Consider the following 106,102-nt stretch of genomic DNA (forward strand, 5'->3'; position numbering starts at 1 on the left):
GCGCCGGCGCGAACCTCTCCGGGCCGAGCACCGCGAGCAGGCGCAGCTTCTCCGCGGAGGGTGATCCCGGGGTGGCGGTGAACACCAGCAGCGCCTGGGCGAGGTTCTCGCTGCGCAGCTTCTGACAATCCACCTCCACCTCGCCGAGCTCGGGGTGCACCAGCGTCTTGCGGCTCTCGTGCCGGTAGGCGACCTGCTGCTCGGCCCATGCCCGACGGAACTCGGCGCTGTGCTCGAGCAGGCCCTCGACGATGGCACGGCTGCGCTCGTCCTCGCCGCCGCTGCTGATCGCCGCCCGCAGGTTGGCGGTCTGCATCGTCGTCTGGTGCGCGTGGTCGCGCTCGGGATAGCGAGCGCGCTCGGCCGGATCGGTGAACCAGCGGAAGAACGCACTGCGTCGCGGGCCCTCGTGCTGCATCTGATCGCCGAGCAGGGCGACCCCGCCCCGGTTCTGGGCGAGTGTCTCGCCCAGATCGGAGATCACCACGGCGGGGGTGTCGTCGAGCCGGTCGAGCACCCGCAGCAGCGCCGGCGCGACGTGATCGGTGCGGTGGGAGCGCGGGGCCGGCAGGTGTCCGGCCAGTCGGATCAGGTGGTCACGCTCGTCCAGGCTGAGCCGCAGCGTCCGCGCGACGGTGAGCAGCACCGACAGCGACGGCTGCGGTCCGCGCTGTTGCTCCAACCTGGCGTAGTAGTCGGTCGACATACCGGCCAGCACCGCGACCTCCTCGCGGCGCAGTCCCGGCGTACGGCGTCGGGGCGAGGGGGTGAGCCCGACGTCCTCGGGCTGCAGGGCCTCGCGGCGGGTACGCAGGAAGGCGGCGAGCGCGGCGCGGTCCACGGCCGCCATCTTGCGCCATCCTCCGGCGCGCATCCAGGGACCGCCGATCCGTGGATCGACCCGCTCTGCCGGCCGGCCCACGCCTCGCGCAGGCTGGACCCCTGGCCACTTCGGCCGTCTCAGCAAGCGAAGGGAACCCCCATGGACACCTCCTCCCGCACCGTCTTCATCGCCGGCGGCACCTCTGGTCTGGGCCTCGCACTGGCCGAGAGCCTGGCCGCCGCCGGAAGCACCGTCGTCGTGGGCGGTCGCCGTACCGAGGTGCTGGAGCAGATCGCCGCCGAGCACCCTGGCATCGATACCGTGGTGATCGACGTGTCCGACCCGGTGTCGATCACCGCGGCCCGCGACAGCGTCCTCCAGCGGCACCCGGACCTGGACACGGTGGTCACGATGTCGGGGATCATGCGGCCCGAGGACCTCCGCGACCCCTCGCACATCGACGATGCGGAGGCCACGATCACCACCAACCTGCTCGGCACCATCCGGCTGGTCGATGCGTTCACGCCGGGCTTCCTCGAGCGCGGGTCGGGGACGCTCGTCACCGTCACCTCGGGCATCGCGTTCGCTCCGTACCCGCTCACGCCCGCCTACGGCGCCACCAAGGCGGGGGTGCACTCCTACACCGTCTCGCTGCGGACACAGCTGGAGGGCACGGGCGTGGAGGTGGTCGAGCTGGTCCCGCCGCTGGTGGCCACCGAGCTGATGCCCGGGCAGTCCCAGGTGCCAGGGGCGCTCAGCGTCGAGGACTTCACCGCCGAGGTGATGAGCCTCCTCGGCACCGACCCGACGCCGGAGGAGATCCTGGTCGAGCGCGTGAAGCGGCTGCGATTCGCCGAGCGCGACGGCACCTCGGCCCAGCTGCTGGAGGAGCGCAAGGCGACGCTGAGCCAGCTCGGTCACCGCTGAGACCCGGCGCCCGGCGAGTACTCTCGGCGGACGCCTCGACATCGACGGACCGGGTCCGTCCGCTCCCGCCGAGGGGTCCGACAACCCGGACAATTCTTTTGCGCACTTGTGCAGTGCACAAGAATGCACCTCGGCGGAGATGACCGCCGGTCCCGCAGCCGGAAGGATGGTGCTCCCAGCCGATCTCGGGAGACGTAGAGGAGCATCCGCCCATGAACGAGTCCCCTCGGCGGGTGCGCCCGATCGCGACCCTGCTCGCCACCACGGTCGCCACCCTCGTCGCCTCAGGCGCCCTGCTGCTCTCGGGCACCGCGACGGCCGAGGCCGCCGCGCCCCATGCCGCCAGCCGCACGGCCATCTCCGCCGCCAAGGACACCGGCTGGCGCACCGCCTCGCACACCCGGACGCACCGCCACCGTGTGGCCGACACCGGATGGCGGACATCCGGCAAGGACACCGGCTGGTGAGCCCCGATCTGCCGGCTCCCCCCGGCTGAGCCGAGACAGGGTCACCGCCGCCTCCCCCCGGCCGCGGTTCTCCTCGCGCCCCTCCCCCCAACGGGGGCCGTCTCGGTGAGGGGGCGGCGCCGCCGAGCAGCACGCTCCGCAGCGCCGCCCCCGCCCCTTTCTCCTCCGCGTCGGCTCTCCGCCGACCGCGCGCAGGTGGCGTGGGCTCAGGCGTCGTCCTGCCCGGCCTCGTGCAGCCCCATCGCGTGCCCGAGCTGGAACCGGGTCTGCACGCCGTACTCGTCCTTGAGCGCGGCGATGTAGCCGGCGTAGGTGCGGGTGCTGATGCCGATGCGCTTCGCGCTGGCCGGGTCGCTGTGGCCCTCCACCAGCATCCGCACGGTCATGTTGCGCACGTCCTCGGCGATGATGCGGGTCGTGGCCGCGGCGTGGTCGTCGTAGGGCCGGGCCCGCTCCCAGTAGCGCTCGAAGACGTCGGCCAGGTACGCCACCAGCGACGCCTCGTGGATCGCGATCGCCAGGTTGTTGCCCTCTACGCCGGGCACGATCGCGACGGCGCGGTCAATGACGATCATGCGGTTGAAGAACTCCTCCAGGGTGCGCACCTGGGCGCCGAAGGGGGCCGTCATCTCGACGTACTCCTTGATGGCCAGGCTGCGACGCGCCGAGTGCTGGTAGAGCGTGCGCATCACCACGCCGCGCTGGACCGCCCGCAGGTCGCGCTCGCTGGCCTTCTCCAGCGACGTCGAGGATCGCCCCCGCGTCGGCTGCGCCGTGAGCAGCTCCTCGCGCGCGTCCTCCACCGCGGTGGACAAGAAGCGGTTGATGTTGGCCAGGCCGCGGATGTGGGTGACCGGGTGCCGAGCTCCCGCCGAGCGCCGGTAGGTCTGTCCCAGCCCGCCGAAGAGCTCCGACCAGTGCCCGGACTCCTCCAGCAGGGCGACCGCGCGCTGGCCCATCGGCGCCACCACCCGGGACTGCACCGCGCTGGGGTCCACCGGCAGGTACGCCTTCTCCTCGGGGTCGAGGGTGAGCAGCCCGAGGTCCACCAGCAGGTCGAACGCCGGCCGGGTGGGCGCACGCCGAGCCAGCCGGGGGTCGTCGGGAGCGACGCTGCCGGCGCGCACGGCATCCTCGTACAGCGCGGCTGCCTCGTTCTCGAGCAGCGCGCGATCCGCGGGCCCGAACTCCTCGGTCACCCAGGAGAGGGTACTGGTCTACTCAGGCGTCGAGGCGTGCTTTGAGGCCGTCGAGCTCGGTCCACAGCACGGTGGGCAGCTGCTCGCCGAACTTCTCGAACCACTCGGTGATGCCGGGGATCTCGGCCTTCCACTCCTCGACGTCGACCGCGAGCGCCTGCGCGACCTGCTCGGGCGTCAGGTCCAAGCCCTCGATGTCGAGCGACTCGGGGGTGGGCACGTGTCCGATCGGGGTCTCCACCGCCTCGGCCTGGCCATCGATGCGCTCGATGACCCACTTCAGCACGCGGGAGTTCTCCCCGAACCCCGGCCACAAGAAGCCGCCCTCGTCGTCGCGGCGGAACCAGTTGACGTAGAAGATCTTGGGCAGCTTGGCGGCGTCGTTGTCCTTGCCGACGGTGATCCAGTGGTTGAAGTAGTCGCCGGCGTTGTAGCCGATGAACGGCAGCATCGCCATCGGGTCGCGACGCACCACGCCGACGGCGCCGGTGGCGGCCGCGGTGGTCTCCGAGGAGAGCGTGGCGCCCATGAACGTGCCGTGTACCCAGTCGCGGGCCTCGGTGACCAGCGGGATCGTGGTCTTGCGGCGCCCGCCGAACAAGATGGCGTCGATCGGCACACCGCGCGGGTCGTCGTACTCGTCGGCCAGGATCGGGCACTGCTTGATCGGGGTGCAGTAGCGCGAGTTCGGGTGGCTGGAGAGCTCCTCGCTCTCCGGCGTCCACGGCTCGCCCTTCCACGACGTGGCGTGGGCCGGCGGGTTCTCCAGACCCTCCCACCACACGTCGCCGTCCTCGGTGAGCGCGACGTTGGTGAAGACCGAGTTGCCGATGTTGATGGTCTTCATCGCGTTCGGGTTGGTGTGCTCGTTGGTGCCCGGCGCGACGCCGAAGAAGCCGTACTCGGGGTTGACCGCCCACAGCCGGCCGTCCTCGCCGATGCGCATCCAGGCGATGTCGTCGCCGATCGACTCGACCTTCCAGCCCGGGATGGTCGGGGCGAGCATCGCCAGGTTGGTCTTGCCGCAGGCGCTGGGGAAGGCCGCGGCGACGTACTTGGTGACGCCCTGGGGGCTGGTGAGCTTGAGGATCAGCATGTGCTCGGCCAGCCAGCCCTCGTCACGGGCCATGACGCTGGCGATGCGCAGCGCGTAGCACTTCTTGCCCAGCAGCGCGTTGCCGCCGTAGCCGGAGCCGTAGCTCCAGATCATCCGCTCCTCGGGGAACTGGACGATGTACTTGGTGTCGTTGCACGGCCACTTCACGTCGGCCTGACCCTCGACCAGGGGCATGCCGACCGAGTGCAGCGCGGGCACCCAGGCGACCTCCTCGCCGGCGTCCTTGAGCTCCTCCATGCGCCGCAGCACGTGGGTCCCCATGCGCGCCATCACGCGCATCGAGGCGGTGACGTAGGCGGAGTCGGTGATCTCGACGCCGAACATCGGCTTCTCGGCCTCGAGGTGGCCCATCACGAAGGGGATGACATACATCGTGCGCCCGGCCATGCAGCCGTCGTAGAGCTTGCGCATGATGGCCTTCATCTCGGCCGGCGCCATCCAGTTGTTGGTCGGGCCGCAGTCCTTCTCGTCCACCGAGCAGATGTAGGTACGGTCCTCGACCCGCGCCACGTCGGTGGGGTCGGAGGCGGCGTAGAAGGAGTTCGGCTTCTTGGCCTCGTCGAGCTTGACGAAGGTGCCGGTCGCGACGAGGGCGTCGGTGAGCTCGCTCCACTCCTCGTCCGAGCCGGTGCACCAGTGGATGTCGCGCGGCTTGGCGAGGGCGGCGACCTCCTCGACCCAGGAGCGCAGCTCCGTCAGGGTGGTCGGGGCTGTGGGGGCGGTCGTCGCGTCGGCGGTCATGCCTTCGGTCCTCTCGAACGTCGCGACCCGGGTACGGGCCGGTCCGCCGGGCCGGTGCCCGGTCGGGGTGATCGGTTGGTCCCACCGGCGCGGCACTGCGACCGGTGGTGCTGGTCAAGGTACGCCCGTCCGATGGCCGGGCCCCACCGCTGGCGGCGCTTCATCTCGACCTCACAGCGATTTGCTGGTATTGGAACGATCAACGCGCCGTTCTCGTGATCTGATTCACAATCTCGACCGCCGACGCGCGGCTGCCCGTGCCGGTGATCTGCAGCTTCCCGCCCCCGACCGGTGCCTGCACCTGGGCCGCGGTGATCACCGGGCCGCGGGTCGAGGGCATCAGCAGCACGAACTCGCGCGTGCGCGAGGCCGAGGTCGTCACCTGGCGCAGCGTGCGCGTCCCGGCCGCGTCGAGGTCCACCTCGACCGTCCACTGGCCGCTCGCGCCCTGACCGGCGTCGGCCCGCACCACGGCGACCCGGCGCACCGCCCCGGGTTGGAACCGGTAGGCCGTGGTCTGGCGGCAGACCACGCCGGTCGGTCGGCTCGCCGGGCACCGGCCGAGCGTGTCGGCGGGCACCAGCACCAGATGTCCGGGGTGGGCGGCGCTGAGTCCGGAGGCCGACGACGCGGGGCTGGAGCTCTGGGTGGAGCTCGGGCTCGGACTGCTGCTGGCCGAGGCTGTGCCGCCGGCGCTCGACGACGCGCGGTCGGGGGCGCTCGCCGCACCGCCGCAGCCCGCCGCGAGCAGCAGGGCGGCGGTGGTGATCGGCGCGGTGGTCAGCAGGGCCCGAGGTGCGTTCACCATGGCACCATGGTGAACAGACGCTTCCCACGATGAGCAACCCGTGGGAAGCGGCACTCCACCGTGGCAAGTGCGGCGTTCGACGGCCCGGGAAGGATCGGATTTCGGGTCCACGGGGCGTCCGCGATAAAGTGCTCAGGCTCCACCGGCGCTCGTAGCTCAACGGATAGAGCATCTGACTACGGATCAGAAGGTTGGGGGTTCGAATCCCTCCGAGCGCGCAGACCGATGAGCCCCTGACCGGTGATGACACCGTCAGGGGCTCGTCTGCTCCGGTGGACTCGTCCTACGACGGTGAGGGGAGGGGCGCACACCCCGTGGGCCCGGGTCAGCGAGCCGCCGCAGGCAGCTCGGAGACGTCGGCCGCCGGCGCGGCCCAGGGCTCCTCGGGCAGTTCCCGCACCTGCTCGACGCACCACTGGCTCACCTCCCGGTCTCCTGCGAGCACCTCGGAGCGGAAGGACGCCCACGACACCCAGGCGACGTCGTCGACCTCCTCGGGATCCGGGTGGACGTCGCTCGCGGCGAGCGCCGTGAACACCGGGCACATCTCGTTCTCCACGACGCCGCCCATCTCGGCGCGGTAGCGGAACCGCGGGAGCAGCAGCCGCAGACCGCTCAGCTCCAGGCCGAGCTCCTGGCGGACCCGGCGACCCACGGCGTCCGGCATCGGCTCGCCGGGGGCGGGGTGGCCGCAGCAGGTGTTGGTCCACACGCCGGGGAAGGTGCGCTTGTGCAGCGCCCGGCGCGTGAGCAGCAGGCGGTGGTCGGCGTCGAAGACGTAGCAGGAGAAGGCCAGGTGCAGCGGGGTGTCGGCGTGGTGGACGCCGGCCTTGTCGGCGGTGCCGGCCGCGGTGCCGGACTCGTCCAGGAGCACGACCTGCTCGGTGCGGCTCATGCCGGCCTCGCCAGCGCGTTGACGACGCCGCCGAACACGGCCGGCAGCGCGGCGGCGGCGGGCACGATCCGGGAGCGTACGGCGGGGACGCCGCTGGCGGCGAGCAGGCCCCGGGTGAGCAGGTCGTGGCGCCGCCCGATCCGCCGCCAGGCGCGTTCGTAGCGGGCGGGGTCGTCGTGGCGGCAGGCCTCGACGGCCGCGCGGGCCTGGGCCAGCCCCAGCGCGATGCCCTCGCCGGTGAGCGCGTCGACGTAGCCGGCGGCGTCGCCGACCAGCAGCACCCGGCCCGCCGTACGCCGTCGCGAGCGCTGGCGCAGCGGACCGGCGCCGCGCACGCGGCCCCGGTCGTGGCCGCGCAGCCGCTCGGCCAGCACCGGCAGGCCGGCGAGCACCTCGTCGAAGTCCGCGCCGGGCGCGGCCAGGACGGCGACGCCGACCAGGTCGGGCGCCACCGGCGTCACGTACGCCTCGGCGCCGGGCGACCAGTGCACCTCGACGTAGGGCGTCCACGGCGCGAGGCCCACGTGCGCGCGCAGCCCGAACCGGCGCCGGTGCGCGGCCCGGCCCTCCAGCCCGAGGCGGCGTCGCAGCGGGGAGTGCAGGCCGTCGGCGGCGATCAGGTGACGGGCGACCACGCCGTCGACGACGACGTGGTCGGCGTGCTGGACGACCGAGGTGACCGGGCGGTGCTCGACCTCGATCCCGGCGGCGGCGACGGCCCGGCTCAGGGCGGCGTGCAGCGTCGTACGCCGTACCCCGCGTCCGGTGCTCGCGGTGAACGGCGCCTCGACGGCGTGGCCCGCGTCGAGGTAGCGGATGCCGCGGATGTCCTGACCCTCGGGATCGACGCCGAGGGCGAGCAGGTCGCGCACGGCGCCCGGCATGAGTCCCTCGCCGCAGGCCTTGTCGACCGGGCCCGTCCGCGGCTCGCGCACGACGACCTCCAGCCCGGCGCGCGCGGCGTAGAGGGCGGCGGCCAGGCCGACCGGACCGCCGCCGGCGACGACCAGGTCAGGCAAGGCCGAGGGCCCGGTTCTCGACGCCGATGCGGGCCCGCAGCAGGACCAGGTTCAGCACGGTGAACACCAGGGCGGTGATCCAGGCGGCGTGCACCAGCGGCAGGGCGGCGCCCTCGACCACGACCGCGACGTAGTTGGGGTGGCGAAGCAGCCGGTACGGCCCGGAGGTCACCGGGGCCAGGTCGGGCACGACGATCACCCGGGTGTTCCAGCGGGGTCCGAGGGTGGCGATGCACCACCACCGCAGCGCCTGGGTGGCCACCACGACCACGAGCATCGACCAGGCCAGCACGCCCGGCACCTGCGGTCGCCGGACGTAGGCCTCCACGAGCGCGCCCACCAGCAGCGCGGTGTGCAGCACCACCATCACCGGGTAGTGGCCCTGGCCGGTCTCCACGCCGCCGCGCTGCCGGCTCCAGGCCGCATTGCGCAGCGAGACGACCAACTCGGCCACGCGCTCGGCCGCGACCAGCGCGACGAGGACGGTGAAGGCGAGCAGGCTCGTCACGAGGCCGCCCGCAGCAGCACGAGCTCAGAGCAGAAGCCCGGCCCCATCGCCAGCAGGACGCCGTACGAGCCGGGCGCGGGCGGTCGCTCCCGCAGCGTGTCCTCGAGCACCTGCAGCACCGACACCGACGACAGGTTGCCCACCCGGGCCAGGGAGTCCCAGGTGAGCCCGACGTCCTCGCGGGTGAGGTCGAGGCTGCTCTGCAGCGACTCGATGACCTTCGGGCCGCCCGGGTGGCAGACCCACCAGTCGATGTCGTCGAGGCCGAGGCCCTGGTCGGCGAGGAAGGCGTCGACGTCCTCGCGCAGGTAGCGCTCGACGAGCCGGGGCACCTCGGCGTCGAGCACGATCTTCAGCCCGTTGCCGGTGACGTCGAAGCCCATGGTGCGCTCGGAGTCGGGGTAGAGCCGGCTGCGGGTGGCCAGCACCGCCACCGGCCCCGGTTCGCGCGAGTCACCGCACGCGACCACGGCCGAGGCGCCGTCGCCGAACAGGCCGCTGGCCACGAGGTTGGGCACCGAGACGTCGTCGGGCTGCACGGTGAGCGAGCACAGCTCGACGGCCACCAGCACGGCGACGTCGTCGGGGTGTCCCACCAGGTAGTCGTGCAGCCGCGCGATCCCGGCCGCGCCGGCCACACAGCCCAGCCCCACCAGCGGCATCCGCTTCACGTCGGGCCGCAGCCCCACCGACGCCGCGATGCGTGCCTCGAGCGTCGGCACGGCCAGGCCGGTGACGGTGGCGCAGACGATCAGGTCGACGTCGCTGGGGGTGAGCCCGGCGGCCTTGACCGCGTCGACCAGGGCGCGCGAGCCCAGCTCCACCGCGTGCTCGACGAACAGGTCGTTGGAGCGGCCGAAGTCGCCGACGTCGGCGTACTCCTCGACCGGCAGCGCCAGGTGACGCGACTCGACGCCGGCGTTGGCGTGGAAGCGGCGCAGCAGCGCCTCGTCGGTGCCGCCGCCGGTGATGACGCCGACGAAGGCGTCGGTGAGCTCGCGCTGGGTGTACCGGTGCGGCGGCAGAGCGCCCCGGACGGTCAGGATCGGCATGCTCGACTCCTCGCTCCGGGAGTGCCCACTGTGTCACCGGCCGCCCAGCGGTGTCATCGCCCGGTAGGGGTGGTCCCGCTACCGCACGAGCAGCAGGATCGCGACGTCGACGAGCGCGATGGCCACGGCGGCCGCGAACGGCACCCGGCCGCGGCCGAGGAGCGCCGCCGCGGCCAGGCCGAGCGCCGCCGCCAGCGCGACGCCGCCGGCCACGGCGCCGGGCCGCGCGCCCAGCACCATCACCACCGTCGCTGCGACGAGCACCGCCACCGCGCCGACCCGGCTCCCGCGCTCGCCGATGCGGTGGGGCAGACCACGGACCCCGGTGGCGGCGTCGTCGGCGAGGTCGGGCAGCACGTTGAGCAGGTGGGCGCCGATGCCCAGGAGCGCACCGGCGGCCAGGCTCCAGCCGCGCACCGGTGGGGCGTCGAGACCCACGAAGAGCGGCAGCCCGCCGAAGGCGACGGCGTAGGGCAGCCAGGACCACGCGGTCGCCTTCAGCCCGAGGTTGTAGGCCCAGCCGGCGGCCGTGTTCAGCAGGTGCACGAGCCCGGCGAGGCCGCCGAGGGCGAAGCCCAGCGGCACGGTGAGGACGACGGCGAGCGCGCAAGCCGCCCGCACCGCGCCCAGCGGGAGCGCGCCGGTGGCCAGGGGCTTGTCGGCGCGGCCGACGGCGACGTCGCGCCGCAGGTCGATCAGGTCGTTGGACCAGCCGATGGAGAGCTGGCTGGTCAGCACGGCCGCCGCCACGAGGACCACTGTGACCAGCCCGGCTCCCCAAGCCAGGGCGAGCAGGCCGCCGAGCACCGTGACCGCCAGCGCCGGGCCGGGGTGCGCGGCACCGAGCAGCCGCAGCGGCGAGGTCGTGGCCACCGAGCGACCATATGCGCACCCCTATGCTCCGGCAGGTGGAGCTGATCGTGGCCGAGACCCTCGACTCACCCGCCCGCGTGGAGCCGCCGACCCGCCCGCCGTTGCGAGTGGGCCTGGTGCAGCACGCCTGGCGCGACGACCCGGCCGCGCTCGTGGGGGCGCTCGACGACGGCGTCGCGACCGCTGCCGGTGCGGGTGCCCGGGTGGTGTTCCTGCCCGAGCTCACGCTCTCGCGCTACCCGGCTTTCGAGCGGCCGAGCGTGGTGCCGGCGTCGCTCACCGAGGACCTCGCGAGCGGTCCGACGGTGAGCTTCGCGGCGTCGGCGGCCCGCGAGCACCGGGTGTTCGTGCACGCCTCGCTCTACGAGCGTGCCGACGAGGGCGACGGGCTCGGCTTCAACACCGCCGTGCTGGTCGGCCCCGACGGTGAGGTCGTGGCGCGCACCCGCAAGATGCACATCCCGGTGACCGAGGGCTACGTCGAGGACCTCTACTTCCGCCCCGGCCCGCCGGCCGACGCCTACCCGGTGCACCGCGTGCCCGGCCTGGACGCCGGCCTCGGGCTGCCGACCTGCTGGGACGAGTGGTTCCCCGAAGCGGCCCGGCTCTACGCGCTCGGCGGCGCCGACCTGCTCGCCTACCCGACCGCGATCGGGTCCGAGCCCGACCACCCCGACTTCGACACCGAGCCGCTGTGGCGCCAGGTCATCGTCGGCCACGCGATCGCCAACGGACTCTTCGTCGTGGTGCCCAACCGCACCGGCGACGAGGGCCGGATCACCTTCTACGGCTCCTCGTTCGTCGTCGACCCCTACGGCCGCGTGCTGGCCCAGGCACCCCGCGACGCGGAGGCGGTGCTGGTGGCCGACCTCGACCTCGACCAGCGGCGCGACTGGCTCACGCTCTTCCCGTTCCTGCGCACCCGGCGCCCGGACTCCTACGCGGGGCTGGTGCAGTGAGCTGGCGGATGCCGGCCGAGACCGAGCCGCACGCCTGTACCTGGATGGCCTGGCCGTCCTCGGGCTACACGCTGGGTGAGACCGACGCCGACGCCGAGGAGGCCCGCGACACCTGGGCGACGGTGGCGCGTGCCGTGGCGCACTTCGAGCCGGTGCGCATGGTGGTGGACCCGAGTGCCCTGGCCGTGGCCCGCGACCGGCTGGGCTCCGACGTCGAGCTCCTCGAGGCGCCGCTCGACGACGCCTGGATGCGCGACATCGGCCCGACCTTCGTCGTCGGTCCCGACGATCTGGGTTCCGACCGACTGGGTGCGGTGGACTGGGTGTTCAACGGCTGGGGTGCGCAGGCCTGGGCGCGCTGGGAGCACGACGCGCTGGTCGGCCGGCTGGTGGCGCAGTGGGCTGGCGCGACGCTGGTGCCCTCCGAGCTGGTGAACGAGGGCGGCGGCATCCACGTCGACGGCGCCGGCACGGTGCTGGTGACCAGCACCGTGCAGCTCGACCCCGGCCGCAACCCCGGCTGGACGCGCGAGCAGGTGGAGTCCGAGCTGCGGCGCACCCTGGGCGTCGGTGAGGTGGTGTGGCTCGAACGCGGCCTGACCCGCGACTACGAGGAGTTCGGCACCCGCGGCCACGTCGACATCGTCGCCACCATGCCGGCGCCCGGCACCGTGCTGGTGCACGAGCAGCCCGACGAGCGTCATCCCGACCACGCGCTGCGCCACAGGTTCCCCGAGGGCTGGACGGTCATCGCCCTGCGGGCCCCCGAGCGGCTGGTCGACGAGCACGGCCCGGTGGACCACAGCTACGTCAACCACCTGGTCTGCAACGGCGGTGTGGTGGCCTGCACCTTCGACGATCCCCGCGACGCCGAGGCCCTGGAGGTACTCGCCGCCGCCTACCCCGGCCGCCGCGTCGTCGGCGTGGACGCCCGCCCGCTGTTCGCCCGCGGCGGCGGGATCCACTGCATCACCCAGCAGCAGCCGGCGGTGGCCTCCGGGGGCCGGAGCTAGATCTCGGGGTGCGGTTGGGTGCGCAGGTCGATGACCTCGGAATGGACCTGGTGGTGCTCGGCGTCGAACTCGAGGATCTCCAGCCAGGCTGCGCGGGAGCGGAAGGTGGGGCGTTTCTGCGCGGAGAAGTACTGCAGGATGCGGGTGGTGCCGCCGTGGTCGAAGGTGCCGTCCTGGGCGACGAACATGGGGTCGTCGGGCTGGTCGGCGGTGATGAGGTCGTAGATCTCGTCGTCGCGTGCGGCTGCGGCGTCGTAGCCGAGGTGCTCGCGCAGGGTGGCCTGGGCGGTGCGGATCTGCTCGAAGGAGGCGCCGTCGGGCCACAGTCGCACGTGCCAGCGGTCCTCGCCGAGGTCGGTGACCTCGCCGAGGGGCAGGGTGGCGAGGGCGTCGAGGTCGACGTAGAGGCGGGCGCCGGGGCCGTACCAGTCGTCCTGGGCGGCCCACATCCGCCATCCGACGACGTTGCTGATGCGGCCGGGGTGGCCGGAGACGTCGATGATCTCGCGGCCGTGCCGGTCGGTGGTGCGGGGCAGGTGCTGCCAGTCGTGGGGGTACCAGAACTCGAAGTGCTGGGGCTGGGTCTCGCCCTGCCAGGTGGCGTCCTGCTCGTCGCCGCGGGAGCCGCCGATCAGCCCGGGCGCCTCGAGCAGCGCGGCGAGCAGCTCGGGGTTGGCCTCGACGTGTGAGAGCAGTACTTCGTGCACGACGCGGGCCACGGTGACCTGGAGGACGGCGACGACGCGCTCGTCGTCGCGGCCGGCGTTCTCCACCTGCTCCAGTCGCACACTCGTCGCCCCCTCGAGGGTGCTCGACCGGTGCCAGGTGTCGTCGTCGAACCCGATGTCGGGGACGTCCTCGCCGGGGACCCGCACACGCACCCGGGTGGGGGTGAAGCTCAGCGGCAGTCGGCGCAGGACGTCGACCCACACGCTCAGCGGGCGCGAGCCGGGCACGAAGGAGAACAGGTTCCACAGCCGCGCGGGGTCGATGGGACCGCTCGGCGCCTCGGCGAGGTCGGTGGGACCGACGCTCGGTCGGTCAGTAAGGCTTGACATTGAGGGTGACTCCTGCGTCCTCTGCGTACGTGCGCAGTTCTCTCAGTGATTCGGCGTTCTCCTGGCCCATCCGCACCCGCAGGTCGACCGACACGTCATGGATTCGCCGCCCGTCCCCGGTGCGGCCGGCCTCTTTCATGGCCGCCAGGTCGTCGATGTTCTTCCTGATCCTCGCAGCATTGCGTGCCGTGGGTGGGTCCAGGGTCTTCAGGCTGACGCCCTCGCCCTTGTCGTAGAAGTCGATGCCCTTGTAGAAGCCGTTGTTCTCCTTGCCGACGTGCTCCCAGGACTTGTACTCGGTCTTGGCCAGCGCGGTCTCGATCACCTCGCCGCGGGTGAGCCCGACCAGGTCCCACGGGCTGTCGCCGGCCTTGTACTTGGCCAGCTTCAGCCCGAGGTTCGAGCTGTCGACCGGCACCCAGGCGCCGTCGACGTAGACCTTCAGCTGGGTGACCTTGCCGGCCTCGTCGGTGACGAAGGCCAGGCCCTGCGAGCGCAGCTCGAGGTTGGCCGCCTTGCCGTCGCGCAGCAGCGCACTGAGCGCCTTCATGTCGTTGAGCTGGTAGACGCCGTCCTCGATCTTGGCGCTCTTGACCAGCGCCCGACCCACCGCGGAGTCCAGGTCGAGGTTGCGCCCGAGCCGGTCGACCAGCGCGAGGGTCTCGGCCAGCTTGGTGCCGCGCGCGAACAGCTTGCCGGCGCCGGCGATGTCGCCGGCGAAGGGGATCAGCGACGCCGCCGAGAGCCCGGCGTTGACCCAGTCGCCCTCGGCGCCGTACCAGGCGGTGCTGACGACGTCGGCCGGGATGCCGACGAAGGGGATCAGCCCGATGAGGTCGAGGACCGTGTGGCCCCACTTGGCGTACCACGGCTTCTCGTCCCAGACCTCCTTCTGCTGCTGCATCGACTTCTGCAGGTTCTGGGCGGAGTCGATGATGCTCTGGTCGCGCTTCCAGGTCATGGCCGCGCGCAGCGCGAGCATCACCGTGTTGGGTCCCGAGCTGTCGTCGTCGCCGAAGCGGTGCTCGTGCAGCAGGTTGTAGAGGAAGGTCTGGACCTCGCCGTGGGCGTCCTCGCCGTCCTTGGGGAACGGGACCTGGGTCGTGCCGCCCTGCGTGAAGGCCCAGTGGGCGGCCTGCGGGTTGTTCACCAAGGCGCCCATCAGCGCCACCATGGGGTCGGTGAACCGCTTCCCGTCGGGTGTGATCGCGATGTAGAGGCTGCCCGGCGGCGGGATGCCGGGCAGCAGCCCGCGGGCGTCCTCGGCGGCGAAGGTCTTGGTGGTCTGCTGGAGGAACGAGGTGGACCAGTGACCGCGCGAGAGCAGCAGCCACAGCGCGCCCCGGTGGGCGAAGTCATCGTCGTTGCGACGGTAGGCCTCGGGATCGTCGGGGTCGCCGTCGAACTTCGGCATCGTCATCTTGTCGACCCAGTCGGCCGTCCACGACGACGGCATCGCCAGGTCGCCGGTGCCCCGCGAGGCGAGCCCCATCGTGCCGGCCAGGCCGTCGAGCAGCTGGCTGTAGTCCTCCTTCGACACCCCGCCGACCAGCCGCTCTCCCGGCGTCATGTTGGCGATGTAGGTGGCGATCTCGCGCGGCGGCACGGCCTTGGCCAGCGCGTTGGCGAAGTACGGGTCGTCGCCGTAGGTGTGCAGCAGGGCGTTGAGCTGGCCCACCTGGTCGGGGTCCGGCCACCCGGACTTGAGGATCTTGGCCGCCTTCGCGGCGTACGCGCGTGACTGGGCGGGGGTCAGGTCGAGCAGCGCGCTCTCGTCGATGGAGACGCTGTCGGGCAGCCCGGGGCTGCTGCCGGAGATCTCCTCCGCCATGGCCAGCCGGCGCTTGAGCCCCGGGATCTCGTGCTGGATCCAGGTGGCGACCGCGGTCCCCTTCTCGAACCCGTCGGTGCCCAGCCACAGCCGTCCCAGCGAGGTCTTCGCGGAGCCGATGGTGCCGGTGATCGTCGACTCGGCGGACTCCAGCTCGGTGACCATCGAGCGGAAGGCCGTGATGTTGATCTGGCTCAGCCGGCCGCCTCCGCCACCCCCACCGCCGTCGGGTACCGGGTAGTTCACGACGGCCCCAGGTGGTGGGCGTAGTAGCTGAACTTCGCGCGGTAGTCGTCGGGGGGCACCGTCGGCTCCTTGGCCTGGATCTGGACCTCCGCGTCGATCAGGTCCCGCTCGCGGTCGCCGACCGGCTGCAGCGCGGAGCGCTGGTCGCCGAGCGTCGCGCCGAACTGCGTGGCGGTCGTGGAGAGCCACGCGCCGGACTCGAGGGCGACGCTGGCCTTGTTGAGCGCCGAGCGCAGGGTCGCGCCACGGTCGTCGGCCTGGGGCCGGGCGCTCTTGAGCACCGCGAGGTACTGGTTGGGCACCTTGTCAGCGTCCGAGTCGCCGCTCATGGCCAGGGTCATACCCCCTCGCGCGCGGATTAGTCCTCGCCGCGACGATGCTCAGGATCCCTGTACGTTCGCCCTCGTGACCGAGGTGAGCACGCGCGCTGGTCGGGTCCGGGGGAGCGACGAGGGCGAGGTGGCGGTCTTCCGCGGCATCCCGTTCGCCCGGAGGCCCACCGGAGAGCTCCGCTTCCAGCGCCCGGTGCCCTGCGAGCCGTGGGACGACGTGCTCGACACGACGAGCTTCGGCCCGCCGCCCCCGCAGTCGCAGCAGATGGGGCCGGCCCCCGACGACGACGCCGACCGCAGCTGGCTCACCGCGAACGTCTGGACCACCGACGTCACCGGTCGGCGGCCGGTGCTGGTCTACGTCTACGGCGGCGCCTACCGGTCCGGCCACGCGGGCGACCCGGCCTATGACGGCACGCTGCTGGCCACCGAGGGCGAGGTCGTGGTGGTCACGTTCAACCACCGCGTCGGCGCCGAGGGCTACGCGCAGATCGAGGGTGCGCCGGCCAACCGCGGGCTGCTGGACTGCCTCGCCGCGCTGGCGTGGGTGCGCGACAACATCGAGTCCTTCGGCGGCGACCCGGCGCAGGTGAGCGTGTTCGGCGAGTCCGCCGGAGCCGGTGCCATCGCCTCGCTGCTGGCGATGCCGCAGGCGCACGGTCTGTTCGGTCGGGCCGTGCTGCAGAGCATCCCCGGCACCTTCTTCTCGGCCGAGCTGGCCGCCGACATCGCGACCACCGTCGCCGGTTCGATGGGCCGAACGGCCACGGCCGAGGACCTGGCCGAGGTGGCGCCGGCCGACCTGGTGGCCGCCTTCGACGCGCTGGTGATGCCGCCGCACGCCGCCCGGTGGGGCAACATCGCGTTCACTCCCACCCCGTTCTCACCCGTGGTCGACGGCGAGGTGCTGCCGGTGACGCCGTGGCAGGCGGTGCGCGACGGCTCGGCCCGCGACGTGGAGATCCTCGTCGGCCACAACCGCGACGAGTTCCGGCTCTTCGTGATGCTCGGCGGCCTGCTGGGCAACGTCACGCCCGAGCTGGAGGCGCAGACCCTCGCGCTCTTCTCACCCGACCCCGCGGGCTTCGCCTCCGTCGAGCCGGACGCGCTGACGGGCCGGCTCTTCGAGCTGGTGCAGTCCGACTGGCTGTTCCGGATGCCGTCGCTCCGGCTCGCCCAGGAGCAGAGCCGGGCAGGCGGCCGCGTGCACCTTTACGAGCTCACCTGGGCCGCCCCGGCCGCACCGCTGGGCGCCTGCCACGCCCTCGACGTGCCGCTGGTGTGGGGCTCGCTGAGCTCCGGCTTCGCGACGATGCTCATCGGCGACCCGGTGCCCGACGAGGCGGTGGAGCTCTCCCGTGAGCTGCGGGGCCGCTGGACCGCCTTCGCCCGCACCGGCGATCCCGGCTGGCCGGTCTACGACGACGACGCGCAGCAGTGCCTGGTCATCGACGTCGAGAGCAGCGTCGAGCGATACCCCGAGCAGGCGAGCGCGGCGTACTGGGCCGGTCACGAGTTCGCGGCGCTGCCCTTGCTGAACGACTCCACATCCGAGCGGCCGGGCTGACCTCGAGCGTCACATCTCCTCGTGGGTGTCGGGGTCGCCGCCGAAGAGCCGGCCCTCGGTGCGTCCCAGGGCGGTGATGGCGGCGACCTCGTCGTCGCTGAGCTCGAAGCCGTCGAGGTCGAGGTTCTGCCGCTGCCGCTCGGGGGTGGCCGACTTCGGGATGGGCAGGCTGCCCAGCTGCAGGTGCCAGCGCAGGATCACCTGGCCCGGCGTGACGTCGTGCGACCGGGCGGCGTCGGCCACGGGCGGCTCGTCGAAGGGGGCCTGCCGCTTGCCCAGCGGGCTCCAGGCCTCGGTCCGGATGCCCAGCTCGGCGTGGGCTGCGCGCAGCTCGACCTGGGGGAAGTAGGGGTGCATCTCGATCTGGTTGACCGCCGGCGTGACCCCGCTGGCCTCGATGATGCGCGCCAGGTGGGCGGCGGTGAAGTTCGAGACGCCGATGGAGCGCACCTCGCCCGCCGCCTGGGCGTCGACCAGCGCCTGCCAGGCCTCGACGTACCGGCCGACGCTCGGGTTGGGCCAGTGGATGAGGTGCAGGTCGGTCCGCTCGACGCCGAGCCGCTCGAGCGAGCCGCGGATCGAGGCGCGGGCGTCGTCGTAGGCGTGGTGGCGCCCGGGGATCTTGGTGGTCACCAGGATCTCCTCGCGCGGCACGCCGCTGGCCCGCATCGCCTCGCCGACGACCTCCTCGTTCTCGTAGTTGACCGCGGAGTCCAGCAGCCGGTAGCCCACCTGCAGCGCGGAGACGATCTCGTCGGCGCTCTTCAGCGGGTACGTGCCGAAGCCGACGTCGGGAAGGGAGGTGCCGTCGTTGAGGGAGTAGGTCACCGGGCCAACGTAGCGATGAGTTCGCAGGCGAGCCGAGGTCGGTCGAGGTGAGAGCACCCGATGCGAAGGAGCGACGATGCGACCCCTCGTGGTCACGCAGAACATGTCCCTGGACGGCTCGATCGAGTTCCTGGGGGACTGGTTCGACCCCAGCGACTCCGATGAGCAGCTGGCGGCGCAGATGCGTGAGTTCACCGCGCGCGAGGAGGCGATGCTGTTGGGCCGGCAGACCTTCGAGGACTTCCGCGGCTACTGGCCGCAGCAGACCGACGACACCACCGGCACCGCCGAGGCCCTCGACCGGGTGCAGAAGTACGTCGTGTCGGCGACGCTGGGCGACCCGGAGTGGCAGAACTCGACGGTCCTCGGCGCCGACTGGCTCGAACGGGTGCGCGAGCTCAAGGCCGGCGGTGACGGTGAGATCTGCCTGACCGGGAGCATCCGGCTGTGTCACGCGGTGCTCGAGGCCGGTCTGGTCGACGAGATCCGGCTGGTGATCTACCCGGTCGTGCAGGGTCGCGGCCGCCGGCTGTTCCCCGACGGCTACGAGACCTCAGCCCTGCGACCGCTGGAGTCGCGCGTCTTCGACAACGGGGTCGTCCTGCTGCGCCACGCGGTCGGCTGACCGCGCCGGCCAGGCCGCCGCCGCGGCCATCGGCACGAAGGGCAGCAGCGGCAGGCTGTAGCGCCAGATGAACTCCAGGCTGAGGATCGGCAGCAGCGTGAGACCCACGCCGAGCGCCAGCGTCAGCAGCACCAGCGGCACGTTGCGGCGCCGGCGCACCAGGCCGGCCAGGGCGGTCAGCACCAAGGCGCCGACCAGCGGGCCCCACAGGTAGACCACGTGCTGGTAGCCGGCCATGACGTCGGCGACGGGCTGGCGCGGTCGCAGTTGTGGCGCCCCGTGGTCGGTGTAGGCCTGGCGGGAGCGGGCGCTGAGGTCGTGATGGGCGTAGGTCGAGAGCAGCCACTTGTGGGCGGTGTCGTACTCGTAGGCGTCGCCGCGCGTCGGTGAGAGGAGCAGTGCGGCGTCGCGCAGCACGGTGCGGGCGTAGTCGCCGGGCTGGGCGCGGATGGCTCGCAGCGCGAAGTCGCGGAACACCTGGTCGCGCGTCATGCCCGCCGGCACCTCGATCCCGGCGTAGGCGTCGGGGCTGTGCCATCCGTAGTCGGTCGGGTCGAGCCGCTGGCCCAGCGGCTCGTCGGGGCACAGGGTGCGCTCGTAGGTGGGCAGGTCCGTGAGCTGTCTGCAGTCCACGAACGTCGTGGTGCGCATGTAGAGCGAGCGACCCGAGACCTCCGAGATCGCCCACCGGTCGTGGTAGGCGTGGAACCACGTCGCGTACCCGGCCAGCGGCGCCACGAACGCCACCACCAGCACCGCCGAGGTGAGCAGTCGGCGCCGCCAGCCCGCGGCGGCCAATAGGCAGAAGAGCACGGCCGCGAGCACGGTCGGCTCGCCGGCCACGCGCACCACCGTCGCCAGCCCCAGCAGCAGCCCCGCGGCGGCCGCCGCGCCCGGCCCCGGTCGTCGCCGACGTGCGAGCACCGCCACCGCGAGCACCAGCACGAAGACGAAGACGGTGTCGCTGAGCACCGACTGCTCCAGGGCCAGCTGCATGCCGTCGAGGAGAACCGGTAGGGCGGCCAGCGTCGCCGTGCGCGCGCTGACCTCCCATCGCCGCAGCACCGCGTAGACCAGGACGCCCTCGATCAGGCCCAGTACGTGCTGCAGCAGCACCACCAGCACGATCGGCGAGGCCAACCGGGAGAGCGCCTCGAGCACGGCGCTGTAGCCCACGGGCCGCGCGAGCCACGGCAGGCCGTAGTCGAGCCAGCCCAGGTAGGTCGGGCCGTCGCTGAAGACCAGGCCGGGCCAGAAGCCGATCGTCACGAGCACTCGCACGAGCGCCCCGACCAGCAGGGCCACGAGGAAGAGCCGGTGCCGGCGCACGTCTGCACCGTAACCGGCTTCCCTAGGCTGGGCCTCGTGCTGCGCAAGCTCCTCACCTACGCGGGCGGCTCCCTGGTCGCCACCGGGTGCAGCGCGCTCGCGCTGGCGCTGTTCTACGGCGTGCTGCACCTCTCACCGGGATTCTCCTCGGTGCTGGCCTGGCTGGCCGGCGCGGTGCCCAACTACTGGCTCAACCGCGCCTGGACCTGGCAGCGGCGCGACCGCCCCGACGTCCGGCGCGAGGTGGTGCCCTACGTCGTCATCGTGCTGCTCACGCTCGCTCTCTCGGCGCTGTGCACCCACGTTGCCGACTCCTGGCTGCGGGCGCACGGCACATCGGCCGCCGCGCGGGTGGGGCTGGTCGACGTCGTGTTCGTGGCGGTGTTCGTCGTGATGTCGCTGCTGCGCTTCGTGCTGCTGGACCGGCTGTTCTCCCGCTTGCCCGGGCAGGAGAAGGTGTCGGCATGAGCGCGTTCGAGCAGGCCACCGGCCGGTCGCTGGAGGACCCCTCCGGCGCCAACCAGGTGCGCTACCGCGCCTTCCAGCTCTCGCTCATCGCGCCGCACGTGGGGTCCTCGCTGCTCGAGGTCGGCTCGGGGCTCGGCGAGTTCGCCTCCCAGTTCGCGGGCCGCGGGCTGGAGCGCCACGTCGTCACCGACGTCGACGCCGGTGCCGTCGCCTCGATGGCCGACCGGTTCGCCGAGCGCCCCGAGGTCACCGCGCGCGTGCTCGACCTCGCCGCCGCGCTGCCCGAGGACCTGACCGTGAGCACCGCCCTGGCCATCAACGTCCTCGAGCACATCGAGGACGACGCCGGCGCCCTGCGGCGACTGGCCACCCTGGTCGAGCCCGGCGGGACGGTGGTGATGTGGGTGCCCGGCTACGAGCGGCTCTACGGCGACTTCGACCGCGCCGTCGGTCACGTGCGCCGCTACACCCCCACCACCCTGCGCGCCGCCTTCGTCGGCGCGGGCCTCGACCCGGTCGACGTCCGCCCGGTCAACTTCCTCGGCGCCTTCGCCTGGTACGCCGCCGTCCGCCGCGGCGGCGTCGGCGCCCCCAACCCCCGCCTGGTGCGGATCTACGACCGGTTCGTGGTGCCGGTGACCCGCGGCATCGAGCGGGTCGTCACCCCGCCGTTCGGGCAGTCGGTGCTCGGGGTGGCGCGGGTGCCGTGAGCGGCGGGGGTTTTGCCGGGCACCCGGCAAAACCCCGGGAAATCGGCCTCAGAAACGGTCGCTGGGACGAGTTTCGGTAGCTCGCCGTCCGATTCGCCGGGCCTCGTCCGGTCGTGGGCGACCCGCCAGCCGGGCCCAGGCCAGCGCCGCGGCCATGGGGACCAGCACGAAGGCGGGGAGCACGTAGCGCCAGGTGAACTGGGCCGTCACGTCGGGGATCACCACCAGGCCCATCCCGAGGGCGGCGAGGACGAAGCCCAGCGAGCGGCCCACGCCGGGGTTGCGCGACCACCGGCTCGGCCACAGCGTCGCGATCGCGACCAGCGCCAGCAGGGCCAGCAGCACCGGGCCGGGCAGGTAGACCCAGCCGCCGTAGGTCCACAAGAAGCCCGACCACGGCTGCTTCGCCGTCAGCAGTCGGCCGCCGTGCTCGCGGTAGGCGGGGCCGGTGTAGTCGGTGGGCAGCCACGCCCGGTAGCCGTCGAACATCCACTTGCGCGAGGTGGAGTACTCGTAGTCGTCCCACCGGTGCCAGGCAAACGTCATCTTCACGTCGCGCCACACGATGGCCCGGTACGTCTGCGGCTGAGCGGCGATCGCGCGGCGGGCGAAGTCACCGAACACCTGGTTCAGCGTCATGCCCTTCGGCGGCTCCAGGCCGTGGGTGTTGTCGGGGTCGTGCCAGCCGTAGAAGGTCGGGTCGTAGCGCTGCCCGACCGGGGTCGTCGGGCACAGTCGCTGCTCGTACTCGGGCACCACGAACCGCGAGCAGTCGACGAACCCGGTCGTGCGCATGTACTTCGCCCGGCCGCCGGACTCCGAGAGCGCGTAGACGCCGTGAACCGAGTGGTACCAGGCGGCGTAGCCCAGCAGCGGCACCACGAAGGCCACGCACACCGCGAGCGTGGTCAACAGCTTCATCCGCCAGCCGGCCGCCAGCACGAGGCACAGCACGACCGCACCGAGGATCACCGGACCGCCGGCGATCTTCGTCAGCGCCGCGGCGCCCAGCGCCAGCCCGGCCAGCGCCGCGGCCGGTACACGTGGCGAGCGGCGCCAGGCCAGGATGGCGACGGCCACGAGCAGCAGCAGGTCGAAGACCACGTCGGCCAGCACCGAGTGCTCGAGCACCAGCTGCATCCCGTCGAAGAGCACCGGCAGCACGCCGAGGGTCGCCACGACCGGCCCGACGCCCCACCGGCGCAGCAACGCGTAGCCGATCACGGCGGTCAGCAGGCCCAGCACGTGCTGGACGACGGCGACGAACCACACCTGGTCGGTGACCCACAGCAGCACCTTGAGCACCACGGCGTAGCCCACCACCCGCTCCTGGGAGGGTGCCAGATGCTCGGAGAGGTCCAGGTACGTCGGTCCGTCGCTGTAGACGAAGGCCGGGAAGAACCCCAGCATCACCACCACGCGGACGGCGATCCCCAGCAGCACCGCGACGCCGAACACCCCATGACGCCGGACCACGGTCAGGACTCTCCCACGGGACGCGGGCAGCCCTCCCGCCACCAGGTGCCCAGCACGACCCCGGCGTAGCGACGCCCGTAGACCAGGTTGCGGCCCTTCTTCGTGGTGCCGGCGCTGCGCGCGTGCATCGTGCCGGGCACCTCCAGCACCCGGAAGCCGTGGGAGATGGTGCCGATCAAGAGCTCCGAGGACTGGTATTGCGGCTGGTTCAGCGTCACGGCCGCGGTCACCTCGGCCCGCATCGCCCGCAGCCCGAAGGAGGTGTCGGTGAGCCAGCGCCCGGTGAGCAGGCTGACGATGCCGGCGAAGACGTAGACGCCGAGCCGGCGGAGCCGGTCCTGCACCGGCTGGTGGCCCAGCCGCCGCGAGCCGGTGACGAAGTCGGCCCGGTCGTCCAGGATCGGCTGCAGCACGGCCGGCATGTCGGCCACGTCGTACTGGCCGTCGGCGTCGGTGGTGATGACGTAGGACGCGCCGTGCTCGCGCGCCACCCGGTAGCCCAGTCGCAGCGCGGCGCCCTGACCGCGGTTGGTGCCGCAGCGGACGACGTGCACGCCGGCGTCCTCGGCCACCTCCGCGGTGCGGTCGGGGCTGCCGTCGTCGACCACGACCACGCTGGTGGCCAGTCCGCAGACCTCCCGCGGCAGCACCGGCAGCACCCCCGGCAGTCCGTGCTCCTCCGCGTAGGCGGCGATCACGATGGCCACCGGCGCCAGCGCCGGGGTCTCGTAGCGCGCGTCGAACTCCGCCAGCGCCGCGCGGTCGACGTCGTCCTCCTGGAGCCGCAGCGTGGCTCGACCACGGCGACCGCGCAGCAACGCGGTGAGCCCGAAGGCGCCGGCAACGGGCCACCAGAGCACCGCGAGAGGGAGGTCGAGCGCGGCGCCGGCGATGCCCGCCAGCACGAGGACCCCGCCCAGGTTGTGAAGCGCGGCGGCCTGTCTGGCTCGCCCCACTCTCGCCGCCGCCAGAACGGCCAGAGCCACGGCCGCCCACTCCCACGTCGGCTCCCGGTCGGCCAGCGCCGGCACCAGGAGCACGAGCACGCTGGGCACGGCGCTGAGCACGACCAGCCATCGCCACACGCCGAGACGGAGGCCGAGGTACACGGCACCGATCGCCGTCACCGCCGCCAGCGCCTGCGTCACGGGGCGAAGTCCGCCCAGGCCTCCCGCATGCCCTCGTCGAGGTCCACCTGCGCGGTCCAGCCCCGCGAGGCCGCCAGCGAGGCGTCGACGACGACCGCGGGCATCTCACCCGGCTTGGGCGGGACGTGCGTGGCGGGGATCTCGCGACCCGACGCGCGGCGGGCGGCGTCGGCGATGTCGAGCACCGAGTACGACGCGCCGCTGCCGACGATCACCGGGCCGCTGGGCCAGCCGGTGACGGCCAGTGTCATCGCGCGGGCGATGTCGCGCACGTGCACGAGGTCGCGCACCTGGGTGCCGTCGCCGTAGATCTCGACACCACTGCCGGCCGCCGCCGCCTTGAGCAGCCGCGGCACGAAGGAGTCCTTGTGCTGCATGCCGGGACCGTAGACGTTGGAGAAGCGCAGCGCCGGCGTGCGCAGGCCGTAGGCGCCCGAGTAGCCCGCCATCAGCATCTCGCCGGCGGCCTTCGTCGCGCCGTACGGCGTGAGCGGCGCGAGTGGCAGGTCCTCGGTGATGACGCCGCTCACCGCGCCGACGACGGCGTTGGTGGAGGCCAGGGCGAACGTGCCGACGCCGCGCTCACGGCACAGCTCGAGCAGTGCGGCGGTGAGGTCGACGTTGGTGCGGTGCACGAACGCCGGTCGCTCCATCGACCCCAGCACCGACGTCTCGGCCGCGAGGTGCACGACGCCGTCGAGGTCGGGCGTGACCGCCGCCTCGCGCACCGCGGGCTCGAGCAGGTCACCGGTGATGTCGGACGGCTCGAGGTCGGCGACGACCACCTCGTGGCCGTCCGCGCGCAACGTCGCCACCACGTGGTGCCCGACGAAGCCGGCACCACCCGTGACCAGCAGCCTCACCGGGGCGCGGCGTTGGCCGAGGTGCGCCAGTTGATGCCGGAGGCGGCGAGCAGGTCGGTGTTCACCCGGCCCCGGTGCTGCTCGATGACGCCGTACATCTGCTCCAGCAGCGTGTCGCCGAGGTAGTGGGGCTGCAGGCCCAGCGACTCCAGCGCGGTGTGGACGAACTTGTAGTAGTGGTCCTCGATCTCCACCCGCGGGTTGTCCACGTGCTCGATCTCGGCGCCACCGGGGAAGGAGTTGGCCACCAGCTTGGCCAGCTCGTCGAGGCTGAACTGCTCGGTGGCCTGGTTGAAGACCCGGAACTCCCCGGCGTCGGCCGGGTTCTCGCACGCGATCTCGATGCAGCGCACGGTGTCGCGGATGTCGAGGTAGGCGCGGGTCTGGGTGCCGTTGCCGTAGACCGAGAGCGGCAGCCCGAGCACGGCCTGGATGGCGAACCGGTTGAGCACGGTGCCGAACACAGCGTCGTAGTCCAGCCGGGTGGCCAGTCGCGGGTCGAGGACGGTCTGCTCGGTTTCCTGGCCGTAGACGACGCCCTGGTTCAGGTCGGTGACGCGCAGCCCCCAGATCCGGCAGCCGAACTCCAGGTTGTGGGAGTCGTGGACCTTGGAGAGGTGGTAGAAGGAGCCGGGCTTCTTCGGGAACAGCACCCGGTCCTTGCGGCCCTTGTGCTCGACCTCGAGCCAGCCCTCCTCGATGTCGATGTTGGGCTGGCCGTACTCGCCCATTGTGCCGAGCTTGACGATGTGGATGTCGCGGTCGACCTCGCCGACGGCGTACATCAGGTTCAGCGTGCCCACGACGTTGTTGGTCTGGGTGTAGACCGCGTGCTTGCGGTCGATCATCGAGTAGGGGGCGGCCCGCTGCTCGGCGAAGTGCACCACCGCGTCGGGGCGGAAGCCGCTCACCGCGGCATAGCAGAAGTCGGCGTCGCACAGGTCGCCGAACCACAGCTCGATCTCCCGGCCGCTGACCTCGCGCCACGCGCGGACCCGTTCGTGCAGCGACACGATCGGCACCAGGCTGCCCGAGCCCAGTTCCTCGTCGTACTGCCGGCGTACCGCGTTGTCGAGCACGGCCACGTCGTGACCTTGCGCCGAGAGGTACATGGCGGTGGGCCACCCCAGGTAGCCGTCCCCGCCCAGCACCATGATCCGCATGTCGCACCCTTCGTCGCTCGTCTAGTGCCCGACGCTGCGGAGCATAGCCAGGACGGTTGTCAACAACCTGAACAGCGGGTGTGGAGGGCCGTCGTTGACAGTGGTGCTGTCACGAACGACGATCGGCGACGTGTACCCCGGTGCGCAGCTGCCCGAACTCGCCGACAAGCCTGCGATCGTCATGGCCGACACCGGGCGGACGGTCAGCTACGCCGAGCTCGAGGACAGGTCGGTCCGGCTCGCTCACGTGCTCCGCGACGCGGGCCTGCGCCCCGGCGACGGGGTCGCGCTGCTCTCGCCCAACGACCCGCTCTACTACGACTGCTACTGGGCGGCCCTGCGCAGCGGCCTCTACCTCACCGCGGTCAGCACCTATCTCGCGGTCGAGGAGCAGCTCTACATCCTCGGCGACTGCGAGGCGCGGGTGCTGGTGGTGCACGCCGACCTGGCCGAGCGCGCCCAGGAGATCCGTGCGGCGGTCGCCGAGCAGGCGCCCCACCTGGAGCTGTTCTTGTCCTACGGGGGCCGCGTCGAGGGCTTCGACGACCTCGACGACGCGCTCGCGGCGGCGTCGGCAGAACCGCTCGCCGACCAGCCGGCCGGCACCGACATGCTCTACTCCTCGGGCACCACCGGCCGGCCGAAGGCGATCCGCGCACCGCTGCCGGCGCGGCAGATCTCCGAGCCCGGCGACCTGCTGCTCGCGGTGTTCGCCCCGACGTACGGCTTCGACGCCGACACGGTCTACCTCTCCCCGGCGCCGCTCTACCACGCCGCACCGCTGCGGTTCTGCGGCCTCGTGCACATGGTCGGCGGCACCGTGGTGATCATGCCGCGCTTCGAGCCCGAGCAGGGGCTGGCCGCGATCGAGCGGCACCGGGCCACGCACAGCCAGTGGGTGCCGACGATGTTCGTGCGGATGCTCAAGCTGCCCGACGACGTCCGCGGCCGCTACGACGTCTCCTCGCTGCGGGTGGCGATCCACGCCGCCGCCCCGTGCCCGGTGGAGGTCAAGCAGCAGATGATCGAGTGGTGGGGGCCGATCCTGCACGAGTACTACTCCGCCACCGAGGCTGCCGGCGTCACCCTCATCGGGCCCGAGGACTGGCTGGGGCACCCGGGCTCGGTCGGCCGGGCCGGGCTGGGGGTGATCCACGTGTGCGACGAGGCCGATCCCGACCAGCCCGACCTGCCGGTCGGCGAGGACGGGCTGGTCTACTTCGAGCGCGACGCCATGCCGTTCGAGTACCTCCACGACCCGGCGAAGACGGCCTCCGCCCAGCACCCGCACCACGACAACTGGGCCACCACCGGCGACATCGGTCACGTCGACGACGAGGGCTACCTCTACCTCACCGACCGGCGGGCCTTCATGATCATCAGCGGCGGGGTGAACATCTACCCCCAGGAGATCGAGAACGCCCTCGCCCTGCATCCGAAGGTGCTCGACGTGGCCGTCATCGGCGTGCCGGACGCCGAGATGGGCGAGCAGGTGAAGGCCGTGGTGCAGCCGGCGCCCGGGCACGAGCCGGGTCCCGCGCTGGCCGCCGAGCTCACCGAGTTCGTGCGCGGGCGGATCGCGCACTACAAGGCGCCGCGCTCGGTCGACTTCGTCGAGGAGCTGCCGCGCACGCCCACCGGCAAGCTGCTCAAGCGAGAGGTGAGGGCGAGGTACCCCAGATGAGCGGACCGAGGAGGGTGGACGTCGACAGCGTCGGCGGCACGCGGATCGCGGCCTACCGCTGGGACCCCGACGGCGACCCCGTCGCCGCCGTGCAGGTCTCCCACGGCATGGGCGAGCACGCGCAGCGGTACGCCCCGCTGGCCGAGGTGCTCACCCGCCACGGCTACGTGGTCTACGCCCAGGACCACCGCGGGCACGGCGCGAGCATCGTCGACGGCGTGGAGGCGGGTGTCATCGGAGCCGACGGCTGGACCGAGCTGGTGCGCGACATCGACCGGTTGCGCGACCGCATCGAGGACGCCCACCCGGGACTGCCCGTGGCGCACCTGGGCCACAGCATGGGCTCGTTCGCCGCCCAGCAGGACGTCCTCGACCACAGCCGCGACCTCAGCGCGCTGCTGCTCACCGGCACCGCTGCCATCGACCTGCTCGAACCGGCCCTCGACCTCGACCAGCCGCTGGACCTCACCGCGTTCAACGCCCCCTTCGCCCCCGCCCGCACCGACTACGACTGGCTCAGCCGCGACGAGCACCAGGTCGACCTCTACGTCGAGGACCCGCTGTGCGGCTTCGGGCTCGACACCGACGCCGGGAGGCAGATGTTCACCGCAGCCCGCGAGGTGGCGGACCCGGCGAGGCTCGCCGAGATCCGCGGCGATCTGCCGGTCTACATCGCCGTCGGCGAGCTGGACCCGGTCAACGCCCAGCTGACGGTGGTACGCCCGCTGGTCGAGCGGCTGGAGGCGGCCGGGTTGGAGGACGTCACCTTCGTGACCTACCCCGAGGCCCGTCACGAGATCTTCAACGAGACCAACCGGTCCGAGGTGGTCGCCGGCATCGTGGCCTGGCTCGGCGACCGGCTGACCTGATCGGTTGAGCCGATCGGTTGGGCTGGCCGGCCGCTGATCGGGCGGTAGCGCCGGGCCGACATACTCACCCCATGTCCGACGTCTCGACCGACCAGGTCCCCGAGCCCGGCCAGTTCGTCCGCTACCTCGGGCTCGAGCTCACCGAGGTCTCCGGCGACCAGGTGGTCGGCACCTGGCAGGCCGGCGCACCCCTCCACCAGCCGTACGGCATCGTGCACGGCGGCGCCCACTGCAGCGTCGTGGAGACGCTGGCCAGCTACGGCGCGGCGGTGTGGTTCGGCGACCGGGGCCAGGTCGTCGGCGTCAGCAACACCACCGACTTCTACCGGGCGGTGCGCGAGGGCACGCTGACGTCGCGGGCCACGCCGGTCCACCGCGGTCGCAGCCAGCAGGTGTGGATCGTCGAGACCCACGACGCCGAGGACCGGCTGGTCGCGCGAGGTCAGGTCAGGCTGCAGAACCTGCCCGCCGACACGATGTAGCCGACCCGGTCAGCCGACGCTGACGGTGAGGTCGTCCGAGGCGGTCGGGGCGTACTGCTCGGTGTAGCCGGTGAGCGCGCCGAACCGGTAGCTGCCGCTGATCGGCGGGACGTAGCTGATGCTGGCCGAGCCCGTGGCGTCCAGCGGGCTGACGTCGACCGTCGTCCAGCTCATCCCGTTCCACAGCTGCAGCATCGCGTGGGCCCCGGCCAGTGCCGCGGGAGCGGCGATGGTGAAGGTGAGCGTGCTGCCGACGCCGGCCGAGCGCTGGTCGACGCTGAGCCGCACGTGCGCCTCGAGGTCGACGCGCACGGAGGACGAGGTCGTGCCACCGACGACGCCGGGCACGCCGTCGGTGGTGAGCTGGTAGCTGCCCGAGACCGTCGGCTGCAGCGTGGTGCTGAAGTGCCCGGCGGAGTCGGTGGTCGTGGTGGCGACGGGCACCCAGTCGCCGCCGGTCGAGTCCTGCCAGGTCACCGTGATCGTGGCGTTCGGCACGGGGGCGTAGTCCGAGGCCCGCTTGAACGTGCCGGCGCAGGGCAGCGGGGACCCCGGCTCGGCCGTGACGGCGTAGTCCATGGAGACGCCGTCGATGGTGAACGAGCCGGTGGGCTGCACGGAGAGGGCGAAGCTCTGCTGGGTGCGGCTGGTGCCGCCCTCGACGGTGGCCCAGTAGACCAGGGTGTGGTCGCCGGTGGTGGCCGGTGCGGTCCAGGTGCCGGAGACCCACTGGTCGGGCTTCCCGGTGACGGTGGGGTCGTCGAGGATGCTCACGCCGTCGACGGTCAGGTCGTAGCCGGTGACGCCGGCGTGCGCGAGCCGGGTGTGGGCGGTGGCGTGGAAGCGGATGGTCGCGGACTGGGAGACGTAGAGGTGGGTGCCGTCGGCCACGTCCTGCTCGGCGGGGAGGTAGGCGGTCAGCGTGCCCAGGTCGGCGCCGTCGGTGACGGTGCCGTCGGTGCGTGCCGTCGCGATGGTCGAGCCGTCGGCGGCCAGCGCGGTGAGCACCACGGCGACGTCGTCGTTCTTGGTCAGCCCCGCCGTGCCCCCGGCCACGGTGATGGTGCCGCTGGCCGCGCCGTCGGCGACGTCGGCGACGGTCGTGCCGTCGAAGGTCAGCACCAGGTGGGCGGTGCTGGTGCCCGACGGGTAGGTCAGCGCGTAGGGGAGCGCGACGCCGTCGGCGACGCTGCCCAGCACGGGGTGGCCCGAGGGCAGCCCGACGGCGGGGTCGACGCTCAGGCCGCCGCTCACCGGATCATCCCGGTGGCTTGGCGCGCGAGGTTCGGGAAGACCTGGCTGATGGAGACCTCCGGCACGCGCTTGGCCACGACGTCGGCCAGCAGCTGGCGGTACTCGGTGGTGACCTGCAGGTCGCCCGCGGCGAGGTTGCCGGTGTCCAGGCCCGGCCACGACGCGTGGTAACCGCCGCTGACGTCGGCTCCCACCGCCATCATCACGTTGCCCCAGCCGTGGTCGAGCCCGGAGGAGGAGTTCTGCTCCAACCGGCGACCGAACTCGCTGGTGGTGACCAGGGTGACGTTGTCGGCCTTGCTCCCCAGGTCGGTGAAGAAGGCAGCGACGCTGGCGGCCACGTCGTGGAGCTGGGTGTAGAAGCTGCCCGAGGTCGCGCCGATGTCGACGTGGTGGTCGAAGGCGCCGTAGTCCACGGCCACGACCCGTACGCCGATCTGGCCCTTGATGACGCGGGCGGTGTCGGCCATCGTGCGGCCCAGGTCGGTGGCCGGGTAGCCGGCGCTGGTGGAGGTCAGGGTGTCGTCGGGCAGCGCGGTGAGGATGCCCGCCCCGTTGACGGCGTCGCGCACGGAGGTCGGGAAGGCGTCGGTCGAGCTGCCCCACATGGTCTGGATCTGGGCCATGCGGCGCTGGGTGCCGTCGGAGTCCGACGTGGACACCCCGGGCACGGCCACGTCGTTGAGACCGGAGATCGTGGTGATCGGGAGGTCGCCGGCCAGCGACTCCGGCAGGTCGCCGGAGATGCCGATGGCGGCGAACTGGTCGGAGATGCCCGTCAGCCCGATCATCCGGTTGACCCAGCCGCGGCGCACGCTGCTGCCGGGGTCGGCGTCGCCGACCGCCTCGGCGGCGTCGAAGTGCGAGCGGTTGGGGGTGCCGAGGCCGGCGGCGTGCAGCATGCCGACCTTGCCCTTGTTCCACAGGCTCATCAAGGGCGCCATGGCGGGGTTGAGCCCGAAGTGACCGTCGGTGGCCAGCAGCGCGCCCTGCGGCACGGCGATGCCCGGCCGAGCCTCGTAGTACTGCGGGTCGGCGTAGGGAACGACCCACGACATGCCGTCGATGCCCCCGCCGAGGTTGAGGATGACGACGGTGTCGCCGGGCGTCGCGTCGGCGGCGTAGGCCATCTCGCGGAACGCGCCACCGAAGACCGAGGTCGCGACGATGCCGCCGACGGCCGCCGTCGAGCCGGCCAGGAAGCCCCGCCGGCTGGCGCGGTAGCGCGCGCCCTCGGCGCAGCAGGAGTCCTCGAACTGGTCCATCGGCGTCAGCGGTTCAGCAGGGTGGGAGTGTCGAGCAGGCTGACCAGCAGGCGCTGGAAGCCGGAGCCTGCCACGGTCGAGGAGGCCGTCACCGTGGTCGAGTTGGACAGGCCGGTCGCGGCGCACGCCGCGGCGACCTGGACGTCGTCGGCCGGCAGGCCGAGCAGGGTGCGGCACAGGTGGTCGACCCACTGGTCGAAGCGCATCGAGCTGCGCGGCAGCAGGCTGCTGACGCTCGGACGGTCGGAGTCGTCACCCACCAGCCCGGAGTCGGGGTCGGCGATCTGCCAGTGCCAGCGCAGCATGGCGGTGGCGCGCACCGAGGTGCTCCAGGCGGCGGCCACGTCGGGGAACCCGTCGGGCGTGGCGCGCGAGAACAGCGGCTGGCCGGCGGCGCGGGGCAGCGAGGCCAGGTTCAGGAACGAGGTGTGGCTGTCGACGCCGATCGCCGGCAGCGGCGGCACCGTGACGCCGGTGGCACGCAGCGTCGCCACGCAGTCCTCCGCGGGCGTGCGCAGCTTCTGGCCGGCCGCGCGCAGGAACTCGGGGCTGCGGGCCAGCGCGCGGAGCACCGGGGCGATCTGGGTGTCGTTGTTGAGGTAGGTCTGCGCCAGCTGCGCCACCAGTGAGTCCGAGGGCGAGTCGCTGACGAAGCGCACCGCGAGCTTGCGGCACACGTACGAGGCGGTGTTGGGGTGGTGCGCCAGGTAGGAGAGCAGCGAGCGGTACGCCGCGCGACCGTCGGGGTCGGAGTTGGGGTCGCTCCAGCCCATGGCGGAGACGGCACCGGTGGCGTGGTTGTCGGGCTCGTAGGAGACCGCCCACCGGTCGGTGGTCCAGCCGGTGAGCAGCTTGGACACGTCGTCGATGTCGTTCTCGGTGTAGCCGTTGCGCAGCCCCACCGTGTGCAGCTCGAACATCTCCCGGCCCTGGTTCTCGTTGGGGTGGGAGGCCTCGGAGTTGACCGTCGAGAGGTAGGTCAGCATCGCCGGGTGGGTCTCGGCCGCGATGAGCAGGTCCTCGAACCGGCCCAGGGCGTTCTGGCGCAGCGTGCGGCAGTAGTCGGCGTGGTAGTAGATCGTCGAGACGGTCGTGCACGGGATGTAGAAGTGGTTGGTCCAGAAGTCCTCCATCACCGCCTCGAGCTGGCGGGTGGAGAACGCGCGCCGGGCCACGGTGGCGGCGAAGTGCTGGCGCTGGACGTCGCTGGCGCTCTTGCGGTCGGTGTTGCCCGCGGCGGCCTGGTCCTGCGCCGGCAGGTAGAGGTCGGGCAGCGCGGCCAGCAGCTCGTCCATCACCGGGTCCGGGATGGTGTCGGGACGCAGCTGCTGCTCCAGCCAGCCCGAGGCGCCGTTACGGGCGCGCAGCCGGGTGAACTCGGCCTGGGTGAAGCCGAAGCTGAAGCGGCTGATGACGTGAAGCTCGGCCGCCGTGGGGACGGCGGTCGAGGCCCAGGAGAGCCGGCGGGCGGTGCTGGCGCTCGAGTCGGTGGTGCCGGTGTCGCCGGTCAGGGTCGTGACGATGCTGCTGGCGGGCGCGGAGACGACGTTGACGGTCTGGGCCGCGGCGGTGGCCAGCACGTGGCGCCGGTGCGGCTTCTTCTTCGTCGCGTGCTTCTTCTTGCCGCGACGTTCCTGGTCGGGCAGGCCTGCCGCGACGGCCGTCGCCGCCGGACGCTCGGCGGTGAGCGTGGCGCTGCGAGCGCGAACGATCATCGTGTCCATCCCCCGTTATGTCCCCCGAGCCGCCGGCAGACCCACGTCCCCCGTGGTGTGCGGCCTGTGGCCCAGGTTCATCCCCGTTGAGCCGAAGACTCGCCCCGGCCCGCCGCCGCCTGTCCGATATGTCCAAACGGTGACGTAGAGAAATGTACGTCGCCGATCGCGGCTCGTCACCCGAATCGGGCGGTTTTCCTCAAGTCGAGGCAAACCTTCGACAACGGGGCTCGTATCGGGGGTCGCCAGTGCACGCGTGGGACGAATGGGACGAAGAAACAAACAGGCTTGACTGTTTGTGACGGGGAGGCCAGGCTCGGCGGGTGACCACCACCCGCGTGCCCCAGGAGCAGCGCTCGCGGGCCACTCGGCGCCGGCTGCTGGAGGCCACCGTCGGTTGTCTGGTCGACCACGGCTATGCCGGCACCTCGACGACGCTGGTCTCCGAGCGGGCGGGGGTGAGCCGCGGCGCCCAGCTGCACCACTACCCGAGCAAGGCCGACCTCGTGCTCGCCGCGGTGCGCCACGTCAGCGAGCAGCGTGGGCTCGAGCTGCGCGAGGCCGCGGCCTCGTTGCCACAGGGTGCGGGGCGCACCCGCGCGGTGCTGGGCATGCTCGGCGACCACTTCACCAGTCCGGTCTTCGCTGCGGCACTGGAGCTGTGGGTGGCCGCGCGCAGCGACGAGCCGCTGCGGGGCGAGGTGGCGGAGCTGGAGCAGCAGCTGGGCCGAGACACGCATCGGATGACGGTCGAGCTGCTCGGCGCCGACGAGTCCCGCCCCGGCGAGCGCGAGCTGGTGCAGGCCACCTTGGACCTGGTGCGCGGGTTGGGGCTGGCCAACACGATCGGTGACGACTCCGCGCGGCGGGCTCGGGTGCTCGACCGGTGGGCCGAGGTGCTGGAGGCCGGCGTTGGCTGACCTGCTGGCGGCGGTCCTGCGCGACCTCGCCGCGGAAAGCGAGGTGCTCGACGCCCTGGTCGCGCCGCTGGACGTCGAGGCCTGGCGCAGTCCCACCCCGGCCGAGGGCTGGGACGTTGCGATGCAGATCGCCCACCTGGCCTGGACCGACACCGCGGCGATCGCGGCCGCCGGCGACGCCGACGCCTGGCAGGCGGTCGTGGCTGCCGCGCTGGCCGACCCGGACCAGGCCGTCGACACCGCGGCGCGCGCGGGGGCGGCCTCGCCGACGCTGCTGGCCGACTGGCGATCGGGCCGAGCCTCGCTGGCCGCGGCACTGCGAGCCGTGCCGCCCGGGCAGCGCATCTCGTGGTTCGGCCCGCCGATGAGCGCGACCTCGATGGCCACCGCGCGGTTCATGGAGACCTGGGCCCACGGCCAGGACGTCGCCGACGCGCTCGGCGTCGTCCGCGCGCCCACCGACCGGCTGCGCCACGTCGCCCACCTGGGCGTGCGCACCCGCGACTTCGCCTTCGCCAACCGCGGGCTTACCCCGCCGACCGAGGAGTTCTCGGTGACGCTGGTCTCGCCCTCGGAGGAGGTGTGGACCTGGGGTCCGCCCGAGGCCGCGCAGACGGTGACCGGCTCGGCGCTCGACTTCTGCCTCCTGGTCACCCAGCGCCGGGCCCGGGGCGACCTCGACGTCGTCGCGGTGGGAGCCGACGCCGACCGGTGGCTCGACGTCGCGCAGGCCTTCGCCGGACCACCCGGGAAGGGCCGCCACGGTGGTTGAGCAGCGAGCGCCAGCGAGCGCGGCGAAACCGATCCGCGTCGCGAACTGCTCGGGCTTCTACGGCGACCGGCTCTCGGCGATGCGCGAGATGCTCGACGGCGGCTCGCTCGACTACGTCACCGGCGACTACCTGGCCGAGCTGACGATGCTCATCCTCGGTCGCGACCGGCTCAAGGACCCCGCGCTGGGCTACGCCCGCACCTTCCTCACCCAGCTCGAGGACTGCCTGGTCGACGCCCTGGAGCGCCGCGTGCGGATCGTCAGCAACGCCGGCGGCCTCAACCCAATGGGCCTCGCCGCGCGCATCGCCGAGGTCGCCCGCCGTCTCGGCCTCTCGGCGCGGATCGCCTACGTCACGGGCGACGACGTCGTCGCGCACTTCCCCGACGCCCTCACCGCCAACGCCTACCTCGGCGCCGCCGGCATCGCCTCCGCGCTGGGTCAGGGCGCCGACGTCGTCGTGACGGGGCGGGTCACCGACGCCTCCCTCCTGGTCGGGCCGGCGGTGGCGACCTACGGCTGGCAGGCCTCGCAGTACGACGCACTGGCCGGTGCGGTGGTGGCCGGCCACGTGATCGAGTGCGGGGCGCAGGCCTGTGGCGGCAACTTCTCCGGCTTCGCCGACCTGCCTCGCTCCCGCCCGATCGGCTTCCCGATCGCCGAGGTCGCCGAGGACGGCTCGTCGGTCATCACCAAGCACGAAGGGACCGGGGGAGCGGTCACCGTCGACACCGTCACCGCCCAGCTGCTGTACGAGATCCAGGGCCCGACCTACCTCAACCCCGACGTGGCCGTCGACCTGACCTCGGTCCGGCTCACCCAGGACGGCCCCGACCGGGTGCGCATCCACGGCGTCCGGGGCAGCGAGCCGCCCCAGCGGTTGAAGGTCTCGGTGAACCGGCTGGGTGGTCACCGCAACAGCGTCGAGTTCGTCCTCACCGGGCTCGACGTCGCGCGGAAGGCGGCCTGGGTGCGCGAGCAGCTGGAGGCGCTGCTCGACCCGCGGCCGGCGCTGGTCGAGTGGACCCTGGACCGGCTGCCCGGGCCCGACGCCGAGACCGAGGAGGCGGCCTCGTGCCGGCTGCGGCTCACGGTGCAGGACCCCTCGGCCGAGGTGGTCGGCCGGCAGGTCTCCAGCGCGGCCGTCGAGCTCGCGCTGGCCTCCTACCCCGGGTTGAGCCTGACTGCGCCGCCCGGCCGCGGCGCGCCGTTCGGGGTCTACGAGGCGGGCTGGGTCGACCGGGCGGACGTCGGTGAGGAGGTGGGCTTCGGATGAGGGTTCCGCTGGGCACGTTCGTGCACGCCCGCAGCGGCGACAAGGGCGGCGACGCCAACGTCGGCCTGTGGGTGCGCCACGACGACGACCAGGGCGGGCAACGCGAGGAGCGGGTCGCCTGGCTGCTGCGGTTCGTGACCCCGGAGACGTTCCGGCTGCTGTGCCCGGAGGCGGCCGACCTCGAGGTCGAGGTGCACCCGCTGGCCAACCTCGGCGGCGTCAACGTCGTGGTCCACGGGCTGCTCGGCCTGGGCGTCGCGGCCTCCACCCGATTCGACCCGCAGGCCAAGGGACTGGGCGAGTGGCTGCGCTCGCGGCTGCTCGAGATCCCAGACGAGCTGCTGTGAACCTCCACGACGTGGCCGCGGAGTTCACCCGGCGCGAGGTCGTCCCCCACCTGCAGCGGTGGGAGGACGCCGGCGAGGTGCCGCGCTCGCTCCACCTGGCCGCCGCGAAGCAGGGTCTGCTCGGCGTCGCCTTCCCGGAGTCCGTCGGCGGGGGCGGCGGCACGCTGCTCGACGAGATCGACGTGCAGGAGGCGATGCTGTCCGCCGGCGCCTCGAGCGGGCTCCTGGCAGCGCTGTTCACCGGCGGCATCGCGCTGCCCCACATCGTCGCCTGCGGTGACGCGCACCTGGTCGACCGGTTCGTGCGGCCGGTGCTCGCCGGGGAGGCGATCGGCTCACTCGCGGTCACCGAGCCGGGCGGCGGCTCCGACGTCTCCGCGCTGCGCACCACCGCTCGTCGAGACGACGACGCGTGGGTCGTCGACGGCACCAAGACCTTCATCACCTCGGGCGTGCGCGCCGACTTCGCCACCACCGCCGTCCGCACCGGTGGCCCCGGTGCCGGCGGCATCTCGCTGCTGGTGGTGGAGAAGGGCGCGCCTGGGTTCACCGTCGATCGGGCGCTGACCAAGATGGGCTGGCACTGCTCCGACACCGCCGAGCTCGGCTACGCCGGCGTCCGGGTGCCGGTGGCGAACCTGGTGGGCGTCGAAGGCTCCGGGTTCGCGCAGATCGCGCAGCAGTTCGTCGTGGAGCGGGTCGCGCTGGCGGTGCACGCCTACGGCATCGCCGCCCGCTCGCTGGAGCTCACCGCGCAGTGGTGCCGCGAGCGGTCGACGTTCGGCCGGCCGCTCGCGGCCCGACAGGTGGTGCGCCACGACCTGGTGGAGATGCACCGACAGGTCGAGGTGGCCCGCACCTACACGCGCTCGGTCGCGGCGCGGCACGTCGACGGCGAGGCCGTGGTGGCCGAGGCGTGCCTGGCCAAGCAGACCGCCTGCGAGGCGGCGGCGTACGTGTGCGACCGGGCCGTGCAGCTGTTCGGCGGTGCCGGCTACCTGCACGGCAGCGAGGTGGAGCGGCACTACCGCGACGCCCGGAACGACGGTGGTTGAGCAGCGACCACGACTGAGGAACGAAGTCGTGACGGAGCGTGTCGAAACCCCTGAAGCGGAGAGGAGGCGGTGAGGTGACCAACCGTCTGGTCATGCTCGAGAAGCTCGAGTCGCTCGAGGCCGAGAACGCCAAGGCCGTCGCCGGCGGCGGGGAGCGCTACGTCGAGCGGCACCACGCCCGCGGCAAGCTCCTGCCGCGCGAGCGCATCGAGCTGCTCATCGACGAGGGGTCGGCGTTCCTGGAGCTCTCGCCGCTGGCCGGCTGGGGCACGGACTTCGTCGTCGGCGCCTCGCTGGTCACCGGCGTCGGCGTCGTCGAGGGCGTCCAGAGCGTGATCGTCGCCAACGACCCGACGGTCAAGGGCGGCGCGAGCAACCCCTGGACCGTGCGCAAGAGCTTCCGCGCCCACCAGATCGCCGCGGAGAACCGGCTGCCGGTGATCGCGCTGGTGGAGTCCGGTGGCGCCGACCTGCCCACCCAGAAGGAGATCTTCATCCCGGGTGGCAAGACGTTCCGCGACATCACGCGGCACAGCGCGGCCAAGATCCCCACCATCGCGCTGGTCTTCGGCAACTCCACCGCGGGCGGGGCCTACATCCCCGGGATGAGCGACTACACCGTGATGGTCAAGGAGCAGGCCAAGGTGTTCCTCGGTGGCCCGCCGCTGGTGAGGATGGCCACCGGCGAGGAGTCCGACGACGAGTCCCTGGGCGGCGCCGAGATGCACGCCCGCACCTCCGGGCTGGCCGACTACCTCGCCGCCGACGAGCGCGACGCGATCCGCATCGGCCGCCGGATCGTGGCCCGGCTGACGTCATACGCCCCGGCGGTTCCGACGACCACCTCGTATGACGTTGCTGAGCCTGACGCCGACCCCGAGGAGCTGCTCGACCTCATCCCGGCCGACCTCAAGGAGCCGTTCGACCCGCGGGAGGTCGTCGCGCGCATCTGCGACGGAGTCAGCGCGTCGAACGGTGCCGTCTTCGACGAGTTCAAGCCGCTCTACGGTCCCTCGCTGGTCACCGGATGGGCACGGATCCACGGCCACCCGGTGGGGATCTTGGCCAACGCCCAGGGGGTGCTGTTCAGCCAGGAGGCCCAGAAGGCCACGCAGTTCATCCAGCTGGCCAACCAGGTCGACACCCCGCTGCTGTTCCTGCACAACACCACCGGCTACATGGTCGGCGCGGAGTACGAGCAGGGCGGGATCATCCGCCACGGCGCGCAGATGATCAACGCCGTCAGCAACTCCTCGGTGCCCCACCTGGCGGTGATCATGGGCGCCTCCTACGGCGCCGGCAACTACGGCATGAACGGCCGCGCCTACGACCCGCGGTTCCTGTTCACCTGGCCCTCGGCCAAGTCCGCGGTGATGGGGCCGGCGCAGCTGGCCGGCGTCATGGAGATCGTGGCGCGCCAGTCCGCGGAGTCGAAGGGGCAGACCTTCGACGCGGCCGAGTTCGCCGGGATCAAGCAGCTGGTGGAGAGCCAGATCGAGGAGCAGAGCCTGCCCTACTTCCTGTCCGGGATGCTCTACGACGACGGCGTCATCGACCCCCGCGACACCCGGACCGTGCTCGGCATCTGCCTCTCGGTGATCGCGCAGTCGTCGTGGACAGGCGGCGCGGGCTACGGGGTGTTCAGATGATTCGCCGGTTGCTGGTCGCCAACCGCGGCGAGATCGCCTCACGGGTCTTCCGCACCTGCCGCTCGCTCGGCATCTCGACCGTCGCCGTCCACTCCGACCCCGACGCCGCGCTGCCCTACGTCGCCGAGGCCGACCACGCCGTCCGGCTGCCGGGCGCCGCACCGGCCGAGACGTACCTGCGCGCCGACCTCCTCATCGACGCCGCGCGCCGTTCCGGCGCCGACGCGGTGCACCCCGGCTACGGGTTCCTCTCCGAGAGCGCTGAGTTCGCGCAGGCGGTGATCGACGCCGGGCTCACCTGGGTCGGGCCACCGCCGTCGGCCATCGAGGCCATGGGCTCGAAGGTGGGCGCCAAGGAGCTGATGCGGGCCGCCGGTGTGCCGGTGCTCGACGCCGTCGAGGGGGAGTTCCCGGTGCTGGTCAAGGCCTCGGCAGGCGGCGGCGGGCGTGGGATGCGGATCGTCCGCTCGGCCTCGTCGATGGAGGCGGAGCTGGCGGCGGCGCGGGCCGAGGCGGAGTCGGCCTTCGGCGACGGCACGGTCTTCGTGGAGCCCTACGTCGAGCGTGGGCGTCACGTGGAGGTGCAGGTCTGGGGCGACGCCGGCGGGAACCTCTCCGTGCTGGGCAGCCGGGACTGCTCGGTGCAGCGCCGGCACCAGAAGGTGATCGAGGAGGCGCCGGCGCTCGACCTGTGGGGTGAGACCGAGCCGCAGATGTTCGGCGCGGCCCGCAGGGCCGCCGAGGCTATCGGCTACCGCGGCGTCGGCACGGTGGAGTTCCTGTACGACGAGTCGGCCGACCGGTTCTGGTTCCTGGAGATGAACACCCGGCTTCAGGTGGAGCACCCCGTGACTGAGATGACCACCGGACTCGACCTGGTCGCGCTGCAGATCGAGTCCGCCGAGCCTTCCCGACGCGCCCTGGCGCTCGTGCCGAACCCACGCGGTCACGCCATCGAGGTCCGGCTCTACGCCGAGGACCCGGCCGAGGACTACCGGCCGCAGAGCGGTGTGCTGTCGGCGTTCGACATCCCGCTCGAGGACGGGGTGCGGGTCGACGCGGGGTACGCGGCCGGCTGCGAGATCGCGACCTTCTACGACGCGATGCTGGCCAAGGTCGTCGCCCACGGGCCCGACCGCCGCTCGGCGGCGAGGAGGCTGGCCGGGGTCCTGGAGCGGGCGCGGATCCACGGGGTCCGCACCAACCGCGACCTGCTGGTGCGGGTGCTGCGCAGCGAGGAGTTCCTCGACCGGCCGCTCTCGACGGCGTTCCTCGACTCCTTCGACCTGGCCGCTCCCGCGCCCGATCCCCAGCCGTACGCGGTCGCGGCGGCGCTGGCGATCGCCTCGGCGCAGGCGGCGTCTCGCCCCACGCAGCGCGGCATCCCGGTGGGGTGGCGCAACGTGCCCAGCCAGCCGCAGCGCACCGAGTTCGAGGGCGTCGCGGTCGAGTGGTGGGGCACCCGCGACGGCTTCGCGGTCGACGGCTACGACGTGGTCTCGGCCTCGCCGACCACGGTGACGCTGGAGCACGACGGCGTGCGGACGTCATACGAGGTGGCTGCGTCAACGACCACTTCGTATGACGTCGACGGACCCGAGGGCCACCTGCGCCTGGAGCGGAGCCCGAGGTTCGTCGACCCCGCCGATGTGGTGGCGCCCGGTTCGCTGCTGGCGCCGATGCCGGGCACCGTGGTGAGCGTGGCGGTGGCCGCCGGCGACAGCGTCGGCGCCGGGCAGCCGGTGCTGGTGCTCGAGGCGATGAAGATGCAGCACACGGTGAGCGCGCCGGCCGACGGCGTCGTCGCACAGCTCGAGGTGGGGCCCGGGTCGCAGGTCGCGGCCGGGGAGGTACTAGCGGTGGTGGAGTCGCCATGAGCCTGGGTTACACGGAGTCCGACGAGCGTCAGGAGCTACGCAAGCAGGTCGCGAAGCTGGCCTCGACCTACGGGCGGGAGTACTTCGTCGAGAAGGCGCGGTCGGGGGAGAAGACCACCGAGCTGTGGCTGGCCATCGGCAAGGCCGGCTACCTCGGGGTCAACCTGCCGGAGGAGTACGGCGGCGGGGGCGGCGGCATCGGCGACGTCGCCGCGGTGTGCGAGGAGCTCGCGGCGCAGGGCTGCCCGCTGCTGATGATGGTCGTGTCCCCGGCGATCAACGGCACCGTGATCGCGAAGTACGGCACGGACGAGCAGAAGCAGCGGTGGCTGCCCGGCATCGCCGACGGCACCGAGACGATGGCCTTCGCCATCACCGAGCCCGACGCCGGTACGAACTCCCACATGATCACCACGACCGCCCGCCGCGACGGCGATGAGTGGCTGCTCAAGGGCCAGAAGATCTACATCTCCGGGATCGACGAGGCGGCCAACGTGCTCGTCGTCGCCCGCACCGCCGACGAGCGCACCGGCAAGCTCAAGCCCTGTCTCTTCGTGGTCCCCACCGACGCGCCCGGACTGTCGTTCACGCCGATCCCGATGGAGATCGTCTCCCCCGAGCAGCAGTTCCAGGTGTTCATCGACGACGTCCGGCTGCCGGCCGACGCCCTGGTCGGCGACGAGAACGGGGGGCTGGCGCAGCTCTTCGCCGGGCTGAACCCCGAGCGCATCATGGCGGCGTCGTTCTCCACCGGCCTGGCGCGGTTCGCCCTCGACCGCGCGACGGCGTACGTCAAGCAGCGCGAGGTCTGGGGCACCCCGATCGGCGCCCACCAGGGCCTGGCGCACCCGCTGGCGCAGTCGAAGATCGAGATCGAGCTGGCCCGGCTGATGACCCAGAAGGCCGCCGCGCTCTACGACGCCGGCCAGGACAACGAGGCCGGCGAGGCGGCCAACATGGCCAAGTACGCCGCCGCCGAGGCCGCCTGCGACGCCGCCGACCGCGCCGTCCAGTCCCACGGCGGCAACGGGATCACCCAGGAGTACGGCGTGGCCGGCCTCCTCGTCGCCGCCCGGGCCGGCCGGATCGCCCCGGTCAGCCGCGAGATGATCCTCAACTTCGTCGGGTCCCACTCGCTCGGGCTGCCGAAGTCGTACTGAGGGGTGCGATCGCCAAAGTCGCGCACTTGCGCAGTTGTGGCCCGGACAAATCGGGCTGACCGCTGGAATTGCTGCGCAAGTGTGGAGTTGTGGGGGTCGGGTCCCGACGGTGCGCCAACTGCACACTTGCGAAAGACGGCGCGCCGGTTGGGGCGCGTGTGACGTGCCAGGTGCGCAAGTGTGCAGTTGGCGCAAGGGAGGACACATGACCGAGCTCGTCCACTACGAGGTGACCGACGCCGTCGGCACCATCACGCTCGACTCGCCGCACAACCGCAACGCGCTGTCGCAGCAGCTGGTGCGCGAGCTGTTCGACCACCTCGACACGGCGGCCGCCGACGCGTCGGTGGTGGTCGTGATCCGCAGCGCCGACCGGGTGTTCTGCTCGGGCGCGGACCTCTCCGAGGCCGGTAGCCAGGGCATGGAGGAGGGGGCGCGCTCGATGGTGGAGATGCAGCGGCGCATCGTCGCCCACCCCAAGCCGGTCGTCACCCGGATCGCCGGCCCCGTGCGCGCGGGCGGCCTGGGCATCGTCGCGGCCAGCGACGTCGCGATCTGCGCCGACGACGTCACCTTCGCCTTCACCGAGTCCCGGCTGGGGCTGGCGCCCGCGGTGATCAGTCTGACGGTGCTGCCGCGCCTGACCGCGCGCGCGGCGTCGGACACGTTCTTGTCCGGACGCACCTTCGACGCCGCCGAGGCCGCGGCGATGGGGCTGGTCACCCGCGCGGTGCCGGCCGGCGAGCTCGACGCCGTGGTGGCCGACATGTGCGACGAGCTCACCCAGGCCCATCCCCAGGGGCTGCGCGAGACCAAGGCGCTGCTCTCGGCCCCGCTGCTCGAGCGCATCGACGCCGGCGCGCAGGACATGGCCACCTTGTCGGCCCGGCTGTTCGGAAGCGAGGCGGCCAAGGAGGCGATGGCGGCGTTCCTCAGCCGGTCACGACGTCCCCGCGGTTGACGTCGGCGCGGTCGACGCCGCGCAGCAGCAGCCCGACGTTGTCGCCGACACCCGCCTCGTCGAGCAGCTTGCGGAACGCCTCGATCCCGGTCACGGTCGTGGGCAACGGGCTGCCCCCGGTGAGCCTGCGCACCGCGACCTGTTGGCCCACGCGCACCGTGCCGAGGGCGACGGTCCCGGTGACCACGGTGCCGCGGCCGGTGATGGTGAAGACGTCCTCGATCGGCATCTCGAACCCCGACGGCGACCCGGCGGGGCTCGTACCGGGAGCGCTCGCAGCGTCACCGGTCGACGCCGGCGGCACGGGCGTCGGGTCGGCCATCCCCGCCTGCAGCCGCTCGAGGCTGACCTCGGCGTCGGACTTCTCGCTCCGCCAGAACTTCCATCCCATGGTCGCAGTGTGCCCACGTGCCAGGCGGACGACCCAACCCGAGTTACGGCAGCCCCGGCCTCAGCTGTTCTCCGCGATGTACTCCTCCGGGTCCTTGTCGGAGTCGTCCACCCCGGCGCCACCCCAGTGGACGGCGTAGAACTGCAGCCAGCGCATCCCCATGTCGTGGCGCTCCTCGAGCGAGACGTCGCGGATCACCCCGGTCATGCCCTCGCGCTCCTCCTCCTCGAGGTGCTCCCCGTTGGCCTCGCGGGCCTTCGTGACCGCCTTCCACCACTCCTCGCTGCCGACGCTCGCCGAGCGGGAGGCGCGTACGGCGTCGCGGATGTCGTTGTGGTCGCCGATGGCGTCGTCGGTCTCCTCCTCCGGGTCGCCGTGCTCGGCCTCCTGGAGCAGGGCGGGGTAGAAGATCTCCTCCTCGGCCTGGGCGTGCGCGTCGAGCCGGCTGGCGAGCGGCTCCCAGATCGCGGCCCGCTCCTCGTCGGTGCGCGCGGCGTCGAGGTAGAAGAAGTAGCGGCGGAACCACACGTGGTCCTCGTAGATCAGCTCGATGATGTCGACCATGTCCGCCGTCGTACCCGTTACCAGGCAGGGATAACCGGGTCCGACGGCGAGCCTGCCGCATCGGCGGTGCCCACCGAGGCGATCATGCGGACGTGCGTGCGTGGTTCAGGGGGACTCTCGGCTCGACCGTGATGGCGATGGCGGCGACGTTCGTCCTCCAGCAGGGCACCGCGCCGGCTGCGGTACCCGCTCCGGCAGCGCCGGTCACCCAGGAGCACGGCCACAGCCGCGGTGCCTGCTCGAAGGGCCTGGTGGCCCTCACCTTCGACGACGGTCCGCGGCCGGGCACCACCAAGCCGCTGGTGCGCTCCTTGCGACGGCTCGGCGTGCCGGCCACCTTCTTCGAGATCGGCGAGCACGTGGCCGCCCACCCGGCGCTCTCGCGGTTCGTCGCCGCGCACGGGTTCGCCGTGGAGAACCACTCCTGGAGCCACCCCGACCTGGCGCGGCTGCGCAAACCCGGCATCCGGCGCCAGGTGGTGCTCACCCAGCGGGCGTTCCGGCGCGCCCACGTGCGGCCCGGGAACCTGCTGCGCCCGCCCTACGGCGCCGTCAGCGCGCGCGTCGACCAGGTCGTCGCGGCCCACGGCCTGGTGCCGGTGCTGTGGAACGTCGACTCCGGCGACTGGCGCGGCGGCGGCAGCGCGCGGATCACGGCCTCGGTGCTGGCCCAGCTGGTGCCGGGACGGTCCAACGTCGTGCTGCAGCACGACGGGGTCGACAACTCGCCGGCCTCCGTACGCGCGGTGCCCCGCATCGTCCGCGCCGCCCGCCACCGCGGGTACTGCTTCGCCGCGCTCGGCACCGACGGCACCCCGCAGCCGCCGCAGCCGCTGCTGCGGGCCACCGTGCTCGACGGCCGTGAGGGGGCACGCCCGGTGGCGGTGGTGCTGCGGCTGGACAAGCCCACCACCGTGCCCACCAGCGTCCGCCTCGTCAGCGTCGACGGCACCGCCCGCGCCGGCGCGGCCTACACCCGCCTCGACACGGTGGTGCGCTTCGCCCGCGGCGTCAGCTACGCCATCGTGCGGGTGCCGGTGGCGGCCACCGGTCCCGGTGGCGCCTTCACCGTGCGGGTGGAGCACCCCACCGGGCTGCAGCCCACCGCGACGACGCTGACGGCCACGATCACCGGCTGAGCCACGACTCGAGACGGTCCAGCGCCCCGGTCATCTCCGCCGGCGTGCCGGCGAAGGAGAACCGGACGAACTCGTTCCCGCGGGCGGTGTCGAAGTCGACGCCGGGCGCGGTGGCGACCCCGGTCTCGGCCAGCAGCCGGTGGCACCAGGTGTGGGTGTCGTCGGTGAGGTGGCCGACGTCGGCGTAGACGTAGAACGCACCGTCGGCGGGCGCGAGCCGGTCGAGGCCGAGCCGGGGCAGTCCCTCGAGCAGGACGGCGCGGTTCTCGGCGTACCGGGCGACATGGCCGTCGAGCTCGGCGTACGACGCGGGCTCGAAGGCCGCCAGCGCCGCGTGCTGGGCCAGCGCGGGCGGGCAGATGGTGAAGTTGCCGGTCAGCACGTCGACCGGGCGCCGCAGGTCCTGCGGCACGAGCATCCAGCCCAGTCGCCAGCCGGTCATCGAGAAGTACTTCGAGAACGACCCGAACACCACCGCTGACCGACTACTCAGCCAGGCGCTGGACCGCAGCGGATCAGCGCCGTCCCCGGTGCTGTCCCCGGTGCCGTACTCGATGCCGTGGTAGATCTCGTCGCTGACCAGCCGGACCCCGTTCTCCTCGCACCACGTCGCGAGCGCCGCCAGCTCGGCCGGCAGCAGCATGGTGCCGGTGGGGTTCGCCGGCGAGGCCACCACGAGCCCGTGCACCGGGCCCGACACGGCCGCGAGCTGCTCGACGGTGGGCTGGAACCGGGTCTGCGGCCCGCAGTCGATCTCCACCACCTCGACGCCGAGTGCGCGCAGCACGTTGCGGTAGCAGGCGTACCCGGGCCGGGCCATCACGACGCGGTCGCCGGCTTCGAAGGCGGCGAGGAAGGCCAGCAGGAAGCCGCCGGAGGAGCCGGTGGTGACGACCACGTCGTCGGCGCTGCAGTCCAGCCCGGAGAACCGGCGGTGGTGCTCGGCGATCGCGGCTCGCAGGGCCGGGATGCCGACCGCCTCGGTGTAGCCGAGCGGACCGGCCCCGGGCTCCAGCAGCCGCCGGGCCGCGGCCAGCACGGGTTCGGGCGCGCCGGTCGAGGGCTGGCCCGCCACCAGGTTGAGCAGGTCGCCGTGAGAGGCGGCGCGGGCGTTGGCCGCGGCGAGCAGGTCCATCACGTGGAAGGGCGGCACGTTCGCCCGGCTGGCCACCTGGAGTCGCTGGTCCATCCGCCGACACTAGAATCAGCCTCACCGCCCACGACCGCCGAGGCCCTCCCGTGACACTCGACGTGCACCAGCTCGACCAGTTCCTCCTGGTCGGGGCGGCCGTGCTGCTGTTGGCCATCTTGGCCGTGCGGCTCTCGGTCGGAGTGGGTCTGCCGACGCTGCTGGTCTACCTGCTCATCGGCGTCGGACTGGGCGAGTCCGGGTTGGGGCTGCGCTTCGACGACGCCGAGCTCGCGCACGCACTGGGCTTCGCCGCTCTCGTCGTGATCCTGGCCGAGGGCGGTCTGACCACCCCCTGGCCCAAGCTGCGCCCGGTGATCCGGCTCGGTCTGTCGCTGGCCACCCTCGGCGTCGGGGTCAGCGTCGCCCTGGTGGCCCTGTTCGCCCACTACGTGCTCGGCCAGCCGTGGCAGGTGGCGGTGCTGCTCGGCGCGGTCACCTCGCCCACCGACGCCGCCGCGGTGTTCTCCGTGCTGCGCCGGGTGCCGCTGCCCAGCCGGCTCAGCGGTGCGCTGGAGGCCGAGTCGGGTCTCAACGACGCGCCCACGGTGGTGCTGGTCACCGTCATCAGCGCCGGGGTGCACCACTCCGTCGGCGGATTCGCGGCCATCATCGTCAGCGAGCTCGTCGGGGGCGTCGCCATCGGGCTGGTCGTCGGCGGCGGCGGCGCGTGGCTGATGCGCCGCGTGGCGCTGCCCTCCTCGGGCCTCTACCCGTTGGCGGTCCTCGCGCTGGCGACGCTGGCCTACGCCGGCTCCGCGACTGTGCACGCGTCCGGGTTCGCCGCGGTCTACGTCGCCGCACTGGTGCTGGGCAACACCGAGCTGCCCCACCGCGGCGCCACCCGCTCGTTCGCCGAGGGACTGGCCTGGCTCGCCCAGATCGGGCTGTTCATCATGCTCGGGCTGCTGGTCTCACCGGGCCGCATCCACCTCGACACCGTCGGCATCGCGGTGGCCGCCGGCCTGGTGCTGACGCTGGTCGCGCGACCGGTCTCGGTCTGGGTCAGCGCCGTCGTGCAGCCACTGGGGTGGCGCGAGCTGTCGTTCATCAGCTGGGCCGGTTTGCGTGGCGCGGTGCCCATCGTGCTGGCCACGATCCCGCTCTCGGAGCAGGTGGCGGGCTCCAAGCAGCTCTTCGACATCGTCTTCGTGCTCGCCGTCGTCTACACGCTGCTCACTGGACCGACCCTGCCGCTGGCGGCCCGGTGGCTGGGGGTCGCCCTGCGCAACGAGCCGCGAGACCTCGACGTCGAGGCCGCGCCACTGGAGCGCATCGCGGCCGACCTGCTGCAGCTGCGGATCTCACCGGTCTCGCGGCTGCACGGGGTCGAGATCGGCGAGCTGCGGCTGCCGGCGGGCGCTTCGGTGGCGCTGGTGGTGCGCGAGGGGCGCGCGTTGGCGCCCGAGCGACGCACGGTGCTGCGCCGTGACGACGACCTGCTGGTGGTGACCCCCCGGCGAGCCCGAGAGGCCACCGAGCGTCGGCTGCGCGAGGTCTCGCTGGGTGGGCGTCTGGCCCACTGGCTGGGCCGGGGCGTTCCCGACGACGAGCCCGGGTAGCTCCGGAGGCGTCCTCAGGCCTAGTTCGTCGTCTTGTCCAGGCAGGTGACGACCGGCTTGGGCAGCTTGTAGACCTGCGGGGCGCCGCTGGCCGGCCGGGTCGACCCGCGGCCCATCACGACGTTGATCCCGGGGCCTTGCACCGTCTCGACCACCCGCACGGTGGCGGTCGGCTTGAACTGCCGGGCGACCAGCACGGCGCGCGGGTCGTCCTTGACCACGGTGAGCACCTGCACGCCGTCGCGCACCAGCGAGGCCGGCGCGTTGCCCAGGGCGCCGACCTTGAACCCGCGGTTCTCCAGCGCGCTCATGGTGGTGTTGGCGAACCCCTTGCGGTTCGTGCCGTTGTAGACGCTCACCGTCACCTGGGTGCGCAGGATTCGCTTGGTGACGCGCTTGTTGGTGCAGGTGTCGGCCTTGCTGGAGGAGCTGGCCCCGAGCGAGGGGAACGACGCGGTGGCGGAGTTCCAACCCACGACGAGCATGACGACGAGCACGACCGTGAGCACGGTCAGCGTGAGCGCGGTGCGCAGCTTGGCCGCCACGTCAGCTCGCGATCACGTGGACGCGGGCGTGCAGGACGTTGCGCTGCTGGAGCGCGGCGCGCAGTGCGCGGTGCAGGCCGTCCTCGAGGTAGAGGTCGCCCTGCCAGTCCACGACGTGGGCGAACAGGTCGCCGTAGAAGGTCGAGTCCTCATCGAGCAGGGCCGCCAGCTGCAACGTGTCCTTCGTCGTGACCAGCTCGTCGAGTCGCACCGTCCGCGGCGGCAGCGCGGCCCACTCCTTCGCACCCAGCCGGTGCTCGGGATACGGCCGGTCGTCACCGACGCGCTTGAAGATCACGGGGCACACGATAAAGGAGTCGGGCCATACTGCCGTCCATGAGCGACTCGGCCCCGGCGCCCGGCACCGATCCCCTCAGCCAGGCCGTCGCCGCGGGCTACGCCTTCGAGGGACCGGCGCTCGAGCTCGGCGGGCTGATGCTCGACGCCGAGCACCTCACCGACGTCCACATCAAGATCCCACTCGGCATGCTCAACCGGCACGGCCTGGTGGCCGGCGCCACCGGCACCGGCAAGACCAAGACGCTGCAGCTGCTCGCCGAGCAGCTCTCCGCCCACGGGGTGCCCGTCTTCGCCGCCGACCTCAAGGGCGACCTCTCCGGCCTCTCCCAACCCGGGCAGGGCGGCGACAAGGTGGTGGCGCGGGCGGCCTCGGTAGGCCAGACCTGGACCCCGAGTGCCGCGCCTTGCGAGTTCTACGCCCTCGGTGCGCTGCCGGGCGGAGCCGGGACGCCGGTGCGCGTCACGATGACCTCCTTCGGCCCGACGCTGCTGGCCAAGGTGCTCGGCCTCAACGACACCCAGGAGTCCTCGCTGGGGCTGGTCTTCCACTACGCCGACCAGGCCGGCCTCGCGCTCCTGGACCTCGCCGACCTGCGCGCGGTCATCTCCTACCTCGTCTCCGAGGAGGGCAAGGCCGACCTCAAGGGTCTCGGCGGCCTCTCGCCGGCCACCGCGGGCGTGCTGCTGCGCGAGCTCATCGCGTTCTCCGACGCCGGCGCCGACTCCTTCTTCGGCGAGCCCGAGTTCGACACCACCGACCTGCTGCGCACCACCGCCGACGGCCGCGGCGTCATCTCGCTGATGGAGCTGCCCAACCTGCAGGACCGGCCTGCGGTGTTCTCGACCTTTTTGATGTGGCTGCTGGCCGACCTGTTCCACGACCTGCCCGAGGTGGGCGACACCGACCAGCCCACGCTCGTCTTCTTCTTCGACGAGGCCCACCTGCTCTTCGCCGACGCCTCCAAGGCGTTCCTGGCCTCGGTGGCGCAGACGGTGCGGCTCATCCGATCCAAGGGGGTGGGCGTGTTCTTCGTGACCCAGTCGCCCACCGACGTGCCCGACGACGTGCTGGCCCAGCTCGGCTCCCGGGTGCAGCACCAGCTGCGCTCCCACACCCCGAACGACGCGAAGGCGCTCAAGGCCACCGTCGGTACCTACCCGACCTCGCAGTACGCCGACCTCGGCGCGGTCATCACCTCGCTGGGCATCGGCGAGGCGATCGTGACCGTGATGGACGAGCGCGGCGCGCCGACCCCGGTGGCCTGGACCCGGCTGCGAGCGCCGCAGTCACTGATGGCCGCCGCGCCCGCCGAGGCCCTGCAGGCCGCCGTGGCCGCCTCACCGATCAACGCGAAGTACGCCACCGCCCTGAACCGGGAGTCGGCCCAGGAGATCTTGGCCAAGAAGCTCGACGCCGGCGCGAGCGCGGCCGAGCACGAGCAGCCGGCCGAGCACCACGTACCGGTCCCGAAGGCACCCAGGGCACCCCGTCAGAAGGCACAGAAGAGCATGGTCGAGGAGGTCGTAACCTCGACCGCGTTCAAGCAGGTGATGCGGACCGCGACCCGGGAGATCGTGCGGGGCATCTTCGGGACGGCTCGTCGGCGGCGGTGAACCAAAGTCGCGCACTTGCGAAGATGTGGTGCGGACAAAACGGCCGCGGTGGTCTCACGCCTTCGCAAGTGTGGGACTTTGGCGACCGCCCACCTCGAGGGTCGCGGCTCAGGCGCTCCAGCGGATGTTGTCGTCGGCGAGGTCGGCCGAGGCGAGCACGCCGCGCAGCTCGGGACGGGCGGCGAACAGCTTGGCGATGCCGCCGACGCTGCGCGTGGCCCGGTCACGGGCCTGGGAGGGGTCCGCGGCGAAGGCGGTGACGGTCTTCTCGGCGGGAACGGTGAGCGTCATGGTGGGCTCCTGTCGTGCGGGTGAATCCCGAGAGTGCACAAACCGTGTTTCGCCGATGTTGTGCCCGGTGAACGCGCTGTGAAACTCCTTCTAACGATCAAATTCCGTTTTCGACGTCCTCTGGCCGACGATCTTCGGCGCTGACCCCGGCCGTCACGTCCTCGGCGTCGCCTGCGTCGGGTCGGTATGGGGCAAGGTGAGGGCGTGGCCGACCAGGTGCTGCTCGCGGAGGCCTTCGAGGCCCACCGCGACCGGTTGCGAGTGGTGGCGCAGCGGCTGCTGGGGCCCTGCGGAGGGGCTGAGGACGCCGTGCAGGAGGCCTGGCTGCGGCTCTCGCGCAGCGACGAGCGGGGCGAGGTCATCGAGAGTCTCGGCGGCTGGCTGACCACGGTGGTCTCGCGCATCTGTCTGGACCAGCTGCGCCGCCGGGCCACGCGTCCCGAGCAGCCGACCGAGCAGGTGCCGGCGCTCGCGGTGGTGCCCGATCCGGCCGAGTCGGTCGAGCTGGCCGACTCCGTCGGGGCCGCGCTCGGAGTCGTGCTCGAGACGTTGAGTCCCCTCGAGCGGCTGGCCTTCGTCCTGCACGACCTGTTCGGCGTGCCCTTCGACCAGGTCGCGCAGATCCTCGGATCGAGTCCCGCCGCGGCGCGCCAGTACGCCAGCCGGGGCCGGCGCCGGGTGCGGGGCCAGGCCCCGACCGCCGGCGAGGCGCCCGACTCCCCGGCCCGGCGCGACGTCGTCGCCGCCTTCCTGGCCGCGGCGCGCGAGGGCGAGTTCGCCGACCTGCTGCAGCTGCTGGCCCCCGACGTGGAGCTGCGGGCCGACGCGACCATCGTCGCGATGGGCGGCGTGGCCCAGGTCAGCGGGCCCGAACCGGTGGCGCGGATGTTCCACGGACGCGCCTACGCCGCCCGGATGGCGCTCATCGACGGCGTGCCCGGCGCCGCGTGGTGGCAGGGCGGCGTGCTGCGCGTGGCCTTCTGTTTCGAGGTCGCCGACGGGGTGGTGAGGGCCCTGGAGCAGGTGGGCGACTCCGAGCGGCTCGAGAGGATGGTCGTCGAACCGCTCTGACCTGCACGTAGCCTCGACTCGTGGCCAGCTACGCCGACCGGATCGACGGCTTCCAGCGTCGGCACACCGTGGTCGGCTTCCCGCTCGGCGTCACCTACAAGTTCTTCGACGACCAGAGCAACTACCTGGCCGCCACCATCACCTACTACGCCTTCGCCTCGGTGGTGCCGCTGCTGCTGATCTCCTCCTCGGTGTTCGGGTTCTTGCTCCAGGGCAACCCCGAGCTGAAGCAGAAGGCCCTGGACTCGACGGTCAGCCAGTTCCCGATCGTGGGCCAGCAGCTCTCCTCCACCGAGGGCATCCAGGGCAACGCCTGGGTGGTGGTCGTCGGCTCGCTGGTGGCGCTCTACGGCATCCTCGGGCTCGGGAACGCCGCCCAGAACGCGGTGCACGTCGCCTGGGCGATCCCGCGCAACAGCCGCCCCAACCCGTTCTTGTCCCGGCTCTACTCCGCCGTGCTGCTCATGCTCGCCGGCCTGGTCGTGATCGTGGTCGCCACGCTGACCAGCCTGGTCTCCGGTGCGGCCGAGATCTTCGGCGCACGGCTCGACACCGGACTGCGCTGGGGCATCGATCTGGTCTCGGTGCTGCTGACCGCGGTGGTGCTGACGACGCTGATGCGGCTGGCCATGCAGCGCAGCGAGAAGTGGCTGCATCTGTTCCCCGGCTCGCTGGTCACGGCGCTGCTGTGGCAGGTCCTGCAGCGAGCCGGTGGCGCCTACGTCAAGCACATCCTCAACCGGGCCGACGACCTGACCGCCGCCTTCGCGGTGCCGCTCGGGCTGCTTGCGCTGCTCTACATCGCCATCAACATGGCGATGGTCGGACTGCAGATCAACGTCGTGCTGACCCGCCGGCTGTGGCCGCGGGCGCTGCTGACGCCGTTCACCGACAACGTCAGCCTGACCGACGCCGACCGCCGCGCCTACGCGGCGTACGCCAAGGCGCAGCGGCACAAGGGCTTCGAGACCGTGCAGGTGACCTTCGACAAGGAGGTCGAGCGCCCCGGTGACGCGGCGACGCAGTCGGGCGAACAGCCGCAGGCCGAGCAGGGATCCGGCCTCGGGGGCGCGGCGGAGGAGCGCGAGGAGCCGTCGACGTCTAGGATCTGAACACTTCTTCAGATCCTGAACTGGAAAGGTCCACGCGTGGCGGTCCCGCTCTACCAGGCCAAGGCGGAGTTCTTCCGCACCCTCGGCCATCCCGCCCGGATCCGCATCCTGGAGCTGCTCAGCGAGCGCGACCATGCCGTGCACGAGCTGCTCGAGGAGATCACCATCGAGCCGAGCAACCTCTCCCAGCAGCTCGCGGTGCTGCGGCGCACCGGGCTGGTGGTCTCGCGTCGCCGCGAGGGCGAGGTGATCTACGCCGTCAGCGTGCCCGAGGTCGGTGAGCTGCTGCTGTCGGGACGCCGGATCCTGCGGGCGCTGGCCGCGCACCAGGCCGACATCGAGCCGTCGGCCGCCGCGCTGGACTGACCCGCCACTGCTCCTGCGAGACGCGACGTTCCACATCAGTCCGCAAATATGAAAATGTTTTCAAGTTCTGTATCGTGGGACGTGAGCTGCCCGGACGGCCGACCTGACCGGTCATCGACCCTGGTGCCCAGGGGAGCTCAGCGCAGCCGTGCGGATCGCCCCGCACGGCTGCGCGCCCGTTCGGGATGACATCCGGCGCGTGGTCAGTAGTCACTAAAGTCTAGCGATCTACTACATTGAACGGGTGACCCCCTCCTCCCGCTCGCTCGTCCACCTCGCCGTGGCCCTCGACGGCGCCGGCTGGCACCCCGCCGCGTGGCGCGAACCGACGGCCCGGCCGCGCGACCTGCTCGGCGCGGCGTACTGGACCGACCTGGTCCGCGAGGCTGAGGCAGGCCTGCTCGACCTGGTCACCATCGAGGACTCGCTGGCGATCCAGGCCGATGCCGAGGAGGACGAGCCGCGCACCGATCGGGTGCAAGGTCGCCTCGACGCCGTCCTGATCGCCGCGCGGGTCGCCCCGCTGACGCAGCACATCGGCCTGGTGCCGACGGTGGTGGCCACCCACACCGAGCCGTTCCACACCTCCAAGGCCGTCGCGACGCTGGACTACGTCAGCCACGGGCGTGCCGGGGTCCGGGTGCGGGTCTCCACCGACCCGGCGGAGGCGGCGCTGATCGGCCGCCGACAGGCACCCTCGACGGGCGAGGCGCTCGCCGAGGCCGACGACTACGTCGAGGTGACCCGGCGCCTCTGGGACAGCTGGGAGGACGACGCGGAGATCCGCGACGCCGCCACCGGCCGCTTCGTCGACGTCGACAAGCTCCACTACGTCGACTTCGAGGGGGAGTGGTTCTCGGTCCGAGGACCTTCCATCACGCCGCGCCCGCCCCAGGGTCAGCCCGTGGTCGCCGCGCTCGCCCACGGGCCCGCCGCCCAGCGGCTGGTGGCCACCAGCGCCGACCTCGGCTTCGTCACCCCGCGCAGCACCGCCGACGTGCTGCGAGCGCTCGAGGCCGTGCGAGACGGCGTCGCCGGACGACGGGTGCGGCTGCTGGGCGACGTGCTCGTGGTGCTCGAGGAGAGCGAGACCCGGGCGCGCGAGCGGCTGCACCGCCTCGACCTCGCCGCCGGTGGTCAGCTCACCTCCGACGCCCACGTCTTCGCCGGCACCGCCGCCGACCTGGCCGACCTGGTGGAGCAGTGGCACGACGCCGGCCTCGACGGCGTCCGGCTCCGCCCGGCCGTGCTGCCCCACGACCTCGAGGAGATCACCCGCTCGCTGGTGCCCGAGCTGCAGCGACGGGGCCGGTTCCGCACCGCCTACCCCGAGGGCGCCTCGCTGGGCGAGCTGCTCGGCCTCCGCCGTCCCCGCAACCGCTACGCCGCGTAGGAGCAGACGATGACCCGCAAGCAGGTGCACCTGGCCGCCCACTTCCCGGGCGTCAACAACACCACGGTGTGGAGCGACCCGGAGTCGGGCAGCCACATCGAGTTCGGCTCGTTCGCGCAGCTGGCGCAGACCGCCGAGCGGGGCCTGTTCGACTTCCTCTTCCTGGCCGAAGGGCTGGGGCTGCGCGAGCAGGGCGGCCGGATCTACGACCTCGACGTCGTCGGGCGTCCCGACACCTTCACCGTGCTCGCCGCGCTGGCCGCGGTCACCGAGCACCTCGGGCTCACCGGCACCATCAACTCCACCTACAACGAGCCCTACGAGGTGGCTCGGCAGTTCGCCTCGCTGGACCACCTCTCCGGTGGCCGCGCCGCGTGGAACGTGGTCACCAGCTGGGACGCCTTCACCGGCGAGAACTTCCGTCGCGGTGGGTACCTCGCGCAGGAGGACCGCTACGAGCGGGCCAAGACGTTCCTGCGGACGGCCTCGCAGATCTGGGACTCCTGGGCCGACGACGACGTCGTGGCCGACCGGGCGACCGGCCGCTTCCTGCGGCGACCGGACGCGGGCCGGTTCGCCCACCACGACCGCCACTTCGACATCGAGGGCCGGTTCTCGGTGCCCCGCAGCCCGCAGGGGCGGCCGGTCATCTTCCAGGCCGGCGACTCCGAGGAGGGCCGCGAGTTCGCGGCGTCCTCGGCCGACGCGATCTTCTCCCGCCACAGCCAGCTGGCCGAGGCGCAGGCCTTCTACGCCGACGTCAAGGGCCGCCTGGCCCGGCACGGCCGCAGCCGCGACGAGCTGCTGGTGCTGCCCGCGGCCACCTTCGTCATCGGCGACACCGACGCCGAAGCGGCCGAGCTGGCTCAGGAGGTCCGGTTGGCGCAGGTCTCGCCGGCGACGGCCATTGCCTTCCTCGAGCAGCTGTGGAACACCGACCTCTCCGACCACGACCCCGACGGACCGCTGCCGGCCATCGACCCGGTGGTGGGCGACGACCTGTTCTCCCAGGGGCGTGCCTCGGTACGCCGCCACCGCGACCCGGTCGAGATCGCGCGGGAGTGGCGCGAGAGGGCGCAGGCCCACGGCTGGTCCTCGCGCGAGCTGATCGTCGACGTCACCGGCCGGCAGTCCTTCGTCGGCTCCCCGGCGACCGTGGCCGCCACCATCGACGAGTTCGTGCAAGCCGACGCCAGCGACGGCTTCATCCTGGTCCCGCACATCACCCCGGGCGGGCTGAGCCGGTTCGTCGACGACGTCGTGCCGCTGCTGCAGGAGCGAGGGGTCCACCGCACCGCTTACGAGGGCACGACCTTGCGCGAGAACCTCAGGCTGCCGACGGGCCCGCAGCGGGGAGTGGCCGCGTCGTGAGCGGTGTGTCCCGGGCTCCCCTCAGCGTCCTGGACCTGGTGCCGGTCGCCTCCGGCTCCGACGCGCCGACCGCGCTGCGGCACAGCGTCGACCTCGCCCAGCAGGCCGAGCGGCTCGGCTACGCCCGCTACTGGGTGGCCGAGCACCACCTCAACGACGGCGTGGCCGGCACCGCCCCTGCGGTGGTCATCGCGCTGCTCGCCGGGGCCACGAGCACCATCCGCGTCGGTGCCGGGGCCGTGCAGATGGGCCACCGCACGGCGCTGTCGACCGTCGAGGAGTTCGGCCTGCTCGACGCCGCCTTCCCGGGCCGCATCGATCTGGGGCTGGGTCGCTCCGGGGGCCGACCGCCCGGCGGCGAGCAGCACGGCTCGCCCGTGCCCCTGGTCGACCGGCGTACCCCCGAGGGGCTGCTGGTGCCGGAGAAGGTCTCGCTCGCCGCCCTGGCCGGTTCGCCGCGGTTCGCCTTGCAGAGGGAGCTCCTGCAGCTCCCGGGTGCGCAGAGCGCCGACTACGGCGAGCAGGCCGACATCATCAGCGCCTTCATCGAGGGCAGCTACCGCTCGGACTCCGGGGTGCGGGCGCGTGTGGTGCCCGGCGAGCGGGCGGCGCTGCAGCTGTGGGTGCTCGGCAGCAGCGGCGGCGAGAGCGCCCAGGTGGCGGGCAAGCGCGGCCTGCGGTTCGCCGCGAACTACCACGTGAACCCCGCGGGAGTGCTCGAGGCGGTCCACGCCTACCGCGCGGCGTTCGAGCCGTCGGAGCAGCTGCCCGCGCCGCACGTGGCCGTCTCGGCCGACGTCGTCGTCGCCCCTACTGAGGCCGAGGCGCGAGAGCTCGCGACCGGCTACGGGCTCTGGGTGCGCAGCATCCGCACCGGCGAGGGCGCGATCGCGTTCCCCACCCCCGACGAGGCCCGCGCCTGGCGCTGGACCGAGGAGGACCGCGCGCTGGTGCAGGACCGCGTCGACACCCAGTTCGTCGGCACCCCCGGCCAGGTCGCCGACCGCCTCGAGGTGCTCCAGCGCGCCACCGCCGCCGACGAGCTCGTCGTCACCACCATCACCCACGACCACGACGACCGGGTGCGCTCCTACGCGCTGCTGGCCGAGGAGTGGTCCTCCTCCCGCCGGCCCCGCCGCCTAGTCCAGACCAAGTGACACCACGTAACCGGCGACGACTGGTGTCACTCGGTCTGGACTAGGCCCACCGGGAGGCGCTCGCCGGCCTCGATGGCCACCGTCAGGACGTTCTGGGCGGGGGGCAGCGGGCAGGTGGCGTACGGGGTGTAGGCGCAGGGCAGGTTGGTGGCGCGGTTGAAGTCGACGACCACCTCGTCGCCGGCTGCGGGGCGCTCGACGCGCAGGCTGCGCACGGCCGGGTACGTCGTGACGCCGGAGGTGGCGTCGCGGAAGAGCACCACCAGCGGGCCGTCGTCCTCGCCGAAGGCCAGCAGCCGCAACGGCGTGCCGGCCACGTCGACGGCGATCTCCCCGACGCTGTCGTAGACGTGCTCGAGCCCCTCGACCACCGAGCCCACCGGCGTCGGCACCGGCTGGTCGTAGCGCTCGAGTCGACCCGTGACCGCCCACGCCGGGTCGGGGTCGTAGGCGGGCGTGCCGGCGTAGGCGCGGCGCAACGCGGTGTCGGGGTGCCGCGGGCGCAGCACGTGGGCGTCGCCGCGGCGGGCGATCTCGACCACGGCGTCGCCGAAGCCGGCGGTCACCGAGTCGCGCTCGGGCAGGACGCCGAACAGGTGGCGGCCGGTCACCTCGCGTCCCTCGACCAGCAGCGACTCGACCTCGGCGAGCTCCACCACGACCCCGTGCCGGCCGTCGTGCCAGGTGCCGGGCGCGTCGGCGAACCGGGTGGGCTCGGCGTCGAGCCAGCGGATGCTGGTGACGGCGAGGAAGCCGTGGGGCGAGGCGCGCCGCTCCTCGTGGGCGCGGTGCCAGGTCTGCCAGTCGAGGGTGAAGTCGGTCATCAGAAGGCGGCCTTCGGGTCGGGCTTGGACTTCTCGGGGTCGGACGGGGCGGCGTAGTCGACGAAGACGGACATGGACGGCTCCCGAGACCTCAAGGTCACCAACTCGATTGAACTTATAGATTTTGAGGGCGACCTGTCGACGCTCGGAACGAGGAGACGGCGCCGAGAGCCTGTGGCGGCCGGAGCGACCGGGCACTGTGGAACGGGACGACTGGCGGAGGATGCGGGATTCGAACCCGCGAGGGCGTTAACCCAACCCGCTTTCCAAGCGAGCGCCATAGGCCACTAGGCGAATCCTCCGCCGCAGAGGCTACCGCCCGGGCTCCGACCTGCCGAAATCGTTGACTACAGTGGGGCCAACCCCTCGCGCGGCGACACCTAGGCGAACTCCCCCAGGGCCGGAAGGCAGCAAGGGCAACCAAGCTCTGTTGGGTGCGCGAGGGGCCTTTCCATGCCCGCAGGCGCGATAGTCAGAGACGACATGGTTGCTCTCGGGTCGGATCCCCAGCCATCTCGTCTCTGACTACCCCGCCGGCCCCTAGTCTCCGGACGTGACCTTCGCCGAGCTCGCGGTGGTGTGCGGGGTGGGCATCGCGGGGCCGCTGCTGGCGCTGCCGCGACGCTGGCAGCTGCCGGTGGTGCTCGGCGAGCTGCTGGCCGGGATCGTGCTGGGGCGCACCGGGTTCGGCTACCTCGACGCCGGCGACCCGACGTTCGCTTTTCTCGGCGACCTCGGGTTCGCGCTGGTGATGTTCGTGGCCGGCAGCCACGTGCCGGTGCGCGACCCCCGGCTGCGACCGGCGCTGCGCGTCGGGCTGGCCCGTGCGGTGGTCGTCGGGGTGGTGGCGGCCGGCGCCGGTGCGCTGCTCGCCGCGATCGCGGGCACCCACCACGCCCCGCTCTACGCCGTGCTGATGGCCTCCTCCTCGGCCGCGGTGATCCTGCCGGTCGTCGGCTCGCTCGGGCTCGGCGGTCCGCAGGTGCTGGCGCTGCTGCCGCAGGTGGCGGTGGCCGACGCCGCGTGCATCGTGGCCCTGCCGCTGGCCATCGACCCCGCCCACGCCCTGCGCGCGGCGGTCGGGGCGGTGGCCGTCGTGGCGGCCGGCGTCGTGGTGTTCGTGCTGCTGCGGTCCGCCGAGCGCAGCGGACGGCGTCACCAGGTGCACGAGGTGTCCGAGGTGCGCGAGTTCGCCCTGGAGCTGCGGGTGAGCCTGATGGTGCTGTTCGCCGTGGCCGCGCTGGCGGTCTGGCTGCACGTCTCGATCATGCTGGCGGGTTTCGCCTGCGGGATCGCGGTGGCCGGAGTGGGCGAGCCGCGCCGGGTGGCCAAGCAGCTGTTCGCGCTGACCGAGGGCTTCCTCGGCCCGCTGTTCTTCGTCTGGCTCGGAGCCGGCCTGCACGTGCGTGACCTCGCGAGCCACCCGTCGATGACGCTCCTCGGCCTCGCGCTGGGGCTCGGCGCCGTCGGCTGTCACCTCCTCACCTGTGCGCTGCGGGCGCCGGTGCCGCTCGCGTTGCTCTCCGCCGCCCAGCTCGGAGTGCCCGTGGCGGCGGTGGCCATCGGCAACCAGCAGGGTCTGTTCGAGCCCGGCGAGGGCACCGCCCTGGTGCTGGGCGCCCTGGTCTCGATCGCCGCGGCCGTGGTCGGCGCCAACCTCGCCGCACGGGCAGGGCTGCGCGAAGCGACGCCGTGAGCGAGGCTGGTCGGGACCGGTCGGGACTGGCCGGAGCCGGCTGTCGGCGGTGCTGGTTAGGGTCGTGCCGTGGAGCCCTCCCTCGCGCTGTACCGGCGCTACCGGCCGGAGACCTTCGCGGAGGTCATCGGCCAGGACCACGTCACCGCGCCGCTGCGCGCTGCCCTCGCTGCCGACCGGGCCAACCACGCCTATCTCTTCTCCGGCCCGCGGGGCTGCGGCAAGACCACCAGCGCCCGGATCCTCGCGCGGGCGATGAACTGCGCCCGGGCGCCGGTCGCCGAGCCGTGCGGGGAGTGCGACTCCTGCCGCGATCTCGCCCGCGGCGGCCCCGGCTCGATCGACGTCATCGAGATCGACGCCGCCACCCACAACGGCGTCGACGACGCCCGTGACCTGCGCGAACGCGCCTTCTTCGCCCCCGTGCGCGACCGCTACAAGATCTACGTGATCGACGAGGCGCACATGGTCACCACCGCCGCCTTCAACGCGCTGCTGAAGCTGGTGGAGGAGCCTCCCGAGCACCTGAAGTTCGTCTTCGCCACTACCGAGCCGGAGAAGGTCATCGCGACCATCCGCTCGCGCACCCACCACTACCCGTTCCGGCTCATCCCGCCGCGCACCCTCTCGGCCTACCTGGCCGAGCTGTGCGAGAAGGAGGGCGTGGCCATCGACCAGGCGGCACTGCCGCTGGTGGTGCGCGCCGGCGGCGGGTCGGCCCGCGACACCTTGTCGGTGCTCGACCAGCTCATCGGCGGCGCCGGGCCCGACGGTGTCACCTACGACGTCGCCGTCGCCCTGCTCGGCTACACCCCCGACACCCTGCTCGACGAGGTCGTCGACGCCTTCGCCGCCGCCGACGGCGCCACGGTCTTCTCGGTGGTCGACAAGGTGATCGAGACCGGGCAGGACCCGCGCCGCTTCACCGAGGACGTACTGCACCGGCTGCGCGACCTGGTCATCGTGGCCGCCGTGCCCGACGCCTCGGCCAGCGGGCTGGTCGACGTCGCCGACGACCAGGCCGAGCGGCTGGTCGCGCAGGCCGCCCGCTTCGGTCACGCCGAGCTGGTGCGCGCTGCCGACCTGGTCGCCGACGGGCTCACCGAGATGCGCGGCGCCACGGCCCCCCGGCTGCTGCTGGAGCTGATCTGCGCCCGCATCCTGCTGCCGAACGCCGACGACGGCACGCTGGGCCTGGCCGCCCGCCTCGACCGCCTCGAGCGTCGGCTCAACGCCGGTACCCCGGTCCCGCCGGTGGGTCAGGAGCCGGCTGCTGCGCCGCCGGTGGTCGAGCAGCGCGAGAGCACACCCTCGCCCGTCCCGACTCCCGCCGCCCCGGCCGTCGCGCCGGAACCGGCGGTCGAGCCGGTGTCGGCGAGCCAGCCCCAGCCGGAACCCGAGCCTGTGCCGGAACCCGAGCCTGTGCCGGAACCCGAGCCTGAGCCCGCACCCGAGCCCGGCGCGGGTCCGCCCGGCAGCCTCGGTGTCGCCGACGTGCGCCGACTCTGGCCCGACGTGTTGGAACGCATCAAGACCATGCGTCGTTTCACCTGGATGATGCTCAGCAACGAGGCACAGGTGATCGGGGTCGACGAGCACGCCCTGACGCTGGGCTTCCGCAACGCCGGCGCCCGCAGCAGCTTCGCCGAGGGCGGCAGCGAGGAGGTGCTGCGACAGGCGCTGATCGACCTGGTCGGCGTCGAGTGGCGCATCGAGGCGGTCATGGACCCCTCCGCCCAGCCGGGGGCCACCCCGCCGCCGGTGGTCACCAAGGCCGCGGTCGACCCCACCCCCTCCCCGGCGGCCGCCCGCGCCCGGGAGAGCATCGAGGAGACCCGGCCCCCGAACGTCCCGGCGCAGCCGACGGCGGCACCCGAGGACCAGCACGTCGACCGTGACGACCCCGACCTCGACGACTCCGGCCTGCGCGGCGCGGAGCTGCTCGAGCGCGAGCTCGGCGCCACGGTGATCGAGGACCTTCCGAATGACTAGACCCCACGAGTGAGGAGCACCAGGTGAGCGAGAACCCGTTCGGCGAGGGGTTCGACATGAACTCGCTGCTGCAGCAGGCCCAGCAGATGCAGGCCTCGCTGGTCGCGGCGCAGGAGGAGCTGGCGCAGGCGCGGGTCGAGGGCACGGCCGGCGGCCTGGTCTCGGTGACCGTCTCCGGCACCGGCGACCTGGTTGGCGTGGACATCAAGGCCGGCTCCTTCGACCCCGCGGACGCCGACAGCCTGGCCGACCTCGGTGACCTGGTGGTGGCCGCCTACCGCGATGCGAAGGCCAAGGCCGACGCGGAGGCCGCGGAGAAGATGGGCCCGCTCGCCGGCGGGCTCGGTGGCATGGGCGGCGGCGGCCTGCCCGGCGGACCCGCAGGGTTCTAGATGTACGAGGGCGCGCTGCAGGACCTCATCGACGAGCTGGGCCGACTGCCCGGCGTCGGTCCCAAGAGTGCGCAGCGCCTGGCCTTCCACCTGCTGGCCAGCGACCCCGCCGACGTCCGCCGGCTGGCCGACGCGCTGCTGGAGGTCAAGCTGCGGGCTCGGTTCTGCGTCGTGTGCGGCAACGTCTCGGAGGAGGAGCAGTGCCGGATCTGCCGCGACCCCCGGCGCGACGAGGCGCTGATCTGCGTGGTGGAGGAGCCGAAGGACGTCGTCGCGATCGAGCGGACGCGGGAGTTCAAGGGTCGCTACCACGTGCTCGGCGGCGCGATCTCGCCGCTGGACGGCATCGGACCCGAGCAGCTGCGGGTGCGCGAGCTGATCGCCCGGCTCAACGACGGCACCGTCACCGAGATCATCTTGGCGATGGACCCCAACATCGAGGGCGATGCGACCGCGGCCTACCTGACGCGGATGCTGGTGCCCATGGGCCTCACGGTCACCCGGCTGGCCAGCGGGCTGCCGGTGGGCGGCGACCTGGAGTACGCCGACGAGGTCACCTTGGGCCGCGCGTTCGCCGGACGTAGGAGTGCCCAATGATGGCCGAAACACAGGGGAAGGGAGCAGCTCGATGAGCGACTTCGACGTCGAGGACTTCGCCCAGCAGATCGCCGACCAGGCCGAGAGCTTCCTGGTCGCGATCCAGGGCGTCTCGCGCGGCGAGGCCGGCGCGGCGGCGGTGCCGCTGCTGCTGCTGGAGGTCAGCCAGATCATGCTGGCCGGCGCGCGGCTGGGCGCGCAGCAGGACTTCGTGCCCGAGCAGGAGTTCCAGCCCGACGTCGGCCCCGACCCCGACCTGGACCGGATGCGGCTGCGACTGGCCGACATCCTCGGCGACGTCGACCTCTACGGCGCCACCTTGGAGCCCTACGACCCCGAGACCACGCCGGCGCGGATCTCCGACGACCTGAGCAGCATCGCCACCGATGTCGCCAACGGACTGCGTCACTTCCGCGACGGCGACCACACCGAGGCGCTGTGGTGGTGGCAGTACTCCTACCTGTCCAGCTGGGGGACCAGCGGCTCGGGCGTGCTCTCCGCCCTGCACTCGGTGGTGGCCCACTCCCGACTGGACCGTGACCTGGACCCGATCGAGCTGGAGGAGGTCCAGGAGGCGTCCGCCATGCTGGACAGCGCCTCGGACCGTGGGTAGTGCGCGCCTAGAATCGTCTCCCGTGGGCAGAGTGGTGCAGAAGTACGGCGGGTCCTCCGTCGCGGACGCCGCCGCGATCAAGCGGGTGGCGCAGCGCATCGTCGACACCAAGCGCGCCGGCAACGAGGTCGTCGTGGTGGTCTCGGCGATGGGCGATTCCACCGACGAGCTGATCGACCTGGCCGAGCAGGTCTCGCCGCTGCCGGCGCCCCGCGAGCTCGACATGCTCCTCACCGCCGGCGAGCGGATCTCGATGGCGCTGCTGGCGATGGCCATCACCAGCCTGGGCCACGACGCGCGCTCGTTCACCGGCAGCCAGGCCGGCGTCATCACCGACGGCACCCACGGCAAGGCCAAGATCATCGACGTCACGCCCGGGCGCATCGAGAAGGCGCTGGGCCAGGGCGCGATCGCGATCGTGGCGGGCTTCCAGGGCGTCAGCCAGAGCACCAAGGACATCACGACCTTGGGCCGCGGGGGCTCCGACACCACCGCGGTGGCGCTCGCCGCGGCGCTCGGTGCCGACGTCTGCGAGATCTACTCCGACGTCGACGGCGTCTTCACCGCCGACCCCCGCATCGTGCCGACGGCCCGCAAGCTGGACCGCGTCACCTACGAGGAGATGCTCGAGATGGCGGCGTGCGGGGCGAAGATCCTGCACCTGCGGTGCGTGGAGTACGCCCGCCGCTTCGACCTGCCGATCCACGTGCGGTCCTCCTTCAGCAACCATCCCGGCTCGCTCATCGCCGGGTCGATCGACGACATCACCAAGGAAGTGGCCATGGAGCAGGCGATCATCTCCGGCGTCGCACACGACCGCAGCGAGGCGAAGGTGACCGTGGTCGGCGTGCCCGACAAGGTCGGCTACGCCGCCCGCATCTTCGAGAAGCTCTCCGAGGCCCAGATCAACCTGGACATGATCGTCCAGAACGTCTCGGCGGCCGCGACGAGCCTGACCGACATCTCCTTCACGCTGCCGCGGACCGACGGCCAGACCGCGATGCAGGCGCTGGCCGCTCTGCAGGCCGAGATCGGCTACGCCTCGCTGCAGTACGACGACCAGATCGGCAAAATCTCGCTGATCGGCGCCGGGATGCGCTCCCACCCGGGCGTCACCGCCACCTTCTTCTCCGCACTCGCCTCCGCCGGGGTCAACATCGAGATGATCTCCACCTCGGAGATCAGGATCTCGGTAGTGGTCGACGAGTCGGAGGTCGATGCTGGGGTGTCGGCGGCCCACACGGCCTTCGACCTGGACGCCTCGGAGGTCGAGGCGGTCGTCTACGGCGGAACGGGCAGGTAGGGATCCATGGTCTCCATCGGTGTGGTCGGCGCGACCGGTCAGGTCGGCGTCGCGATGCGGCAGATCCTGCTCGAGCGCTCCTTCCCCACGGACGACGTCCGGTTCTTCGCCTCGGCGCGCTCGGCCGGCACGGTGCTGCCGTTCGGTGACCGCGAGATCACCGTCGAGGACGCCGACACCGCAGATCCCAGCGGGCTGGACATCGCGGTGTTCTCCGCCGGCGCGACCGCCTCGCGCCGACTGGCGCCGCGGTTCGCCGAGGCCGGCGTCGTCGTGGTCGACAACTCCTCGGCGTTCCGCATGGACCCCGAGATCCCGCTGGTGGTCAGCGAGGTCAACCCGCAGACCATCGACGCGGCGCTGCAGGGCCGGCGGATCATAGCCAACCCGAACTGCACCACCATGGCCGCGATGCCGGTGCTCAAGCCGCTGCACGACGAGGCCGGCCTGACCCGGCTGATCATCTCGACCTACCAGGCGGTCAGCGGCGGCGGCATCGCCGGCGTCGAGGAGCTGGCCACGCAGGTCGCGGCCGCCGGCGACAAGGCCCGCGAGCTGTCCTACGACGGTTCGGCGATCGCGTTCCCCGAGCCGGTGCTCTACGAGCGCACCATCGCCTACAACGTGCTGCCCGCGGCCGGCGCGATGGTCGAGGACGACGGCCTGGCCGAGACGGTCGAGGAGCACAAGCTGCGCGACGAGTCGCGCAAGATCCTCGACATCGCGGGCCTGCCGGTCAGCGGCCTGTGCGTGCGGGTGCCGGTGTTCACCGGTCACTCGCTCTCGATCAACGCCGAGTTCGAGCGTCCGCTGACCCCGGCGCGGGCCACCGAGATCCTCGGCTCCGCCCCCGGGGTGGCGCTCTCGGACATCCCGAATCCGCTCGAGGCCGCCGGCCAGGATCCCTCCTACGTCGGCCGGATCCGCCACGACGAGGGTGTCCCCGACCACCGCGGCCTGGCGCTGTTCGTCTCCAACGACAACCTGCGCAAGGGTGCCGCGCTCAACACGGTCCAGATCGCCGAGCTCGTCGCCGCCCGCTTGTAGGGGGATCGACTGCCGAGTGGCGGCAACGCTTCACACGTCGACGTGCGGCTCGCGCCGAACCGGTTCGTCGTGGCTGAACTGGCTGGTCACCCACCACGAGAGCACGTAGCAGGCGGCGGCGAGGACCGGGATCACGATGGCGATGTACCAGTGGTCGGTGATGCCCAGCAGGAAGGCCATGGTCACCACCGCGACCAGGCCGACGGCGAGGAACGAGGTGCTCAGCGCGTCGCCGATCACGAAGGCACGCAGCAGGGCCGCGCCCTCGAGCACCATGATCGCGACGATGGCCACCAGCAGGACGACGCCGACGCCCCCGCACGAGGTGGTGTCGCGGACCAGGGCGCAGCCCTGCTCGGCGAGGTAGACCAGCAGCACCCCGGTCAGCCCGACCGCGAGGCCGGTGACGAGCGCGGCGACCCGGCCCGAGGCGTGGAGCGTCGGCAAGGAGGGCAGCGAGGGCAGCGAGGGCAGGGACGGCAGCGCAGGCAGGGAGGGACGTCGCCGCTCGCGGGCGGCGACGGGCTCCGGCTCGGGCTCCGGCTCCGGCTCAGGCGCTGACTCCGACTGATCGGTCGGCAGCACGACGGTGGGCTCGTCGGGAACGGTGACGGGCTCGGGCAGGTGCTCGGTCTCGGGTTCGGGCCGGGGCTCGGGCGCCGACTCGGCGAGGTCCTCGGCGGCGCGGGCGGCGGCGGCCGCGGTCGGGAGCGCGACCGCCTGTCGCACCGTCAGCTCGTGCGACCACATGGCGGCGGTGGTGGCAGGTTCCTCCACCAGGGGCGCCTCCACCAGGGGCGCCTCCACCAGGNNNNCGGGCGCCTCCAGCACGGGCGCCTCCGCGACCGGCTCCTCGGTGGCCGGTTCCTCGGCGACCGGCTCGCTGCGCTTCCTCCCCCGGCGTCGCCGCAGGCTCAGGCTCGGCAGCTCGAGCTTGGCCTCCAGGTCGGACTCCGAGTCGGTCCCTGAGGTGGGGCGCTGCTCGTCGCGATCCTCGGCCATGCCCGCAGTATGCCCGTCGTGGCCAGGCTCCGCGGGAGGACCGACGAGCCGCTGAGCGCCACGCCGGCCAACGAGCGACACCGGCGGACCGCCGCGGTGTCGAAACCCCAGGCAAACAAGGGGTTTCCGGCGTTCGCATCGGGCTAGACCACTACCGCGGACGCCGCGCATCAGAAGCCGGACGAAGCGGGCGCGAGTGGCCCGTCGAGCACCGGTTTCGTGACCCGTTCGGGCTACGTCTGTGGTTCGCCTGTGGTCGTTAGCCGTTCGTTCACATCACCACGCGGAGCCGTTTCCCCAGACCCAGAACGGTTCGGTGCGCATCCGCCACCGAGCGAACTGGAACCAGGTGACCGTCCTTCCGCACGTCCTGCACGAGCACGAGCCGGCGACCCCGGCCATCCCTCGTCGGTTGGCGTCGACCACCACCGGCAGCGATCGTGTCTTCGCCGCCGTCGCCCGGACCACCGGGCTCACGGTGCTGCTCATCACCGGCGGGATCGGTGTCTTCCTGGCGCTGCAGTCGGTGCCGACGCTGCGCCACTACGGCCTGCACTTCTTCACCCAGACCCAGTGGCAGCCCGACGCCGACAAGCTCGGCATCGCCGCCGTGCTGGTCGGCACCGTCGAGGTGGCCGCGGTGGCGATGTTCTTCGCCTTCCCGCTCTCGTTGGCCACGGCGCTCTACATCAGCGAGTACGCACCGCCGCGGGTCCGCGGTGTGCTGGTCTCGCTCGTCGACCTGATGGCGGCGGTGCCCAGCATCATCTACGGCCTGTGGGGCTTCTTCCTGGTCGAGCCGCACGCGAGCCAGGTGGCGCTGTTCTTGCAGAAGCACCTCGGCTGGATCCCCTTCTTCAAGGTCCACGCCGATCCGGACGCCGCGATCTGGGACCGCTCGCGCTACACCGCGTCGGCGTTCTGCGCCGGCATCGCGGTGGCGATGATGGTGCTGCCGATGGCCTGCGCCGTCATGCGGCAGGTGTTCTCCCAGGCCCCGCTGGGCGAGCGCGAGGCGGCGCTGGCGCTCGGCTCCACCCGCTGGGGCATGGTCCGCTCGGTCGTGCTGCCGTTCGGCCGCGGCGGCATCATCGGCGGCACGATGCTCGGCCTGGGCCGGGCCCTGGGCGAGACCATCGCCGTGCTGCTCATCATCAGCCCCGAGTTCACGATCAAGCCGCGCATCCTCGAGATCGGCACCGACACCGTCTCGGCCTTGATCGCGGGTCAGTTCGGGGAGGCCAACGGCATCCAGCTCTCGGCGCTGCTGACCGCCGGCTTCGTGCTCTTCGTCATCACCCTCATCGTCAACACGCTCGCCGCGATCGTGGTCAACCGCAGCCGCTCCGGCGCCGGAACGGACGCCTGAGGTGTCGATCACGCCCTACACGACGACCTACGTCGGCCGTCACCACACGCCGCAGCACGGCACCGGCGTCCCGACGACGCACCTGCCCGCCCGTTCCCTCGACGACCCGCCGCCGACGCCGCGGGCCACGCTCGGCCGGGCGCCGAGCGAGGAGCGGTTCGCCCGGATCGGGTCCTGGGTGGCGGGGCTGGGCTTCGGCTGGCTGGTGTGCCAACGGCTGCTGCCGGCACACGGGCTCGCGCCGATCCTGCTGGTCGGCATCGTCGCCGGCCTGGTCTTCACCGCGGTCACCGCGGGGATGACCGGGTCGATGACCGACGTGCGCGACCGGGTGGCGCAGGGGGTCATCACCGGCGGCGCGCTGCTGGTCGGGCTGGCGCTGCTGAGCACGCTGATCTTCGTCTTCGCGCGGGGCTGGAAGCCGCTGACGCACCTGAACTTCTGGACCCACGACATGGCCGGCGTCGGTCCGAGCGACCCGCTGGACAAGGGTGGCATCGTCCATGCCGTCATCGGCTCGCTGATCGAGGTCGGCATCGCCACCGCGGTGACGCTGCCGCTCGGCGTCGGCACCGCGGTGTTCATGACCGAGATCGGTGGCCGCTCGGCCCGGCTGGTGCGCACCGTCGTCGAGGCGATGACCGCGCTGCCCTCGATCGTGGCCGGGCTGTTCATCTACAGCACGCTGATCATCGCCCTCGGCGTGCCGCGCTCGGGGCTGGCGGCGGCGCTGGCGCTGGCCGTGATGATGCTGCCGATCATCGCCCGCGCCTCCGACGTCGTGCTGCGCGTGGTGCCGAGCGGGCTGCGAGAGGCCGGGCTGGCGCTGGGCTCCTCGCGCTGGAAGGTCGTCTGGCACGTGGTGCTGCCGACCGTCCGGCCCGGCCTGGCCACCGCCCTCATCCTGGGCATCGCCCGCGGCATCGGCGAGACCTCGCCGGTGCTCATCNGGGGTGATGAACTCGCTGCCGCTGTTCATCTTCTCCACCGTGCGCAGCGGAGTGCCCGTCGCGATCCAGCGTGCCTTCGGCACCGCCTCGGTGCTGCTGCTGCTCGTGCTGGCCCTCTTCGTCACCGCCCGGCTGCTGGCCCGCCCGCGTGGCGCCAAGCCGCCGCTGCGTGCTCGTCTCGTCCGCTCGCTCTCCCGGAGGCCCTCGTGAGCCGCTCGATCCGTCTCGCCCTCGCCCTGGCGCTGGCCGCCGTGTGCGTCGCCGCGGGCTCGCCGGCGTTCGCCATGCGCGATACGTCCTACGCCGAGATCGAGGGCTCCGGCTCCACCTGGAGCCAGGTGATCTTGCAGCAGTGGATCTCCGACGTGAACAGCCTCGGCATGCAGGTCACCTACAACGGCAACGGCTCCTCCCAGGGCCGCAAGGACTTCGCCAACAACGTCACCGACTTCGGCATCTCCGAGATCCCGTTCCAGGGCACCGACCCGGTCACCCACCAGGCCGACACCAGCAACGGCCGCCAGTACGCGTACCTGCCGATCGTGGCCGGTGGCACCGCGTTCACCTACCAGCTCAAGGTCGGCGGTCAGCAGGTGAAGAACCTGCGCCTGTCCGGCGAGACCATCGCGAAGATCTTCACCAACCAGATCACCAACTGGAACGACCCGGCGATCACCAAGGACAACAACGGCCGGGCCTTCCCGGCGCTGCCGATCACGCCGGTCGTGCGCTCCGACGGCTCGGGCACGACGGCCCAGTTCACCCGCTACCTGGACACGATGTTCCCCGCCATCTGGCGGCCCTACAACGGCCAGTCCGGGCTCACGTCGCAGTTCCCGCGCAAGGGCCGCCAGATCGCGGCGTCGGGCTCGGACCAGGTCATGAACACCATCGACGGCGCCGCCGGCAACGGCACCATCGGCTACGTCGAGTACTCCTACCCGCTCAACGCCCACTACCCGGTGGTCAAGGTGCTCAACAACGGCGGCTACTACGTCGAGCCGACGCAGTACAACGTCGCGGTGGCGCTGACCAAGGCGCAGATCAACGACGACCCGAGCTCGCAGGACTACCTCACGCAGATCCTCAACAACGTCTACACCGACCCCGACCCGCGGGCCTACCCGCTGTCGTCGTACTCATACATGATCATCCCGACCGGGGCGAACGACCAGCGGATGACGACCGCGAAGCGGCAGACGCTGGCCGACTTCATGTTCTACGGACTGTGCCAGGGGCAGGCCAAGGCGGGTCCGTACGGCTACTCCCCGCTGCCGCTGAACCTGGTGCAGGCCGGCTTCTCCCAGCTGGCCAAGCTCAAGACCGCCGACCCCGCGGTCGACCTCACCAGCCGCGACGTCACCAAGTGCAACAACCCGACCTTCGTGCCGGGCAACCTGTCGAAGAACCACTTGGCCGAGATCGCGCCGCAGCCGGCCGCGTGCGACAAGCAGGGGGCGGGCCCCTGCGGCTCGGCCACGGGCACCGGCAAGCCGTCGACCGACGCCAACCAGCCCACGACGACCACCGCCGGCACCACCGCCGGCACCACCACCACCGCGGCGCCCGGCACCACCAGCGCTGCAGTCGATCCGACCACGGGGCAGGCGGTCGCGGCCGCCGCGGTACCGAGCTCCGACGCCACGAACGCGGCCGCCACGGGCCAGGTCTACGCCAACCCGACGACGCTCGGCTCGAGCGACGCCGGTGACAAGAAGCTGTTCGGCTGGGTCTCGGCACTCGAGCTGCTGGCGCTGATCCTGCTGCCAGGCCTCTACGTCGCCGGCATGCGACGCCGCGCCGCGGTGAAGGCGGGCTCGCGATGAGGCGCCTTCCGGCAGCGCTGTCGGCCTTCTTCCTCGCTGCCTTCGCGCTGGTGCCTGCTCTGGCGCCGGGCACGGCCGGCGCGGCGCAGGCCGCCGGCTCCGACGCCTGGTCGGCCACCCACCACCTCACCCGCGATCTGGTCGACGCCTCCGGCACGACCACCACCGCGGACTCGCGCGACGTCACCGTCAGCGTCGATAAGCACACCGACCTGCAGGCCCGCGAGCGGATCAACGTCTCCTGGAGCGGGGCGCACCCCTCGGGCGGCCGGGCGGCGAACCCCTTCGGCGTCGACGGCCTCAACCAGGAGTACCCGGTGCTGCTCATGGAGTGCCGGGGCCTGGACGACCCGAGCCTGCCCGCCGACCAGCAGCTGTCGCCGAGCACGTGCTGGACCAACACCTGGAACGAGCGCACCGAGAAGGCCGACGCCACGCAGGCGCCCTGGCGCCACGACAAGTACGCCGACCCCGCCGACACCGGCGCCCTCTCGGGGGTCTCGTCGCTGCCGGCGGACTGCACGGACACCACGTTGTCGGTCCACATCACCCCGTTCGTCAGCGCCGCCGGCAAGACGTTCTCGGGCTGCAGCGAGACGACGATGCCGCCGGAGGCGGCGGTCGGCTCGGCCGACCCGCCCAACGAGATCTCGGCCTTCACCGACGGCAACGGCAACGGCAGCGCCGCCTTCGAGGTGCGCACCGACGCCGAGAACGAGTCGCTGGGCTGCTCGCACACGGTGGCCTGCTCGCTGGTCGTGGTGCCGATCGAGGGCATCAGCTGCGCCGACGCCGACACCGCGTGCAACAAGACCGGCGCCTTCGACCCCGGCAGCAACAACTTCGGCAACCTGCTCACCCCCGACCTCGCGGTCTCGCCCTACCTGTGGTGGTCGCCGTCGAACTGGCGCAACCGCTTCAGCGTCCCGCTGGAGTTCGCGCTGCCGCCGAGCACCTGCCAGCTGCTGGGCAGCGGCACCCCCGTGACGTTCTACGGCTCGGCGCTGATGCGCCAGGCCACGCTGCAGTGGGCGCCGGCGTACTGCTTGGACAAGAAGCGGTTCAACTGGCAGGCCAACACGATGCCCGACGACGCCGCGTTCGCGCTGATGGCCAGCGGCGGCGCCGACGCCGCGCTCGTGACCGGTCCGCGCAAGCCCGACGACAAGACCGTGAAGGTCGGCTTCGCGCCGACCGCGGTGAGCGGGTTCGGTATCGCCTTCGACATCGACAAGCCCGACAACGGCGGCCAGGAGGACAGCCTCGAGCTCAACGCCCGGCTGCTGGCCAAGCTGCTGACGATGTCCTACCCGGCCTCGAGCCTGGGGCAGCAGCGGCCGGGGCTGGCCACCAACCCGATCTCGCTCAACCTCGACCCCGAGTTCCAGCAGCTCAACCCCGGTCTCGACGCGGTGCACTCCTCCGAGGCCGCCTCGACGCTGCTCTCGCTGTCGACCTCCTCCGACGTCATCAAGGCCATCACCTCCTACATCGAGGCCGACCCCGATGCCAAGGCCTTCATGAAGGGCAAGGCCGACCCGTGGGGTATGACCGTCAACCCGGCGTACAAGAACCTCAAGCTGCCGGTGAGCACCTGGCCGATCCTCGACACCTTCGTGCCGTCGACGCCGGGCCAGGCCTGCCTGGCCAACAATCCGGCGCCCTACCTGCCCAAGGTCGCCGCCCCGGTCAGCTCCTTCCAGCAGATCTCGACCGCGATGATCCTCAGCTGGCCGAACGTCAACACGGTCTGCGACACCGACACCAACACCGGCCTGTACAAGCTCGGCCGCATCCCGCCGCAGGGCGTCGGCAGCCGGTTCATGCTCGGCCTGGTCACGCTCGGCGACGCCGCTCGCTACGGGCTGCCGGTGGCCTCGTTGCAGGCCGCCCCCGGCAGCTACGTCGCCCCCGACACCGCGGGTCTCTCGGCGGCCGTGGCGCTGGCCCAGCAGACCGGCGGCAAGCAGGGCGCCTTCAGCCTCGACCAGGCGCGGGTCCGCAAGAGCCGTACGGCGTACCCGGGGATGCTCGTGGTCTCCACCGCCGCGCGCACGTCGGGCATGGACAAGGACGCCGCCAAGCGCGTCGCCCAGTTCATCGACATCTCCACCACTCAGGGGCAGGTGCCCGGCCGCGGCAACGGACAGCTGCCGCAGGGCTACCTGCCCATCACCAAGAAGGGCGTGACGGCCAAGCTGTACGCCGCCGACCAGCGCACGAAGGCGGCGGTGCTGGCCCAGAAGGCGCCGGCCGTGGCCAAGCCCAAGGTGGCCGAGCCGGCTGCCGCGCCTGCCCCGGCGGCGGCCGCGCCCGCCTCGGCACCGGCGTCCGCACCGGCGGCTCCGAAGGCGGTGACCCCGAAGGCGTCCCAGCCGGTGACCGCGAAGACCCAGCTGGTCGCGCGCACCGCGCCGACCCGGTCGGGCACCGGCGGGATGCTGCTGCCCGGGCTGCTCTTCCTCGGGTTGGTCGGTGGCCTCGTGGCCGCGCTCACCCGGTTCCTCGGGCGCGCCGCAGCGAGCGGAGGGCGATCGTGAGCGCCGCGACCGTCGGCCCCACCCCGGCCCCCAGCCCCACGCCCACGTCGGCCCCCACGTCGGCGCCGGCCGCACCGCGCCGGCAGCCGCGCCCGCAGGTGCGGGCGGGCAGCACCGCCGAGGCGTGGAGCCTGGTCTCGACCTGGTTCGCGCTGCTGGCCGTGGTGTGCCTGTGGCTGGTCGTGCAGCTGCCGTTCCTCAGCGTGCTCTCGCACAACCGCGCCCAGGCCCTCCTCTACCCGCAGCTGCGCACCGATCTCGCCTCGGCCACCGCGCCCACCGGCGGCGTCATCACGCCGGGCACGCCGGTCTCGCTGCTGACCATCCCCACGATCGGGCTGCGCCAGGTGGTCGTCGAGGGCACTACCGGCACCGTGCTGCGTGCCGGGCCGGGGCACCTCGCCAGCACGGTGCTGCCCGGTCAGAGCGGCATCTCGGTGGTGATGGGGCGCGCCTCCACCTACGGCGCTCCGTTCGGCTCGATCACGAAGCTGCACCCTGGCGACGAGGCCGTCGTGCAGATGAGCCAGGGCCGTGTGGTCTACCGGGTCCAAGACGTGCGCCACGCCGGCGACCCCGTGCCCGCCGCCGTCACCGGCGCCCAGAGCAGGCTGACCCTGGTCACCGCGGAGGGCAGCGGCGCGCTGGCCTGGCTGCGTCCCACCACCGCCGTGTACGTCGACGCCGTGGCGACGAAGGGCTTCCAGCCCGGCGGCGGCCAGCCGGCCTCCGTCGACGCCGGACAGCTGCCGATGGGCACCGACTCCTCCGCGCTCCCCGTGCTCGCGCTGTGCCTGGCGCTGCTGCTGGGCGCGGCGTACGTCGTCACCGTCGCCTGGCACCGCTTCTCCCACGCCCTGGTGTGGGTGGTGGCCTCGCCGGTGGTGCTGACGCTGGCCTGGTTCACCACCGACACCACGGCGCGGCTGCTCCCGAACCTGATGTGAGCCGTTCTCGGCGGCTCACCTGGACCCACAACTGAAGACGCACCACGCGCAAGGCCCGAGGGCGGCCGCGGCAACGACCGCCCCCGGTGTGAAGGACAGATCGACTCACCTATCCGCGCATGACCGTACATCGGGAGAGAACAACGATGTTTGCGAACAAACTCCGCGCCGGGATCGCGGTGACCGCCCTGGTCGCCTCGGGTCTGGCCATCGGGGCTCCGGCCCTGGCCGACCCCAACAACGGCACCGTCCAGTTCACGCCCGGTGCGGGTGACTTCGTGGGTGTCGGCTCCGACACCACGCAGTTCGTCATGAAGGACCTGGCCGACGCCTTCAACAACGGTCTGAGCACCGGTCGCATCGGTTCGTGGGACGCCTGCACCTACGCGGCGAACACGACCTACCCGTGCACCGGTGCCACCTCGACCACGGCCCCCATCACCATCCGCAGCAACGCCGTGACCGGTGGCACCAACTCGATCGCCCGACCGAACGGCTCCGGCGCCGGCAAGGCGTTGCTCTACAGCCCCAGCAACCCCAGCGTCGACTTCGCCCGCTCCTCCTCCGGCCTCTCGACGGCCGAGACCAACGCCGGTCTGGTCGCCTACCCCTTCGCCGTCGACTACCTGACGACGGTGGTCTCGGCGTCGGTCGCGTCCAACGCTCCGACCGCGCTGTCCATCGGTCAGGTGCTGGGCATCTACAACGGCACCTTCACCAACTGGGCTCAGCTCGGTGGCAACAACGCCCCGATCCACCCCTACATCCCGCAGACCGGTTCGGGCACCAGGACGTTCTTCCTGGCCCAGCTGCAGGCGGCCAACGGCGGTGTGGCCCCGACCCTGGCCAGCAACGTCGTGGAGACCCAGGAGCACGACCCGACCGCGATCAAGAACGACCCCGACGCCGTCGCACCCTTCTCGCGGGGTCGCGCCGACTCCACGGTGCGGGTCGAGAACGGCTGGGTCGCGCAGCGCGCGGTCTACAACGTCGTGCGGGGCAACGCCTCCACGGCTCTGCTCAACCTGTTCCAGCAGACCAGCTCGAACAACAGCTTCCTGTGCAGCAGCGCGGCGACCAGCATCATCGAGAACGACGGCTTCCGCCAGATGGCGCTCGCCGGCAGCGGTGGTAGCTGCGGCGTGGCCACGACGGCCAGCACGTCCAACTTCACCGTCAACCCGGCCGGGCAGAGCAGCGGCGTCCCGACCACCCAGAGCTCGCTGAGCGTCACCGGCGGCGTCCGTGTCTTCGGGGCGGGCTCCAACGCGGTCATCACCGTGGCCAACGGCGGCACCGGCTTCGTCTCCATCAACGGACGTGGCTTCACCGGCGTCGGCGCGGTCAGCGGCACCCAGGCCAGCATCGCGATCCCCTCGAGCCTGCCGGCCGGCACCTACCCGATCACCGCCAGCTACTCCGGTGACGCCACCCACCTGGGCAGCAGCAACACCGGCTCGCTGACCGTCACCCGCGCCGGCAGCGCCATCACCGGCGTGAAGGTGAAGCTGGCCAAGGCCAAGAAGCACCACAAGGCCACGAAGTACACCGCCACGGTGCGCATCGCCGCGGCCGGCGTGACGCCGACCGGCGCGGTGGTCATCAAGAAGGGCGCCAAGACGATCGGCGTCGGCTCGCTGCGCAACGGCGTCGCGACCATCTCCTTCAAGATCGCCAAGCTCAAGAAGGGCAAGAACAAGCTCACCGTGAGCTACGTCGGCGACGGCAACGTCGTCGGCGTGGCCAAGACCATCACGGTCAAGCGCAAGAAGTAGCACCGTCCGACCCGGTGGGCCGGGGCACTCCGCCCCGGCCCACCGGCGTTCCCCACCAGCGTTCCCCACCAGGAGTCACCGTGAGCCTCTTCGCCGACGACCAGACCACCCTGCTGCCGGCGCACCCCGGCGACCAGCCCGACCGGCCCGGTCACGCCGGGCTCGCCGAGCTGGAGGCCCGGGAGATCTCGGCCTGGTTCGGCGAGCGCCAGGTGCTCGACCGGGTGTCCCTGACGATGCCGGCCGGCGGCATCACCGCCCTCATCGGGCCCTCGGGCTGCGGCAAGTCCACGTTCCTGCGCATCCTCAACCGGATGCACGAGCTCGTGCCCTCGGCGCAGCTGGCCGGGGAGGTGCTGCTCGACGGCGTCGACCTCTACGACCCTGAGTTCCGGCTCACCGCCGCCCGCCGTGCGATCGGGATGGTGTTCCAGAAGCCCAACCCGTTCCCGGCGATGTCGATCCAGGAGAACGTGCTCGCCGGGCTGAAGCTCACCGGCACCAGGGCCGGCCGCGCCGAGAAGGACGAGCTGGTCGAGTCCTGCCTGACCCGGGCGGGGCTGTGGACCGAGGTGCGCGACCGCCTCGACGCCCCCGGTGGCGGTCTCTCCGGCGGTCAGCAGCAGCGGCTGTGCATCGCCCGCTCGCTGGCCATCAGGCCGCGGGTGCTGCTGATGGACGAGCCGTGCTCGGCGCTGGACCCGACCTCCACCCGGGTCATCGAGGAGACGATGCTCGACCTGGCCCGCGAGGTCACGATCGTGATCGTCACCCACAACATGCAGCAGGCCGCGCGGGTCTCCGACACCTGCGCCTTCTTCCTCGCCTCCCACGGCACCCCCGGCGTCATCGTGGAGCACGGCGACACCTACGCGATGTTCAACGCCCCCCAGGACCAGCGCACGAACGACTACGTCAACGGCCGCTTCGGGTGACGCGGCTGCGGGCGGTCGGTGTCGTCGCGGCACTGCTCGGCTCGCTGGTGCTGGTCTCGCTGGTCGCCCGCGGTGGCACCAGCCCGGAGCTGGCCGACCTCACGGCCGGTCGCCTGCCCACGGCCGCCCCGGCCGTCGTCGACCTCGTGCCGGCGGCCTCGACCGGCGCCGTGGTGCCGGCCCCGGCACCGGCGTGGGTGCGACGCACGTCGGCGGCCACGGGCATCCCGCGCCCGGCACTGCGCGCCTACGGGCGCGCCGAGATCAGCCTCGCTCGTGAGCTGCCCTCGTGCCACCTCGGCTGGACGACGCTGGCCGGCATCGGCTGGGTGGAGTCCCAGCAGGGCACCGTCGGCGGCCGCGCCCTGGGTGCCGACGCGGTGCCCTCGGCGCCGGTGACGGGGCCGGTGCTGCCCGACGGGAGCCACGCCGAGGGCCCGATGCAGTTCCTGGCCTCCACCTGGGACCGCTGGGCCGCCGACGGCGACGGCGACGGCCGCGCCGACGTCGACGACCTCGACGACGCCGCCCTGGCTGCTGGCCGCTACCTGTGCGCCGACGGCCACGACCTCGCCACCGGCGCCGGCTGGGGGACCGCGGTGTTCGCCTACAACCACTCCTGGGACTACGTGCAGGCGGTGTTCTCGGCCGCCCAGGCCTACGACGGGCGGGTGCGGCGGTGAGGGTGCCGGGAGGTGGCCGGCCGGGGGTGCCCCGGGGTGCCAAAGGGCGCCAAAACCCCACACTTGCGAAGACAATCCGGGGGTCCGCCCGATTTGTCACGCACCAAACTCCGCAAGTGCACGACTTTGGCGGTCGCACCCCTACGCCAGACTCCGCCCGATCCCCTTCGCCGCGACGGTGAGGGCCGAGACCAGCCGACCCTGGTCGCGGCGCAGGCTGGCCACGACGATGCCCAGGGCGGCGACGACGTCGCCGCGGCGGTCGGCGACGGGCACGGCCACCGAGCAGGCGCCCAGGCTCATCTCCTCACTCGTCGTCGCGAAGCCGTCGGTCAGCACGCGGGTCAGCTGGCGCTGCAGCCGCGCCGGCTGGGTGACGGTGAACGGCGTGACCTGCTCGAGCGAGAGCAGCGCCTGCTCGCGGACGTCGGCGGGAGCGTGGGCCAGCAGCACCTTGCCGACGCCGGTGGAGTGCAGGGGCAGCCGGGAGCCGACCCGGCTGACCACCGGCACCGAGCGGTTGCCGACGAGCCGGTCGACGTAAAGGGCGCGCAGCCGCTCGCGCACGGCGAGGTGGACGGTGGCCAGGGTGGCGCCGTAGAGGTCCTGGAGGAAGGGGGCGGCCACCTCGCGCAGGTCGACCTGCACCGGGGCCAGCAGGCCGACGTCCCACAGCGTGCGGCCCACGACGTACTCCCCGCCCTCCGCGCGGGTCAGCGCGCCGGCGCGGGCGAGCTCCCCCACCAGCCGGTGGGCGGTGGCGAGCGGCAGGTCGGCGCGGCGCGCGATCTCGGTCAGGGTGAGCCGGGCGTGGTCCTGATCGAAGGTCGTGAGGACGGCCATCGCGCGCGAGACCACGCTGACGCCCGATCGTGCTGCATTGCCCGACACGAGCCTCCTTCCACTGGCCGGAATCCTAGTGTCGACCGCCACGCCCACGCTTGCCTAGCGTTGATCGGGTGCCCACACCGCTCGACAGCCAAGCGACGATCAGCGAGGAGATCGCCACCTACGCCAAGGACCCCAGCGGTCCGCAGCCGCGCCTGGACTACGCGCCGTACCGCAGTTCGATCCTGCGCCACCCCACCAAGGCGCTGAAGCAGGCCGACCCCGAGGGGGCCGAGCTGCTCGCCCCGGTCTTCGGGCCGACCGACGTCGACCCGTTGGAGGCCGACCTCACCATCCAGGACGGCGGAGAGCCGCTGGGGGAGCGGATCCGTGTCCAGGGGCGGGTCCTGGATGGTGATGGACGTCCCGTGCGCCGCCAGCTGGTGGAGGTCTGGCAGGCCAACGCCTCCGGTCGTTACATCCACCAGCGCGACCAGCACCCCGCGCCGCTGGACCCGCACTTCACCGGGATGGGCCGCTGCCTGACCGACGACGACGGCCGCTACACCTTCGTCACCGTCAAGCCCGGCCCGTACCCCTGGAAGAACCACCAGAACGCCTGGCGGCCGGCGCACATCCACTTCTCGATGTTCGGCACCGACTTCACCCAGCGGCTGGTCACCCAGATGTACTTCCCCGGCGACCCCCTCTTCGCGCTCGACCCGATCTACCAGTCGATCACCGACCCGCAGGCCCGCGAGCGACTGGTGGCCAGCTACGACCACGACGTCTCCGAGCCGGAGTTCCTGCTCGGCTACTCCTGGGACATCGTGCTCACCGGCAGCAGGACGACCCCGATGGAGGCGACCGATGACTGAGCGCACGCTGCCCGCGACCCCCGGCCAGACCGTCGGCCCCTTCTTCCACTACGCCCTGCCCTACCCCGGTGACAACGAGCTGGTGCCGTGGGGCTCCCCGGGCTCGCTCACGCTGCGCGGTCGCGTCTACGACGGCGACGGAGCGCCGCTGCCCGACGCGTTGCTGGAGATCCGGCAGGCCGGCATCGACGGCGTCGTGCCGCAGGTCCCGGGCTCGCTGCGCCGCTACGGCGTGCCGTTCACCGGGTGGGGCCGGTGCGCCACCGACAACGCCGGCGAGTACCGGTTCAGCACGGTCGAGCCCGACGCGTCGTTCATCGCCGTGGCAGTCTTCGCTCGTGGCCTGCTCGACGTGCTGTTCACGCGCATCTACCTCCCCGGTGCCACCGACTCCTTCCTCGACTCCCTCGACACCGCCGAGCGCGACCGCATGACCGCCCGCCGCGAGGGCGACGCGCTGGTGTTCGACGTCCGGATGCAGGGGGAGGAGCAGACCGTCTTCCTGGACTTCACATGAGCCTGCTGACCCCGGGGTGGCAGCGCTCCGGCGGCCTGGTCGACGACGCCGCGCTGGTTGCGGCCATGGTCCGGGTCGAAGCGGCCTGGCTGCAGGTCACGGCCGGCCTGGAGCTTCCCGAGGTGGCCGGGCTCGACCTCGACGCCGATCCCACCGGCAATCCCGTGACCCCGCTCGTCGCCGCGCTGCGCGCCGCCGCCTCCGACGACGTCGCGCCGCTCATCCACCGTGGGCTCACCAGCCAGGACGTCCTCGACACGGCGCTGCAGCTGCTCACCCGTGACGCACTGGTCGCGATCACCGACTCCCTCGATGCCGCGGTGGGCTCGCTGGCCGACCTGGCCCGCACCCACCGCGACGCGGTCATGGCCGGCCGCACGCTCACCCAGTACGCCGTGCCCGTGACCTTCGGCCTGGTGGCCGCGCAGTGGCTGGTGGGGCTGCTCGACGCCCGCGACGGGGTGCGTGCGGTGCGCCGTGTCGTGCCCGTGCAGTGCGGGGGAGCGGCCGGCACGCTGTCGCTGGCCGACACCGTGCTCGAGGCCGACCCGGTGGCCACGGCGGCCGACTTCGCCGACGAGCTCGGTCTGGCCTGGCCCGGGCTGCCCTGGCACACGCGGCGTACGCCCGTGACCCGCGCAGGGGACGCCGTGGTGGAGGCGCTCGACGCCGCCGGGGTGATCGCCGCCGACGTGCTCCTGCTCGGGCGGGCCGAGAACGGCGAGGTGCGTGAGGGTGCCCGCGACGGCGCCGGCGGATCCTCGACGATGCCGCACAAGCAGAACCCGGTGCTCGCCACCGTGGTCCGGTCGGCCTCGATGCAGGCCCCGCAGCTCGGCGCCACGCTGCACCTGGCCGCCGGCAACGCCGTCGACCAGCGTCCCGACGGTGCCTGGCACGCCGAGTGGCCGACGCTGCAACGCCTGCTGGGGCTGGGGATCGTGGCCACCAGCCAGGTCGCCGAGCTGACCGCCGGGCTGCAGGTCGACGTCGACCTGATGCGCCGGCGCGCCGAGGAGAACGCCGAGGCGCTGCTGGCCGAGAGCCGCGGCGTGACAGACGTCGATCACTACCTGGGCGCCGCCGGCGCCTTCGTCGACGAGGCGCTGGCCCGTGCGGCCGGGAGGGACCGGGCCGATGGTTGAGCTGACCTTCACCGCGCTGGGCGGCGACCGGGGGAGCCGCGAGCTGCTCCTGCTCGGCCCCTCGCTCGGCACCGGCGTCGCGACCCTGTGGGAGCAGTGCGTCCCGCGGCTGGCCGAGGACCGCGAGGTCGTCGGCTGGGACCTGCCCGGTCACGGCAACGGCCCGTCGACGACGGCGTCCTTCTCCATCGCCGACCTTGCCGCGGCCGTCCGCGGCTTCGCCGTCGAGCACGGCGAGGGACGTCGGGTCCGCTACGCCGGCGTCTCCGTGGGCGGAGCGGTCGGGTTCGAGCTCGCTCTGGACCCCGGCCCGGTGGCCGACGTCGCCACGCTGGCCTCGGCGCCGCGCATCGCTGAGGCCGACGTGTGGGCCGAGCGCATCGAGCTGGTACGCCGCGGTGGCACCTCGGCGGTGGTCGCGGGCTCGGCCCAGCGCTGGTTCGCCCCCGGGTTCGCCGAGCGGCAGCCGCGGGTGGTGGGACGTCTCCTCGACGAGCTCGTGGCGGTCGACGACACCTCCTACACCCTGGTCTGCGCCGCGCTGGCCGACTTCGACCTGCGCGAGCGCATCGGCGAGGCCCGCGTCCCGCTGGCCAGCTACGTCGGCGAGCACGACGCCGTCGTGCCGCCCTCGCAGCTCCCGGAGGCGACCGTGATCCGCGGCGTCGCCCACCTGCCCCCGGCCGAGGACCCGGCCACCGTGATCGACGACCTGGAGGACCAGTGGGCTACGACGACGGCATGACGGTGCGGCGCGAGGTGCTCGGCGACGCGCACGTCGACCGCGCCGTGGCGGCGAAGACGCCGCTGACCGAGGACTTCCAGCGCTTCATCACCTCCTACGCGTGGGGTGAGGTGTGGACCCGACCGGGGCTGGACCGGCGCATGCGCAGCGCCGTCACGCTCACCGCCCTCGTGGCGCACGGTCACTGGGAGGAGCTGGCCATGCACGTGCGAGCCGCCCGCACTAACGGACTGAGTGCCGAGGAGATCGGCGAGATCCTCCTGCAGTGCGCCGTCTACTGCGGGGTCCCCGCCGCGAACCGGGCGTTCGCCGTCGCCTCGAAGGTGCTCGATGAGCAGCAGTAGTCGTACCCAGGTCGGCATCGTCGGCGCCGGACCGGCCGGCCTGATGCTCTCCCACCTGCTCGCCCGTGCCGGCATCGACTCCGTCGCCGTCGACACCCGCGACTACGAGACCATCTCCACCACCCACCGCGCCGGCATCCTCGAGCACGACAGCGTCCGGCTGCTGGTCGACTCCGGAGCCTGCGACCGCGTGCTCACCGAGGGCCGCGAGCACGACGGCATCTCGCTGCGGTTCAACGGCGAGCACCACCGCATCGACTTCCAGGAGCTGGTGGGCGCCACCACCACGCTCTACCCGCAGACCGACGTCTTCGTCGACCTGGCCAAGGCCCGCGAGCGCGACGGCGGCGACGTCCGCTTCGCCGTCACCGACTCCGACATCACCGACGTCCGCGCCACGACCGACGGCGAGCGTCCCCGGATGCGGTTCACCGACGCCGACGGCGAGCGCCACGACATCGAGTGCGACGTCGTCGTCGGCGCCGACGGCTCCCGCAGCGTCACCCGTCAGCACGTCGAGGGCCGCGAGGAGCTGTTCCGGTCCTACCCCTACGCCTGGTTCGGGATCCTGTGCGAGGCCCCGCAGTCCTACGACGAGCTGATCTACTCCCGCTCCGAGCGCGGCTTCGCCCTCATCAGCCAGCGCACCGACAAGGTGCAGCGGATGTACTTCGGCTGCTCGCCCGACGAGGACGTGGACGCCTGGTCCGACGACCGCATCTGGGAGGAGCTGCAGACCCGCGTCGCCGGCGAGGACGGCTTCGAGCTGCAGCAGGGACCCATTATCGAGAAGACGGTGCTGCCGTTCCGCTCCTTCGTCTGCGAGCCGATGCGCTACGGCCGCCTGGTGCTGGCCGGCGACGCCGCCCACACCGTCCCGCCCACCGGAGCCAAGGGCCTCAACCTGGCCCTGGCCGACGTCCGCGTGCTGGCCGAGGAGCTCGAGCGCTTCTTCGCCGGCAAGGACGACGCCCTCGATGCCTACGCCGAGCGGGCCCTGGCCCGCGTCTGGCGCGCCCAGCACTTCTCCTACTGGATGACCACCATGCTCCACACGACCGAGGAGGACTCCGACTTCGACGACCGCCGCCACCTCGGCGAGCTGGAGTCGCTGGTGAGCTCCGAGAACGGCCGCGCGTGGCTGGCGGAGTGCTACACCGGCTGGCCCAACAAGCCCGCCGGCTGACCTCCCGCGCCGTGTAGCGCGGCGCCGCGTCGTGCGGTGGTCGAGCAGCTCGGCGAGCCCTGCGAGCCGGCGCGTCGAGACCACCCCACCGCCGACGCCGCACCCCGGCCCGTGGCGGCAGTGGTGATCGTCACGCGTCAATACCCATCGGCTGCCGCCCGAGGGGAATGCCCGTCGGCCGCGCCGGGTTGGGTCGTGTCGGAGCCCGAGTACGCAGCCGTGAACCCGGTGCCCCACCCGCTCGCGACACCGGCGTCGTGACGAGACAGATCCACGGCGTCCTCGGGGGCGTCGACGCGCGCTTCACCGCTGGCCCGACGCGACGTCGCCGGCGGTCGGAAAGGTGACATGAGTCTTCCCTCGGGTCCGTTGGCCGGTCGCTACCCGGCGGTCGCCACCATGGCGCTGCTGGCGCTGGTTCCTTATCTCGCGCTGTCCTCGGCGCTCTCCCCGCTGGCCCCGCTGATCTCGCGCGACCTGGGCATGGACGACCAGACGCTCTCGCTCGGCCTGGGCCTGGGCAACGCGGGGTACGCGCTGGGCACGGTGCTGGCCGTCGTGTTCGCCCAGCACCTGCCCCAGCGGATCATGCTGGTGACCTACGCCGCCCTCTCGGTGGTCGGCTCGGTGCTGCTGGCCGCGGCCGTCGACCCCGCGATGTTCATCGTCGGCCACGTGCTGCAGGGGCTCACCACCAGCCTGCTGCTGATCGCGGCCGTCCCGCCGCTGGCCCTCGGCTTCGGACCCGAGAAGCTGCGCTACACCTCCGTCACGATGAGCATCTGCATCTTCGGGGCGGTCGCCCTGGGTCCCACCATCGGCGGCATCCAGGCCGACGCCGACCAGTGGCGCCCGCTGCTCTGGGTGGTGGCCGGCGTCGCCGTCGCGGCGCTCGTGCTCACCGTGCTCACCTACGACCACACGCCGCCGGCCAACCGCGACGCGCCCAAGGACCCGCTGGCGATCCTGCTGGCCGCCGTCGGCTCCATCGCCGCGTTCTACGGCGCCTCCGAGCTGACCTCGCACGCGTTCTGGTCCACCCGCACGGCGCTTCCGCTCTTCGCAGGACTGGCGATCATCGTGCTCCTGATCGTGATCCAGGTCCGCAGCGCCAATCCGCTGCTGCCGCTGGGCCCGCTGCTGAGCAGCACCATCCCGATCTCGGGGCTGACGATCGCGCTGTGCGCCGCCGCGGCGTCGGTCTCGGTCGGCGAGCTGACGCTGTCGCTGGTCAGTGCCGAGCGTGGGCCGCTCCAGGCGGGGCTGCTCTACCTGCCCGAGCTCGCCGGCGCTCTGATCGCCGCGGTCTGCCTGGGCCTGGTGATCGAGCGGCGCTCGCTGATCTACCTGCCGCCGATCGGCATGGGCTTCCTGGCCGCCGGCATCGTGGTGTTCATGCTGCAGGTGCCGGCCGGCACCACGGTCGCGCTGGTCGGCTCCGGTCTGACCGGCGTCGGCCTGGGAGCCACGGTGGCCCCCGCCCTGTTCAGTGCGGGGTTCACCCAGTACTCGCCCACGCTGCAGCGCGTCTTCGCCATGGTGGAGCTGCTGCGGGCCGTGGCCGCGTTCATGATCGCCCCGATCTTCGTCTACCTCGTCAGCGCCCTCGGCGGCTCCTCGGCCGGCGGCACCCGCACCGTGCTGTGGATCAGCCTGGTCATCGTGCTGGTCGGCACCGTCGTGGCGATCGCGGTCTACCTCGCCGGCGGCGCCCGCCCGCAGACGCCGCAGATGGAGGTGTTCCTCGACGGCCGCGGCCCGGCCCTGGAGTCGCCGCCCCTGCTGGCCAGGCTGCGCACCCGCGGCCGCCACGTGGCCAAGCAGCCCACCCCCGACGACGACCTCGTCTCGGTGGCCGCGGACGACGCCTAGCCGCGCTGGCTGGTCGCCCGCGACCGTCGAAACCCGCGCCTGCGGTGAGGCCGCTGGTTGAGGAGCTCGTCCGCGACCGTCTCGAAACCCGCGCCTCCTCCTTGCCGAACCGACGATTCTTGCCGGCCAGAGAATCTCAGAAAGAACCGGCCTCGACGCCCAGAACCCTTACCACGCTGAGAAAACTGTCGGTGGGCACGGCTTGAGTAGAGCCATGACCAGCCCACTGTTGACCCTGCTCCGCACGGTCGACACCGCCCTCGACGAGCACGCCGACACAGCCGTGTTCGGGCTGGACGACGCCGAGCTCACCGAGGCCCGCGAGCTGGTCCACCGCATCGGCAACCGCATCGACGAGACCGAGCTCCGGCTCGCTCACCAGACCGCCACCCGCGACCGCGACGCCAAGACCGCCTGGGTCCGCGCCACCCGCCAGACTCCCCGAGCCTGCGGTGCCCGCCTCACCCTGGCCGCCGCCCTCGACACCCGTGAACCGCTGCGCACCGCGATGGCCCACGGACACCTCTCCGAGCCCCAGGCCAAGGTCGTCGTCGCCACCCTCGACCAGCTCCCCTCCGATCTCCCGGCCGAGCTGCACTCCCAGGCCGAGGCACACCTGATCGACCTGTGCGCCGACCACGACCCCGACCAGCTGCGCCGCCTGGGCCGTCACCTGCTCCGCGTCGTCGCTCCCGACCGCGCGGAAGCCCCTGAGGCAGCCGCCGTCGACGCCGAGTACCGCCGCGCCATCGAGCGCCGCCGCCTCGAGCTCTGGGACCGCGGCGACGGCACCTACGCCATCAAGGGCGTCCTGACGGCACCCCACGGCCACCTCCTCGACAAGCTGCTCACCGCCTGGGCCGCGCCGAAGCACCAGCGCGCCACCCACACCGGCGCTGACGCCACCGACGGCCTTGGTGAGCGGCTCGACGCACCCCAGCGTCGGGCGGCGGTGTTCTGCGAGCTCCTCGAACGCCTACCCGCCGGGCAGATGCCCCACGCCGGTGGCGTCTCCGCCCGGGTCGTGGTCGACCTCAGCCTCGACGACCTCACCGCCCGCCTCACCGAAGCCGGCGTCGCGACCCTCGACGGCACCGTCGACCTCCCGGCCCGGGAGGCCCGCCGCATGGCCTGCGAGGCCGGCATCCTCCCCGTCGTGCTGGGCGGCAAGTCCGAAGTCCTCGACCTCGGCCGAGACCGACGTCTCCACAACGGTCCCCAGCGCACCGGCATCCACCGCCGCGACAAGACCTGCCGCGCCCAGGACTGCGACTGGCCCGCGTGGCGCGGCCACGTCCACCACCCCCGACCCTGGTCCCGCGGCGGCCACACCGACATGACCGACATGACCGGCATGAGCCTGTGCCCCCACCACCACGCCCGAGCCCACGACCCCACGTACGAGATGCGCACCGGAAAGCACGGGAAGGTCATCTTCAGCAGGAGGTGAGTGGCTGTCTCGAGGTGGACGGTGCTGCCGCCCGCGTGGGCTCACGAATCGTCAGGTGGAGGCGCTGTGGCGTCTCCGAGCCTGGATGCCAACCACGACCACCACTACGGCGATGACGAGGAGCGTGGAGTAGTGGTCGATGCGGTGGACGACGTCCACGGCGGGCTGACCGATGGCGTAGCCCAGGCCGACGACCGGGGCGACCCACAACAGGGTGCCGATCGTGTCGAGGGCGAGAAAGGTGCGAAGACGCATCCCCGACAAGCCGGCGGCTGCATAGATCAGCAGCGACGGCAGCGGGAGGTAGTAGGCGAGCACGACGGCGACCGGACCGAACCGCTCGGCCATCCGCTCCAGCCGAGCGGAACGCAGCTCGCGTCTGGCCACGCCTCGCGGGGAAGGGTCGCGGCCCAGGAACAGGTGCAGCGCGCGGTCGCCCCACCGCCGCCCGGCCCACCAGAACACCCAGTCGAACATCATCGTGCCCGGAACCCCGGCGACCACCGCCCACCACAGCGGAAGCTCGCCCAGCCGACTGTGGGCCCCGACGGTCACCTCGGCCAAGGTCGACCCGCTGATGATCTGCAGCAGCAGCGGATGAGACCCGATCAGCGCCGGGACGAGCGGCCAGAGCGCGATCGAGTACGCGAAACACAAGCCGATCAGCAAGGCGATCGCGGTGTCCGCGCGCCCGGCGGACTCACCCCACGGCGTGCTCCCCCGGGGCGGGCCTTGCGGCATCGGGCCGTCCGTGGCGCGGCTCATCGCGTCGAGTGTGGCACTCGGGTCGTCGTAGCGTGACGCCGTGGAGCCAGCACGATGGGGGGAGATGCGCCCGGCCTAGAGAGCCCGGACGTGCGCAGGCGGCGACATGACCGCCGAAGCGAAGAGATCAGCCCTACCCCGCCGGCTTGAGGTCGGGCAGGTCGGCGTAGTCGGGCAGGTCCGGGCCGCCGATGGCGCGCTCGACCAGCGCCATCATGGTGGCCATCTCCTCCTCGCTCGGCGGCTCGGTCGGGGCGGGACCGGTGACCATCTCGACGTGCATACGTCCGATCGCCTGGTTGTCCTCGACATAGGCACGCATCCGTCGCTCGTATCCCGCGAACCCGGCCGCCGGGTCCCAGTCAGCCGCGGCCAGCTCCCCGGCCAGGAGGTACGCGCCGACGAGCGCCAGGCCGGTCCCGGCGCCGGACATCGGTGAGGCGCTGAAGGCGGCGTCGCCGTGCAGGCAGATGCGGCCCTCGGACCAGTGCTCCATCACCACCTGGGCGACCTGGTCGAGGTAGAAGTCGGGGGTGTCGTCGAGGTGGGCGAGGATCCGGTCGGTCTCCCAGCCGAAGCCCGCCAGCTGCTCGCGGAGGAGGCCCTTCTGCGCCACCACATCGCGGTAGTCGACGTCGAAGCCGGGGCAGGGGAAGGACAGCATGGCGATCGCGCGGGCGGGGTCCGGCACGGGTCGCAGCCCGGCGGAGCGGCCCTGGTGGCGGTAGTCGAGCAACCACCGGTCGATCCCGAACTCGTTGGGCACCGTGTAGAACGCCAGCACCATGCCCAGGTGGCGGACGAACCGCTCCCGCGGTCCGAACACCATCCCCCGCAGCGCGGAGTGCAGCCCGTCGGCGCCGATGACGAGCTCGAACCGTCGGCGCTCGCCGCTGACGAACGTGACGTCGACGCCCTCGTCGTCCTGCGAGAGCTCGGCGATGCGGTCGCCGAAGACGTACTCGACGTCGCCGCGGGTGTCGTCGTACAGCACCTGGGAGAGGTCGCCGCGCAGCACCTCGATCTCGCTGATGAACCCGTCGCCGCCATCGTCCTCGGCGCTGTAGGTCTCCAACACCGTGCCGTCCGCGTCCACCGTGTATGCGCCCGCGGTGTCGGTGCAGACCGCGCGCACCTGCGCCTCCAGCCCCATCCGCCGGATCACCTCCTTGGCCACCCCGCGCGCGTCGACCGCCTGCCCGCCCGGACGAAGCCCGCGCGTCTGCTCGACCACGGTCACCTCGGCGCCCCGGCGGTGCAGCCAGTGCGCCAGCGCCGGCCCCGCGATGCTCGCTCCGCTCACCAGGACCCTGATCCGGCTCATCTGCTTCCCCTCGCTGTCGTCATCGGCAGCAGGAGAGACCGCTGGTGGCTCCGATTCTCATCGGTCGGGGCACATCACCAGCTGCGGCTACGTCGAGGCCCGCCCCGACGTCAGTCGATCTCCTCGGCGAAGGCGTCGTTGTGCACCCGGCCGCCGAGCATGAAGGCGGCGATGAGCGCGGCGACGACCGCGGCGATGCCGCAGACGAGGTAGCCGATGCCGTAGGCGTGGGAGAGGGCGTGGAAGGCGACGTCCTTGATCGGGTTGGGCGGGTTGGGGATCGCGTTCTGGCCCAGCGGGCCGGACTGGAGGGCGCCGGCCACGGGCTCGAGCTTCGGGTTGCCCTTCGCGGCGGCGAGGAGGCCCTCGTAGGCGGCCTTGAGCTTGGGCGTGGAGTCGAGGGTGGACTGGATCGAGTTCGCGGCGTTGGTCAGGGCGATGGCGCCGATGATGGCCGGCCCCAGGGTGAGGCCGAGGTCGCGCAGCATCGACGTGGCGCCGCTGGCCATGCCGGCCTTGTTGGTCGGGACGCTGTTGACCGCGACCACGGTGATGGAGGTGACCGCGATCTTGAAGCCGGCGCCGATCACCAGCAGGGGCACGGCGACGGCGCCGATGGACAGGTTCGTGGCGGGGATGGCGGCGAGCACGAGGTCGCCGATGCCGATCAGGCCCATGCCGCCGGCCAGCACCCAGCCGGGGTTGTACTTCTCCAGCATCCGCGAGCTGACCGGGAAGAGCACGACGCCCATGACGTTGAGGCAGAAGAACCCGATCGAGGTCTTCAGCGGCGTGTACTCCTGGATGGCCGAGAGCCGGATGCTAGTGGTGTACGCCGTGCCCAGGTAGGCGAACATGCCGATCACGGTGACCACCGCGGAGACGGTGAACATCCGGTTGCTGAAGAGGTCGAGCTGGAGCAGTGGCTTCGACACCCGCCGCTCGATGGCGACGAAGGCGATCAGGCCGAGCACGGCGACCACGAAGCCGCCGATGACGGTGGCGCTGCCCCAGCCGTCCTCGGCGCCCTGGATGACGGCGTAGAGCAGGGCGAAGAGGGCGATCGCGATGGTGACCTGGCCCGGCCAGTCCAGGGACCGGCCCTCGGGGGCGGCGGTGTTCTGCGCTCCGAGCAGCGTGATGACACCGCTCAGCAGGGCGAGCACGGCCATGGCCAAGAAGGCGTATCGCCAGCTGGCGAACTCGCTGCCCGAGTGGTGGATGCGGGCGAGCACGCCGGCGATGACCGGCGAGATGAAGCCGGCGCCGGTCAGGGCCGCGGCCCAGATCGAGAGCGCGTGCGCACGGTCCTTGACGGTGTGGGTGCTCGCGGCCAGCATCGCCACGGACGTCGGGAAGATCGCCGCCGCGCCGATGCCGGCGATGACCTGGCCGGTGAGCAGGATGGCGACCTTGCCCTCGGGCGTGAAGAAGCCCAGCAGGCCGCCGACGGTCATCAAGAAGGCGCCGATGGCCAGCAGGTTCTTGCGGCCGAAGAGGTCGCCGACGACGCCGAAGCTGAGCTCGAGCAGCGTCACCGGGACCAAGAAGGCGTCCGAGACCCACGTCAGCGTGGTCGAGGACAGGTGGAGGTCCTGGTTGATGTAGCCGTTGATGACGGCCGGGATCGAGAGTCCGATCTGGGCTACGGCCACCGCGCCGGCCGCGGCGACGAGCGTGCCGGCGTTGAGGTGGGTGCGCGAGCGGGGAGCCTCTGACGTAGGCAGAGTGGTGTCAGTCACATCAGGAACGTACAGGTTTCCTGACTATCTGTCAGGTCCCCGGTTCCAGTGATTCGCGGCAGCTGCGCATCGACGCCGCCAGGGTGCGCGCTTCGGTCGCGCTCAGTCCAGCGACCATGCGCAGCTCGAGCGCCTCGACCTTCGGTCGCAACGAGGTCAGCAGGGCACTGCCGGCGTCGGTGAGGGCCAGGACGAGCCGTCGCCGGTCGTCGGGGTCGCGGTGCCGCTCGACCAGGCCGCGCTCGCGCAGCGTGGTCACCATGTCGGCCATGCTCTGCGCGGTGACGAACGAGCGCCGTGCCAGGTGCGCCGAGGTCATGTCGGGGTGACGTTCGAGCACCGTCAGCGCGGTGTACTGCAGAGCCGTGAGCCCCGCCGGCCGGACCAGCTCGTCGAGGCCGGCGCGGATGGCCAGCTCGACCTGCTTGACCAGGTACAGCAGGGTCGGCTCCTGGCTCACGAGGATGATCCTGCCAGCCCCAGCAACCTCGCCGTGGTGCGCTTCAAGATCGCCTCGTGGTGCTCCTCGGGCACACCGAGCCCGGCGAAGTCCTCCAGCCAGCGCTCCGGGGTGATGAGCGGGTAGTCGCTGCCGAAGAGCACCTTGCCGGCCAGCATGCGGCCGGCGGCGTGCACCAGCTCGGGCGGGAAGTACTTCGGCCGCCAGCCGGAGAGGTCGATGTAGACGTTCGCCTTGTGCGTGGCCATCGAGATGGCCTCGCCCTGCCACGGCACGGAGGGGTGGGCCAGGATCACGGTGAGGCCCGGGAAGTCGGCGGCGACGTCGTCGAGCAGGATCGGGTTGGAGTAGCGCAGCTTCAGGCCGCGACCACCCGGGAGCCCGGCGCCGATCCCGTTCTGACCGGTGTGGAAGAGCGCGGGCACACCGAGCTCCTCGATGGCACCCCACAGCGGCCGGAAGGCGGGGTCGTCGGGGGCGAACGCCTGCAGGCTGGGGTGGAACTTGAACCCGCGCACGCCGTGGTCGGTGACCAGCCGCCGCGCCCGGGCCACCGCCTCGGGGCCCTGGTGGGGGTCGACCGAGCCGAAGGGGACGAGCACGTCGGCGTGCTCGGCGGCCTGCTCGGCGATCTCCTCGCTCGAGAGGGCCGGATGGCCGGTGGCGGTCGTCGCGTCGACGGTGAAGACGACGGCGGCCAGGCCCGCGGACCGGTACCGTTCGGCGAGGTCGGCCACGGTGGGGGTCCGCTTCTCCGAGCTGCGGAAGTACGCCGCGGAGGCGTCCATCAGCTCCTGGTCGAGCGCGAGGTGGTCGTGCTCGTCGGCCTCGACGTGCACGTGGACGTCGATGGCACGGACCGCGTCGACGTCGATGCGGGGCTGGTAGGTCATCGGTTGAGCTCCCTCTTCAGCAGCTTGCCGGAGGCGTTGTGGGGCAGCTCGGTCAAGAAGACGACCGAGCGGGGGATCTTGTAGCGGGCCAAGCGCCCGTCGAGGTGCGCCAGCAGCGACTGCTCGTCGAGGCTCTCACCCTCGCGGACCACCACGAAGGCCCGGCCCACCTCGCCCCACCGCTCGTCGGCGACACCGATCACGGCGCACTCGGCGACGGCCGGGTGGTGGTGGATCGCGGCCTCGACCTCGGCCGGGTACACGTTCTCGCCACCGGAGATGTACATGTCCTTGACCCGGTCGACGATGCGCAGGTAGCCCTCGTCGTCGAGGGTGGCCAGGTCGCCGGTGTGCAGCCAGGCCTCGCCGCCGACGTCGCTGAACGCGGCCGCCGTGGCCTCCGGGTTGCGCCAGTAGCCGGGGGTGACGTTGGGCCCCGAGACCAGCACCTCGCCCGGCTCGCCGACGTCGACGCCCGCGAGGTCGGGCCGGGCGACGCGGACGTCGGTGAAGAAGCAGGCGGTGCCGGCGGTGCCCGCCTTGCGGACGGTGTCGACCGCGCGCAGCATCGTCGCGCCGGGGGAGCTCTCGGTGAGGCCGTAGCCCTGGATGATGCCGACGCCGCGCTCGGCCCAGGTGCGCAGCAGCGACTCGGGGATCGGAGCGCCGCCCGAGAGCGCGTGCCGCAGGCCGGAGAGGTCGGCCTCGGCGAAGCCGGGCTGGTTCTGGATGGCCAGGTACATCGAGGTGACCCCGAAGAGCACCGTGACCCGGCCGTCGTCGATGAGCCGGAGCGCCCGGGCGGGGTCGAAGCGCTCCTCGATCAGGCAGGTGCCGCCCTTGAGCAGCGTCGGGAACAGCACCTGGTTGAGCGCGGCGGTGTGGAAGAGCGGAGCGGTGACCAGCGAGCGCTCGTCGCTGGCCAGGTCGACGTCGACCAGCAGGTTGTAGACGTTCCAGGTGATGTTGCCGTGCGTCAGCATCACGCCCTTGGGGCGGCCGCTGGTGCCGGAGGTGTACTGGATCATGAAGAGGTCGTCGAGCTCGACGACCTCCTCGAGCGCCTCGCCGTCGGCCTCGAGCGCGCTCAGGCCCTCGCCGCGGGCGAACCCGACGACGTCGGGTGCGGTCGCCTCGAACCCCTCCTCCAGCAACAGCAGCCGGGCTCCGCTGTCCTCGAGCACGTACGCCAGCTCCGGGGCCGCGAGGCGAGTGTTGAGCGGCAAGAACACCGCGCCGAGCCGGGCGGTGGCGAACATGGCCAGCACCAGCGCCGGTGAGTTCAGGCCCAGGAAGGCCACCCGGTCGCCGCGCCCGACGCCGCGGGCCCGCAGCCCGCGGGCCAGCCGCAGCGAGCGGTGCTCGAGCTCGGCGTAGGTGGTCTCGCGGTCGTCCTGCACCAGGGCGACGGCGTCCGGGGTCATCCGGGCACGCCGGGCCGGCCACGACCCGACGCCGCGGTCGATCACAGCCCGTACTCCTGCTTGAGCGCGGCCAGGGCCGCGAGGGCGGCGTCGCGTCGCTCGCGCACGTCGTCTTGCCCGGCCAGCTCGGCCTCGACGCCCTCGACCAGCGCCCGCTCCAGCTCGGGGGTCACCTCCGGGGTGCGCAGCGTCTCCCACCAGCCGTACGTCGGCGGCCCGAGGTGCTCGAGCACGTGCGCCAGCCCGCCCTCCCCGCCCGAGAGCGCCTGGGTGGCGATCGGCCCGAGCAGGGCCCAGCGCAGCCCGGGACCGTAGGCGACGGCGGCGTCGAGGTCGGCCACCGAGATCGCGCCGCGGCCGACGAGGTCGTACGCCTCGCGCCACAGCGCCGCCTGCAGCCGGTTCACCACGTGTCCGGGCAGCTCCATGTTCACCCGCACCGGGCGGCGGCCGAGGTCGCGCATGGCGCTCATCGTGGTCTCGATCGCGGCCTCGGAGGTGAGCCGGCCGCCGACCACCTCCACCAGCGGGATCAGGTGCGGCGGGTTGAACGGGTGGGCCACCAGCACCCGCTCGGGATGGGCGCAGGCGTCCTGGAACTGGCTGGGTCCGATGCCCGAGGAGCTGCTGGCCAGCACGACGTCGGGCCGGGCGGCGGCGTCGAGCTGGGCGAACAGCTCGCGCTTGAGGTCCACCCGCTCCGGACCGCACTCGATCACCAGGTCGGCCTCGGCCACCGCCTCGCCGGGATCGTCGAAGAACACGGTGCCGTCGGGCATCTCGCGCGGGGCGGGGTCGCTGGCGTGCACGACGAACCCGTGCTCCAGCGCGAGCTGCACCCAGCTCGTGCCGATCGCGCCGGTGCCGATCACCGCGACCGTGCTGATCGGGCTCATCGCGCCATCGCCACGAACGGCTCGAGCACGGCGCGGGTGTCGGGTCCCGAGACCTCGTCGAGGGGCTTGCCCTGCAGGATCCGCTTGACCGGGAGCTCGAGCTTCTTGCCGGTCAGGTTGCGCGGCACCGCCGGCACCTGCTCGATGCGGTCGGGCACGTGGCGCGGCGAGAGCGCGGTGCGCAGCTCCTTCGTGATCTGATCCCGCAGCTCCTGGTCGAGCGCGGCGTCGTCGGCGAGGGCGACGAAGAGCAGCAGCTCGCCGTTGCCGCCGGCCGGGTCCTCCAGGTGCACCACCAGGCTGTCGGCGACCGGCGGCATCTCCTCCACCACGCGGTAGAACTCCGCTGTGCCCAGCCGGACGCCACCACGGTTGAGGGTGGCATCGGAGCGGCCGGTCACCACGCAGCTGCCGTCGGGCTCGAAGACGATCCAGTCGCCGTGGCGCCACACGCCGGGATAGGTGGAGAAGTACGACTCGCGCAGCCGCTCGCCGGACTCATCGCCCCACAGTCCCACGGGCATCGAGGGCAGCGGGGAGGTGATGACCAGCTCGCCCGGCTCGCCGATCACCTCGTGGCCGGCCTCGTCCCACGCGTGGGCGTCGACACCGAGGGCGCGCCCGGAGATGCGCCCCGCCCGGACCGGCAGCAGCGGGTCGCCCTGCACCAGCCCGCTGCACACGTCGGTGCCGCCGCTGCCGACGTTGAGGAAGACCTCCCCGCCGAGCTGCTCGTAGAGCCAGGCGTAGCCCTCCGGCGGCAGCGGTGAGCCCGCCGAGCCGACGGTACGGATGCGCAGGTCGAGCCCGGAGAGGTCGACGCCGGCGGCGCGGCAGGCCATGACGAAGCCGGGGGCCGCGCCCATCATCGTGGTGCCGGTGGCCTCGGCCAGCCGCCACTGCCACAGCAGGTCGGGGTGGCTGGGGTGGCCGTCGAGGGTGACGATCGTGGTGCGGGTGAGCAGCCCGGAGACCAGTGCGTTCCACATCATCCAGGCGGTCGTGGAGTACCAGAGCAGGGTGTCGTCGGGGCCGAGGTCCCAGGACAGCGCGTGGTTCTTCAGGTGCTCGACGACGATGCCGCCGTGGCCGTGCACGATGGGCTTGGGCCGGCCGGTGGTGCCCGAGGAGAACAGCACCGCGAGCGGGTGGTCGAAGGCGACCGGCTCGGCGCCCGGGAGCGGCTCGGCCGCGTCGAGCAGATCGGCCCAGAGCTCTGCCCCGGCCACCCGGAAGCCGCCGTAGCCGATGTCGACCACGTGCCGCAGGCTCGGCAGCGCCGCGCGTACCTCGCGCACCTGCTCGCCACGGTCGACGTCCTTGGCGCCGTAGCGGTACCCGCCGGCCACCACCAGCACGACCGGGTCGACCTGGCCGAACCGGTCGATCACGCTGCGCGCGCCGAACTCCAGCGCGCAGCTGGCCCAGATCGCGCCCAGGCTGGCGGTGGCCAGGAAGGCCACGACGGTCTCGGGCACGTTGGGCAGGTAGGCGACCACGCGGTCGCCCCGGCCGACGCCGAGGTCGCTCAGGACGCGGCGGGCCCGCGCCACCTGGTCGCGCAGCTCGCCGAAGGTGAGGTCGACGTCCTCGCGGGTCTGGGAGCGGCCGAGGATCGCGGGCCGGTCGAGGTCGTCGTCGGTGCCCAGCGCGTGCTCGGTGTAGTTGAGCGTGGCGCCGTCGAACCAGCGGGCCTCGGGCATCGTGCCGGTGAGCACCGCGGTCGGCTGCTGGTGGAAGCGCACGCCGAGGGCGTCGGCCACCGTCGACCAGAACGCCTCCGGCTCCTCGACCGACCAGCGCCACAGCTCCTCGTGGGTCCGCAGGCCGCAGCGCTGGGCGAACACGCCGATCCGGGTCGTGTCGAGGACGTCGTCCGGTGGGGTCCATACGACGCTCATCCGGGCTCCTCGCGACAGTGGGAAGGAAAGGACAGGAAACCTGATGATGGCAGACACCACCGCCGGTGTCACCACGCTGTCACGTGCGCCGGATACCGTGGTCGGCGATGAGGTGGGGTGCGATCGGGGCCGCGGTGCGATGGCTGCCGCTCGCCCTCGCCCTCGCTGGGGTGTTCGCCATGCACGGGCTCTCCGACCACGGCACGACGGGGCCCTCCGGCATGGCGATGAGCCACTCCATGAGTCATGACGCGGCCGCCCCTGTCGCCCCCGCCGCCCCGGTCGAGATGATCCGCGCACCCACGCCGTCCCACGGCGACGCCATGGCCATGGGGCTGTGCGTCGCGCTGCTGGTGGCGGCCGGCGTGGTGCTCGGCTGCTGGCGCCGCGTCTCGACGTCTTCCGACGGCCTCGTGACGCGGGCGGAGTTCGTGTCGCTCGCCGTACCGCGGGCGCGCTCGCCCGACCTGCTCGCGCTCGGGGTGTGCCGCTGCTGATCGGTTCGTGCTCGTCACGGACCCATCAGTCATGCCCATCCCCCGAGAGGAACCCGCCATGCGTTCACGTATCACCCTGCCCGTCCTGCTGCCCGTCGTGCTCGCCGCCCTGCTGCTCATGGCCGGCTGCGGCTCCGGCAGCCACGCCAGTCACGCCAGTCACGACTCGGCGGACGTCGAGTTCGCGACCCAGATGATCCCTCACCACCGCCAGGCGGTGACCATGGCGAAGCTGGTGGCCGGCAAGGGCGCGGACCCCGCGGTGACCAAGCTCGCCGCCACGATCGAGGCCGCCCAGGCCCCCGAGATCACGAAGATGTCCGGCTGGCTGCGGTCGTGGGGCGAGAAGGTGCCGAGCACCGGCTCGATGAGCGGCATGAGCCACCACGACATGCCCGGGATGATGTCGGCCGCGGACATGACGAGCCTGCGGACCCTGACCGGAGCGGCCTTCGACGAGAAGTGGCTGACGATGATGATCGAGCACCACCAGGGGGCGTTGACCATGGCGCGTACCGAGGTGAAGAAGGGCGAGAGCAAGGCCGCGGTCGCCCTGGCCCGCAGCATCATCGACTCCCAGAGCGAGCAGATCACCCAGATGAAGGCGGCGCTGGCCGCCGGGTGAGTCTCTCTAGGCTGAGGTCATGGCTGACCAGAGGCTCATCGACCGCGCCCACGCCCTCGCCCGGCTCCACCGCGAGCACACCCCGCTCGTGCTCCCGACCGTGTGGGACGTGTGGTCGGCGAAGGTGGCGGTCGACGCAGGTTTCGCGGCACTGACGATCGGCAGCCACCCGCTGGCCGACTCCCGCGGCGCCGCCGACCACGAGGGGCAGACGCTCGAGGAGGTCGTCGCCGCGGTGGCACCGATCGTCGCCGCCGTCGGCGAGCAGGGAATCCCGGTCTCGGTCGACCTCGAGGCCGGCTACGGCCGCGCCCCGGACGAGGTCGTCGCGGGTCTGCTCGAGGCGGGCGGGGTGGGCCTCAACATCGAGGACACCGTGCACTCCGAGGGCGGCCGGGTCCGCACGACGGCTGAGCACGCCGACTACATCGCCGGAGTGCGCGCCGCGGCCGACGAGGCCGGTGTCCCGGTGTGGATCAACGGCCGCACCGACCTCTTCCTGCACGCCGACGACGCCCACGCCGTCGCCGACGAGGCGCTCGAGCGGCTGCAGGCGCTGGTCGAGGCCGGCGCCGACAGCGTCTATCCGGTGCGCATCCAGAACGACGACGCCCTCATCGAGCGGGTGGTGGCCGCGGTCTCCGTGCCGGTCAACTGCACCGCGCACCCGGTCGACCACGACCTCGCCCGGTTCGCGCGGCTGGGTGTCGGCCGGATCACCTTCGGCCCGCTGCTGCAGTCCGCCCTCACCGACGCCACGAAGCAGCTGCTGGTGCCCTGGGCCTGAGCCCGCGGAGCATTGATCGCCGACCGGGCCTCAGCCCGGGGTTGAGTCCACTCCGTCCTGCTCGAAGGCGGCGATGACGGCCGCGGCCACCGAGCGGGCCGCACGGCTGTCGGTCAGCGTGGTTGCGCGCAGCCGCATGGCCAGGTCGCCGGAGACGATCAGCAGCAGCTGCTCGGCGAGCGCGGCGGCCCGCGCGCCGGCCAGCGGCCCGGCGAAGGCGCTCAGCCGCTCGCGCATCGCGTCGGTGTCCTGCCGGATCGCCGCCGCGACCACCGGCGGAGCGTGGGCGTACTCGGCCGCGGTGCCGAGGAAGGCGCACCAGCGCGCGAGGTGCGGCCGGTCGCGGAAGTGGTCCAACGCGTCGAAGACGCTCAGCAACCGCGACCGGTCGTCGTCGGCGGCGTCCGCGAGCCGGTCCCACACGGCCAGCCAGTCGCGCTGGCGCCGCTCGAGCGCGGCCGCGACCAGACCGTCCTTGCTGCCGTAGGCGCGGTAGAGCGTGGCCGGTGAGACGCCGGCGCGCGCGAGCACGGCGTCGACGGGAGTGGCGAGCACGCCGTCGGTGAAGAGCAGCTCGTCGGCGGCGTCGAGGAGTCGCGTCTGGGTGCTCTTCCGCGTCGCCACGGAATCAGCATATGCTGGCAAAGTGAAACGTACGTTATCGTTTTGGCGCGACGGGGATACCGCCCTCGCACTCGCCGGCACGTGCCTGATCGCCGGCACCTACGGCCTCGTGCGGCTCGCCTACGGGCTGTTCCTGCCCGACCTGAGCGCCTCGCTCGACCTGGGCTCGGCGGCCGCCGGAGTCATCTCGTCGGGCGCCTCGATCGCCTACTGCGTCGGGGCTCTCGTCGCCGCAGCGGCCGACCGGCATCCCCGCTCGCTGGTGGCGGCGGCCTTGCTGGCCGGGTCGCTCGGCGCGCTGGGCATGGCGGTGGCGCCCGGTGTCGCGGAGTTCGTGCCGGCCGCCGTCGTGGGCTCAGCGGGCGCCGGGCTCGCCTCCCCGGCCCTGGTGGCCGTCGTGGCCCGCCACGTCGCGGCCCGCCGGCGCGACCGGGTGCAGGCGGTGGTCAACTCCGGGACCGGGCCCGGTCTGGTGCTGGCCGGGCTCGTCGCGCTCGTCGTGCTCCCGCACTGGCGCTGGGGGTTCCTCATCGGTGCGGTGTTCACCGTCGCTGCCGGCTGCGCCGTGCTGGCGCTGTCGCACTCGACGTCGCAGCCGGCCACCAAGGCGACCGAGGGCCCCGGGCCCATCGCCCTGATCGCCCTGCGGGTGCCCGTCACGGCGGCCTTCCTGCTCGGTATCGCCTCCGCTGCGGTGTGGACCTACGGCCGCACCGAGATCGGCGACGCCGGGGTGGGCCACACAGGGGCGATCCTGGGCTGGATGGGCATCGGGGTCGGTGGCACCGCCACCGTCCTCACCGCCGGGTTCCTCGCGCGCCTGCGTCCGGGCGGTGCGTGGGCGCTCACCGCAGCCGGGGTGGCCGTGAGTACCGGGCTGCTCGCGGCGACGGGTGGCCACGCGAGCCTCGCCGTCGCCGCCTGTCTGCTCTTCGGCTGGGCCTTCGTGGCGGCGACGTCGGCTCTGATCGCCTGGGCCGCGCAGACCCTCGAGCACCGCGCGGCGACCGGCACGTCCGTCCTCTTCGTCATGCTGACGGCGGGGCAGGCCGCCGGGTCGGCCGGGGTGGGGGCGCTCGGTGGGCTCGACTCGCTGTCGACCGGCTTCGTGCTGGCTGCGGTCACGGCGGTCCTCGCCGCGTCGTGCGGCGTTGCCTCGGTCGTGCGGGTCGGCCCCGGACGGGTCGCTGCTGCTCGGCGGTCGCGGCCGGCGACGTGAGAGCCACCGCGCCTCGCCACCCGAGCATGCCGGTTCACGCCAGCAACGGACGCATGAAGGACCGCTCGTAGCGCACGACGCAGCCGCTGCGGTCGCGAATTTCGTCGGCGGCGACGAACTCGGGATCGACACCGAAGCCCCGGCGGTACTCCTCGTAGGCGGCCAGGGACTCGAAGCTGAACAACGCCATCGCCTTGTCGCTGGCGCCCTCGGCCGGCAGGAAGTAGCCGTGGTGGGTGCCGCCTCGGGAGTTGACCAACCGGATCCACTCGCGCGCGAACGCCTCGAACGCCTCGGTCTGCTCCGGGTCGATGGTGTAGTCGACGACGCAGGTGATCATGGGCCCAGGCTAGGCACCGCGTGCCGTGGGAGCGCCGCGTGCGGGAGCGGTGGTCGACCGGGCCCGTGCTCGGTGAGGATAGGCACGTGCTGGGACTGGAGATCGTCGTCGTGCTCGGCGTCGCGCTGGTCATGGCCGGTGCGCTCGCCCGCCGCTACCCGATCGCACCGGCCATCGTGCTCGTGGTGCTCGGCGTGCTGGTGGGATTCGTGCCGCACCTGCGCGCCGCCCAGCTGCCGCCGGAGGTCGTGCTGCTGCTCTTCCTCCCCGCCCTGCTGTACTGGGAGAGCCTGACCACCTCGCTGCGCGAGATCCGCAACAACCTGCGCGTCGTCGTCCTCACCAGCACCGCGCTCGTGGTGGCCACCGCCGCGGCGGTGGCCGTGGCCGCGCACTGGCTCGGCCTGGAGTGGGGTCCGGCCTGGGTGCTCGGCGCCGCGCTCGCCCCCACCGACGCGACCGCCGTCGGGGTGCTGGCCCGCGACCTGCCGCGGCGCACCGTCACCGTGCTGCGGGCCGAGAGCCTCGTCAACGACGGCACGGCCCTGGTGCTCTACGGCCTCGCCGTGGGCGTGACGGTCGGCGAGGAGCAGCTCACCGGATGGCACGTGTCGTGGCTGCTCGTGCTCGCCTACGGCGGCGGCGTGCTCTCCGGCGCGCTGGTGGGCCTGCTCAGCTGGCAGCTGCGGCGTCGCATGGACGACCCGATGCTGGAGAGCATCGCCATGCTCGTCACGCCGTTCGCCGCGTTCTTGCTGGCCGACGCCGTCGACGCCTCGGGCGTGCTCGCCGTCGTGGTCTGCGGGCTCTTCATGAGCCAGGTGACGCCGCGGATCACCAGCGCCGTCACCCGCCAGATCGTGCTGCCGTTCTGGGCGCTGTCGACCACGGTCCTCAGCAGCGCGCTGTTCGTGCTCGTCGGGCTCTCGGCCCAGTCGGCGGTCCGCGGGCTCAGCAGCGCCTCGGCGATGCGGGCGCTCGCCGACGTCCTCGTCGTCACGGCCGTCGTCGTCGCGGTCCGCTGGGTCTGGCTCTACACCACGCCCTACCTGATCCGGCTGGTCGACCGCCGCCCCGCGCAGCGCCTCCGACGGGTGCCCGCCCGCCAGCGCACGGTCAACGCGATCGCCGGCTTCCGTGGCGCCGTCTCGCTGGCGGCCGTGCTGGCCGTGCCGCACACGCTCGACTCGGGCCTGCCGTTCCCCGACCGCGACCTCATGGTCGTCGTGGCCTGCGGGGTCATCGTGCTCACCCTGCTCCAGGCGCTCCTGCTTCCCGCGGTGGTGCGCTTCGCTCGGCTGCCGGTGGACACCTCGGTCGACGACGAGGTGCAGCTGGCCGAGGAGTACATGCTCCAGACCGCCGCCGACGTCCTCGACAGCACCGCCGCCGAGCTCGGCAGCGGCGAGCGGGTGGTGGCGCGGGTGCGCTACGAGCTGGACAAGCAGCGCACGCTGCTGGCCGCCACCGTCGGTATGCCGGACGACCCCGTCCTGGAGCACCACAGCCAGTACGCCACCCTCTCGCTCGCCCTCATCGGGCGCCGCCGCGAAGCGCTGCTCGAGCTGCGCGACGAGCAGCGCATCGACGACATCGTCCTGCGCCGGGTGCAGGCGCGCCTGGACAACGAGGAGGTGCGCTTCCTGCGCGCCAACCCGTTGGACTGAGCTCGGCCTGACGTGAAGGACTCCCGGCCGCACGACGGCGACCGGGAGTCTCTCAGTGCATCAGGTGGTCGGGCTGACAGGATTTGAACCTGCGGCCTCCTCGTCCCGAACGAGGCGCGCTACCAAGCTGCGCCACAGCCCGGATGCGTCGGCCACTGTACCGGGCGGGGAGCGCGGGGCGAAAACGGCTCAGGCCACGGCCCGCAGGGGGGCGCGTACGCCGACCTCCCGCACCGGCACCAGCGTGGCCAAGGTGGCCTCCGGGCGGCAGCAGAAGCGGACCGGTGCGTACGGAGAGGTGCCGGCGCCGGCCGAGACGTGGAGCCAGGACGAGCCCGGGTCGCCGGGCGCCGAGGCGGCCGGATGGCGGTGCAGGCCCTTCGCGCGGGCGGGCTCGAGGTCGCAGTTGGTGACCAGGGCGCCCTTGACGGGCAGGCACAGCTGACCGCCGTGGGTGTGACCGGCGAAGGTCACGTCGTAGCCGTCGTCGGCGAACCGGTCGAGCACCCGCAGGTAGGGCGCGTGGGTGACGCCGACGCGCAGGTCGGCGTCGACCGGCGCGGGCGGCACCGTGCTGAGGTCGTCGTAGTCCAGGTGCGGATCGTCGACGCCGGCGAAGGCGATCTGGGTGCCGGCGACCTCGAGGGTGCCCGAGGTGTTGGTCAGGTCGAGCCAGCCGCGTTCGACCATCGCCGCCCGCAGGTCGTCGGCCGGCAGCCGCGGGGTCGGGGTGCGCCACTGGCTGCTGTCGCCGAACAGGTAGCGCGCCGGGTTGCGCAGCGTCGGGGCGAAGTAGTCGTTGGAGCCGAACACGAAGACGCCGGGCACGTTGAGCAGCTCGCCGAGGGCGTCGAGCACCACCGGCACCGAGCGCCGGTGGGCCAGGTTGTCGCCGGTGTCGACGACCAGGTCGGGGGCCAGGTCGGCCAACGATCGCAGCCATCGCTGCTTGCGGTGCTGGCTCGGCGTCATGTGCAGGTCGGAGAGGTGCAGCACCCGGATCGGCCGGTGGCCGCGCGGCAGGCACTCGATCTCCACGCGCCGCAGCGTGAAGCTGCGGACCTCGATCCCGGCGGCGTAGCCCACGCCGAGCGCCCCGACCGCGGCCAGGGCGCCGATGGTGGCGCCAGCGGTGCGCAGCGGTCGGCTCGTCACCCGGCCAGGCTGCCACAATGGCAGCTATGTCCGAGCTCAAGGACCGCCTGCGCGCCGACCTCACCACCTCGATGAAGGCGCGTGACTCGCTGCGCGCCTCCACGCTGCGGATGGTGCTCACCGCCGTCACCAACGCCGAGGTGGCGGGCAAGGCCGCGCGCAAGCTCTCCGACGACGACATCCTCGGCGTGCTGACCACCGAGGCCAAGAAGCGCCGCGAGGCCGCCGAGGCCTTCGACGCCGCCGGGCGCGAGGAGAGCGCGGCCAAGGAGCGGGCCGAGGCCGGCGTGATCGCCGACTACCTGCCCGCGCAGCTGGGCGAGGAGGAGATCCGCGACCTGGTGACGTCGACCATCGCCGACCTCGGCGTCGCCGGTGACGGGCCGCGGGCCATGGGCAAGGTCATGGGTGTCGTCTCGCCGCAGATCAAGGGTCGCGCCGACGGCGCGGCCGTCGCCGCCGAGGTGCGCCGCCAGCTCGGCTGACCGGACCTCAGCAGCCGGCGGTCAGTGGCGCGGGCGCGGCCCGTGCCCGTCGCCGTGTCCCCGGTGCTTGCGCGGCTTGGGTGCCGCCACCTGGGTCTGCGCCTGGCCGCCGTTGCCGGTGGTGGCCGACGTCGGGTTGTTGAAGCCCTGCGTGGAGCCGTAGTCGTTGGTGGGCTCGACGAACGACTCGTCGGGCAGCAGGTCTTGGATGGCCTTCATGGTGTCGCCCCAGATCGGGCCCGCGACGGTGGAGCCGTGCGCGGTGCCGATGATCTCGCCGCCGACGGACTGGCCGTTCAGGGTGATCGGGGTGCCCTGCTGGTTGGCGCCGGCCACCATCGCGACCGTGGCGATCGCCGGGGTGAAGCCGTCGAACCACACCGCCTTGTTGTCCTGGGTGGTGCCGGTCTTGCCCGCCGACTCCTTGTCGATGGCCAGGGCCGCACCGAAGCCACGGCCGGTCATCACGCCCTTGAGGATGTCGGCGATCCGGTCGGCGGTGCTCTGGGTCATCACCTGGTCGCAGTCCGAGGAGTACTTCTTGAACTCCTTGTTGTCGGAGTTGAGGATCTCGGTGACCGGCGTCGCCTTGCAGTGGTTGCCGCGGGCCGCGACCGTGGCGTAGGCCTCGGCCATCTCCAGCGGGCTGACGCTGTTGACGCCCAGCGTGAAGGCCGGCGTCGGCTTGACGGTCAGGTTCACGCCCATCTTCTTCGCCAGCGTCCACGGCTCGCACAGGCCGGTGCGCTGCTCCAGCTGGACGAAGAAGGTGTTCACCGAGAGCTGCATGCCGGTGTACATGTTCATCCGGCCGCTGTCGGTTGAGTTGTGGAAGGTGAAGTCCTCGCTGCTGGTGTAGGGGCCGCTGCAGGTCTCGTAGGAGTTCAACGCGACCTTGAGCGCGGCGGGGGAGTTGATCGACGTGTACGGCGAGAGGCCCTGGCCCAGCGCTGCCGCGAGCACGAACAGCTTGAAGGTCGAGCCGGCCTGGAAACCGCCGGAGTCGCCCAGGCTGCTGGGCACCACGTAGTTCAGGTAGGTCTGACCCAGCGAGCCGTTGCGACCCATCGGCCGCGACTGCGAGATCGCCCGCACCTGACCGGTGCCCGGCTCGACCATCGCCACCGCGCCGATGGCCTGGTCGGTGGCCTTGACGTGGGCGGAGACGGCGTTGTCGGCGGCCTTCTGGTAGCGCGGGTCGATCGTGGTCTTGATGGTCAGCCCGCCGGCGTAGATGAGCTCCTTGCGGTCCTCGACGGTCTTGCCGAGCGAAGGGTCGGTGAGCAGGTAGCGGTAGGCGTAGTCGCAGAAGAAGGGGTAGTCCGAGGACGCGCAGCCGTTGCTCGACGGCGTCAGGTTGAGCCCGACCGGCCGCTTCTTGACCGTCTCGGCCTTCTCGGTGGTGATCTTGTGGAGCTGGGCCATCCGGTCCAGCACGATGTCGCGGCGCGTCTTGGCCGCCGCGGGGTTGTTGGTGGGGTCGTAGCCCACCGGGTTCTTCACCAGCCCGGCCAGCAGCGCGGCCTGGCGCAGGTTGAGGTTCTTGGCGTCGACGTTGAAGTAGTGGCGCGAGGCGGCCTGGATGCCGTACGCGCCGTCGCCGAAGTAGGCGATGTTGAGGTAGCGGTTGAGGATCCAGTCCTTGGAGTGGTGCTGCTCGAAGGCGATGGCGTGGCGCAGCTCGGCGATCTTGCGCTGGTAGGTGTCGGCGGTGGCCGCCTTGCGCTCGGAGGCCGTCTGGGAGTCCTGCAGCAGCGTCAGCTTGGCCAGCTGCTGGGTGATCGAGGAGCCGCCCTGCACGACGCCGCTGCTGCCACTGTTGGTGACGAACGCGCGCAGCGTGCCCTTCAGGTCCAGCGCGCCGTGCTGGTAGAAGCGATAGTCCTCGATGGAGACGATCGCGGTGCGCATGATCGGCGCGATCTGGTCGAGGGAGACGTTGGTGCGGTTCTCGTCGTAGAACGTGGCGATCGTCTGGCCGTTGCTGGCCAGCATGCGGGTGCGCTGGGGCAGGGCGCTGGTCTGCAGCTGCACGGGCAGGTCGTCCAGGCTCTTGGCCGCCGAGGTGCTGGCGATGCCCAGGGCGCCGGCGAACGGGATGGCCAGGCCGCCGACCAGGAGACCGAGGACCACCGAGACCGCGATCATCACGCCCACGTGGGAGACGACCTTGGTCGCGTCGAGGCGCTCGTCGGCCATGGCCTCGGTGCCCGGAGTGTGCTGAGGACCCGGGCGCGACGCTGGCATAGCACAGAGGATAGGTGCCCGGTGGTGGATCCCGCTGAACGGCCCGGACGGCCTAGTCATATCGGGTCATCGGAGATTGATGAGTTCGTGCTCTACGACCGGTCTCGTAAATCGCGAAGACTTCTCCCCAGGGGAACGAACTTCTAGGGGGAACCTGATATGTGGAACGACGACTGGGCGTCCGTGGCCGTGTGCAAGC

Annotated in this window: 97 protein-coding genes, 3 tRNA genes, 1 other RNA gene and 1 pseudogene; 59 read left to right on the plus strand and 43 right to left on the minus strand. The window is 72.3% G+C overall.

Features of this window, described 5'->3' with window-relative positions; all coding sequences use genetic code 11:
• Nucleotides 1-850, minus strand: an 850-nt coding sequence (locus D9V37_RS19005; RefSeq protein ID WP_232525014.1) for a helix-turn-helix transcriptional regulator, incomplete at its 3' end; no start/stop codon positions are given.
• Nucleotides 851-982: 132 nt separating this feature from the next.
• Between D9V37_RS19005 and D9V37_RS19010 the strand changes: the two genes are divergently transcribed.
• Nucleotides 983-1,750 carry an SDR family oxidoreductase gene (locus D9V37_RS19010; RefSeq protein WP_121807669.1) on the plus strand — a complete coding sequence of 256 codons (768 nt, stop codon included), beginning with the start codon at nt 983-985 and terminating at the stop codon, nt 1,748-1,750.
• Between the two features lie 212 nt (nt 1,751-1,962).
• Complete coding sequence (locus D9V37_RS19015) at nt 1,963-2,217, plus strand: hypothetical protein (RefSeq protein WP_147456002.1); 255 nt, start codon at nt 1,963-1,965, stop codon at nt 2,215-2,217.
• Nucleotides 2,218-2,423: 206 nt separating this feature from the next.
• On the opposite strand, the gene D9V37_RS19020 is transcribed toward D9V37_RS19015, so the two are convergent.
• From D9V37_RS19020 to D9V37_RS19030, 3 genes are all read right to left on the minus strand, one after another.
• The gene (locus D9V37_RS19020; RefSeq protein ID WP_121807671.1) at nt 2,424-3,416 is read right to left on the minus strand and encodes a phospholipase D-like domain-containing protein; all 993 of its coding nucleotides are present in this window, start codon (nt 3,414-3,416) and stop codon (nt 2,424-2,426) included.
• Between the two features lie 22 nt (nt 3,417-3,438).
• Nucleotides 3,439-5,274 (minus strand): phosphoenolpyruvate carboxykinase (GTP), encoded by a 1,836-nt coding sequence (locus D9V37_RS19025; protein WP_121807672.1) that lies wholly within the window; start codon nt 5,272-5,274, stop codon nt 3,439-3,441.
• 199 nt (nt 5,275-5,473) lie between these two features.
• The gene (locus tag D9V37_RS19030) at nt 5,474-6,082 is read right to left on the minus strand and encodes a SecDF P1 head subdomain-containing protein (RefSeq protein WP_121807673.1); all 609 of its coding nucleotides are present in this window, start codon (nt 6,080-6,082) and stop codon (nt 5,474-5,476) included.
• 145 nt (nt 6,083-6,227) lie between these two features.
• On the opposite strand from D9V37_RS19030, the gene D9V37_RS19035 reads away from it, so the two are divergent.
• Nucleotides 6,228-6,300 (plus strand) — tRNA-Arg (locus tag D9V37_RS19035).
• Nucleotides 6,301-6,407: 107 nt separating this feature from the next.
• Here D9V37_RS19035 and idi read toward each other — a convergent pair.
• The 5 genes from idi to D9V37_RS19060 all read right to left on the minus strand — a co-directional run bounded on the left by idi (nt 6,408) and on the right by D9V37_RS19060 (nt 10,429).
• A complete protein-coding gene (gene idi / locus D9V37_RS19040; protein ID WP_121807674.1) occupies nt 6,408-6,977 on the minus strand; it encodes an isopentenyl-diphosphate Delta-isomerase in 570 nt (189 codons plus the stop codon).
• Nucleotides 6,974-7,996: an NAD(P)/FAD-dependent oxidoreductase gene (locus D9V37_RS19045; RefSeq protein ID WP_121807675.1), complete on the minus strand. Its 1,023-nt coding sequence runs from the start codon at nt 7,994-7,996 to the stop codon at nt 6,974-6,976. The genes idi and D9V37_RS19045 overlap by 4 nt, the downstream gene beginning before the upstream one ends.
• On the minus strand, nt 7,989-8,504 hold the full coding sequence (locus tag D9V37_RS19050; protein ID WP_232525015.1) for an isoprenylcysteine carboxyl methyltransferase family protein: 516 nt from the start codon (nt 8,502-8,504) through the stop codon (nt 7,989-7,991). The genes D9V37_RS19045 and D9V37_RS19050 overlap by 8 nt, the downstream gene beginning before the upstream one ends.
• The gene (locus D9V37_RS19055; RefSeq protein WP_121807676.1) at nt 8,501-9,556 is read right to left on the minus strand and encodes a type III polyketide synthase; all 1,056 of its coding nucleotides are present in this window, start codon (nt 9,554-9,556) and stop codon (nt 8,501-8,503) included. The genes D9V37_RS19050 and D9V37_RS19055 overlap by 4 nt, the downstream gene beginning before the upstream one ends.
• Nucleotides 9,557-9,634: 78 nt before the next feature.
• Nucleotides 9,635-10,429 carry a UbiA family prenyltransferase gene (locus D9V37_RS19060; RefSeq protein ID WP_198412648.1) on the minus strand — a complete coding sequence of 265 codons (795 nt, stop codon included), beginning with the start codon at nt 10,427-10,429 and terminating at the stop codon, nt 9,635-9,637.
• Nucleotides 10,430-10,464: 35 nt separating this feature from the next.
• Between D9V37_RS19060 and D9V37_RS19065 the strand changes: the two genes are divergently transcribed.
• On the plus strand, nt 10,465-11,388 hold the full coding sequence (locus tag D9V37_RS19065) for a nitrilase-related carbon-nitrogen hydrolase (protein WP_232525016.1): 924 nt from the start codon (nt 10,465-10,467) through the stop codon (nt 11,386-11,388).
• Nucleotides 11,385-12,401 (plus strand): agmatine deiminase family protein, encoded by a 1,017-nt coding sequence (locus tag D9V37_RS19070; protein ID WP_121807678.1) that lies wholly within the window; start codon nt 11,385-11,387, stop codon nt 12,399-12,401. Before D9V37_RS19065 ends, D9V37_RS19070 begins: the two co-directional genes overlap by 4 nt.
• On the opposite strand, the gene D9V37_RS19075 is transcribed toward D9V37_RS19070, so the two are convergent.
• From D9V37_RS19075 to D9V37_RS19085, 3 genes are read right to left on the minus strand one after another with little or no spacing between them, the layout of a single operon-like run.
• The gene (locus tag D9V37_RS19075) at nt 12,398-13,459 is read right to left on the minus strand and encodes a hypothetical protein (RefSeq protein WP_121807679.1); all 1,062 of its coding nucleotides are present in this window, start codon (nt 13,457-13,459) and stop codon (nt 12,398-12,400) included. The two genes, D9V37_RS19070 and D9V37_RS19075, sit on opposite strands and share 4 nt — an antisense overlap.
• Nucleotides 13,443-15,536 carry a hypothetical protein gene (locus tag D9V37_RS19080; protein ID WP_121807680.1) on the minus strand — a complete coding sequence of 698 codons (2,094 nt, stop codon included), beginning with the start codon at nt 15,534-15,536 and terminating at the stop codon, nt 13,443-13,445. Before D9V37_RS19080 ends, D9V37_RS19075 begins: the two co-directional genes overlap by 17 nt.
• Entirely contained in the window at nt 15,533-15,865 is a 333-nt protein-coding gene (locus D9V37_RS19085; RefSeq protein WP_121807681.1) for a hypothetical protein, read from the minus strand. Before D9V37_RS19085 ends, D9V37_RS19080 begins: the two co-directional genes overlap by 4 nt.
• A gap of 76 nt (nt 15,866-15,941) precedes the next feature.
• Here D9V37_RS19085 and D9V37_RS19090 point away from each other — a divergent pair, with 76 nt between their 5' ends.
• On the plus strand, nt 15,942-17,435 hold the full coding sequence (locus D9V37_RS19090; RefSeq protein WP_232525017.1) for a carboxylesterase/lipase family protein: 1,494 nt from the start codon (nt 15,942-15,944) through the stop codon (nt 17,433-17,435).
• Nucleotides 17,436-17,444: 9 nt separating this feature from the next.
• On the opposite strand, the gene D9V37_RS19095 is transcribed toward D9V37_RS19090, so the two are convergent.
• Entirely contained in the window at nt 17,445-18,263 is an 819-nt protein-coding gene (locus D9V37_RS19095) for an aldo/keto reductase (protein ID WP_232525018.1), read from the minus strand.
• 76 nt (nt 18,264-18,339) lie between these two features.
• Here D9V37_RS19095 and D9V37_RS19100 point away from each other — a divergent pair, with 76 nt between their 5' ends.
• Nucleotides 18,340-18,888: a dihydrofolate reductase family protein gene (locus D9V37_RS19100; protein WP_121807684.1), complete on the plus strand. Its 549-nt coding sequence runs from the start codon at nt 18,340-18,342 to the stop codon at nt 18,886-18,888.
• On the opposite strand, the gene D9V37_RS19105 is transcribed toward D9V37_RS19100, so the two are convergent.
• Nucleotides 18,817-20,217 (minus strand): phospholipid carrier-dependent glycosyltransferase, encoded by a 1,401-nt coding sequence (locus D9V37_RS19105; RefSeq protein ID WP_158604523.1) that lies wholly within the window; start codon nt 20,215-20,217, stop codon nt 18,817-18,819. The two genes, D9V37_RS19100 and D9V37_RS19105, sit on opposite strands and share 72 nt — an antisense overlap.
• Nucleotides 20,218-20,253: 36 nt before the next feature.
• On the opposite strand from D9V37_RS19105, the gene D9V37_RS20325 reads away from it, so the two are divergent.
• Both D9V37_RS20325 and D9V37_RS19115 read left to right on the plus strand, forming a co-directional pair.
• The gene (locus D9V37_RS20325; RefSeq protein WP_158604524.1) at nt 20,254-20,685 is read left to right on the plus strand and encodes a GtrA family protein; all 432 of its coding nucleotides are present in this window, start codon (nt 20,254-20,256) and stop codon (nt 20,683-20,685) included.
• Entirely contained in the window at nt 20,682-21,395 is a 714-nt protein-coding gene (locus tag D9V37_RS19115) for a class I SAM-dependent methyltransferase (RefSeq protein WP_121807686.1), read from the plus strand. The genes D9V37_RS20325 and D9V37_RS19115 overlap by 4 nt, the downstream gene beginning before the upstream one ends.
• A gap of 48 nt (nt 21,396-21,443) precedes the next feature.
• Here D9V37_RS19115 and D9V37_RS19120 read toward each other — a convergent pair whose 3' ends face one another.
• From D9V37_RS19120 to D9V37_RS19135, 4 genes are read right to left on the minus strand one after another with little or no spacing between them, the layout of a single operon-like run.
• Nucleotides 21,444-22,871, minus strand: a complete 1,428-nt coding sequence (locus tag D9V37_RS19120) for a hypothetical protein (RefSeq protein ID WP_147456003.1) — start codon at nt 22,869-22,871, stop codon at nt 21,444-21,446.
• Nucleotides 22,872-22,873: 2 nt separating this feature from the next.
• Nucleotides 22,874-24,019, minus strand: coding sequence for a glycosyltransferase family 2 protein (locus D9V37_RS19125; RefSeq protein ID WP_121807688.1), 1,146 nt, complete (start codon nt 24,017-24,019; stop codon nt 22,874-22,876).
• A complete protein-coding gene (locus D9V37_RS19130) occupies nt 24,016-24,882 on the minus strand; it encodes an NAD-dependent epimerase/dehydratase family protein (RefSeq protein ID WP_232525019.1) in 867 nt (288 codons plus the stop codon). Before D9V37_RS19130 ends, D9V37_RS19125 begins: the two co-directional genes overlap by 4 nt.
• Entirely contained in the window at nt 24,879-26,045 is a 1,167-nt protein-coding gene (locus tag D9V37_RS19135; protein ID WP_121807689.1) for an NAD-dependent epimerase/dehydratase family protein, read from the minus strand. The genes D9V37_RS19130 and D9V37_RS19135 overlap by 4 nt, the downstream gene beginning before the upstream one ends.
• 130 nt (nt 26,046-26,175) lie before the next feature.
• On the opposite strand from D9V37_RS19135, the gene D9V37_RS19140 reads away from it, so the two are divergent.
• From D9V37_RS19140 to D9V37_RS19150, 3 genes are all read left to right on the plus strand, one after another.
• Nucleotides 26,176-27,729, plus strand: a complete 1,554-nt coding sequence (locus tag D9V37_RS19140; RefSeq protein ID WP_121807690.1) for an acyl-CoA synthetase — start codon at nt 26,176-26,178, stop codon at nt 27,727-27,729.
• Nucleotides 27,726-28,598: an alpha/beta fold hydrolase gene (locus D9V37_RS19145; RefSeq protein WP_121807691.1), complete on the plus strand. Its 873-nt coding sequence runs from the start codon at nt 27,726-27,728 to the stop codon at nt 28,596-28,598. Before D9V37_RS19140 ends, D9V37_RS19145 begins: the two co-directional genes overlap by 4 nt.
• A 71-nt stretch (nt 28,599-28,669) precedes the next feature.
• Nucleotides 28,670-29,080: a PaaI family thioesterase gene (locus D9V37_RS19150; protein WP_121807692.1), complete on the plus strand. Its 411-nt coding sequence runs from the start codon at nt 28,670-28,672 to the stop codon at nt 29,078-29,080.
• Nucleotides 29,081-29,089: 9 nt separating this feature from the next.
• Here the strand turns inward: D9V37_RS19150 and D9V37_RS19155 are convergent, their stop codons facing one another.
• Genes D9V37_RS19155 through D9V37_RS19165 form a run of 3 tightly spaced genes read right to left on the minus strand, consistent with a single transcriptional unit; the run spans nt 29,090 to nt 33,314 of the window.
• Entirely contained in the window at nt 29,090-30,334 is a 1,245-nt protein-coding gene (locus tag D9V37_RS19155) for a transthyretin-like family protein (protein ID WP_121807693.1), read from the minus strand.
• Nucleotides 30,331-31,599 (minus strand): DUF1501 domain-containing protein, encoded by a 1,269-nt coding sequence (locus tag D9V37_RS19160; protein ID WP_121807694.1) that lies wholly within the window; start codon nt 31,597-31,599, stop codon nt 30,331-30,333. The genes D9V37_RS19155 and D9V37_RS19160 overlap by 4 nt, the downstream gene beginning before the upstream one ends.
• Nucleotides 31,600-31,604: 5 nt before the next feature.
• A complete protein-coding gene (locus D9V37_RS19165) occupies nt 31,605-33,314 on the minus strand; it encodes a DUF1800 domain-containing protein (RefSeq protein WP_147456004.1) in 1,710 nt (569 codons plus the stop codon).
• Nucleotides 33,315-33,637: 323 nt separating this feature from the next.
• Between D9V37_RS19165 and D9V37_RS19170 the strand changes: the two genes are divergently transcribed.
• The 9 genes from D9V37_RS19170 (at nt 33,638) to D9V37_RS19205 (ending at nt 43,331) form a co-directional block, all read left to right on the plus strand.
• Nucleotides 33,638-34,234, plus strand: a complete 597-nt coding sequence (locus tag D9V37_RS19170; RefSeq protein ID WP_121807696.1) for a TetR/AcrR family transcriptional regulator — start codon at nt 33,638-33,640, stop codon at nt 34,232-34,234.
• Nucleotides 34,227-35,006, plus strand: a complete 780-nt coding sequence (locus D9V37_RS19175; protein WP_121807697.1) for a TIGR03084 family metal-binding protein — start codon at nt 34,227-34,229, stop codon at nt 35,004-35,006. The genes D9V37_RS19170 and D9V37_RS19175 overlap by 8 nt, the downstream gene beginning before the upstream one ends.
• A complete protein-coding gene (locus D9V37_RS19180) occupies nt 34,999-36,282 on the plus strand; it encodes an acyclic terpene utilization AtuA family protein (RefSeq protein WP_232525020.1) in 1,284 nt (427 codons plus the stop codon). The genes D9V37_RS19175 and D9V37_RS19180 overlap by 8 nt, the downstream gene beginning before the upstream one ends.
• Nucleotides 36,279-36,629 (plus strand): AtuA-related protein, encoded by a 351-nt coding sequence (locus tag D9V37_RS20815; RefSeq protein ID WP_232525021.1) that lies wholly within the window; start codon nt 36,279-36,281, stop codon nt 36,627-36,629. Before D9V37_RS19180 ends, D9V37_RS20815 begins: the two co-directional genes overlap by 4 nt.
• Nucleotides 36,626-37,684, plus strand: coding sequence for an acyl-CoA dehydrogenase family protein (locus D9V37_RS19185; RefSeq protein WP_121807698.1), 1,059 nt, complete (start codon nt 36,626-36,628; stop codon nt 37,682-37,684). The genes D9V37_RS20815 and D9V37_RS19185 overlap by 4 nt, the downstream gene beginning before the upstream one ends.
• 92 nt (nt 37,685-37,776) lie before the next feature.
• Nucleotides 37,777-39,333: an acyl-CoA carboxylase subunit beta gene (locus tag D9V37_RS19190; RefSeq protein ID WP_121807937.1), complete on the plus strand. Its 1,557-nt coding sequence runs from the start codon at nt 37,777-37,779 to the stop codon at nt 39,331-39,333.
• Entirely contained in the window at nt 39,330-41,210 is a 1,881-nt protein-coding gene (locus D9V37_RS19195; protein ID WP_121807699.1) for an acetyl/propionyl/methylcrotonyl-CoA carboxylase subunit alpha, read from the plus strand. Before D9V37_RS19190 ends, D9V37_RS19195 begins: the two co-directional genes overlap by 4 nt.
• Nucleotides 41,207-42,370, plus strand: coding sequence for an acyl-CoA dehydrogenase family protein (locus D9V37_RS19200; RefSeq protein ID WP_121807700.1), 1,164 nt, complete (start codon nt 41,207-41,209; stop codon nt 42,368-42,370). Before D9V37_RS19195 ends, D9V37_RS19200 begins: the two co-directional genes overlap by 4 nt.
• A gap of 205 nt (nt 42,371-42,575) precedes the next feature.
• Nucleotides 42,576-43,331 (plus strand): enoyl-CoA hydratase family protein, encoded by a 756-nt coding sequence (locus D9V37_RS19205; RefSeq protein ID WP_121807701.1) that lies wholly within the window; start codon nt 42,576-42,578, stop codon nt 43,329-43,331.
• Here D9V37_RS19205 and D9V37_RS20820 read toward each other — a convergent pair.
• Both D9V37_RS20820 and D9V37_RS19215 read right to left on the minus strand, forming a co-directional pair.
• A pseudogene (locus D9V37_RS20820) lies at nt 43,312-43,566 on the minus strand (EF-Tu/IF-2/RF-3 family GTPase); the annotation flags it as partial. The gene D9V37_RS19205 and the pseudogene D9V37_RS20820 overlap by 20 nt on opposite strands.
• A 216-nt stretch (nt 43,567-43,782) precedes the next feature.
• Complete coding sequence (locus tag D9V37_RS19215; protein ID WP_121807703.1) at nt 43,783-44,286, minus strand: hemerythrin domain-containing protein; 504 nt, start codon at nt 44,284-44,286, stop codon at nt 43,783-43,785.
• A gap of 137 nt (nt 44,287-44,423) precedes the next feature.
• On the opposite strand from D9V37_RS19215, the gene D9V37_RS19220 reads away from it, so the two are divergent.
• Nucleotides 44,424-45,425, plus strand: a complete 1,002-nt coding sequence (locus tag D9V37_RS19220; RefSeq protein WP_121807938.1) for a polysaccharide deacetylase family protein — start codon at nt 44,424-44,426, stop codon at nt 45,423-45,425.
• Here the strand turns inward: D9V37_RS19220 and D9V37_RS19225 are convergent.
• Nucleotides 45,415-46,614 carry an aminotransferase class I/II-fold pyridoxal phosphate-dependent enzyme gene (locus tag D9V37_RS19225; RefSeq protein ID WP_121807704.1) on the minus strand — a complete coding sequence of 400 codons (1,200 nt, stop codon included), beginning with the start codon at nt 46,612-46,614 and terminating at the stop codon, nt 45,415-45,417. The two genes, D9V37_RS19220 and D9V37_RS19225, sit on opposite strands and share 11 nt — an antisense overlap.
• 50 nt (nt 46,615-46,664) lie before the next feature.
• Between D9V37_RS19225 and D9V37_RS19230 the strand changes: the two genes are divergently transcribed.
• Entirely contained in the window at nt 46,665-48,176 is a 1,512-nt protein-coding gene (locus D9V37_RS19230) for a potassium/proton antiporter (protein WP_121807705.1), read from the plus strand.
• A 20-nt stretch (nt 48,177-48,196) separates the two neighbouring features.
• Here the strand turns inward: D9V37_RS19230 and D9V37_RS19235 are convergent, their stop codons facing one another.
• Together D9V37_RS19235 and D9V37_RS19240 are read right to left on the minus strand one after the other, a co-directional pair.
• Nucleotides 48,197-48,721: a LytR C-terminal domain-containing protein gene (locus D9V37_RS19235; RefSeq protein ID WP_121807706.1), complete on the minus strand. Its 525-nt coding sequence runs from the start codon at nt 48,719-48,721 to the stop codon at nt 48,197-48,199.
• A 1-nt stretch (nt 48,722) separates the two neighbouring features.
• A complete protein-coding gene (locus D9V37_RS19240; RefSeq protein WP_121807707.1) occupies nt 48,723-49,019 on the minus strand; it encodes a type II toxin-antitoxin system VapB family antitoxin in 297 nt (98 codons plus the stop codon).
• Nucleotides 49,020-49,057: 38 nt separating this feature from the next.
• On the opposite strand from D9V37_RS19240, the gene D9V37_RS19245 reads away from it, so the two are divergent.
• Entirely contained in the window at nt 49,058-50,635 is a 1,578-nt protein-coding gene (locus tag D9V37_RS19245; protein WP_121807708.1) for a helicase HerA-like domain-containing protein, read from the plus strand.
• Between the two features lie 108 nt (nt 50,636-50,743).
• Here the strand turns inward: D9V37_RS19245 and D9V37_RS19250 are convergent, their stop codons facing one another.
• Nucleotides 50,744-50,926 carry a hypothetical protein gene (locus tag D9V37_RS19250; protein ID WP_121807709.1) on the minus strand — a complete coding sequence of 61 codons (183 nt, stop codon included), beginning with the start codon at nt 50,924-50,926 and terminating at the stop codon, nt 50,744-50,746.
• Between the two features lie 204 nt (nt 50,927-51,130).
• On the opposite strand from D9V37_RS19250, the gene D9V37_RS19255 reads away from it, so the two are divergent.
• From D9V37_RS19255 to D9V37_RS19280, 6 genes are all read left to right on the plus strand, one after another.
• Nucleotides 51,131-51,997 (plus strand): sigma-70 family RNA polymerase sigma factor, encoded by an 867-nt coding sequence (locus D9V37_RS19255; protein WP_232525022.1) that lies wholly within the window; start codon nt 51,131-51,133, stop codon nt 51,995-51,997.
• A gap of 20 nt (nt 51,998-52,017) precedes the next feature.
• Nucleotides 52,018-53,109 carry a YihY/virulence factor BrkB family protein gene (locus D9V37_RS19260; RefSeq protein WP_121807711.1) on the plus strand — a complete coding sequence of 364 codons (1,092 nt, stop codon included), beginning with the start codon at nt 52,018-52,020 and terminating at the stop codon, nt 53,107-53,109.
• Nucleotides 53,110-53,145: 36 nt separating this feature from the next.
• The gene (locus D9V37_RS19265) at nt 53,146-53,475 is read left to right on the plus strand and encodes an ArsR/SmtB family transcription factor (protein ID WP_121807712.1); all 330 of its coding nucleotides are present in this window, start codon (nt 53,146-53,148) and stop codon (nt 53,473-53,475) included.
• 244 nt (nt 53,476-53,719) lie between these two features.
• A complete protein-coding gene (locus D9V37_RS19270) occupies nt 53,720-54,868 on the plus strand; it encodes an LLM class flavin-dependent oxidoreductase (RefSeq protein WP_198412650.1) in 1,149 nt (382 codons plus the stop codon).
• A 9-nt stretch (nt 54,869-54,877) separates the two neighbouring features.
• Complete coding sequence (locus D9V37_RS19275; protein WP_121807713.1) at nt 54,878-56,239, plus strand: NtaA/DmoA family FMN-dependent monooxygenase; 1,362 nt, start codon at nt 54,878-54,880, stop codon at nt 56,237-56,239.
• Complete coding sequence (locus D9V37_RS19280; protein WP_232525023.1) at nt 56,236-57,396, plus strand: LLM class flavin-dependent oxidoreductase; 1,161 nt, start codon at nt 56,236-56,238, stop codon at nt 57,394-57,396. Before D9V37_RS19275 ends, D9V37_RS19280 begins: the two co-directional genes overlap by 4 nt.
• 26 nt (nt 57,397-57,422) lie before the next feature.
• On the opposite strand, the gene D9V37_RS19285 is transcribed toward D9V37_RS19280, so the two are convergent.
• Nucleotides 57,423-58,220, minus strand: a complete 798-nt coding sequence (locus tag D9V37_RS19285) for a DUF1684 domain-containing protein (protein ID WP_121807715.1) — start codon at nt 58,218-58,220, stop codon at nt 57,423-57,425.
• Nucleotides 58,221-58,434: 214 nt separating this feature from the next.
• Nucleotides 58,435-58,522, minus strand: a tRNA-Ser gene (locus D9V37_RS19290).
• Between the two features lie 58 nt (nt 58,523-58,580).
• Here D9V37_RS19290 and ffs point away from each other — a divergent pair.
• The 15 genes from ffs (at nt 58,581) to D9V37_RS19375 (ending at nt 77,887) form a co-directional block, all read left to right on the plus strand.
• An RNA gene (gene ffs / locus D9V37_RS19295) (signal recognition particle sRNA small type) lies at nt 58,581-58,671 on the plus strand.
• Nucleotides 58,672-58,773: 102 nt separating this feature from the next.
• Nucleotides 58,774-59,916 (plus strand): cation:proton antiporter, encoded by a 1,143-nt coding sequence (locus D9V37_RS19300; protein WP_121807716.1) that lies wholly within the window; start codon nt 58,774-58,776, stop codon nt 59,914-59,916.
• 69 nt (nt 59,917-59,985) lie between these two features.
• Nucleotides 59,986-61,908, plus strand: coding sequence for a DNA polymerase III subunit gamma and tau (locus D9V37_RS19305; protein ID WP_121807717.1), 1,923 nt, complete (start codon nt 59,986-59,988; stop codon nt 61,906-61,908).
• Nucleotides 61,909-61,931: 23 nt separating this feature from the next.
• On the plus strand, nt 61,932-62,300 hold the full coding sequence (locus tag D9V37_RS19310) for a YbaB/EbfC family nucleoid-associated protein (protein WP_121807718.1): 369 nt from the start codon (nt 61,932-61,934) through the stop codon (nt 62,298-62,300).
• The gene (gene recR / locus D9V37_RS19315) at nt 62,301-62,897 is read left to right on the plus strand and encodes a recombination mediator RecR (protein ID WP_121807719.1); all 597 of its coding nucleotides are present in this window, start codon (nt 62,301-62,303) and stop codon (nt 62,895-62,897) included.
• A gap of 31 nt (nt 62,898-62,928) precedes the next feature.
• On the plus strand, nt 62,929-63,510 hold the full coding sequence (locus D9V37_RS19320; RefSeq protein WP_121807720.1) for a DUF5063 domain-containing protein: 582 nt from the start codon (nt 62,929-62,931) through the stop codon (nt 63,508-63,510).
• A gap of 22 nt (nt 63,511-63,532) precedes the next feature.
• Nucleotides 63,533-64,813, plus strand: a complete 1,281-nt coding sequence (locus tag D9V37_RS19325) for an aspartate kinase (protein ID WP_121807721.1) — start codon at nt 63,533-63,535, stop codon at nt 64,811-64,813.
• 6 nt (nt 64,814-64,819) lie between these two features.
• Nucleotides 64,820-65,860 (plus strand): aspartate-semialdehyde dehydrogenase, encoded by a 1,041-nt coding sequence (locus D9V37_RS19330; protein ID WP_121807722.1) that lies wholly within the window; start codon nt 64,820-64,822, stop codon nt 65,858-65,860.
• A gap of 1,351 nt (nt 65,861-67,211) precedes the next feature.
• Complete coding sequence (gene pstC / locus D9V37_RS19340) at nt 67,212-68,231, plus strand: phosphate ABC transporter permease subunit PstC (protein WP_232525024.1); 1,020 nt, start codon at nt 67,212-67,214, stop codon at nt 68,229-68,231.
• Nucleotides 68,232-68,814: 583 nt separating this feature from the next.
• The gene (locus D9V37_RS20825) at nt 68,815-71,007 is read left to right on the plus strand and encodes a substrate-binding domain-containing protein (RefSeq protein ID WP_456299576.1); all 2,193 of its coding nucleotides are present in this window, start codon (nt 68,815-68,817) and stop codon (nt 71,005-71,007) included.
• The gene (locus D9V37_RS19355; protein ID WP_121807724.1) at nt 71,004-73,547 is read left to right on the plus strand and encodes a hypothetical protein; all 2,544 of its coding nucleotides are present in this window, start codon (nt 71,004-71,006) and stop codon (nt 73,545-73,547) included. Before D9V37_RS20825 ends, D9V37_RS19355 begins: the two co-directional genes overlap by 4 nt.
• Complete coding sequence (locus D9V37_RS19360) at nt 73,544-74,494, plus strand: sortase domain-containing protein (RefSeq protein ID WP_158604525.1); 951 nt, start codon at nt 73,544-73,546, stop codon at nt 74,492-74,494. The genes D9V37_RS19355 and D9V37_RS19360 overlap by 4 nt, the downstream gene beginning before the upstream one ends.
• Nucleotides 74,495-74,673: 179 nt before the next feature.
• On the plus strand, nt 74,674-76,269 hold the full coding sequence (locus D9V37_RS19365; RefSeq protein ID WP_158604526.1) for a substrate-binding domain-containing protein: 1,596 nt from the start codon (nt 74,674-74,676) through the stop codon (nt 76,267-76,269).
• 170 nt (nt 76,270-76,439) lie between these two features.
• Nucleotides 76,440-77,204, plus strand: a complete 765-nt coding sequence (locus D9V37_RS19370) for a phosphate ABC transporter ATP-binding protein (RefSeq protein ID WP_232525053.1) — start codon at nt 76,440-76,442, stop codon at nt 77,202-77,204.
• Nucleotides 77,201-77,887 (plus strand): lytic murein transglycosylase, encoded by a 687-nt coding sequence (locus D9V37_RS19375; RefSeq protein WP_198412651.1) that lies wholly within the window; start codon nt 77,201-77,203, stop codon nt 77,885-77,887. The genes D9V37_RS19370 and D9V37_RS19375 overlap by 4 nt, the downstream gene beginning before the upstream one ends.
• A 141-nt stretch (nt 77,888-78,028) precedes the next feature.
• Here D9V37_RS19375 and D9V37_RS19380 read toward each other — a convergent pair whose 3' ends face one another.
• Nucleotides 78,029-78,778 carry an IclR family transcriptional regulator gene (locus tag D9V37_RS19380; RefSeq protein ID WP_121807726.1) on the minus strand — a complete coding sequence of 250 codons (750 nt, stop codon included), beginning with the start codon at nt 78,776-78,778 and terminating at the stop codon, nt 78,029-78,031.
• A gap of 68 nt (nt 78,779-78,846) precedes the next feature.
• Here D9V37_RS19380 and pcaH point away from each other — a divergent pair, with 68 nt between their 5' ends.
• The 8 genes from pcaH (at nt 78,847) to D9V37_RS19420 (ending at nt 86,852) form a co-directional block, all read left to right on the plus strand.
• Complete coding sequence (pcaH, locus tag D9V37_RS19385; RefSeq protein WP_121807727.1) at nt 78,847-79,593, plus strand: protocatechuate 3,4-dioxygenase subunit beta; 747 nt, start codon at nt 78,847-78,849, stop codon at nt 79,591-79,593.
• Nucleotides 79,586-80,110 carry a protocatechuate 3,4-dioxygenase subunit alpha gene (pcaG, locus tag D9V37_RS19390; protein WP_121807728.1) on the plus strand — a complete coding sequence of 175 codons (525 nt, stop codon included), beginning with the start codon at nt 79,586-79,588 and terminating at the stop codon, nt 80,108-80,110. The genes pcaH and pcaG overlap by 8 nt, the downstream gene beginning before the upstream one ends.
• Nucleotides 80,107-81,255: a lyase family protein gene (locus D9V37_RS19395; protein ID WP_121807729.1), complete on the plus strand. Its 1,149-nt coding sequence runs from the start codon at nt 80,107-80,109 to the stop codon at nt 81,253-81,255. The genes pcaG and D9V37_RS19395 overlap by 4 nt, the downstream gene beginning before the upstream one ends.
• The gene (locus D9V37_RS19400; RefSeq protein WP_147456005.1) at nt 81,248-82,000 is read left to right on the plus strand and encodes an alpha/beta fold hydrolase; all 753 of its coding nucleotides are present in this window, start codon (nt 81,248-81,250) and stop codon (nt 81,998-82,000) included. The genes D9V37_RS19395 and D9V37_RS19400 overlap by 8 nt, the downstream gene beginning before the upstream one ends.
• Entirely contained in the window at nt 81,997-82,344 is a 348-nt protein-coding gene (gene pcaC, locus D9V37_RS19405; protein WP_121807945.1) for a 4-carboxymuconolactone decarboxylase, read from the plus strand. Before D9V37_RS19400 ends, pcaC begins: the two co-directional genes overlap by 4 nt.
• Nucleotides 82,331-83,530 carry a 4-hydroxybenzoate 3-monooxygenase gene (locus D9V37_RS19410; protein ID WP_121807731.1) on the plus strand — a complete coding sequence of 400 codons (1,200 nt, stop codon included), beginning with the start codon at nt 82,331-82,333 and terminating at the stop codon, nt 83,528-83,530. Before pcaC ends, D9V37_RS19410 begins: the two co-directional genes overlap by 14 nt.
• Before the next feature lie 348 nt (nt 83,531-83,878).
• A complete protein-coding gene (locus D9V37_RS19415) occupies nt 83,879-85,402 on the plus strand; it encodes an MFS transporter (RefSeq protein WP_121807732.1) in 1,524 nt (507 codons plus the stop codon).
• 214 nt (nt 85,403-85,616) lie between these two features.
• Nucleotides 85,617-86,852: an HNH endonuclease signature motif containing protein gene (locus D9V37_RS19420; protein WP_121807733.1), complete on the plus strand. Its 1,236-nt coding sequence runs from the start codon at nt 85,617-85,619 to the stop codon at nt 86,850-86,852.
• A 51-nt stretch (nt 86,853-86,903) separates the two neighbouring features.
• Here D9V37_RS19420 and D9V37_RS19425 read toward each other — a convergent pair whose 3' ends face one another.
• The 8 genes from D9V37_RS19425 to D9V37_RS19460 form a co-directional block, all read right to left on the minus strand.
• The gene (locus D9V37_RS19425) at nt 86,904-87,617 is read right to left on the minus strand and encodes a DedA family protein (protein ID WP_121807734.1); all 714 of its coding nucleotides are present in this window, start codon (nt 87,615-87,617) and stop codon (nt 86,904-86,906) included.
• Nucleotides 87,618-87,750: 133 nt separating this feature from the next.
• Complete coding sequence (locus D9V37_RS19430; protein WP_198412652.1) at nt 87,751-88,941, minus strand: FAD-dependent monooxygenase; 1,191 nt, start codon at nt 88,939-88,941, stop codon at nt 87,751-87,753.
• A 110-nt stretch (nt 88,942-89,051) separates the two neighbouring features.
• Nucleotides 89,052-90,683, minus strand: coding sequence for an MFS transporter (locus D9V37_RS19435; protein WP_232525026.1), 1,632 nt, complete (start codon nt 90,681-90,683; stop codon nt 89,052-89,054).
• Between the two features lie 31 nt (nt 90,684-90,714).
• Complete coding sequence (locus D9V37_RS19440; RefSeq protein ID WP_121807735.1) at nt 90,715-91,143, minus strand: MarR family winged helix-turn-helix transcriptional regulator; 429 nt, start codon at nt 91,141-91,143, stop codon at nt 90,715-90,717.
• Nucleotides 91,140-92,036 carry an amidohydrolase family protein gene (locus tag D9V37_RS19445; RefSeq protein ID WP_121807736.1) on the minus strand — a complete coding sequence of 299 codons (897 nt, stop codon included), beginning with the start codon at nt 92,034-92,036 and terminating at the stop codon, nt 91,140-91,142. Before D9V37_RS19445 ends, D9V37_RS19440 begins: the two co-directional genes overlap by 4 nt.
• The gene (locus D9V37_RS19450; protein WP_121807737.1) at nt 92,033-93,505 is read right to left on the minus strand and encodes an acyl-CoA synthetase; all 1,473 of its coding nucleotides are present in this window, start codon (nt 93,503-93,505) and stop codon (nt 92,033-92,035) included. Before D9V37_RS19450 ends, D9V37_RS19445 begins: the two co-directional genes overlap by 4 nt.
• Nucleotides 93,502-94,356, minus strand: coding sequence for a 3-hydroxyacyl-CoA dehydrogenase NAD-binding domain-containing protein (locus D9V37_RS19455; RefSeq protein ID WP_121807738.1), 855 nt, complete (start codon nt 94,354-94,356; stop codon nt 93,502-93,504). The genes D9V37_RS19450 and D9V37_RS19455 overlap by 4 nt, the downstream gene beginning before the upstream one ends.
• Nucleotides 94,353-96,257 carry an acetoacetate--CoA ligase gene (locus D9V37_RS19460; RefSeq protein ID WP_121807739.1) on the minus strand — a complete coding sequence of 635 codons (1,905 nt, stop codon included), beginning with the start codon at nt 96,255-96,257 and terminating at the stop codon, nt 94,353-94,355. The genes D9V37_RS19455 and D9V37_RS19460 overlap by 4 nt, the downstream gene beginning before the upstream one ends.
• A gap of 107 nt (nt 96,258-96,364) precedes the next feature.
• On the opposite strand from D9V37_RS19460, the gene D9V37_RS19465 reads away from it, so the two are divergent.
• Genes D9V37_RS19465 through D9V37_RS19475 form a run of 3 tightly spaced genes read left to right on the plus strand, consistent with a single transcriptional unit; the run spans nt 96,365 to nt 98,166 of the window.
• Nucleotides 96,365-96,754, plus strand: a complete 390-nt coding sequence (locus D9V37_RS19465) for a DUF6153 family protein (RefSeq protein ID WP_121807740.1) — start codon at nt 96,365-96,367, stop codon at nt 96,752-96,754.
• Between the two features lie 58 nt (nt 96,755-96,812).
• Nucleotides 96,813-97,379 (plus strand): DUF305 domain-containing protein, encoded by a 567-nt coding sequence (locus D9V37_RS19470; protein WP_121807741.1) that lies wholly within the window; start codon nt 96,813-96,815, stop codon nt 97,377-97,379.
• 19 nt (nt 97,380-97,398) lie between these two features.
• On the plus strand, nt 97,399-98,166 hold the full coding sequence (locus D9V37_RS19475) for an isocitrate lyase/PEP mutase family protein (protein ID WP_121807742.1): 768 nt from the start codon (nt 97,399-97,401) through the stop codon (nt 98,164-98,166).
• A 30-nt stretch (nt 98,167-98,196) separates the two neighbouring features.
• Here D9V37_RS19475 and D9V37_RS19480 read toward each other — a convergent pair whose 3' ends face one another.
• A complete protein-coding gene (locus tag D9V37_RS19480; RefSeq protein ID WP_121807948.1) occupies nt 98,197-98,790 on the minus strand; it encodes a TetR/AcrR family transcriptional regulator in 594 nt (197 codons plus the stop codon).
• Nucleotides 98,791-98,812: 22 nt separating this feature from the next.
• Between D9V37_RS19480 and D9V37_RS19485 the strand changes: the two genes are divergently transcribed.
• Nucleotides 98,813-100,009, plus strand: coding sequence for an MFS transporter (locus tag D9V37_RS19485; protein WP_158604527.1), 1,197 nt, complete (start codon nt 98,813-98,815; stop codon nt 100,007-100,009).
• Nucleotides 100,010-100,043: 34 nt separating this feature from the next.
• Here the strand turns inward: D9V37_RS19485 and D9V37_RS19490 are convergent, their stop codons facing one another.
• Entirely contained in the window at nt 100,044-100,349 is a 306-nt protein-coding gene (locus D9V37_RS19490) for an NIPSNAP family protein (RefSeq protein WP_121807744.1), read from the minus strand.
• Between the two features lie 86 nt (nt 100,350-100,435).
• Here D9V37_RS19490 and D9V37_RS19495 point away from each other — a divergent pair, with 86 nt between their 5' ends.
• A complete protein-coding gene (locus D9V37_RS19495) occupies nt 100,436-102,016 on the plus strand; it encodes a Na+/H+ antiporter (RefSeq protein WP_121807745.1) in 1,581 nt (526 codons plus the stop codon).
• A 65-nt stretch (nt 102,017-102,081) separates the two neighbouring features.
• On the opposite strand, the gene D9V37_RS19500 is transcribed toward D9V37_RS19495, so the two are convergent.
• Nucleotides 102,082-102,158, minus strand: a tRNA-Pro gene (locus D9V37_RS19500).
• Nucleotides 102,159-102,205: 47 nt separating this feature from the next.
• Nucleotides 102,206-103,171, minus strand: coding sequence for a metallophosphoesterase (locus D9V37_RS19505; protein ID WP_198412653.1), 966 nt, complete (start codon nt 103,169-103,171; stop codon nt 102,206-102,208).
• Nucleotides 103,172-103,197: 26 nt separating this feature from the next.
• Here D9V37_RS19505 and D9V37_RS19510 point away from each other — a divergent pair, with 26 nt between their 5' ends.
• Complete coding sequence (locus D9V37_RS19510) at nt 103,198-103,656, plus strand: GatB/YqeY domain-containing protein (protein ID WP_121807746.1); 459 nt, start codon at nt 103,198-103,200, stop codon at nt 103,654-103,656.
• Nucleotides 103,657-103,677: 21 nt separating this feature from the next.
• On the opposite strand, the gene D9V37_RS19515 is transcribed toward D9V37_RS19510, so the two are convergent.
• Complete coding sequence (locus D9V37_RS19515) at nt 103,678-105,903, minus strand: transglycosylase domain-containing protein (protein ID WP_147456006.1); 2,226 nt, start codon at nt 105,901-105,903, stop codon at nt 103,678-103,680.
• Nucleotides 105,904-106,102 lie beyond the last annotated feature (199 nt).

The sequence above is a fragment of the Nocardioides mangrovicus genome (genome assembly GCF_003674065.1).
Classification (GTDB): domain Bacteria; phylum Actinomycetota; class Actinomycetes; order Propionibacteriales; family Nocardioidaceae; genus Marmoricola; species Marmoricola mangrovicus.

Bases quoted from the DNA above. Each gene is read 5' to 3' on its own strand.
- D9V37_RS19215 (WP_121807703.1), bottom strand. From the start codon at position 44,286: ATGGTCGACATCATCGAGCTGATCTACGAGGACCACGTGTGGTTCCGC.
- pcaG (WP_121807728.1), top strand. From the start codon at position 79,586: ATGACTGAGCGCACGCTGCCCGCGACCCCCGGCCAGACCGTCGGCCCC.
- D9V37_RS19220 (WP_121807938.1), top strand. From the start codon at position 44,424: ATGGCGGCGACGTTCGTCCTCCAGCAGGGCACCGCGCCGGCTGCGGTA.
- D9V37_RS19085 (WP_121807681.1), bottom strand. From the start codon at position 15,865: ATGAGCGGCGACTCGGACGCTGACAAGGTGCCCAACCAGTACCTCGCG.
- D9V37_RS19225 (WP_121807704.1), bottom strand. From the start codon at position 46,614: ATGGACCAGCGACTCCAGGTGGCCAGCCGGGCGAACGTGCCGCCCTTC.
- D9V37_RS19245 (WP_121807708.1), top strand. From the start codon at position 49,058: ATGAGCGACTCGGCCCCGGCGCCCGGCACCGATCCCCTCAGCCAGGCC.
- D9V37_RS19115 (WP_121807686.1), top strand. From the start codon at position 20,682: ATGAGCGCGTTCGAGCAGGCCACCGGCCGGTCGCTGGAGGACCCCTCC.
- D9V37_RS19285 (WP_121807715.1), bottom strand. From the start codon at position 58,220: ATGACCGACTTCACCCTCGACTGGCAGACCTGGCACCGCGCCCACGAG.
- D9V37_RS19320 (WP_121807720.1), top strand. From the start codon at position 62,929: ATGAGCGACTTCGACGTCGAGGACTTCGCCCAGCAGATCGCCGACCAG.
- D9V37_RS19200 (WP_121807700.1), top strand. From the start codon at position 41,207: ATGAGCCTGGGTTACACGGAGTCCGACGAGCGTCAGGAGCTACGCAAG.
- D9V37_RS19510 (WP_121807746.1), top strand. From the start codon at position 103,198: ATGTCCGAGCTCAAGGACCGCCTGCGCGCCGACCTCACCACCTCGATG.
- D9V37_RS19330 (WP_121807722.1), top strand. From the start codon at position 64,820: ATGGTCTCCATCGGTGTGGTCGGCGCGACCGGTCAGGTCGGCGTCGCG.
- D9V37_RS19025 (WP_121807672.1), bottom strand. From the start codon at position 5,274: ATGACCGCCGACGCGACGACCGCCCCCACAGCCCCGACCACCCTGACG.
- D9V37_RS19250 (WP_121807709.1), bottom strand. From the start codon at position 50,926: ATGACGCTCACCGTTCCCGCCGAGAAGACCGTCACCGCCTTCGCCGCG.
- D9V37_RS19015 (WP_147456002.1), top strand. From the start codon at position 1,963: ATGAACGAGTCCCCTCGGCGGGTGCGCCCGATCGCGACCCTGCTCGCC.
- D9V37_RS19515 (WP_147456006.1), bottom strand. From the start codon at position 105,903: ATGCCAGCGTCGCGCCCGGGTCCTCAGCACACTCCGGGCACCGAGGCC.
- D9V37_RS19470 (WP_121807741.1), top strand. From the start codon at position 96,813: ATGCGTTCACGTATCACCCTGCCCGTCCTGCTGCCCGTCGTGCTCGCC.
- D9V37_RS19420 (WP_121807733.1), top strand. From the start codon at position 85,617: ATGACCAGCCCACTGTTGACCCTGCTCCGCACGGTCGACACCGCCCTC.
- D9V37_RS19355 (WP_121807724.1), top strand. From the start codon at position 71,004: ATGAGGCGCCTTCCGGCAGCGCTGTCGGCCTTCTTCCTCGCTGCCTTC.
- D9V37_RS19030 (WP_121807673.1), bottom strand. From the start codon at position 6,082: ATGGTGAACGCACCTCGGGCCCTGCTGACCACCGCGCCGATCACCACC.
- D9V37_RS19150 (WP_121807692.1), top strand. From the start codon at position 28,670: ATGTCCGACGTCTCGACCGACCAGGTCCCCGAGCCCGGCCAGTTCGTC.
- D9V37_RS19490 (WP_121807744.1), bottom strand. From the start codon at position 100,349: ATGATCACCTGCGTCGTCGACTACACCATCGACCCGGAGCAGACCGAG.
- D9V37_RS19010 (WP_121807669.1), top strand. From the start codon at position 983: ATGGACACCTCCTCCCGCACCGTCTTCATCGCCGGCGGCACCTCTGGT.
- D9V37_RS20815 (WP_232525021.1), top strand. From the start codon at position 36,279: ATGAGGGTTCCGCTGGGCACGTTCGTGCACGCCCGCAGCGGCGACAAG.
- D9V37_RS19160 (WP_121807694.1), bottom strand. From the start codon at position 31,599: ATGGACCAGTTCGAGGACTCCTGCTGCGCCGAGGGCGCGCGCTACCGC.
- D9V37_RS19055 (WP_121807676.1), bottom strand. From the start codon at position 9,556: ATGCCGATCCTGACCGTCCGGGGCGCTCTGCCGCCGCACCGGTACACC.
- D9V37_RS19460 (WP_121807739.1), bottom strand. From the start codon at position 96,257: ATGAGCGTCGTATGGACCCCACCGGACGACGTCCTCGACACGACCCGG.
- D9V37_RS19445 (WP_121807736.1), bottom strand. From the start codon at position 92,036: ATGACCTACCAGCCCCGCATCGACGTCGACGCGGTCCGTGCCATCGAC.
- D9V37_RS19410 (WP_121807731.1), top strand. From the start codon at position 82,331: ATGAGCAGCAGTAGTCGTACCCAGGTCGGCATCGTCGGCGCCGGACCG.
- D9V37_RS19190 (WP_121807937.1), top strand. From the start codon at position 37,777: ATGCTCGAGAAGCTCGAGTCGCTCGAGGCCGAGAACGCCAAGGCCGTC.
- D9V37_RS19455 (WP_121807738.1), bottom strand. From the start codon at position 94,356: ATGAGCCCGATCAGCACGGTCGCGGTGATCGGCACCGGCGCGATCGGC.
- D9V37_RS19475 (WP_121807742.1), top strand. From the start codon at position 97,399: ATGGCTGACCAGAGGCTCATCGACCGCGCCCACGCCCTCGCCCGGCTC.
- D9V37_RS19075 (WP_121807679.1), bottom strand. From the start codon at position 13,459: ATGTCAAGCCTTACTGACCGACCGAGCGTCGGTCCCACCGACCTCGCC.
- D9V37_RS19195 (WP_121807699.1), top strand. From the start codon at position 39,330: ATGATTCGCCGGTTGCTGGTCGCCAACCGCGGCGAGATCGCCTCACGG.
- D9V37_RS19135 (WP_121807689.1), bottom strand. From the start codon at position 26,045: ATGCGGATCATGGTGCTGGGCGGGGACGGCTACCTGGGGTGGCCCACC.
- D9V37_RS19425 (WP_121807734.1), bottom strand. From the start codon at position 87,617: ATGAGCCGCGCCACGGACGGCCCGATGCCGCAAGGCCCGCCCCGGGGG.
- D9V37_RS19395 (WP_121807729.1), top strand. From the start codon at position 80,107: ATGAGCCTGCTGACCCCGGGGTGGCAGCGCTCCGGCGGCCTGGTCGAC.
- recR (WP_121807719.1), top strand. From the start codon at position 62,301: ATGTACGAGGGCGCGCTGCAGGACCTCATCGACGAGCTGGGCCGACTG.
- D9V37_RS19100 (WP_121807684.1), top strand. From the start codon at position 18,340: ATGCGACCCCTCGTGGTCACGCAGAACATGTCCCTGGACGGCTCGATC.
- D9V37_RS19430 (WP_198412652.1), bottom strand. From the start codon at position 88,941: ATGAGCCGGATCAGGGTCCTGGTGAGCGGAGCGAGCATCGCGGGGCCG.
- pcaC (WP_121807945.1), top strand. From the start codon at position 81,997: ATGACGGTGCGGCGCGAGGTGCTCGGCGACGCGCACGTCGACCGCGCC.
- D9V37_RS19205 (WP_121807701.1), top strand. From the start codon at position 42,576: ATGACCGAGCTCGTCCACTACGAGGTGACCGACGCCGTCGGCACCATC.
- D9V37_RS19415 (WP_121807732.1), top strand. From the start codon at position 83,879: ATGAGTCTTCCCTCGGGTCCGTTGGCCGGTCGCTACCCGGCGGTCGCC.
- D9V37_RS19400 (WP_147456005.1), top strand. From the start codon at position 81,248: ATGGTTGAGCTGACCTTCACCGCGCTGGGCGGCGACCGGGGGAGCCGC.
- idi (WP_121807674.1), bottom strand. From the start codon at position 6,977: ATGAGCCGCACCGAGCAGGTCGTGCTCCTGGACGAGTCCGGCACCGCG.
- D9V37_RS19165 (WP_147456004.1), bottom strand. From the start codon at position 33,314: ATGATCGTTCGCGCTCGCAGCGCCACGCTCACCGCCGAGCGTCCGGCG.
- D9V37_RS19465 (WP_121807740.1), top strand. From the start codon at position 96,365: ATGAGGTGGGGTGCGATCGGGGCCGCGGTGCGATGGCTGCCGCTCGCC.
- D9V37_RS19275 (WP_121807713.1), top strand. From the start codon at position 54,878: ATGACCCGCAAGCAGGTGCACCTGGCCGCCCACTTCCCGGGCGTCAAC.
- D9V37_RS19145 (WP_121807691.1), top strand. From the start codon at position 27,726: ATGAGCGGACCGAGGAGGGTGGACGTCGACAGCGTCGGCGGCACGCGG.